86 protein-coding genes and 1 tRNA gene (2 of these 87 cut by a window edge) are annotated in these 115,343 nt (G+C 35.2%); 46 read left to right on the top strand and 41 right to left on the bottom strand.

Annotated elements, in window-relative coordinates; all coding sequences use genetic code 11:
• The 7 genes from menD to B5X55_RS07850 all read left to right on the top strand — a co-directional run.
• On the top strand, positions 1–956 hold the 3' portion of the coding sequence (menD, locus tag B5X55_RS07880) for a 2-succinyl-5-enolpyruvyl-6-hydroxy-3-cyclohexene-1-carboxylic-acid synthase (protein WP_079512073.1). The gene continues 796 nt to the left of window position 1, outside the view; the window shows 956 of its 1,752 coding nt (coding positions 797–1,752); its start codon lies off the left edge, out of view; it ends in the stop codon at positions 954–956.
• 34 nt (positions 957–990) lie between these two features.
• Positions 991–1,335, top strand: coding sequence for a DUF2853 family protein (locus tag B5X55_RS07875; RefSeq protein WP_079512256.1), 345 nt, complete (start codon positions 991–993; stop codon positions 1,333–1,335).
• Between the two features lie 92 nt (positions 1,336–1,427).
• On the top strand, positions 1,428–2,264 hold the full coding sequence (locus tag B5X55_RS07870; RefSeq protein WP_079512072.1) for a CvfB family protein: 837 nt from the start codon (positions 1,428–1,430) through the stop codon (positions 2,262–2,264).
• Between the two features lie 170 nt (positions 2,265–2,434).
• On the top strand, positions 2,435–3,043 hold the full coding sequence (locus B5X55_RS07865; RefSeq protein WP_079512071.1) for an SPOR domain-containing protein: 609 nt from the start codon (positions 2,435–2,437) through the stop codon (positions 3,041–3,043).
• On the top strand, positions 3,043–3,951 hold the full coding sequence (gene menA, locus B5X55_RS07860) for a 1,4-dihydroxy-2-naphthoate octaprenyltransferase (protein ID WP_079512070.1): 909 nt from the start codon (positions 3,043–3,045) through the stop codon (positions 3,949–3,951). Before B5X55_RS07865 ends, menA begins: the two co-directional genes overlap by 1 nt.
• 33 nt (positions 3,952–3,984) lie before the next feature.
• Positions 3,985–4,746, top strand: a complete 762-nt coding sequence (locus B5X55_RS07855; protein ID WP_079512069.1) for a LytR/AlgR family response regulator transcription factor — start codon at positions 3,985–3,987, stop codon at positions 4,744–4,746.
• 407 nt (positions 4,747–5,153) lie between these two features.
• Positions 5,154–7,124 (top strand): tetratricopeptide repeat-containing sensor histidine kinase, encoded by a 1,971-nt coding sequence (locus B5X55_RS07850; protein WP_079512068.1) that lies wholly within the window; start codon positions 5,154–5,156, stop codon positions 7,122–7,124.
• 1 nt (position 7,125) lies between these two features.
• Here the strand turns inward: B5X55_RS07850 and B5X55_RS07845 are convergent, their stop codons facing one another.
• Complete coding sequence (locus B5X55_RS07845; RefSeq protein WP_200811600.1) at positions 7,126–7,929, bottom strand: SDR family oxidoreductase; 804 nt, start codon at positions 7,927–7,929, stop codon at positions 7,126–7,128.
• Between the two features lie 36 nt (positions 7,930–7,965).
• Here B5X55_RS07845 and B5X55_RS07840 point away from each other — a divergent pair, with 36 nt between their 5' ends.
• The 7 genes from B5X55_RS07840 to B5X55_RS07810 all read left to right on the top strand — a co-directional run bounded on the left by B5X55_RS07840 (position 7,966) and on the right by B5X55_RS07810 (position 17,515).
• The gene (locus B5X55_RS07840; protein WP_079512067.1) at positions 7,966–9,018 is read left to right on the top strand and encodes an o-succinylbenzoate synthase; all 1,053 of its coding nucleotides are present in this window, start codon (positions 7,966–7,968) and stop codon (positions 9,016–9,018) included.
• Positions 9,009–9,968 carry a CPBP family intramembrane glutamic endopeptidase gene (locus B5X55_RS07835; RefSeq protein WP_079512066.1) on the top strand — a complete coding sequence of 320 codons (960 nt, stop codon included), beginning with the start codon at positions 9,009–9,011 and terminating at the stop codon, positions 9,966–9,968. Before B5X55_RS07840 ends, B5X55_RS07835 begins: the two co-directional genes overlap by 10 nt.
• Positions 9,961–11,046, top strand: a complete 1,086-nt coding sequence (locus tag B5X55_RS07830) for an AMP-binding protein (protein WP_079512065.1) — start codon at positions 9,961–9,963, stop codon at positions 11,044–11,046. Before B5X55_RS07835 ends, B5X55_RS07830 begins: the two co-directional genes overlap by 8 nt.
• A 39-nt stretch (positions 11,047–11,085) precedes the next feature.
• Positions 11,086–12,432: a M24 family metallopeptidase gene (locus B5X55_RS07825; RefSeq protein ID WP_079512064.1), complete on the top strand. Its 1,347-nt coding sequence runs from the start codon at positions 11,086–11,088 to the stop codon at positions 12,430–12,432.
• Positions 12,433–12,570: 138 nt separating this feature from the next.
• Positions 12,571–14,787 (top strand): tetratricopeptide repeat protein, encoded by a 2,217-nt coding sequence (locus B5X55_RS07820; protein ID WP_079512063.1) that lies wholly within the window; start codon positions 12,571–12,573, stop codon positions 14,785–14,787.
• 57 nt (positions 14,788–14,844) lie between these two features.
• Entirely contained in the window at positions 14,845–15,573 is a 729-nt protein-coding gene (locus tag B5X55_RS07815) for a hypothetical protein (RefSeq protein WP_079512062.1), read from the top strand.
• A 214-nt stretch (positions 15,574–15,787) separates the two neighbouring features.
• Positions 15,788–17,515, top strand: coding sequence for a carboxypeptidase-like regulatory domain-containing protein (locus tag B5X55_RS07810; RefSeq protein ID WP_079512061.1), 1,728 nt, complete (start codon positions 15,788–15,790; stop codon positions 17,513–17,515).
• A gap of 122 nt (positions 17,516–17,637) precedes the next feature.
• Here the strand turns inward: B5X55_RS07810 and B5X55_RS07805 are convergent, their stop codons facing one another.
• The gene (locus B5X55_RS07805) at positions 17,638–19,266 is read right to left on the bottom strand and encodes an acyl-CoA carboxylase subunit beta (RefSeq protein WP_079512254.1); all 1,629 of its coding nucleotides are present in this window, start codon (positions 19,264–19,266) and stop codon (positions 17,638–17,640) included.
• 72 nt (positions 19,267–19,338) lie between these two features.
• Between B5X55_RS07805 and B5X55_RS07800 the strand changes: the two genes are divergently transcribed.
• The 3 genes from B5X55_RS07800 (at position 19,339) to ettA (ending at position 22,329) form a co-directional block, all read left to right on the top strand.
• Complete coding sequence (locus B5X55_RS07800) at positions 19,339–20,310, top strand: Gfo/Idh/MocA family protein (RefSeq protein WP_079512060.1); 972 nt, start codon at positions 19,339–19,341, stop codon at positions 20,308–20,310.
• A 76-nt stretch (positions 20,311–20,386) separates the two neighbouring features.
• Positions 20,387–20,563 (top strand): CAL67264 family membrane protein, encoded by a 177-nt coding sequence (locus B5X55_RS18865; RefSeq protein ID WP_200811599.1) that lies wholly within the window; start codon positions 20,387–20,389, stop codon positions 20,561–20,563.
• Between the two features lie 74 nt (positions 20,564–20,637).
• Positions 20,638–22,329, top strand: a complete 1,692-nt coding sequence (ettA, locus tag B5X55_RS07795) for an energy-dependent translational throttle protein EttA (RefSeq protein ID WP_079512059.1) — start codon at positions 20,638–20,640, stop codon at positions 22,327–22,329.
• A gap of 49 nt (positions 22,330–22,378) precedes the next feature.
• On the opposite strand, the gene B5X55_RS07790 is transcribed toward ettA, so the two are convergent.
• Positions 22,379–23,200, bottom strand: coding sequence for an MBL fold metallo-hydrolase (locus tag B5X55_RS07790; protein WP_079512058.1), 822 nt, complete (start codon positions 23,198–23,200; stop codon positions 22,379–22,381).
• Between the two features lie 11 nt (positions 23,201–23,211).
• The gene (locus B5X55_RS07785; protein ID WP_079512057.1) at positions 23,212–23,670 is read right to left on the bottom strand and encodes a GNAT family N-acetyltransferase; all 459 of its coding nucleotides are present in this window, start codon (positions 23,668–23,670) and stop codon (positions 23,212–23,214) included.
• 150 nt (positions 23,671–23,820) lie between these two features.
• Between B5X55_RS07785 and B5X55_RS07780 the strand changes: the two genes are divergently transcribed.
• Positions 23,821–24,708, top strand: coding sequence for a DUF8428 domain-containing protein (locus B5X55_RS07780; protein WP_079512056.1), 888 nt, complete (start codon positions 23,821–23,823; stop codon positions 24,706–24,708).
• Between the two features lie 69 nt (positions 24,709–24,777).
• Here the strand turns inward: B5X55_RS07780 and fumC are convergent, their stop codons facing one another.
• Entirely contained in the window at positions 24,778–26,178 is a 1,401-nt protein-coding gene (gene fumC / locus B5X55_RS07775) for a class II fumarate hydratase (RefSeq protein WP_079512055.1), read from the bottom strand.
• Between the two features lie 170 nt (positions 26,179–26,348).
• On the opposite strand from fumC, the gene B5X55_RS18860 reads away from it, so the two are divergent.
• The gene (locus tag B5X55_RS18860) at positions 26,349–26,522 is read left to right on the top strand and encodes a hypothetical protein (RefSeq protein ID WP_091609002.1); all 174 of its coding nucleotides are present in this window, start codon (positions 26,349–26,351) and stop codon (positions 26,520–26,522) included.
• A gap of 57 nt (positions 26,523–26,579) precedes the next feature.
• Here B5X55_RS18860 and B5X55_RS07770 read toward each other — a convergent pair whose 3' ends face one another.
• The 7 genes from B5X55_RS07770 to B5X55_RS07740 all read right to left on the bottom strand — a co-directional run bounded on the left by B5X55_RS07770 (position 26,580) and on the right by B5X55_RS07740 (position 34,548).
• Positions 26,580–29,072, bottom strand: a complete 2,493-nt coding sequence (locus tag B5X55_RS07770) for a TonB-dependent receptor (RefSeq protein ID WP_079512054.1) — start codon at positions 29,070–29,072, stop codon at positions 26,580–26,582.
• Positions 29,073–29,076: 4 nt separating this feature from the next.
• Positions 29,077–29,589, bottom strand: coding sequence for a hypothetical protein (locus tag B5X55_RS07765; protein WP_234999692.1), 513 nt, complete (start codon positions 29,587–29,589; stop codon positions 29,077–29,079).
• A gap of 81 nt (positions 29,590–29,670) precedes the next feature.
• Positions 29,671–30,015, bottom strand: coding sequence for an arsenate reductase (glutaredoxin) (gene arsC, locus B5X55_RS07760; protein ID WP_079512053.1), 345 nt, complete (start codon positions 30,013–30,015; stop codon positions 29,671–29,673).
• 72 nt (positions 30,016–30,087) lie between these two features.
• A protein-coding gene (gene prfB, locus B5X55_RS07755) for a peptide chain release factor 2 (RefSeq protein ID WP_234999691.1) occupies positions 30,088–31,189 on the bottom strand; the annotation gives its coding sequence in 2 pieces (ribosomal slippage) (positions 30,088–31,122 and positions 31,124–31,189; 1,101 coding nt in all).
• 53 nt (positions 31,190–31,242) lie between these two features.
• Positions 31,243–32,097 (bottom strand): transglutaminase-like domain-containing protein, encoded by an 855-nt coding sequence (locus B5X55_RS07750; RefSeq protein ID WP_079512051.1) that lies wholly within the window; start codon positions 32,095–32,097, stop codon positions 31,243–31,245.
• A gap of 29 nt (positions 32,098–32,126) precedes the next feature.
• The gene (locus B5X55_RS07745) at positions 32,127–33,074 is read right to left on the bottom strand and encodes an alpha-E domain-containing protein (RefSeq protein ID WP_079512050.1); all 948 of its coding nucleotides are present in this window, start codon (positions 33,072–33,074) and stop codon (positions 32,127–32,129) included.
• 10 nt (positions 33,075–33,084) lie between these two features.
• Positions 33,085–34,548, bottom strand: a complete 1,464-nt coding sequence (locus B5X55_RS07740) for a circularly permuted type 2 ATP-grasp protein (protein WP_079512252.1) — start codon at positions 34,546–34,548, stop codon at positions 33,085–33,087.
• A gap of 194 nt (positions 34,549–34,742) precedes the next feature.
• Here B5X55_RS07740 and B5X55_RS07735 point away from each other — a divergent pair, with 194 nt between their 5' ends.
• Complete coding sequence (locus B5X55_RS07735; protein WP_079512049.1) at positions 34,743–37,148, top strand: zinc-dependent metalloprotease; 2,406 nt, start codon at positions 34,743–34,745, stop codon at positions 37,146–37,148.
• Between the two features lie 20 nt (positions 37,149–37,168).
• Entirely contained in the window at positions 37,169–38,191 is a 1,023-nt protein-coding gene (locus B5X55_RS07730; protein ID WP_079512048.1) for a threonine aldolase family protein, read from the top strand.
• Positions 38,192–38,193: 2 nt separating this feature from the next.
• On the opposite strand, the gene B5X55_RS07725 is transcribed toward B5X55_RS07730, so the two are convergent.
• The gene (locus B5X55_RS07725; protein WP_079512047.1) at positions 38,194–38,508 is read right to left on the bottom strand and encodes a YegP family protein; all 315 of its coding nucleotides are present in this window, start codon (positions 38,506–38,508) and stop codon (positions 38,194–38,196) included.
• Positions 38,509–38,695: 187 nt separating this feature from the next.
• On the opposite strand from B5X55_RS07725, the gene B5X55_RS07720 reads away from it, so the two are divergent.
• Positions 38,696–39,796 carry an OmpA family protein gene (locus B5X55_RS07720; protein ID WP_079512046.1) on the top strand — a complete coding sequence of 367 codons (1,101 nt, stop codon included), beginning with the start codon at positions 38,696–38,698 and terminating at the stop codon, positions 39,794–39,796.
• Positions 39,797–39,864: 68 nt separating this feature from the next.
• Here B5X55_RS07720 and B5X55_RS07715 read toward each other — a convergent pair whose 3' ends face one another.
• Positions 39,865–40,317, bottom strand: a complete 453-nt coding sequence (locus tag B5X55_RS07715; RefSeq protein ID WP_079512045.1) for a thioredoxin family protein — start codon at positions 40,315–40,317, stop codon at positions 39,865–39,867.
• 41 nt (positions 40,318–40,358) lie between these two features.
• Positions 40,359–40,685 carry a YbaB/EbfC family nucleoid-associated protein gene (locus B5X55_RS07710; protein ID WP_079512044.1) on the bottom strand — a complete coding sequence of 109 codons (327 nt, stop codon included), beginning with the start codon at positions 40,683–40,685 and terminating at the stop codon, positions 40,359–40,361.
• Positions 40,686–40,811: 126 nt separating this feature from the next.
• Between B5X55_RS07710 and B5X55_RS07705 the strand changes: the two genes are divergently transcribed.
• The 3 genes from B5X55_RS07705 (at position 40,812) to B5X55_RS07695 (ending at position 45,361) form a co-directional block, all read left to right on the top strand.
• Positions 40,812–42,869 (top strand): S9 family peptidase, encoded by a 2,058-nt coding sequence (locus B5X55_RS07705; RefSeq protein ID WP_079512043.1) that lies wholly within the window; start codon positions 40,812–40,814, stop codon positions 42,867–42,869.
• A gap of 78 nt (positions 42,870–42,947) precedes the next feature.
• Positions 42,948–43,988, top strand: coding sequence for a cysteate synthase (locus tag B5X55_RS07700; RefSeq protein WP_079512042.1), 1,041 nt, complete (start codon positions 42,948–42,950; stop codon positions 43,986–43,988).
• Positions 43,989–44,101: 113 nt separating this feature from the next.
• Positions 44,102–45,361, top strand: a complete 1,260-nt coding sequence (locus tag B5X55_RS07695) for a cysteate-C-fatty acyltransferase (protein ID WP_079512041.1) — start codon at positions 44,102–44,104, stop codon at positions 45,359–45,361.
• 63 nt (positions 45,362–45,424) lie between these two features.
• Here the strand turns inward: B5X55_RS07695 and B5X55_RS07690 are convergent, their stop codons facing one another.
• Both B5X55_RS07690 and B5X55_RS07685 read right to left on the bottom strand, forming a co-directional pair.
• The gene (locus tag B5X55_RS07690) at positions 45,425–46,546 is read right to left on the bottom strand and encodes a GTP cyclohydrolase (RefSeq protein WP_079512040.1); all 1,122 of its coding nucleotides are present in this window, start codon (positions 46,544–46,546) and stop codon (positions 45,425–45,427) included.
• 86 nt (positions 46,547–46,632) lie between these two features.
• Positions 46,633–47,715, bottom strand: a complete 1,083-nt coding sequence (locus B5X55_RS07685) for a transporter (RefSeq protein ID WP_079512039.1) — start codon at positions 47,713–47,715, stop codon at positions 46,633–46,635.
• Positions 47,716–47,802: 87 nt separating this feature from the next.
• On the opposite strand from B5X55_RS07685, the gene B5X55_RS07680 reads away from it, so the two are divergent.
• The 5 genes from B5X55_RS07680 (at position 47,803) to B5X55_RS07660 (ending at position 54,489) form a co-directional block, all read left to right on the top strand.
• Positions 47,803–48,057 carry a DUF4834 domain-containing protein gene (locus B5X55_RS07680; RefSeq protein WP_079512038.1) on the top strand — a complete coding sequence of 85 codons (255 nt, stop codon included), beginning with the start codon at positions 47,803–47,805 and terminating at the stop codon, positions 48,055–48,057.
• A gap of 32 nt (positions 48,058–48,089) precedes the next feature.
• The gene (locus B5X55_RS07675; RefSeq protein ID WP_079512037.1) at positions 48,090–50,525 is read left to right on the top strand and encodes a YfhO family protein; all 2,436 of its coding nucleotides are present in this window, start codon (positions 48,090–48,092) and stop codon (positions 50,523–50,525) included.
• Entirely contained in the window at positions 50,525–51,796 is a 1,272-nt protein-coding gene (locus tag B5X55_RS07670) for a glycosyltransferase family 4 protein (protein ID WP_079512036.1), read from the top strand. The genes B5X55_RS07675 and B5X55_RS07670 overlap by 1 nt, the downstream gene beginning before the upstream one ends.
• On the top strand, positions 51,796–53,250 hold the full coding sequence (locus B5X55_RS07665; RefSeq protein ID WP_079512035.1) for an oligosaccharide flippase family protein: 1,455 nt from the start codon (positions 51,796–51,798) through the stop codon (positions 53,248–53,250). The genes B5X55_RS07670 and B5X55_RS07665 overlap by 1 nt, the downstream gene beginning before the upstream one ends.
• A 354-nt stretch (positions 53,251–53,604) precedes the next feature.
• Positions 53,605–54,489 (top strand): RluA family pseudouridine synthase, encoded by an 885-nt coding sequence (locus tag B5X55_RS07660; RefSeq protein ID WP_079512034.1) that lies wholly within the window; start codon positions 53,605–53,607, stop codon positions 54,487–54,489.
• 63 nt (positions 54,490–54,552) lie between these two features.
• Here the strand turns inward: B5X55_RS07660 and B5X55_RS07655 are convergent, their stop codons facing one another.
• Together B5X55_RS07655 and uvrA are read right to left on the bottom strand one after the other, a co-directional pair.
• Complete coding sequence (locus B5X55_RS07655; protein ID WP_079512033.1) at positions 54,553–55,830, bottom strand: hypothetical protein; 1,278 nt, start codon at positions 55,828–55,830, stop codon at positions 54,553–54,555.
• Positions 55,831–55,963: 133 nt separating this feature from the next.
• Positions 55,964–58,744 carry an excinuclease ABC subunit UvrA gene (gene uvrA, locus B5X55_RS07650; RefSeq protein WP_079512032.1) on the bottom strand — a complete coding sequence of 927 codons (2,781 nt, stop codon included), beginning with the start codon at positions 58,742–58,744 and terminating at the stop codon, positions 55,964–55,966.
• A gap of 242 nt (positions 58,745–58,986) precedes the next feature.
• Between uvrA and B5X55_RS07645 the strand changes: the two genes are divergently transcribed.
• Together B5X55_RS07645 and B5X55_RS07640 are read left to right on the top strand one after the other, a co-directional pair.
• Positions 58,987–59,568, top strand: coding sequence for an RNA polymerase sigma factor (locus tag B5X55_RS07645; RefSeq protein WP_079512031.1), 582 nt, complete (start codon positions 58,987–58,989; stop codon positions 59,566–59,568).
• Positions 59,569–60,173: 605 nt separating this feature from the next.
• Positions 60,174–60,755: an RNA polymerase sigma factor gene (locus B5X55_RS07640; RefSeq protein ID WP_079512030.1), complete on the top strand. Its 582-nt coding sequence runs from the start codon at positions 60,174–60,176 to the stop codon at positions 60,753–60,755.
• 231 nt (positions 60,756–60,986) lie between these two features.
• Here the strand turns inward: B5X55_RS07640 and B5X55_RS07635 are convergent, their stop codons facing one another.
• Complete coding sequence (locus B5X55_RS07635; RefSeq protein WP_079512029.1) at positions 60,987–61,649, bottom strand: endonuclease III domain-containing protein; 663 nt, start codon at positions 61,647–61,649, stop codon at positions 60,987–60,989.
• 55 nt (positions 61,650–61,704) lie between these two features.
• On the opposite strand from B5X55_RS07635, the gene bcp reads away from it, so the two are divergent.
• Positions 61,705–62,157, top strand: a complete 453-nt coding sequence (bcp, locus tag B5X55_RS07630) for a thioredoxin-dependent thiol peroxidase (RefSeq protein ID WP_079512028.1) — start codon at positions 61,705–61,707, stop codon at positions 62,155–62,157.
• Between the two features lie 81 nt (positions 62,158–62,238).
• Here the strand turns inward: bcp and B5X55_RS07625 are convergent, their stop codons facing one another.
• Positions 62,239–63,699, bottom strand: a complete 1,461-nt coding sequence (locus B5X55_RS07625; RefSeq protein ID WP_079512027.1) for a nucleotidyl transferase family protein — start codon at positions 63,697–63,699, stop codon at positions 62,239–62,241.
• A 170-nt stretch (positions 63,700–63,869) separates the two neighbouring features.
• Here B5X55_RS07625 and B5X55_RS07620 point away from each other — a divergent pair, with 170 nt between their 5' ends.
• Together B5X55_RS07620 and B5X55_RS07615 are read left to right on the top strand one after the other, a co-directional pair.
• The gene (locus B5X55_RS07620) at positions 63,870–64,646 is read left to right on the top strand and encodes an MBL fold metallo-hydrolase (RefSeq protein ID WP_079512026.1); all 777 of its coding nucleotides are present in this window, start codon (positions 63,870–63,872) and stop codon (positions 64,644–64,646) included.
• A 2-nt stretch (positions 64,647–64,648) separates the two neighbouring features.
• Complete coding sequence (locus tag B5X55_RS07615; protein WP_079512025.1) at positions 64,649–65,143, top strand: hydrolase; 495 nt, start codon at positions 64,649–64,651, stop codon at positions 65,141–65,143.
• Here B5X55_RS07615 and B5X55_RS07610 read toward each other — a convergent pair.
• The 5 genes from B5X55_RS07610 to B5X55_RS07590 all read right to left on the bottom strand — a co-directional run bounded on the left by B5X55_RS07610 (position 65,140) and on the right by B5X55_RS07590 (position 70,450).
• Positions 65,140–65,799, bottom strand: a complete 660-nt coding sequence (locus B5X55_RS07610) for an alpha/beta hydrolase (protein ID WP_079512024.1) — start codon at positions 65,797–65,799, stop codon at positions 65,140–65,142. The two genes, B5X55_RS07615 and B5X55_RS07610, sit on opposite strands and share 4 nt — an antisense overlap.
• A 4-nt stretch (positions 65,800–65,803) precedes the next feature.
• The gene (locus B5X55_RS07605; RefSeq protein WP_079512023.1) at positions 65,804–66,133 is read right to left on the bottom strand and encodes a hypothetical protein; all 330 of its coding nucleotides are present in this window, start codon (positions 66,131–66,133) and stop codon (positions 65,804–65,806) included.
• Positions 66,134–66,135: 2 nt separating this feature from the next.
• Entirely contained in the window at positions 66,136–67,395 is a 1,260-nt protein-coding gene (locus B5X55_RS07600; protein ID WP_079512022.1) for a dihydroorotase, read from the bottom strand.
• Positions 67,396–67,421: 26 nt separating this feature from the next.
• On the bottom strand, positions 67,422–69,335 hold the full coding sequence (locus B5X55_RS07595) for a BatA domain-containing protein (protein ID WP_079512021.1): 1,914 nt from the start codon (positions 69,333–69,335) through the stop codon (positions 67,422–67,424).
• Between the two features lie 107 nt (positions 69,336–69,442).
• Positions 69,443–70,450, bottom strand: coding sequence for a glycosyltransferase family 2 protein (locus tag B5X55_RS07590; RefSeq protein WP_079512020.1), 1,008 nt, complete (start codon positions 70,448–70,450; stop codon positions 69,443–69,445).
• Positions 70,451–70,609: 159 nt separating this feature from the next.
• Here B5X55_RS07590 and B5X55_RS07585 point away from each other — a divergent pair.
• Positions 70,610–70,694: transfer RNA gene (locus B5X55_RS07585), tRNA-Ser, on the top strand.
• A gap of 239 nt (positions 70,695–70,933) precedes the next feature.
• Positions 70,934–72,148 (top strand): site-specific integrase, encoded by a 1,215-nt coding sequence (locus B5X55_RS07580; protein ID WP_079512019.1) that lies wholly within the window; start codon positions 70,934–70,936, stop codon positions 72,146–72,148.
• Position 72,149: 1 nt separating this feature from the next.
• On the opposite strand, the gene B5X55_RS07575 is transcribed toward B5X55_RS07580, so the two are convergent.
• The 3 genes from B5X55_RS07575 to B5X55_RS07560 all read right to left on the bottom strand — a co-directional run bounded on the left by B5X55_RS07575 (position 72,150) and on the right by B5X55_RS07560 (position 75,114).
• Positions 72,150–72,821 carry a hypothetical protein gene (locus B5X55_RS07575; RefSeq protein ID WP_079512018.1) on the bottom strand — a complete coding sequence of 224 codons (672 nt, stop codon included), beginning with the start codon at positions 72,819–72,821 and terminating at the stop codon, positions 72,150–72,152.
• Entirely contained in the window at positions 72,821–73,237 is a 417-nt protein-coding gene (locus B5X55_RS07570; protein WP_200811598.1) for a BfmA/BtgA family mobilization protein, read from the bottom strand. The genes B5X55_RS07575 and B5X55_RS07570 overlap by 1 nt, the downstream gene beginning before the upstream one ends.
• A 1,019-nt stretch (positions 73,238–74,256) precedes the next feature.
• The gene (locus tag B5X55_RS07560; RefSeq protein WP_079512016.1) at positions 74,257–75,114 is read right to left on the bottom strand and encodes a DUF4382 domain-containing protein; all 858 of its coding nucleotides are present in this window, start codon (positions 75,112–75,114) and stop codon (positions 74,257–74,259) included.
• Positions 75,115–75,409: 295 nt separating this feature from the next.
• On the opposite strand from B5X55_RS07560, the gene B5X55_RS07550 reads away from it, so the two are divergent.
• From B5X55_RS07550 to B5X55_RS07535, 4 genes are all read left to right on the top strand, one after another.
• Entirely contained in the window at positions 75,410–77,923 is a 2,514-nt protein-coding gene (locus B5X55_RS07550; protein WP_143814434.1) for a cadherin-like domain-containing protein, read from the top strand.
• 543 nt (positions 77,924–78,466) lie between these two features.
• Positions 78,467–88,636 (top strand): T9SS type B sorting domain-containing protein, encoded by a 10,170-nt coding sequence (locus tag B5X55_RS07545; protein ID WP_079512013.1) that lies wholly within the window; start codon positions 78,467–78,469, stop codon positions 88,634–88,636.
• Between the two features lie 999 nt (positions 88,637–89,635).
• Positions 89,636–89,896: a ribbon-helix-helix domain-containing protein gene (locus B5X55_RS07540; RefSeq protein ID WP_079512012.1), complete on the top strand. Its 261-nt coding sequence runs from the start codon at positions 89,636–89,638 to the stop codon at positions 89,894–89,896.
• Complete coding sequence (locus B5X55_RS07535; protein WP_079512011.1) at positions 89,889–90,179, top strand: type II toxin-antitoxin system RelE/ParE family toxin; 291 nt, start codon at positions 89,889–89,891, stop codon at positions 90,177–90,179. Before B5X55_RS07540 ends, B5X55_RS07535 begins: the two co-directional genes overlap by 8 nt.
• A 174-nt stretch (positions 90,180–90,353) precedes the next feature.
• On the opposite strand, the gene B5X55_RS07530 is transcribed toward B5X55_RS07535, so the two are convergent.
• Entirely contained in the window at positions 90,354–90,809 is a 456-nt protein-coding gene (locus tag B5X55_RS07530; RefSeq protein ID WP_079512010.1) for a DUF4158 domain-containing protein, read from the bottom strand.
• Positions 90,810–90,935: 126 nt separating this feature from the next.
• On the opposite strand from B5X55_RS07530, the gene B5X55_RS07525 reads away from it, so the two are divergent.
• The gene (locus B5X55_RS07525) at positions 90,936–91,553 is read left to right on the top strand and encodes a recombinase family protein (RefSeq protein ID WP_079512009.1); all 618 of its coding nucleotides are present in this window, start codon (positions 90,936–90,938) and stop codon (positions 91,551–91,553) included.
• A 41-nt stretch (positions 91,554–91,594) separates the two neighbouring features.
• Here the strand turns inward: B5X55_RS07525 and B5X55_RS07520 are convergent, their stop codons facing one another.
• Positions 91,595–91,969, bottom strand: coding sequence for a LytR/AlgR family response regulator transcription factor (locus B5X55_RS07520; protein WP_079512008.1), 375 nt, complete (start codon positions 91,967–91,969; stop codon positions 91,595–91,597).
• A gap of 1,919 nt (positions 91,970–93,888) precedes the next feature.
• Between B5X55_RS07520 and B5X55_RS07515 the strand changes: the two genes are divergently transcribed.
• The 3 genes from B5X55_RS07515 (at position 93,889) to B5X55_RS07505 (ending at position 101,435) form a co-directional block, all read left to right on the top strand.
• Entirely contained in the window at positions 93,889–99,138 is a 5,250-nt protein-coding gene (locus B5X55_RS07515) for a BspA family leucine-rich repeat surface protein (protein ID WP_079512007.1), read from the top strand.
• A gap of 35 nt (positions 99,139–99,173) precedes the next feature.
• Positions 99,174–100,061 carry a PorP/SprF family type IX secretion system membrane protein gene (locus B5X55_RS07510; protein ID WP_143814433.1) on the top strand — a complete coding sequence of 296 codons (888 nt, stop codon included), beginning with the start codon at positions 99,174–99,176 and terminating at the stop codon, positions 100,059–100,061.
• 561 nt (positions 100,062–100,622) lie between these two features.
• Positions 100,623–101,435, top strand: a complete 813-nt coding sequence (locus tag B5X55_RS07505) for an endonuclease/exonuclease/phosphatase family protein (RefSeq protein WP_079512005.1) — start codon at positions 100,623–100,625, stop codon at positions 101,433–101,435.
• Between the two features lie 5 nt (positions 101,436–101,440).
• On the opposite strand, the gene B5X55_RS07500 is transcribed toward B5X55_RS07505, so the two are convergent.
• The 4 genes from B5X55_RS07500 to B5X55_RS18855 all read right to left on the bottom strand — a co-directional run bounded on the left by B5X55_RS07500 (position 101,441) and on the right by B5X55_RS18855 (position 104,921).
• Positions 101,441–102,163 (bottom strand): hypothetical protein, encoded by a 723-nt coding sequence (locus tag B5X55_RS07500; protein ID WP_079512004.1) that lies wholly within the window; start codon positions 102,161–102,163, stop codon positions 101,441–101,443.
• Between the two features lie 235 nt (positions 102,164–102,398).
• On the bottom strand, positions 102,399–103,064 hold the full coding sequence (locus B5X55_RS07495; RefSeq protein WP_079512003.1) for a response regulator transcription factor: 666 nt from the start codon (positions 103,062–103,064) through the stop codon (positions 102,399–102,401).
• Between the two features lie 3 nt (positions 103,065–103,067).
• A complete protein-coding gene (locus B5X55_RS07490; RefSeq protein WP_079512002.1) occupies positions 103,068–104,732 on the bottom strand; it encodes a tetratricopeptide repeat-containing sensor histidine kinase in 1,665 nt (554 codons plus the stop codon).
• Positions 104,733–104,759: 27 nt separating this feature from the next.
• Positions 104,760–104,921 (bottom strand): hypothetical protein, encoded by a 162-nt coding sequence (locus B5X55_RS18855; RefSeq protein ID WP_200811597.1) that lies wholly within the window; start codon positions 104,919–104,921, stop codon positions 104,760–104,762.
• A 378-nt stretch (positions 104,922–105,299) separates the two neighbouring features.
• Between B5X55_RS18855 and B5X55_RS07485 the strand changes: the two genes are divergently transcribed.
• The gene (locus B5X55_RS07485; RefSeq protein ID WP_143814432.1) at positions 105,300–106,010 is read left to right on the top strand and encodes a hypothetical protein; all 711 of its coding nucleotides are present in this window, start codon (positions 105,300–105,302) and stop codon (positions 106,008–106,010) included.
• A 38-nt stretch (positions 106,011–106,048) separates the two neighbouring features.
• Here the strand turns inward: B5X55_RS07485 and B5X55_RS07480 are convergent, their stop codons facing one another.
• The 6 genes from B5X55_RS07480 to B5X55_RS07455 form a co-directional block, all read right to left on the bottom strand.
• On the bottom strand, positions 106,049–107,779 hold the full coding sequence (locus B5X55_RS07480; protein WP_079512000.1) for an efflux RND transporter periplasmic adaptor subunit: 1,731 nt from the start codon (positions 107,777–107,779) through the stop codon (positions 106,049–106,051).
• Positions 107,780–107,891: 112 nt separating this feature from the next.
• Positions 107,892–110,402 carry a heavy metal translocating P-type ATPase gene (locus tag B5X55_RS07475; RefSeq protein WP_079511999.1) on the bottom strand — a complete coding sequence of 837 codons (2,511 nt, stop codon included), beginning with the start codon at positions 110,400–110,402 and terminating at the stop codon, positions 107,892–107,894.
• Positions 110,403–110,605: 203 nt separating this feature from the next.
• Positions 110,606–111,181 carry a DUF3347 domain-containing protein gene (locus B5X55_RS07470; RefSeq protein WP_079511998.1) on the bottom strand — a complete coding sequence of 192 codons (576 nt, stop codon included), beginning with the start codon at positions 111,179–111,181 and terminating at the stop codon, positions 110,606–110,608.
• 193 nt (positions 111,182–111,374) lie between these two features.
• Entirely contained in the window at positions 111,375–111,941 is a 567-nt protein-coding gene (locus B5X55_RS07465) for a helix-turn-helix domain-containing protein (RefSeq protein WP_079511997.1), read from the bottom strand.
• Between the two features lie 2 nt (positions 111,942–111,943).
• Positions 111,944–113,161, bottom strand: a complete 1,218-nt coding sequence (locus tag B5X55_RS07460) for a TolC family protein (RefSeq protein ID WP_079511996.1) — start codon at positions 113,159–113,161, stop codon at positions 111,944–111,946.
• Positions 113,158–115,343 carry the 3' portion of an efflux RND transporter permease subunit gene (locus B5X55_RS07455; RefSeq protein ID WP_079511995.1) on the bottom strand. The gene runs 1,567 nt beyond the window's last position, so only the last 2,186 of its 3,753 coding nucleotides appear in the window; its start codon lies off the right edge, out of view — the gene reads right to left on this strand; its stop codon occupies positions 113,158–113,160. Before B5X55_RS07455 ends, B5X55_RS07460 begins: the two co-directional genes overlap by 4 nt.

Genomic DNA, 115,343 nt, shown 5'->3' with positions numbered 1-115,343 from the left:
CCGAAACTACTTCGAACCTAAATCAACCTAGTTTCTTCAATAGCATAGATTCAATTATAGCACCTATTGAAATGAACAGTGATAAGGATGCCTTTTTTGAAAATTTAAGACCAGAGGTACTCGTGACCTTCGGAGGGCTTATTGTCTCTAAAAAGATAAAAGCTTTTCTAAGAACTTTTTCTCCTGAACATCATTGGCATATTGGTGGAGTGAAAGCAAATGACACTTTTTTTTGTTTAGATAAACATATAAAGGTGCCAGTAAATAGATTTTTTCAAGAAATGTACTCAGATGCTAAAATTGTAAAAAGCGACTATTTCAATTATTGGGGTCAAGTAAAAAAAGAATATGTGTTTAAAAGGTCATCTTACCTTAATAAAATACCCTTTTCAGATTTCTCAGTATTTAGTCAACTAATGCAATCGATACCTAATAATTATCTTTTGCAACTTGCTAATAGTTCTACGATAAGATATACTCAATTGTTCGACATGAACCCAACGTTGAGAGTGTATTGCAATAGAGGAACTAGTGGAATAGACGGTAGTACTTCAACTGCTATAGGCGCTTCAGTCGTTAGTGAAACTCCTACTTTGTTCATTACAGGGGATCTTAGTTTTTTCTATGATAGTAATGCCTTGTGGAACAATTCGATAAAGAATAATTTTAGAATTATTGTAATAAATAATAAAGGGGGTGGCATATTTAGAATTCTACCTGGCAAAGAAAATACCGATGTTTTTGAAACCTATTTTGAGACACGTCATAATTTAAACGCCGAACACCTTTGCAAAATGTTTGGTTTTGAATATAGAAAGGCAGATTCAACTGAGGTTCTTGAGGAAGCATTGAGTGACTTTTACAGAATATCGAGTCGTCCCAGATTACTGGAAATTACTACGCCTGCATTAATAAACGATAAAATTTTGATTGATTATTTTCGTTTCATATCTTAGAGGAGTATTAACCATTAATTATAACACATTTAAGATGAGTAAAAGAGACGATTTAATTGAAAAGTATGCTGCAGACATCAAAGATAAATTTGGTGAAAGTGCAGATATGGATTTGCTTAAAAAAGTAACTGTTGGTTTAGGGCCATCAATTTACAATATAGATGCATCTAAAGTTTCTGGTAGTGATCAGAAAGAATTAGATACTGTTAAGAATAACTACCTAATTAAGAAATTAGGTCTTAAAGATGATTCTAAATTAGATGAAGCAATAAAAACTGTAATGGACAAGTATGGTTCATCTAATAGAAATAAGCATAGAGCTGTTATCTATTATAAGCTTTGTCAACATTTCAAGAAAGCATCTGTTTATAATAAATAAACATTTTCGAACTAATATAGAAGACCGTTGCCAATTTGGTAACGGTCTTTTTTTTACCCTCATTTTCTAAATATTAAATGTAATTTTGTAGCATGATAGAATTAGGACGTATAAACAATCTAGAAATTTTAAGAGATACCAGTGTTGGGCTATTTTTGGGAGACGACGAAGGCAATGACGTGTTGTTACCTAATAAATATGTGCCAGCCAATTATGAAATAGGAGAAAGTATAAAGGTGTTTTGTTATTTGGATTATGATGAGCGACCTGTAGCAACTACTTTAGAGCCAGACATCATGTTAGGGGAGTTTAGATTATTACAGGTAGCCGAAGTAAATGAATTTGGTGCCTTTATGCAATGGGGCCTTGAAAAACACCTGTTGGTTCCTTTCAGAGAACAACGGGATAAAATGAAAGAAGGCCAATGGTATGTAATACATTGTTATTTAGACGAGCGTTCTGGTAGATTGGTTGGTTCAAACAAGTTAGATAGATTTTTAAGTAACGATAGTGTTGATCTTAAAGAATGGGAACAAGTCGATTTAGTTGTCACTCGACAAACCGATTTGGGTTGGGAAGTTATTGTGAATGAAAGACATAAAGGCCTTGTATATTTTAATGAGGTTTTTAAGCCAATAAATATTGGTGATGTGATACCTGGTTGTGTTAAAACAATAAGAAAAGATAATAAACTTGATATTTCTCTTCAGCCATTAGGATCAAAAGTATTGGAGCCAGCTGCCAAAAAGATTTATGAAGTACTAAAGGAAAATGGCGGATTTTTAGGGTTACATGATAAATCTGCACCTGAAGAAATTAGAGATGTTTTTCAAATGAGTAAAAAAACATTCAAGAAAGGATTAGGGACTTTATACAAGGAGAGAAAAATAAAAATTGAACCAGACGGAATTACTATACTAGAGGAATAAGGTGGTAATGTCAGAAAATTCTTAAAATATTGATTTGCAGAATTATATGTCAAATTAAGGTGTGTATTTTTGGTGCCCTAATCAATTAATTTTATTTTTGTGTCAAATGAAAAGTTATTATCATTTTTTAACTTACATTTAGATTTTAAGCATCATAATTACATTTAAGTATGCCTTTTATAGAAGAGAGTGATTTATTAGAATTACATAAAGATGTAGATAAAGCTCAGATTATTAATGAGCGTCTTCTGGATCAGATAAAATATAAAAACAAGGAATTAAAAAAAAGTAAGATTCAGCGAAACATATTTGCTGGGATAACAACTCTTTTTTTAATAGGTGGTTTAGCTTTTACATCCTTTACAGCAGGTTTGTCCAGTTCAGGAGGATTCAATAGAAAGGCATCAAATGATTTAGTCTTGACTTCTATAGATAGTGTAGATGCTATAAGAACGCGATTAGAAAGCTTAAAAGAACAAAATGAAGAACTTAGTCTAGTAAAAGAGTTTTACTTAGCTAAAGAGTTCTTGCAGAAAGAGAAGATATATTCCGTACAGGTAAAATCATTCGTAGACAATAATGTAACCTTGGCTTCTGAAGCTCTTACGAACACACTCTTTGTAAAAACAAATCCATTCTACTCGTATTCTCTAGGCAATTTTGAAACCTTGCAAGAAGCTCAATCTTTTAGAAAACAATTAGTAGATATCGGTTTTGGTGATGCTTTCGTAGCATCTTATCAAGATGGTAAAAGAATTCAAATAGAAGATCCTTATTAGTGACGAAAGTTAATGCATGGTTAAATGCAGCAAGACTTAGAACTCTTCCCTTATCTATTTCAGGTATACTTGTAGGCACAGCAATAGCAGCCTTTCACGGGGTAACAAACCCTTTCGTTTTTATATTGGCGCTATGTACTACCATAGGGCTTCAAATCACTTCTAATTTCGCCAATGATTATGGTGATGGTGTAAAAGGAACGGATAATGATGAAAGAGTAGGTCCAAAAAGAGCTCTGCAAAGCGGAATTCTAACAGCAGCAGAACTAAAGCGAGGAATCTATATTAGCATAGGTATTAATATAGTTCTAATAGTTTTATTAATAGTAACCTCATTTGGCTTAAAACAAATTATATATACCACATTATTTTTAATTTTAGGAGCCTTCGCTATTTGGGCGGCCATCAAATATACCGTAGGTAAATCGGCTTATGGGTATAATGGTTTGGGTGATATCTTTGTCTTTGTTTTTTTCGGATTAGTTAGTGTTCTTGGAACAATGTTTTTATATCTCAAAGCAATATATATTATCGATTTTCTTCCAGCTATAGCAATTGGTTTGTTAAGTGTTGGTGTTCTTAATTTAAATAATATGCGAGATATTAAATCAGATAAATCGGTATATAAAAATACTTTGGTCGTTAAATTAGGCCTACAAAAAGCTAGGATGTATCACTACACCTTGCTGTCAATTTCATTTCTGTGCTTGTTTTGTTACTTGTTTACAACAAATGGATCACTAATTCGTTATGTAAGTCTTATTGGGTTTGTGCCAGTTTTTATCCATATGCGTAAAGTGGCAGTGACGAACAATGAGGCAGAACTTGATCCTGAGCTCAAAAAATTGGCCTTAAGTACCTTTTTTACTGCGCTTTTGTTTTTTATTAGTTATTATTATTTTTTGTAATTTTGAATGTAACCTTCTAAACCATTTCAGATCTTGGAACAACCAATTAAAATTCTTATTGTAGAGGACAACGTGATTATCGCTGATGACATGCAGTCTATGTTAGAGGAAATAGGATATGAAATTGTTGATAATGTTATTGTCTATGAACAAGCAGTTGAAGTACTAAAAACACAACAAGTTGACTTAGTTCTTATAGATATTATTTTAGCGTCAGATAAGACAGGAATAGATTTAGGGAAGCACATAAGAGAGAATTATGATATTCCTTTCATATTTGTTACTTCTAACTCGGATCGTGCAACTGTAGAGAATGCAAAAACAGTAAAGCCAAACGGTTATTTGGTTAAGCCATTTGAACAACAAGATTTATACACATCTATTGAAATTGCACTTTCAAATTTCATTTACAGTAAGCAAAATGTTGCTAAAGGTATTTCTACCGAGGATACAAATGAAGATGTGCCAATGTCAAATTCAATTTTAAAGGATTCGATATTTGTCAAAAAACAACATTTATATTATAGAATACAATTTGGAGATATTCAATTTATAAAAGCTGATAATGTTTATTTAGAAGTGAATACCATAGACAAGAAGTTTTTGGTTCGTTCACCTTTAAAAGACTACTTAGAAAAATTACCACAGAACAAATTTTATAGAGCTCATAAATCATATATCGTGAATGTAGATCATATCGATGCTATAAATTCAAAAGATATAATGATCAATAACACACTAATACCGATTTCTAAGGATTTTAAAGAGTTTATAATTTCGGCTATGAATTCATAATTCAAAGCTTCAAAAATCAAAAAAACACCTTTTTTTAAGGTGTTTTTTTGATTTAAGGCCAGATTAAAGGTAAATATTCATCGATTAAGTGAGTGGTATTTCCGTTGTAATACAATGTTTTGGTTTTAGAAATGGTTTCACAACAACAATTGGGGTTTACACAACAATTAATGCGAAGCCGTATGGCGAATTTTTAAATTTGTTTTATTAGAGAATTGCACTATTCCACTTGATAAAGCTTGCTGTGAATACGAAATACAGAGTGTTTTCTAATAGTTTGTAAAAAAGTGCGTAGAACACGCTTTTAGAGTTTCAAGGTATTTGATAATCTTACTTATCTAACTCACAACAAAAGTTTAGTAGAATCAGGTATTAGTTCTAAGTTTGATTCTGTTTTTAAATATGATATGAAAAAAATAGTTGTTTTGAGATTCATATGTGTTTTCTTAATATGTACATTTTCGTGCGTTCTTGTTGCACAAGACAGTTTGTCGTCTCAAGATGAAGATTATTATAAACAGTTTCAAGATTTAGAGAACGGAGAACTTCGTTCTTTCTTCTTTTTCAATACTCCTAACCGTTATAATCAAAACTCTCCTTATGATTGGTTAGATACCGTCAAGGTTTATTTAAATAGTTCTGAAAAGACAAAAGATTCTACCTCCATTAGAAATTATCAACTTATTCAGGCTCAAATTTATTATGATTTAGGAAACTACGAAAAGAGTTTGGCGATTTCAAGGTCTGTCTATGATGATATGGATGCCTTGGATAAAGATGTAAAACAGACCATTTTAGAGTTGATGGATGGTAATTACGCGATGCTTCAATTGTATGATAAGCAAATAGAAATTAGAAGAGTTAAACGCGAATTAGGTTTTAATGAAAATGTAGCTTACTATGATATTTATGCAAGTCTAGGTCAATATAGAAAGGCCATGCGTGACTATATGACCGAAGAAAAAAAAGAATTAAAGGATGATGATTATTATGGTCACGCCATATATAACAATACTATTGGTGATTATTTAAGACTTGATAAATCGACACCAACTGCACTAAGTTATTTTAAAAAGGCTGAAGGTTTAATAAAGGTGTTTTTAAGTGATGTTACTAATCAGAGAACGGATAAGGAGATAGCAGATGGTAGAGTTTTAAATGGAATAATCATAGGTAATATTGGTAAATGTCATGTTCAGTTAAATGAATATGAAAAGGCTATTCCTTTTCTAGAAGAAAGTAGAGATATTATTAAAAAGTATAATAAGAGTAAGTTTTCATCAGATTTGATTGAAAACACTTTAGCGCTAGCAGAGTGTTATTTAAAATTGGATAATTATGAAAAGGCTACCGATTATTTGAGTAATGATTTAAACCCGATAAAGACTGATAACATTCTAAAACGTAATAGAATTTATGCAGATTACTATTATAAAACGGGTGATTTCAAAAACTCAACTGCGTATTTAAAGAAGAACATTAAAATAAGAGATTCTATAGATGCTCAGGCATCGAACATTAAAAATCAACAATTGACTTCTGTTGTTACGCAAGATTTGGAGGATTCCAGAAAAATGATGGAGCGTCAAAAAGCGCAATTGGAAGAATCTAGAAAAGATATCAAGGCTCGCGATGATAAAATTAGTTTGGTTTTTATATCCTTGATATTTACATTAATGGGCTTCGCCGGCTTGGTGTATGCTTATTTAAAGAGTATAAAAAACCAGAGACTTATTGCAGAACAAAAATTTATTATCGAAAATGCATTAGTTGAAAAAGATTCTTTATTAAAGGAAATTCATCATAGGGTAAAGAATAATTTGCAAATGGTTTCTAGCTTGTTAAGTCTGCAAACAAAAAACACACGTAGCAAAGCTGCAATAGAGGCATTAGAAGAAGGCAAGAGTAGGGTGAAGGCGATGGCTTTAATTCATCAAAAACTGTATCAGAACGACGATTTATCGGTTATTGAGATGCAAAGTTATATAGAAAGCTTAATTAATAGTATACAATCTGTTTATAAAAAAGGCGGGCATAATATAACAATTACAATTGATGCTGAAGGTGTTGAATTAGATATTGATAGAGCGATTCCTTTCGGACTTATATTAAACGAATTGGTTTCTAATTCATTTAAATATGCATTTCCACAAGATGATGGTAATGGTAAAATTTATATTCACTTACGTAAAATAGCAGGCCAAGAAGGATTTTTTGAATATACCGACAATGGTATTGGTTTACCTGAAGATTCAGAAGAACGAGCAAATTCTTCGATGGGAATACGCCTCATGAATAGATTAGCGAATCAATTGCAAACTACGTTGAAAACTGATAAAACGACTGAAGGTGTGCGTTTTTGGTTTAATTTTAAATAGCCTACCTAACGTTACTTTTCAATACAATTTTGTGTAGTAATTTAGGAAAGAACCTTTTTAGGTAAATTCCATATTTTTCTTTTCCGCCAATATAGGTTTCGAACTTTTTCTTTTTAATAGCCGAAATAATTTCCTTAGCACATCGGTTTACTGGCATACCATTTTTGGTGGCATTATCTTCTTTCATTAAAGCACTGCCGTCTCCTGTTAGTGCATTTTTAGCCACATTGGTTTGAATAAATCCTGGGCATATTAATGAGACATCAATATTATCTTTTTCATGCTCCATTCGTAAGGCATCGAAGAAGCCATGAAGTGCGTGTTTTGCTCCACAGTACCCTGAGCGATATGCTGATGAAAATTTACCCATTAAACTAGTGATAGTGACAAAATGTCCGCTTTTTTGCGCTATAAAAAAAGGTAGTAGATGTTTTGTTAGTTTTATAGTACCCAGGTAATTAACATCTATCATCTGTTGATAAACTTCAAACTTAGTGTCGATTATTAAAGAACGTTGACTTAACCCTCCATTATTGATTAAAATATCGATTTTACCGTATAGTGATATGGCTTTTTTTGTAATACTATGTAATGATTCAAAATCAGTTAAATCTAAAGGAAGTACCAGTGCGTTTTCTGAAAATTTGCAGTTGTTTTTAACTTTAATTAAGGCATCTTCACGCCGAGCTGATAGAATTACTTTATCACCTTGTGCATTTAACTGATAAGCTAATGCTTCACCAATACCTGATGATGCTCCCGTAATCCAAATCACTCTATTTTCCATACTTTCTAATCCATTCATATTAAAGTGAAAATATAGCTAAATTTGAACGATTATATGAAAGCAACTTTTAAAAAGTATATACTCAATTTTAAAAACCCTAGTGGAACGTCAAGAGGAATTCTGCGAACCAAAGAAACTTGGTTTCTTATTTTAGAGGATGAAGGAAAGTGGGGAATTGGTGAATGCGGACTTTTTAGAGGACTAAGTTATGATGATGTTCCCGATTATGAAGAGAAGTGTTCATGGGTTGCTGAACACATAGGTCTAGGAGAATATGAATTACTGAAGCAATTAACTGATTTTCCTAGTATTCAATTCGGGGTAGAACAGGCATTTTTATCACTTCGCTCTCAACATCCTTTCGAGCTTTTTGAGTCTTCATTTTTAAAAGAACAACAACCGATTTCAATTAATGGTTTGGTGTGGATGGGTGATCAGGAGTTTATGCACCGTCAAATAGAAGATAAGCTTAAATATGGTTTCTCTTGTATTAAAATGAAAATAGGTGCTATTGATTTTGATACCGAAATTGAACTGCTAAAATCGATTCGTAAACGGTATTCAAAGAATGAAATTGAATTGCGGGTTGATGCTAATGGTGCTTTCTCACCAGAGGAAGCTTTGGGTAAATTAGAACGACTTTCAAAGTTAGATTTACATTCTATTGAACAGCCTATTAAAGCGGGTCAAACGACAGAAATGTATAAGCTATGCCGAAATACACCTTTGCCAATTGCTCTTGATGAGGAACTAATTGGTGTAGTTGATGTAACGAAAAAGAAAGAGTTGCTACAAACTATACAACCACAATATGTTATCTTGAAGCCAAGCTTGGTAGGTGGCTTTGCAGGGAGTAAGCAGTGGATTGATTTGGCGGATACCAACGGAATAGGTTGGTGGGTTACCAGCGCATTAGAAAGCAACATAGGATTGAATGCCATAGCACAATGGACGGCTACCTTAGGTAATAAAATGCCTCAAGGTTTGGGAACTGGTTCGTTGTTTACAAATAATATTGAAAGTCCATTAGAAGTGGCAAAAGGTGGCTTGTTTTATAATAAGTCAAAAAATTGGGAAAATAATTTAATTGAAAGTTTATGTATATAGAACAGGCGTATAAAGGTCTTAGTGATAGTTGGCGATATATTATAGGAATATTTGGTGTATTGATTGTTTGGCAAGTTTTGGCCGCAATACCTTTATTGGCTGCTTTAGCTTTAAATGATGGCGGCATGTCCGCTATGATGAGTGGTGATATAGGAGCAATGTCAGATGTTTTGGGTTCCAATACCTTTTTGTTTTTTATGCTTTTAACCTTTGTAATCGCGCTTATTTCCATATTTGTTTTTGCTAAATTTCTACACAAGCAATCTTTAACCGCGTTAACAACAGCTAGGGTCAAAGTAGATTGGAAACGGGTTTCTTTTTCATTCTTTCTTTGGGCATTGATTTCTGTAATATTTATTTTTCTGGACATCTATTTATCACCAGAAGATTATGAGTTTAATTTTAATCTTGTCCCGTTTTTGACTCTTGCGGTAGTGGCTATTCTAATGATTCCGCTACAAACCAGTATGGAAGAGTATTTTATGAGAGGTTATATGATGCAAGGTTTAGGTGTTATGACTAGAAATAGATGGTTTCCTTTAGTTTTCACTTCATTACTCTTTGGTTTGCTCCACATATTCAATCCGGAAGTCCAGAAACTTGGATATGGCATTTTAATATTTTACATAGGAACAGGATTCTTTTTGGGTATAATAACGTTGATGGATGATGGTTTAGAATTGGCCTTAGGCTTTCATGCAGCCAACAATTTAACAGCAGCATTATTGGTTACTGCAGATTGGACAGCCTTTCAAACAGATTCTTTGTATAGAGATATTTCAGACCCAGTTTTAGGTTGGGATGTACTTGTGCCTGTACTGGTGGTATTCCCAATTCTTTTATATCTATTTTCAAAAAAATATGGTTGGACTAATTGGAAAGAAAAACTAACCGGAAAAGTGCTGAGTGAAGAAGAGTTTTTAGCTACTCAAAAAGAGGAAGTTGTATAATATAAATCTACATCCAAATTTTTCTATTGAAGGTCGAAACTATTCCTTAAACGATTTAACAGAACTTAGTTACAGTTTTATTAAAGAAGGTGAGGAGTTTGAAATACATATAGGGGAATTCATTTTAGATTGGATTGATGATTCGCCAATAATTACGGTACACTCTTCTGGGTCGACAGGTTCTCCGAAAGCGATTACACTTAAAAAAGAGCAGATGATGAATAGCGCACTGGCAACAGGGAGCTATTTTAATATTTCTTCTAGAGATTCTGCATTACTTTGTTTGCCTGCAACATACATAGCAGGTAAGATGATGCTGGTTAGGGCTATGGCGTTAGGTCTTGACCTTTATATAGTTCCGCCAAATTCAACTCCATTGAATGGTATAGATAGAGCATTTGATTTTGGTGCTATGGTGCCTCTTCAGGTTTCGAACTCATTGCCATTTTTACATCAAGTAAAAACTTTAATTATAGGTGGAGCTCCCATTTCCAATACGCTTCGTGATGAGCTGCGTATAATCGAAAATAATAGTTTTGAAACTTATGGTATGACCGAGACTATTACTCATATTGCAGTAAAACCACTTAATCAAATACTTAGTTCAATTGTTGCTACGGATCTAGGTTTCAAAATTTTACCAGATGTTGAAATATCAATAGACAAAAGAGATTGTTTGGTGATAAATGCGCCAAAAATATCTGATGAAACAATAACAACCAATGATGTGATTGAGCTCGTATCTGCAAATGAATTTAGATGGTTGGGTCGGTATGATAATGTTATAAATTCCGGTGGGATAAAAGTACATCCTGAAAACATCGAAAAAATATTATCCAACTTTATAAATGACCCATTTTTTATAGCTGGCATTGATGATGAAGTTTTAGGGCAAAAGGTTGTTCTGGTAATTGAGGGAAATGCTAAAGAGGACTTTTTGAAAATAGTAAATACTATTCATGAGCTTCAAAAGTACGAGAAACCTAAAATGGTTTTGAATTCCATGAAATTTCAGCGTACCGACAGTGGAAAAATACAGCGTTCTAAAACCCTTGAACAAATTTTGAAGGCTTATTAAATTCTATTACTTTCAATCTCCTAAAAAAACTAAAACCACATGAGAAAACTATTCTTTTTAGTATGCCTTCTATTTATTAGCAAAACACATGCGCAGCAAATTCTATCAGAAAAAGAACGTGCTATAGTAATCGATGAAATTTTAGATGACCGTTTCAATAACCTATTGCCAGAATTAATGGATACATCTGGGTTAGATATGTGGGTGGTAATTTCAAGGGAGTATAATGAAGACCCTGTTATTAAGACAATGTTACCTGCTACATGGCTAAATGCGAGAAGACGAACAATTCTTTTGTTTTATAGAAATAAGGAAAAAAACACCATAGAGAAACTTGCCGTTGCTCGTTACAATGTCGGTAAAAATATTGTGTCAGCTTGGGATAAAGAAAAAGAACCGAATCAGTGGACGCGGTTAATGCAATTGATATCTGAAAGAAATCCGAATAAAATTGGACTTAATTTTTCTAAAGATCACAATATTGCTGATGGCTTGGTAAAAACTGATTATGAGGAATTCATGGAGAATCTTCCGAAAAAGTATACCTCAAAAGTAGTATCTGCACAGCAACTTGCTGTTCGATGGATTGAGACTAGATCAGAACGTGAAATGGTTATCTATGACCAACTAGTAGATATTACTCATGATATTATTGCAGAAGCTTTTTCTGAAAAAGTAATTACTCCTGGCGTTACTAGAACATCAGATGTTGTATGGTGGATGCGCCAAAAAGTAACCGATTTAGGGTTAGATACTTGGTTTCACCCCACTGTTGATGTACAGAGAAGTGAAAATGTTAACGCTAGCAAATTCTACTCCTTTGCTGATAAACCAGAAGACATGGTAATTCTGCCTGGTGACTTAGTGCATTGCGATTTCGGAATCACTTATTTACGTCTAAATACAGACTGTCAAGAACTAGCTTATGTTTTAAAACCTGAGGAAACTTCAGCACCTGATTTTTTGGTTAACGGACTTAAAGACGGTAACAGCGTGCAAGATTTTTTAACGTCCAATATGATAAAGGGCAAGAGCGGAAATGATATTTTGGCAAAGTCCTTAACTGAGGCTAAAGCTGCGGGTTTTAAACCATCAATTTATACGCATCCATTAGGTATGTATGGGCATTCTGCGGGTACGACCATTGGCATGTGGGATTCTCAAGGTGGCGTTATGCGTGACGATGGTGAGAAGTATACTTTAAACCCGAATACGGTTTATGCTATTGAATTGAATACCACTGTCAATGTACCTGAATGGAATAGAGATATTCGTATTATGCTCGAAGAGGCTGGTTTTTATGGAGAAAATGGCTTTAGATATGTAAATGGGCGTCAAACTGAACTATTGTTAATACCAAGGGTTAAAGGGCATCAGGGGAATTAAGTAAAAGGAATCCTTTTAAGTCGAAGTTCTATACGTTAAAAGTCTATTTTTTGTATAGATTGGTTTTTTGAAAACATTAAGATTCGAATTTTTTTGTAGGAATTTATTGTATATTTTTAGTAAAAACACTGTATAGCTATGAAATCATTAATATTTTTTACTCTTCTTTCATTTACTTTAGCAAGTTGGTCACAAGATATTGTAAGCAAAGTAACTATCTGCTGGGATAAATCTTCCTCAATGGAAGATCGTGATTTAAAAAAGGATTTTTCAGTTTTGGAGAACTACTTTAATAAATCTAAAAAAATTGAGGTACAACTGTTATTGTTTGATATTGAAGTTAGGGAGAAAAGCTTTACTGTTTTGAAAGGAGGATGGGATGACATTCGTTTAGAATTATTAAATGTAAAATACGATGGGGCTACGGTATTTTCAGATTTAAAAGAAAAAATCAAATATAAGGACGTTTTTGTTTTTACGGATGGTAAACGTTTAACTGAAAATGATATGATTCTTTTACCTCCTAAAAGTATTATTGTAAATAATAGTGTCGAAAGGGATGTTCAATTCTTAGAACGTGCGGCTTTACTTAATAGTAGTCGTCTCATAGATATAATGCCGACTTTGAACGATACGGTTAAACATGATTCAACCTCTGTTGATCAGAATAAACTAGGTAAATTAAAAGGAACTGTTTTTATTAATAATAAACCATCTTCGAATACTATAGTAACTGTTAAGGGAAAGTCAGAAAGCTTTACAACAGATGCTGATGGAATTTTCTCGGTATTGGCCGAAGTAGGTGACACTTTGCTTATAACCAACCGAAATAATAGAACATTAAAACTGATTCCAGTGGAGTTTTTGTCATATATGAAAGTATTCCTTGAATCCGATATCATTTCTCTAGACGAGGTAACAGTTGTTGAAGAAAGACAGCAGCAAGAAAGGCTTAATAATGGGTATTCAACGTATACTAAAGATCAATTGGGGTATGAAATTGCTACAATAGAAACAGATGAAATAACTGCCATCGAAACAACTCCCGGTGATGTAGTGAGAAACAAAGTCTCGGGGGTAGATGTTTCAACAAAAAATTCATCAGGTGTAGAGGGAGGAATTGCACAGACCGAGATTAGAGGGCGAAATTCAATCAACATGAATGCTAATGCCTTAGTGGTTGTTGATGGGATCCCTATTAATAGAAGTGGTAGTGAATTAGATTTAAGTACGGTAATGTATGAACGAAATATCGCTAATTTTAATTTCATAGATCCAGGGAATATTAAAAAAGTAACGGTCTTAAAAGGATTGGCGGCTACAAATCAATGGGGAAGTGCAGGTGCTAATGGGGTTATTTTGATAACCACGAAGACTGGGGGTGCAACAAGTTCGCAAAAAAGTATCAGAGTTGATAAGGCTCGTTTAAAGAACAATATATATGATGAAAACACCGAATTGACAGGTCCGGTTTCTTCATATTTAAAAGCTTTTGAAAAAAGTAAAAGTTTGGAAGATGCATATGAAGTTTATCAAACGTTAAAAGATATTAATCCTGAAAATAACATGCTTTATTTGGATGCTTTTTCCTATTTCAAGAGTAAGGATAAAAATATGGCGTCATGTGTAATTTCTAATTTATGGGAGAGTGATCCTAAAAACATTGATGTTTTGAAGCTCTTGTCCTTAGCGTATACAAGTATTGAAGATTATAATTTGGCATCAATAATAAACAATGAGATAATAAGCATAAATCCTAAAGTTGTGAATACTCATTTAAACCAAGCCTTATTACTTAAAAACCAAAATAAACCTAAAGAATCATTGACTGCCCTTTTAGAGCTTTTGAATGGGAATTCTAACTATGGGATAAACACTTCTGGAATTTACAAAACGCTGAATAGGGAGGTCAGAAATCTAGTTTTCACAAGTAAAGATAATTTGCATGGAATGGATATAGCGACTAAATACCAGAATAACGTAACGTATAAAGTACGGTTAGTTTTTGAATGGAACCATCCTGGTGCTGAATTTGAGCTGCAATTTGTAAACCCTCAAAATCGATATTATAATTGGAAGCATACCAATGACGATAATAAAGAACGAATAAAAGATGAAATTGAAAACGAATATAGTTTAGAGGAGTTTGAGTTTAGTGGAGATAACGTTAATGGAAAATGGATAGTTAATGCTTTATCACTCCAAGATTTCAAATCAAATAACACCCTCCCTTTGGTCTTAAAAACTACCATTTATAAAGATTATGGAAGTTCGTTACAAAGTAAAGAACAGGTTTTTGTCCATTTCACTAAATTTAATGAAAAGAAGAACCTGATAAACATAAATGTAGATTAGTAGGTTTGAATAAAAAATGCCCAGCACCATAAATTTATCAAAGTAAAGATTCTAATCATGAAAAACCTAACATTTTCAGTGTTGATATTAGTTGTCTTGAGCTGTAATGATTGGAAAAGTATAGATGTAAGTCTTCAGAATCAAGAAAATAAAAATGCTGTAAAAAATTATATAATTGTTGGTTCAGATGTTTTAGGAGTAATAGAAGGTAAAATAATTAAGTTTTATATATACAGTAACGGTAATTGGAGAATTGGCCAAATTTCAAATTTTAAAATTCCCTCAAACAATGGAATCATTTCTACAGAAAGAGGAACAATTGGGGTTATCAATAGAAATAAGATTAGATTTTATAAATTAAATGAAGGGAGTTGGAAATTATTACCTGATTTAGATTTTTCAATTCCAAATAACGAGGGGATTTTTTCGGCAGGTATAGGAATAATTGGTGTTATTAATGGTAACAAGATTCAATTTTATCAATCAAAAAATAACATTTGGAAAATTATTCAAGATTCAAACCTTACGGTTCATAAAAATGATGGGATTATTTCGGCTGGCACTGGCACAGTTGGTTTTATTAATGGTAATAAGATTCAATTTTATCAATTAAAAAACGGTCATTGGGATATACAACCAGATTTAGACTTTACCGTTCCAAAAAATGAAGGGATTGTACCTTTTGGTATAGGAACAATTGGAATTATTAAAGACAATAATATTCAATTCTACCAACCAAAAAAAGGATCTTGGGACTTAATTGAAAAATTCACATTTACCTATTAATATTATTACACCTATTACTTTTAAAAAACAAGTTTAATTAATGTTAGGTATTAGAATTATGTAAACCAAGAACTTTTTAAAATTGAAATTAAGGGAAAACACATTCTTTCAAAATAATTTTCGAAGCGATTTTTATTCTTAACTTCTTTATTTCTTATAAGATGTAGTGGTGCTTTCGTGATTTTTTGTAATATATTTATTACAAAAACAATCTATGAAGTCCATTTTAGCTTACTTATTACTTTTCAGCAGTTTAATTTGCTTATCTCAAGAGAATTCAAATAGTATAAAGGGTGTAGTTACTTCATACGACGCACCATTACCTAATGTCAATATTTCGCTAAAAGGTTCATCTTCGGGTATACAAACCGATAATAGTGGAAAATATCAAATAAATGCTAGTCCACGTGATATTTTGGTTTTTAGTTATGTAGGGATGAAAACGGTTGAGATAATTGTGGAAGATGTAACTAAAGTGCTGAATATTGATATGTTACCCATGGTACAAGAGCTAGATGAGGTAACTGTAGAGCAAAGAAAAAAGAAAGGTCAAGAAGCTATGGCAATTGACTATGCTACAAAGAAAAGTATTATACAAACTGCATATGGTTTTATTGATGCAGAAAATGCTGGTTATGAAATGAACTTTGTAGATGGTGCTAGTTTAAATGGAGGAGCAGTTTATCTTGTTGATGCTTTAATTGGAATTCTTCCCGGTTTAAGACGAGGAGAAGGTAATACCGTTTTACTTCGAGGGGGAGGTTCATTAGAGAATCCGAAACCACCAATTTTTGAAGTGGATGGGATAATTTTCACATCTTCCCCAGATTTTCTAGATTTAAACAGTATTGATAGAATCGCTATTATTCTTGGTCTTAAAGGAGCTATTAGATATGGTAATATTGCAAGTGGCGGTGTTATAATCATAAATACTAAGGGTAAATTTATTAAAAGAGAAGAAGGGTCAAATAAACCTTATGACCAAGCAAAACTTCGAAATAATAAATTTGACAAATCAATGGCCACAAGTGTATTAGTACGAGCGGCGCCTATTTATATTATTAACATGGAGAAAGCCGACTCAGATGAGGCTGCATATAATGTATTTCAAAAACAGAAAATAATTTATGGTAGTTCTCCATATTTTTTTCTGGCCTCGTTGAAACACTTTTATGAAAAGAGAGCGAATAATCCTTTTACTTTTAAAATTGAATCTGAATTTAAAGATGAATTTGAAGATAATCCTGATGCCCTAAAGGGACTTGCATACCTTTTGGAAGATCAAAAAAGGATTGAAGAAGTCCTTTCTCTATACAAGAAAATTTTCATAAAAAGACCTAGATATGCTCAATCTTATCGAGATTTAGCCAATATGTATGTTGTAAATCAACAGTATAAGAAAGGCTTAGGTATTTATGCGAGGTATAAGAGTTTTAGAAAAATGGATTCAATTGCAGCTATAGAGGATGGTATAGATGCCATTATGGAAACTGAAACCATAAATTTGATGGCATTAAGACCTGATCAATTAGCTATTTCTGAAAGTGACAGAGTTGATGGAGATGTTGGGGGAATTCGAGTTCTTTTTGAATGGAATAATAGTGAGGCAGAATTTGACCTACAATTTGTTAATCCAGAAAGCCGCTATTTTGTTTGGAGTCATACCCTTGAAAATGAACCTAAAAGAATTTATGATGAAAAGATAAAAGGTTATTCAAGTAAACAATTTTTAATTGATGAAACGCAAGAAGGGGTATGGAAAATTAATCTAAAATACTTAGGTAATAAAGGTTATGACCCTACGTATCTAAAAACTACTATTTATTATAATTACGGAAAACCTTCTCAGAAAGAAGTAATAGAAGTAACAGAAATGTCTGAGAAAAATGTCAATAGAGAATTGTTGTCTATTGTAGCAAGAAGTAACTTTAGTAATAGATAGGTTGTCTTTTTATGTATTAAAAAAAAGTAGTTATATGTTTAAGAAAAAATATATACAACTACTTCTAAATTTTTCACGTAAAGTTCTTTAATGCGATACATCTATTGGAATGATTTGTAAACTTAAACCTGTAAAATTCCCATATTAAATTGTTTTTCAATAGGCGCATGGTCAGCGGCCTCTATACCCATTGAAATCCATTTACGGGTATCTTTGGGATCTATAATGGCATCTGTCCATAGGCGAGAAGCTGCATAATAGGGAGATACTTGGTTGTCGTATCGTTGCTTTATCTTATCGAACATTTCCTTTTCCTTTTTCTCTGTAATTGTTTCACCTTTCTTTTTCAAGGAAGCTTTTTCAATCTGTAATAGAACTTTTGCGGCAGAATTACCACTCATTACTGCAAGTTCTGCGCTTGGCCACGCAACAATAAGCCTTGGGTCGTAAGCCTTGCCACACATGGCATAATTACCTGCGCCGTAGCTATTGCCAATTACAATAGTGAATTTTGGTACTACAGAATTACTTACTGCATTTACCATTTTAGCACCATCTTTAATAATGCCGCCATGTTCACTTTTGCTACCTACCATAAAGCCGGTAACATCTTGTAAAAACACTAATGGAATTTTCTTTTGGTTGCAATTCGCAATAAATCGTGTGGCCTTATCTGCAGAATCTGAATAGATTACCCCACCGAACTGCATTTCACCTTTCGCAGTCTTTACAACTTTTCTTTGATTAGCTACAATACCTACTGCCCAACCATCTATACGAGCATATCCCGTAAGAATTGTTTGTCCGTAACCTGCCTTATATTCTTCGAAATCAGAATCATCAACTAATCGTTTAATGATTTCCATCATATCGTATTGTTCTGACCTAGAACTTGGTAGAATACCATAAATATCATCCGGATTTTCCTTAGGCTTAATTGTTTTTTTACGATTAAATCCCGCCTTTGGGAAGTCACCAATCTTATCCATGATATTCTTAATAGTATCTAATGCGGCTGCATCATCTTTTGCTTTGTAATCGGTAACACCACTTATTTCACAATGCGTGGTTGCGCCACCTAAGGTTTCATTATCAATACTCTCGCCAATAGCAGCCTTTACCAAATAGCTTCCCGCTAAAAATATACTTCCAGTTTTATCAACAATTAAGGCCTCATCACTCATTATAGGTAGATAGGCACCACCAGCGACACAACTACCCATTACAGCAGATATCTGGGTGATTCCCATACTGCTCATAATTGCATTGTTTCTGAAAATTCTTCCGAAATGTTCTTTATCTGGAAAAATCTCATCCTGTAATGGTAAATAAACCCCTGCACTATCTACTAAATAGATTATCGGTAATTTGTTTTCAATAGCAATTTCTTGGGCTCTTAAATTTTTCTTTGCAGTGATAGGAAACCATGCTCCGGCTTTAACAGTTGCATCATTGGCTACAACAATACATTGTTTGCCTTTTACGTAGCCGATTTTTATAACAACACCTCCTGATGGGCATCCACCATGCTCTTCATACATGCCTTCACCTACAAATGCCCCTATTTCAATGCGGTTCAAATTTGAATCTAAAAGATAATCAATACGTTCTCTTGCTGTCATTTTTTCTTGGTCATGCTGCTTAGCAATTTTTGCTTTACCACCACCCAAATGAACCTCAGTAAGTTTGCGTCTAAGGTCTGATAATAATAACTTATTCCTATCTTCGTTTTGATTGAATTTCAAATCCATTCCTTCTATTTTCTTTTCTTCGGATAAAGATAAGGAGTTAATTTTGGTGTTCATGCAACAAAAACAAAAAGTATGATTAAGTGGGGTATAGTAGGGGCAGGTAACATTGCGCATAGTTTTTCAAAAGATTTAGCCTTGGTAAGTGGTGGTGAATTAACTGCAGTGGCATCTAGAAATTTAGATAAAGCTCAATCTTTTGCTACTGAGTATGGAGCGCCAAATGCTTATGGTAGTTATGAAGAATTGTTTAACAGTAAAATGGTCGATGTAATTTATATTGCTACACCACATACCACTCATGCAAGATTAAGTATTGCCGCAATGAAGGCGGGTAAAAGTGTACTTTGTGAAAAACCAGCGGGAGTCAATAAGGGTGAGGTAGAAGAGATGATTAAGGTGGCTAAAGAAAACAAAGTTTTTTTTATGGAAGCCTTATGGACGCGTTTTAATCCCACCATTAAAAAGGTAAAAGAACTTGTAGATAATGGTACTATTGGTGATATCGGTTATTTACATGCAGATTTTGCTTTTTTCGCATTAGATCGCGACGAAAATGGTAGACTTTTGAATCCTGAGCTTGCAGGTGGTTCTTTATTAGATATAGGTATTTATCCAATATTTTTATCCTATTTAATGTTAGGTATGCCTAAAGATATTAAGGCATCTGCAAATTTTCATAAGACAGGAGTTGAGGTGCAAATAAGCATGATTTTTAATTATGAAAAAGCACAAGCCATTTTATATAGTGGTCTAAATTCTAATTCAGAAAAGAAGGCAGAGATAGCAGGCAGTAAAGGTTCAATTTTTGTGCATCCAAGGTGGCATGAAACTTCAGGCTACACTTTAGAAATCGATGGAGATTCTAGTGTCGTTGAGCTTGGTAAGGTTGGTAAAGGCTATACATATGAAATTGAAGAAGTACATAATTGCTTAAATGCAGGGAAAACAGAAAGTGATTTATGGAGCCATCAAAATAGTAGAGATTTAATTGAAATAATGGATACTGTGCGTAATAAGGTCGGAATTGTGTTTCCCTTTGAATAATAGCCGTATTAAAATTGGACAAATGTTTTAAAAATTCCGATATTTGAAATTCGCTTAAATTTTAATTGATTCGAAAATGAACAAGAACACAGTACTCGCGTGGGCCACTTTTATTATGATTTTTGTGGGCCTTGCTCTAATTGCTTTAGGAGCTTTTCGTTATGATGATGTTGCCGGATGGGGTTTTGCTTCTGTAGGTGTAGGTTTCTTTGCAATTGCATGGGTATTTAACGCACTTAAAGGCAGGGTTTAACTATTCAAGCCTTACAAACTACATTTTATTCTACTGGTAGCAGTAAATTTTATTTCACTTAATACTATAATTTTATGTCAGACGATAAGAAGGTAATCTTCTCCATGTCAGGGGTTACGAAAACCTATAAGAATGCTAATACACCCGTTTTAAAGAACATATATTTAAGTTTCTTTTACGGTGCCAAAATCGGAATCTTAGGATTGAACGGTTCAGGTAAATCTACCCTATTAAAGATAATTGCAGGGGTTGATAAAAATTTTCAAGGTGATGTAGTTTTTTCTCCAGGCTACAATGTTGGCTATTTAGAACAAGAGCCAGAATTAGATGAGAACAAAACAGTTTTGGAAATTGTAAAGGAAGGGGTAGCCGAAACTGTTGCTATTCTAGATGAGTACAATAAGATAAATGATATGTTCGGTCTTCCCGAAGTTTATGAGGATGCCGATAAAATGCAGAAGTTGATGGATCAACAAGCTGTATTACAAGATAAAATTGATGCAGCTAACGCTTGGGAGTTAGACACCAAGTTAGAAATTGCTATGGATGCGCTTCGTACCCCAGAACCAGACAAGAAAATAGCGGTATTATCTGGTGGTGAAAGAAGAAGAGTTGCATTATGTAGATTGTTATTACAAGAGCCTGAAATTCTATTATTAGATGAGCCAACTAACCATTTAGATGCAGAATCTGTACATTGGTTAGAACATCATTTAGCTCAATACAAGGGAACTGTTATTGCTGTAACACATGATAGATATTTTTTGGATAACGTAGCTGGATGGATTTTAGAATTAGATAGAGGAGAAGGTATACCTTGGAAAGGGAACTACTCTTCTTGGTTAGATCAAAAGTCTAAACGATTGGCACAAGAAAATAAGACTGCCTCTAAAAGACAGAAAACTTTAGAGCGTGAGCTAGAATGGGTACGTCAAGGAGCAAAGGGTAGACAGACTAAACAAAAGGCCAGACTTAAGAATTATGATAAGTTAATGAGCCAAGACCAAAAACAGCTTGATGAAAAATTGGAAATATATATTCCAAACGGGCCTCGTTTAGGTACGAATGTTATTGAAGCTAAAGGTGTAAGTAAGGCATTTGGTGATAAATTGCTTTATGAGAATTTGAATTTTAAATTACCACAGGCTGGTATTGTTGGTATTATTGGACCAAACGGTGCGGGTAAGACGACCATTTTCAAAATGATAATGGGAGAGGAAAAACCTGATAAAGGGGAATTTGAAACTGGTGAAACAGCTAAAATAGCTTACGTGGATCAAAGCCATTCAAATATCGATGTAGAGAAAACGATTTGGCAGAATTTTAGTGATGAGCAAGAACTCATCATGATGGGAGGTAGGCAAGTGAATTCTAGAGCTTATTTAAGTAGATTTAATTTCTCGGGTAGTGAACAAAATAAGAAGGTAAGTATGTTGTCTGGTGGTGAACGTAACCGTTTGCACTTGGCGATGACATTAAAGGAAGAAGGTAACGTACTATTATTAGATGAGCCTACTAACGATTTAGATGTAAATACATTAAGAGCATTAGAAGAAGGTTTAGAGAATTTTGCTGGTTGTGCGGTGGTAATATCACATGATAGATGGTTCTTAGATCGTGTTTGTACACACATATTAGCTTTTGAAGGAAATTCAGAAGTTTATTTCTTTGAAGGTTCGTTCTCAGATTATGAGGAAAATAAAAAGAATCGACTTGGTGGAGATTTAATGCCAAAACGAATTAAGTATAAGAAACTTATTAGATAATTTAAAAGCCCGCAATTGCGGGCTTTTAAATTTTTACACCAATTGTTATTTAGAAATCTTCATTTGGGTACCAATCTAATTGAACTATTTCAATATCTTGATTACCTGCATCTACCAATTTTTTAAACATTTTAACATCACTTACATCTGGTTGGCCTCTGTAGTGATATGGATATACCTGTTTAGGTTTAAAATCTAAAACTGCAGAAGCTGCACTTTCAACAGTCATTGTATACGGTAGGTTCATGCAAACAAATGCCTTATCAATATTTTTTAAAGAACGCATTTCTGGTATATCTTCAGTATCACCAGAAAAATAGATGCGTTGACCATCAATAGTTATTATATAGCCATTGCCACGACCTTTTACATGAAAATTTTTGGCCTCTTCTCTTAAATTGTACATGGGAACAGCTTCTATTAAAATTCCATTTAACTCTATACTTGATTCATTTGCTAGAATTTCTAGTTTGCCGGCAAACTCATCTGGCATTTCATCAGCTACGGCTTGCGGCACTATAAAAGTAGCTTTAGAAACATCGATGGCTTCTAATGTTTCTTTATTGAAATGGTCTCCATGAATATCAGTTATTAAAATTAAATCTGGTTTTTTCTGATTTTTAAACGCGGTAGATCCACCTGTTGGGTCAATGTAAATGGTAACATCTTTCCATTCAATTACTGCTGTGGCGTGTTCAATTGGTGTGATTTTTATTTCTTCACCTTTCGTTTTTAAAATTTTATTGGTGTCGGCTGTTTGTTCAACATTCTCAGATGTTGAGTCTATTTCTTTTTCTAATTTCTTTGCATCCTTACACGCAAACGAAAAGGAAAATGTCAATAATAATACGAGAAACTTTGTCTTTTTCATCATCTAATAATTTAAAGTTTTAATTCCATTTTAATGTCCGATCTAAGATAGATAATATTATTCTCTAATGGCACCTCTTTAAATCCTAATTTCTTATATATATGCAGAGCGGTGTCAAGTTTAGTGCTTGAATACAATAGTAGTTTATTCCAATTTTTATTTCGCGCGAAATCTATGGCAAAGACTAATAATTCTTGTCCGATTTTAAGGCCCTGGTGCGATTTGCTTACGGCCATTTTCCCTAGCTCAAAATTAAATTTAGTTATTTTTAGGAGAGAAAAGCAGCCAACAGGTTCATTGTTCCATAAACCTATAAAAATATATCCGCCTTTTTTTATAATTGAAGATTCACAATTGTCTAATAGTTCTCTGTCTTTTTCTTCCACTATAAAATATTCGGTAATCCAAGCTAGGTTAAGCTCTTTAAAGTTTTGTGTATATTTAGACTCGTATGGAACTATAGTTAACATGGTCGATTTTTAAAGGTTTACTGGTTCTAAGATATGCTATTCTGAATAGTGAAAAAGCGTGGCTTAAATTAATTTAACATCAAAAAATCTAAATGTTAAAACTAAACGTATATACACTGAACAAACAGACACTTTATTAAATTTAACATTATGACTGAAACAAAAAATAACAATGGTTTAAAGGTTTTGACCGCGCTTTTAGGGGTTGTGCTTTTAGGTACTATCATTTACACCGTTAGTCTTTATCAAGATAAGAAGAAGACTGAGGTTGTACTTACCAAAGAAAAAGAATTAGTAGTTGAAGATTTAAATAGCTTAAAATCAGAGTATGATAAAGCTATTTTAGAGAGTAATGCTACTAACGAAGAATTAGTTAGCGCAAGAGACAATATTGCAAAATATATTGATTCTGTAAAAACAATGAAAGCAGATATTGGAACTTTGTCAAGATATAGAAGACAAGTTGGTGTTCTTAAGGCTGAAAGAGAGCAATTATTAAAACAAGTTGATTCTTTGACTCGTTCTAACTCAATGATTGCAATGCAACGTGATAGTACATACGTTGAATTAGAAAAGCAAACTGTTTTTAATGATTCATTGGTGGTACAGAATACGAACTTAGCTCAAGTAGTTGAGAAGGGTTCTGCATTGAACTTATCTAAATTCAATGTTGATGCTGTAAAAGAACGTAACAGTGGTAAAATGGTTTCTACGCAAAGAGCTAAAGCAACTGACAAGTTTAAAATTTGTTTTACTGTTGCAGATAACGTAATAGCTCAAGCTGGTGATAGACAATTTTATTTAGAAGTTTTAGATCCACAAGGAAATATTCTTGGTGGAAGTAATTCTAAAACTAATGATAATGGTGCTTCTATTACCTATAGCAAAGAGACAAGTTTCTATTTTGAAAACAAATCTTTAGATGTATGTGATTATATCAATAAGCCATCTGGTGATTTTAAAGATGGTAACTATATGGTAAATGTATATGATGACCAATTAAAATTATTGGGTACTTCTAAATTCGAATTAAAATAGTAGTTCTAGATTACAATATAAAAATGGCGACCAATTTGGTCGCCATTTTTTATTTTATAGATATTAAGTTTAGTCTTTTAAACTACCAACCATATTTTCTGGTTTTACCCAGTCATCATAATCTTCAGCGGTTACATATCCTAAATTAACAGCTTCTTCTTTTAAGGTTGTACCATTCTTATGTGCAGTGTTTGCAATCTCTGCAGCTTTATAATAACCGATTTTAGTGTTTAACGCGGTTACTAGCATCAAAGAATTATTTAATAGTTGTTTAATTACTTCATGATTAGGCTCTATACCTGCAGCACAATTTTCTTCAAAACTTACACAAGCATCACCGATCAATTGAGCAGATTGTAAAATGTTAGCCGCCATCATCGGCTTAAAAACATTTAGTTCATAATGACCTTGAGTGCCACCAACACTAATAGCAACGTCATTACCCATTACTTGAGCACAAACCATTGTTAATGCTTCACATTGTGTTGGGTTTACTTTGCCTGGCATTATCGAGCTACCTGGCTCATTTGCAGGAATAATGATTTCACCAATTCCTGAACGCGGACCAGAAGCCATCATTCTAATATCATTAGCAATTTTATTCAATGAAACAGCTAGTTGTTTTAAGGCTCCATGGCTTTCAACGATAGCGTCATGAGCAGCCAATGCTTCGAATTTATTTTCGGCGGTGATGAAAGGTAATCCAGTAAAATCTGCAATATATTTTGCAACTAGTACATCATAACCTTCTGGTGTATTTAGCCCTGTTCCAACTGCAGTACCACCAAGTGCTAGTTCACTAAGATGCTCCAGTGTGTTTCTAAGCGCTTTTAAACCGTGGTCTAATTGAGATACATAACCAGAGAATTCTTGACCTAAGGTTAGTGGAGTGGCATCCATAAGGTGTGTGCGCCCTATTTTAACCACGTTTTTAAATTCTTTTACTTTCTTATGTAATGTGTCTCTTAGCTGTGTTACGCCTGGTATAGTAACTTCTACAATCTTTTTGTAGGCAGCGATATGCATACCTGTTGGGAATGTGTCGTTTGATGATTGCGATTTGTTGACGTCATCATTAGGCTGAATTGTTTTTTCCCCTTCACCAATTACTTTACCTGCAATTTCATGAGCTCTGTTGGCAACAACTTCATTAACGTTCATGTTACTTTGTGTACCAGAACCTGTCTGCCAAATAACCAAAGGAAATTGGTCATCATGCTTACCTTCTAAGATTTCATCGCATACCTGTGAAATTAAATCTCTTTTCTCTTTTGCTAAAACGCCAAGTTCACAATTAGCATATGCCGCCGATTTTTTTAAATAGGCGAATCCGTATACGATATCTAACGGCATTGATGCAACCGGGCCAATTTTAAAATTATTTCTTGAGCGCTCGGTTTGAGCACCCCAATATTTATCTTGGGGTACTTCTACATTACCCATAGTATCTTTCTCGATTCTAAATTTCATGGTTTTATATTTTAATGAATCTTAAGTTAACTTATTAAATAGCTTCAAAAATAAGGTTTACATTTATTTTTATGGTGACAAGATTGTTGAGAATATTGAAATTAATTTTGCATAACGTTTGCAAAAAATAATTCGTTTATGGTATCTTTGCAATATATAAGGATAAGGATATGTTTGATTTTGACCAATATTTAGGATTTTTAGCTTTTTTGACCATTTTAACAATAGGTTTTTGGCTAATGATGTTTTTGTTATTATTTGTTGTTCCTTACTGGTTAGGAGGAAACATAATTGAATTGTTAAAAGAAAGACGCGACAAAAAGAAAGCCGCAAGAGAAGCATAAATAAAAAAAAGAAGCCATTTGGCTTCTTTTTTTATTTTCTATCTACTTTTTTCTTGACTAGTCTCCGTATTCTTCATCACCACCACCACCACGTTGACCACCTCTATTATTTTTCTTCTTTTCATTTATTCTATAAATAAAAGATAAAGTGAATTGTCTTTGTCTCCATTGAAACTCGCTATCAGAAGTAAAAAATTCAGTTTCAGTAAAAGACCTTCTTTTCCTAGAATTTAAAAGATCATTTACATTAAGGGAGATTGTGCCATTATCTTTAAAAACATCTTTACTAAATGCCAAATCCAAAGAAAAAATTCCTTTACTATCAGTCTGTGCATTTTGGGAAGGACCTCTGTAGAATGCATTCGTTTGCCAATCAACTTTTCCAGGAAGGGTTACTTTAGAACTAAAACGTGAAAACCAACTTGTGTTTTTTGCGCCATAATCCACGTCATTAAAAATACCTTCAGTATTAAATTGGAAAAAATTAAAACTACCATTTAAGCGTAGCCATTTCTTTGGATTGTAAAGTATTCCTATTTCAGAACCAATACGTTGATTAGTAGATAAATTTATGGGTAAGGAACGTATAATCTCAATACCATCGGTAGTGGTCTGACCTGTTGTTTCTTGAATTCGTTCAAATGCATTCGATTCTTTCTGAAAGTAGATAGATGACGTTAAGGTCAATTTATCCCAACGTTTAAGATATCCTAGGTCATAGGCGTTGGCAAAAGCTGGTGCCAAGTCAGGATTTCCTTGAAAGATATTGGTACGGCTACTTCGTGAAGGAAAAGGGTTGATGAAGTATCCTCTTGGCCTGTTAATTCTTCGATTATACCCAAGTGTAATGTTCTCCATTTCATTGAGTTCGTAAATAAGGTTTAGGGTGGGAAACAGGCCTAAGTAATTATTATTAAAATTTAAATCAATTCCAGGACCAAGTATTTCCTGTAATGCTTCTAAATCTACTCCGGTCACATCCCCTTTAAGTTGCGTGTTTTCTAGTCTAAGACCAAGTAAAAATGAAAAATCACCATACTTGTTTCCATATTGCGAATAGACCGCATTAACATTCTGGGTATATATAAAACGATTGGTTAAACCATTATTGGTAACAAACTCACCAGAATCTAAATTAAGTTCGTTTAGCTGATAATCTGTATCACTTTCTTCAAAATTCCCGCGATATCCAGCCTCGAATTGTGCATCTCCGATTGGTAGTACATAGTCCACCTGTGCCAGGACTTCATTTTGTTTTTCAGTTTCGAAAATGTTTTCTTGAGCTAAGAGTTCGGTATCAGGAAATGTGTTATTTTCTTGGATAGTAGTAGGTTTTACCTCTTTGTCTGCGGAGTATTGAAAATCAGCTGTTAATTTATGACCTTCATCATTAATGTTGTTGATATAATTTAAAGAAAGTTGGTAGCTTTTATCGTCTTCATTTTCAATTTCTTGCCGAAAGGTTCTACTGTCTAGATTTGGTGTTATAAACCTTATGGTGCTATTTCCTGTCACATCTTTACCGTTAGAAAAACGCCCAAAAGCACTAGCTGTAATTGACGAGGTTTTTGTCATAAAATATTCTACACCAAGGTTTATGTTTATCCCCTTATTAAGTCTATCAATATCTCTATCCTCTATAATTCTATCTAAATTTCCTAAAATGGTGTCCTTATAAAAATTATCGGAATACCCATTACCAGGACCTTCTCTATATTGATAACCAATAGTGTTAAAAATGTTGAAATTATCTGTTCGGAAATTAAGATTGGAAGTTATTGAGCTTGCTTTTGGAAAACCAACAGTAGTGTTTACAGATCCATTAAACCCTAAAGTTTTTTCTCTTTTTAAAATGATGTTCAAAATTCCTGCGGTACCTTCGGCATCATATCTAGCTGATGGACTGGTAATTACCTCTACCTTTTCAATCGCATCGGCAGGAAGTTGTCTTAGAGCATCTGTTGAACCAAAACCAGCCAAGGCTGAAGGCCTGCCATTAATCAGAATACGTACATTTCCATTTCCACGTAAGGCAATCGCGCCATCTACGTCAACAGTAACAGAGGGTATATTGGAAAGTGCATCACTAATATTCGCACCGCTGTTAGTGAGGTCTTTACCAACGTTATAGACTTTTTTATCCAAACGCACTTCAACAGTAGTTTTTTCTGCTACCACTTCCACAGCATCGAGTTCGGCAGCATCAAATGAAAGTTTAATAGTACCTAAATCTGTGTTTTTAGTAAAGGACTGATTCGGTTTTTTTATGGTTTTGTAGCCAATGTACTCAATGCTTATATTGTAGTTCCCAGGTTCGCTCTCCACATTAAAATTACCATCAATGTCAGTAATACCTCCGGTAATTTTATTAGGGTCGCTAACACTTTGTAGAACCAAGGTAGCGTACTCTAAGGGAATATCGGTTCCTTGCTCTAGAACCTTGCCTGTAATTTGAATGGAACTCTTTTCCCGGTCTCCTCCCGGTCTTTGACTATTTGTGTAATTAAATGATAGTACTAGGAGTAAGAGTAATGGGAAAAGTTTTTTCATTAAGTTAGTTTTTAGTTTTCTTTCGTTTTTCTTTTTTCTTTTTTTTCGACTTCTTTAGAGTCTTGGCAACACCTTCTTTTTGCATGGCTACAAATGCTTCATATTTTTCTAATGGTAAACCAGCTTTTAATTCTTCATCTTGCCTTTTTGTAATATTTTCATAAACTTCAAGCATTTTTTCGGGAGGCAATTTTAATATTTGAGCTTCAATACGTTCTTGTACATACTTTTTTAAAACTGAACTTAAAACAGCATATTCAAAATCATTTAAAGCAAGGGCTTCACTAATTCTAGGCATTTCACCATCAACTAATTGCTCAGCTGTTTTCGGTTCAGGCTCTTTTTGTGTTTCCTGTGCTTGGGGTATGGCACTTCTTTGTCTACCATAACCGTAATTTCCTCTTCCTCCATAGCCACCACCGCCGTAACCATACTGTGCGTAAATTTCAGAACTTCCTAAAAGTATTGACAGTATTATGAAAAATCTGATACTACTGCATTTCATTGCTTTTTTCATGTGCTTTGATTATAAAATTTTAATTTGGTTTAACCGTAAATGGTTAATTATTTGTTAATACATTATAATTAGGTGTAAAGCCTAATTTAATAATGAATCTATATTCGTTACCGGTCTACCAATAACAGCACTATTGCCATTAATAACAATAGGCCTTTCAATTAGTTTTGGATATGCTATCATTGCTTCTATTATTTTTTCATCAGATAGGGTCAAACTTTTAAATTTCTCTTTCCAAATCGCTTCAGATTTTCTAACCAGGTTTATTGGTTTAATATCTAAACAACGTATGATATTTTTAAGCTCATCTTTGGTAGGTATATCTTCCATGTAATTTACAACTTCAAATTTCTTGCCAGAATTTTCTAAAACAGCAAGTCCCTCCCTAGATTTTCTACATCTTGAATTATGGTATATTTTAATCATGGTAATAAATAAAGTTATTTAAAGTAAATAACTTTTCCCATCTCTCGATTTTAAGAATAGGAAAAGCTAATACTATTCTTCCTCTTTTTGCCCCATCATCATTAGAAAGGCTTTTAGAAACTGGTCTATATCCCCGTCCATAACATTATCAACGTTTCCTGTTTCTTCACCAGTTCTAACATCTTTTACAAGCTTATATGGATGCATTACGTAGTTCCTAATTTGAGAACCCCATTCTATTTTCATTTTAGAGGATTCAATTTCTTGTCTTGCCTCCATTTTCTTCCTCAGTTCAATCTCATATAATTGAGATTTAAGCATCTTCATAGCCGTAGCTCTATTATCATGCTGACTTCTGCTGTCTGAACATGAAATTTGAATACCAGTAGGATGGTGCGTCAATTGAACCTTCGTTTCGACCTTATTTACATTTTGGCCACCGGCACCACTTGATCTAGCTGTAGTAATAGTAATATCTGCAGGATTTATATCTACTTCAATACTATCATCTACTAATGGATATACGTATACAGATACAAAAGAGGTATGTCTTTTGGCATTACTATCAAATGGGGATATACGAACTAATCTGTGTACACCATTTTCACCCTTTAACCAGCCAAAAGCGAACTCGCCATCAATTTCTAAGGTAACCGTTTTAATACCAGCTACATCACCTTCTTGATAGTTAAGTTCTTTGATTTTATAACCATTCTTTTCTGCCCACATCATATACATGCGCATAAGCATTGCTGCCCAATCACAACTTTCAGTACCGCCGGCTCCTGCTGTAATCTGAAGTACTGCTGGTAGTTCATCACCTTCTTCTGAAAGCATATTCTTGAATTCCATCTTTTCAAGGGTATTCAGAGCCTTCTCATATTGTTGTTCGACTTCCTCTTCTGAAACTTCTCCCTCTTGTTGAAATTCTATCAATACTTCCAATTCGGCAATAAGCATTTCTGCCGCATTATAATCATCTACCCATTGTTTTTTAGATTGGATAAATTTCATATGCGCCTGTGCTTCCTGTGGATTATTCCAGAAATCAGGTGACAAGGTTTTTTCTTGTTCGTTCTCTATTTCTATTAATTTCGCATCGATGTCAAAGATACCTCCTCAACGCACCAAGGCGATCTATAAGACCTTTGTAGTGGTCTGTACTTACGTTCATATAATTAAATTTTGGTAAAAATAATACTCTTTTGAGTAAACTGGAAAGTTATTTTACTGCTGTTGACTTTGCACTTTTACGCTATATTTAGTTTTGTTTTGCCCTTGAGAATAAATGATTCCTTTTAAAGGTGCGCAATCTTTATAATCTTTACCATGACAAACCTTTATATGGTTTGTGTTCGCCATGATATTATTGGTTGGGTCAAAGCCTTTCCATCCAACCAACGGAATGTAAACTTCTGCCCATGCATGCATTTGCGAATCTCCTATAAGTCCATGTTCTTGATTCAAATATCCTGAAACATAACGTGCAGGTATTCCGTTCTTTCTAGACATTGCGCAAAAAAGATGCGTAAAATCTTGACATACCCCTTGTCGTGAGGCAATAACATCCTTTAATTCAGTATCTACTTGAGTAACACCTGCTTTAAATTGAATATAATTAAAAGTCCAGTCATTTAAATTCTGTAGGTTTTCAAAAATGGAATTTGCTGAATTAAATTCAAAATTAGTAGATGTGCCCTCTGGTAGCGATGTTAGCGGCGTTCTTTTTAAAAAGGACTCAAAGTCTATTTTGAAATCTAGTTCTTTTATTCTTTCATTCGCAAGTGTATCGTCTAAATCTAAGGGAAAATCAAAAGGATCTATATCATCTTTTATAAAACTGAATTGTGCTTCAAAATTTATTTGTTTGAATTTGATTTTGGGATGAACTCGAATAGTTTTAAATCCAAATCCATTTATAGAGTAATCATTATCTGCAAATAATGAATTCGAAAACTCAACATTGACATCATGTTGAGTGTCATTTTCCATTGGTATGATTAAGAATTGCCAATAGGCATTATTAACCCAATTATCGTAAGTATTTTCAGTCTTATAGGTGATTTTGTATTCATTTGACATAGTAGCCAAAGATACCTTAATTAAAGGTTTTAATAGTTAAAAAATTCTTCGTCAACTTTGTCGCTTATTTTCACGAGACTGTCCAGAATATTTTCAATAAACGCTTTAATATCCACTTCTATTTCTTCTATATATTTAAATTCGTATTCGGCGCGTACCCTTCCTATTAAAAAACCTGTAGATTCTTTATTATACCTCTTTTCAGGATTTAATATACGTACATGTTCATTTACCTGATTTAAAGAATTCATAACTGATCTAGGGCAATTTGGATTCAGAATTAAAAACTCTAAGGTAGAAATACTTGTTGGGGTTTTTTTGTAAAACCTACGCATCATATCATAAGATTCTGCGCATTTCAATAAGGTTGTCCATTCGAAACTTTTACTAAATTTATCTCCATGACTTCCTTGTGATAATAATGCATCGTTGTACTTGGAGTTGATCATCCTCGTAATCTGGGTTGCTCTTTCGATATTTATTCCCATCATAATAATGGCGTAAACAGAATCATGCAACAAGGTTCCTCTTATTTTTCCGCGCAATATTGCAGTCATCTCTGCAATATTACTTGTGAAATCATGAAGTCCATTTTTAACAAAGACACCCTTAGGATAATTAAGAACAAAGTGGTAAAATTTGTTTATGGCTTCATATAATTCAGTGGATATTAAATCACGTGCGCTATTAGCGTTCTCTCTGGCAAGCTTTACGGTGCTAATTATAGAAAACGGGTTGTTTGTATCTAATCCAATACTAAATAGAACATCTTCTTCCTTTAATATTTTTGCGTCATCTTTTTCAGGATCACCAAGCATAAATAACATGGATCGTAAAACGAACTGCCTATCTTGTGATTTTACATTTGGCGCATCTAAAGATGAAAAATAATTCACGTTTAAATAACGTGCAATGTGTTCAGAGCGTTCAATGTAACGCCCCATCCAGAATAAATTATTGGCTACTCTTGCTAGCATATATTTTTTGTTATTTTTTTAGTACCCAGGTATCTTTAGAACCACCTCCTTGTGAGGAGTTTACAATTAAATTACCTCTTTTCAACGCCACTCGCGTGAGTCCACCTTTTAGTACAAATTCTTTGTCTTTTCCTAGAATAGTGAATGTTCTTAAATCTACATGTCGCTGTTCAAAAGATTCTGTTTCATCTATATATGTAGGGTGAACGCTAAGTGACATGATTGGTTGTGCTACATATTTTCTTGGACTTTCCTTAATTTCAAGTTTAACCTTTTCTATTTCTTCTTTAGTCAACGTATTCCCAATAGAAATTCCATAGCCACCCGCTTCATCAACCGGTTTAATTACAAGCTCGTGAATGTGTTCTAAAACATACTTCAACTCATCTGGTCTGCTGCAGTGATAGGTATGTACATTGTTTAATATAGGCTCTTCATTTAGATAGTATTTTATAATCTGAGGCATATAAGTATATACTGCCTTGTCATCTGCTACGCCAGTACCAGGTGCATTTGCCAATGTCACATTACCTTTTTTGTATGCAGCGAATAAACCTGGTACACCAAGCGCGGAATCTGGTCTAAACTCTAACGGGTCAATAAATTGATCATCTATTCTTCTGTAGATAACATCAACCTTTTCTGGACCTTTTATTGTTTTCATATAAACAAAATCGTTTTCTACGAAAAGATCACGGCCCTCTACTAATTCTACACCCATTGTTTTTGCTAGGTATGAATGCTCGTAAAAGGCAGAGTTGAACATGCCAGGGGTAATAACCACAACGTTGGGAACATCTACTCCTTTAGGTTTAACGGATTCTAATAGTTCTAATAGATTTTCAGCATAATTAGTTACCGTATGGGTTTGGTAATGATTAAAAACTCCGAATAGTGCTTTTTTAAGAGCGGTTCGGTTACATATGACATAGCTTACCCCAGACGGACATCTAATATTATCTTCTAATACATAATACTTACCATCTTTATGTTTAATGACATCAGTGCCTGATATATGATTATATATTCCACCAGGAGGATTAACTCCGTTCATTTGATCTAAATAATTGGCAGAAGAGGTAATTAAATCTATGGGTACAATTTTATCCTTAAGTATTTTTTTATCGTGATAAATATCCCATAGAAATAAATTTAAAGCTTTACTTCTTTGAATAGAACCTCGTTCTATAATATCCCATTCATCAGGATCTATAATTCGCGGAAACAAATCAAAAGGGAAAATTTTCTCTTGAACATCGTTGTCGCCATAAACCTGAAAAGTAATTCCCTGATTGAAAAAAGAGGCTTTTGCTTTCGAATTTAGGTTTACATAATCACTTATAGAATGTTCACCATATATATCAAATAATTTTTGATATACCTCTTTAATTTTTCCTTCACTATCAAATATTTCATCGTATAATTCTGGATTTTTTTGATAAGAAGAAAAGATTTGATTTTCAATGTTGGCCATAGACATAGTTTTGTTAAAAGGTACATGATAAATTGTAAATGATTAGTATCATATTAATATTAATCTTTAAATTTTTTCCCTATTCTGTAATAATATGATGGCTTTTTTAACAAGAATGATATTTATAATTTTGTGTTTAAGTTGATTTTATCCTTACTTAGATTTTATATACTTTTAGGAGAAATTAAAAGAGAATGAAAAATTATTATGTACTCCTCTTAGCATTTGCTTTGTTATCCTTTAATATGTTATCTGCTCAGTTCAGTGATAAGAAGAAAGATTTTGTTAAATACGAAGGACTATATGACTTTTATTATGATGAAAGTCAGGATAAAATCTATCTAGAAGTAAATGATTTAAATAAAGAGTTTTTATATGTATACTCTTTAAGTAGTGGTATTGGAAGTAATGATATAGGTTTAGATCGTGGACAATTGGGTAATGAACAAGTTGTTTTTTTTAAAAAAGCAGGCAATAAATTACTACTTGTGCAACCGAATTTAAAATATAGAGCCATTACTGATAATGTCTTGGAACGAAAATCTGTAGAACAGGCATTTGCTAAATCGGTATTGTTTGGCTTTCCTATTGAAGAGGAGAAAAACGGAGTTTATATTATCGATATAACCGATTTTTTAATGCAAGATGCCCATGGGGTTTCTGAGAGATTAAAACGTGCCCAGCAAGGGTCGTATAGTTTAGATAAATCAAAAAGTGCATTTGATTTAGATAGAACAAAAGCTTTTCCAAAAAATGTAGAATTCGATGTTACGATGACATTTAAAGGAGAGCCTACAGGTAATTATATTAGAAGCGTTACTCCTAATGCAAGTTTGGTGACTGTAGCCGAACATCATTCATTTATAGAATTACCAGATGATAATTTTGAAAAGCGAGAGTTCGATCCAAGAAGTGGTTCTTATCCTTTTTCTTATTATGATTATGCTACACCCGTAGAATCACCGATTCTTAAACAATTTATTACAAGGCATCGATTGGCAAAAAAGAATCCTAATCAAGAAATTAGTGAAGCGGTAGAACCAATTGTTTACTATTTAGATAATGGAACACCAGAACCTGTAAGATCTGCTCTTTTAGAAGGTGGTCGTTGGTGGAACCAAGCATTCGAGGCCATAGGTTATAAAGATGCCTTTCAATTAATAATGTTGCCAGATGATGCAGATCCTTTAGATGTACGTTACAATGTAATTCAATGGGTTCATCGATCTACAAGAGGATGGAGCTATGGTAGCAGTATCACTGATCCTAGAACGGGTGAAATAATTAAAGGTCATGTTAGTCTTGGTAGCTTACGAATACGACAAGATTTTTTAATCGCGCAGGCTTTAATGAATAAACCTTTTGCTGAACGTGATGATAATTACCAGCCAATGTTAGATATGGCGATTGCACGTATTCGTCAACTGTCTGCCCACGAAATAGGACACACGCTTGGGTTTGCTCATAATTATGCCGCTAGTACTACAGATAAGTCATCGGTTATGGATTACCCTCATCCGCAGTTTTCATTAGTTAACGGGGAAATAGATTTTTCAAAAGCTTACGAAACAGGAATAGGTGATTGGGATAAAGTGACGGTTGCTTATTCATATCAAAATTTCTCTAAAGATGATGAAAAGAAAGGTTTGAATGCCATTTTGGATAAGGCGAAAACAGACGGACTTCGTTACATTACCGATCAAGATGCCCGACCTCAAGGTAGTGCTCATGTATTAGCCCATTTATGGGATAATGGCACCAGTGTTAGTAAGGAATTAGATGAGATGCTGAAAATTCGTAAAACGGCAATCAATAATTTTTCTGTTGATAATATTCAAGATGGCACTCCATATTCCGTTTTAGAAGATGTTTTTGTGCCACTTTATTTTTTTCATAGATATCAAACAGAAGGTGTAGCAAAAATTATCGGAGGCTTAGAATATAACTACGCAGTTAAAGGTGACGGGCAACAAACTGTTGCCATTGCAGATAGGGCTTTGCAGCAAGAAGCGCTAAAAAGCGTTTTAAAAACTTTGGACGCTACCGAAATTGCAATACCAAAAGATAAATTGAGTTTGTTTCCTCCACGTGCTTTTGGAACGCCAAGAACTCGAGAATCGATAAATGGTAAAACAGGTGTTTCTTTTGATGCATTATCGGCGGTAGAAACAGCATCTGATATGACTTTATTGTTTTTATTACATCCAGAGCGTGCTTCGAGACTTATTCAGCAAAAGGCAATTGACGGAAATAATCTGGGATTAGAAGAGGTTATCAATGAGTTGATTTCAACTACAATTAATAATAAGCATAAAGATGCTTATTTAAGTGAAGCCCAAACAACGATTAATTTTAGAGTGCTGTTTCATATCATGAACTTGGCAGGTCATACCGAAGTACATCCTCAGGTAAATGCCATTGCATCACAGAAATTGAAAGAGTTGAGTTTTCAATTAGCCAAAGATTCAGGAAGCAATGCAATATATGCGGAAATGATTAAAAGAATAAAAGAGTTTAATGAGCATCCAGAATTGTTCAAAGTGATACCTTCACCCAAAATTCCTGATGGTTCTCCTATAGGAATGGGTTGTTTTCACTAATATAAATTTAAAAGGGCGTAATGCAAATAAACCTTATAAGTGACACGGTAACAAAACCAACACCTGGTATGTTAGATGCTATGATGTCGGCAGTTGTAGGTGATGATGTTTTTAAAGAAGACCCCACGGTAAATGCTTTAGAAGAAAAAGTAGCTAAGCTTTTTGGTATGGAATCTGCTTTATTTTTTCCAAGTGGCACAATGACTAACCAGACGGCTATTAAATTACATACACAACCTGGTGAACAACTTATTTGTGATAAATATGCCCATATCTATAATTATGAAGGCGGTGGAGTAAGTTTCAATAGCGGTGTTTCTTGTAGACTGGTAGATGGCAGTAGGGGTACAATGACAGCTGCTCAAGTAGAATCGGTAATAAACCCACCAGACTTTTATCATAGTCCGTTAACTACCTTAGTTTGTGTTGAAAATACTGCAAATAAAGGCGGCGGAACATGTTGGAATTTTCAAGAACTTGAAAAAATAAGGAAAGTTTGTGATGAACATCATTTAGGCTTTCACCTAGATGGTGCTCGTTTATGGAATGCGATAGTTGAAAAAAATGAGACAACACTTCAGTATGGTCAATTATTTGATACTATTAGCGTATGTTTGAGTAAAGGGCTTGGTTGTCCAGTTGGTTCATTGTTATTGGGAACCAAAGAACAAATGGATAAGGCAATTCGAATTCGAAAAATTTTTGGTGGCGGAATGCGTCAATCAGGATTTTTAGCTGCTGCGGCTATTTATGCCTTAGATAATCATATTGAACGATTGGCAGAAGATCACAAAAAAGCCCAAGAAATTGGGAAAGCATTGTTGGTAAAATCATTTATAAAAAAGGTGGAGCCAATTGAGACCAATATTGTCATATTTGAAATAGATGAGTCTTTTATGACTAGCGATACTTTTGTCAATAAACTTAAGGAAAAGGATATTTTAATCATCGGTATGGGACAAGGTAAATTAAGAATGGTCACTCATTTAGACTATACAGATGCAATGCACGATGAATTATTAAAACAATTGGCTGCGTTTTAAACTTATTGAAGACCTAGCTCAAGACTATTAGAAATATTTAAAATCCCGTTCTCCATACCTGCCTCTGAAGTATAAAGTCCACTAGAGCCTATCGTCATGCCGTTTTGGTTTTTTAACTCTACAAGAAATTTACCTTCGGTATTTGTCTTTCTTTCAAAAAATTTAGTTCTAGTATCTTTTAGGTCCTTAAAATCATTTAAGGTCTTATCTAAATCTTCTTTGCTCGAAAATGAAACACTTTTAAACAAGGTTTTACCATTCGTAGATTTTAATTTAAACGCAAATTTGCCGTCTTTTTTTTTATCAATTTTTATCATATCCTTAAAGGTAAATAATAATTCCTCTCGATTTTAGTGACCTTCTGAATAATAATGTGTCTTAGTAATTGAGGTAATCGGGTAGTTGGTTTCATATTGGAACTTAATTCGAATATCAATCAACCAAATCAGATTCCTCAAAACAATCTTAATAAATAACCATTAATAAATTTTAAACACTATCAAAATGAAAAAATTAGTATTCTTAGCAGTTGCATTTTCAGCTTCTTTTGCAATGGCTCAAGATTTGCCATCAAATCCTGAACCAGGTAAATGTTATGTGCGCTGTACAACACCTGATGTCTATGTGAACGAATCAACCACAATCACAACAAATCCGGCATACAAGGTGCTTAAGACAGTTCCTGCTACTTTTAAAACAATAACAGAGAGAGTATTAATTAAGGAAGAAGAGAAAGTACTTACCGTAGTTCCTGCAAAATGGGGAACTGAAACAGTAACATACGTGTCTAAAGCTGGTGGAAATTCTTTACAAGTGATACCTGCTGCGTTTTCCCCTAGTACACAAACTCTAGAAATTAAGCCTGCTTATGCTCAATGGGAATTAGGTGTTGCGGCTCCTGATTGTGAGTCAGGTAACCCAGATGATTGTAGATACTGGTGTTATAAAGGATATCCTGCACAATTCGAGACAGTTTCAACTCAAGTTCTTTCAAATGATGCTTCTACAACTAGTACTGCAATAGGTTCTAAAAATGGATCATATACAAAAACAGTTTTAATTTCTCCAGCAACTGTTGTTGAGAAAATTATTCCTGCTGAGTACAGAGAAATTACTAAAACGGTATTAGATAAAGATGCTTATACGACAGAAGTAACTGTTCCTGCTAAATCAACAACTATCACAAAAGAAGTTTTAAAGGAAAAAGGTGGATTAACAACTTGGAAAGAAGTAGAGTGTGCATTAGTTGAGTACCAAGCGTTACCTATTAACTGGGAGTCTGGTAGTGCTACATTAACTGCAGAAGCTAGAAACTTAATCGATAATAGGTTGTTACCTGTATTGGCCCAAAACCCAGGTGTTAAAGTCGAATTGGCTTCACATACAGATTCTCAAGGTGGTGCAGCTTCTAACCAAGATCTTTCTGAAAGAAGAGCTAAGGCTGTTGCTGATTACTTAATTACTAAGGGTGTAAACTCTAGTCTTTTAGTGGCAAATGGTTACGGTGAAACTAAATTGTTAAACAGATGTAAAGACGGTGTTTCTTGCACTGCAAGAGAGCATGCTGCGAACAGAAGAACTCAATTTAGATTAATTAATAACTAATCTTTATTATAATAGAAATGAAAAAGGCTTACATTATGTAAGCCTTTTTTTATGCGTAAAACTTAATGTTATTTGTTGTTTTTTAATAGTCGTAGATGCGAATCTATTACGCCATTCATACTATAACCAGATATTTCGTCAATTTCCTTTCCTTTAGAATCTAAAACTTTTAAAAGAGGGAAAACCTTTCTTTTGTTTAGTTTGGTAAGCAATTCTTTGTTGCGAGTAAACTGTTTTTCTGATAGCAAATCTTTATTTCTAGGTACATCGACATAAAGTAGAATATAATTGTCTGCTAATTCTTGAAATTCATTGGTGTCAAATAAATCAGTTTTCAGCATTTTGCATGGGGGACACCAATCACTTCCTGTAAAATAGACTAGTACATTTTTCTTTTGCTTCTTCGCTTTTGAAATAGCAGTATCGTAATCCGTCAACCATTTTGTATCATCTACACTGTCATAATCTGCCTGGGCAGTAATGAATAGGGGTAACATAAATAACAAGATAACGTATTTCATAATCTATATTTTATTGGTTATGTACAAAACACTTGCCAATCTTACTTGAATAACGAATCCATACCTGGAATATTGGGCATTCCTTCTTTTGCAACAGCCGCTAATTCTGCTTCATTAACATTTGTGGCGTTTTGTATGGCTTTGTTTAAAGTCATGATGAGGTAGTCTTCTAATTGTTCTTTGTCTTCCAAAAGACTGTCATCTATTGATATTTTCTTTATCTGTCTATTGGCTGTAATAGTTACAGATATTAGATTGTCATTTGATTTTTCTTCAAGTGTAACCGTTTCCAATCTTTTTTTAGTGGCTTCTACTTTTTGTTGGGTTTCTTTAAGTTTCCCCATCATTCCCATCATATCTCCGAACATAATTTATTTTTTAGATTTAGAATGTAAAAATAATAAAATTGAAGCCCATTTTTGTTTTTAGGTATTCTAAAAGGGGATCTGCGAATTAGCCTTATTTTTGCATGCTTATTATATAATGAACTTAATATGAGTCATAAGAATCCGCCAATAGCGAAAAAAGTAGAAAAAGAATTAATCATTCATGATGATGTTCGGTTGGATAATTATTATTGGCTTAATGACAAGGAGGATAAAGAAGTTATTTCATACCTAGAAGCTGAAAATTCTTATTATGAAACACTAACGGCGCATACTAAAAAGTTTCAAGAGAATTTATTTCAAGAAATGAAGGGTAGAATTAAAGAAGATGATTCTTCTGTGCCTTATAAATTAAATGATTATTGGTATAGCACGCGATACGTAATAGGGGGTGAGTACCCCTTGTATTCAAGGTTTAAGCAGCATTTAAACGCTGAAGAAGAAATAATGTTCAATGGTAATGATATGGCCAAGGGGCACGATTATTTCAGTCTTGGGGGTATTGCTATCAGCCCAGACAATAAATTAGCTGCATTTGGTGTAGATACCGTTTCAAGAAGACAATATACATTACAGATAAAAAATTTAGAAACTGGTATTGTTTTAGAAGATAAAATTGAAAATACAACAGGTGGTGGGGTATGGGCAAATGATAATATGACGTTGTTTTATACGAGGAAAGACCCAGTTACGCTTCGTTCTGATAAAATTTACAAGCATAAACTAGGTACGCCTACTTCTGAAGATGTTCTGATTTTTCATGAGGAGGATGATACGTTCAGTACTTTTATATATCGTACCAAATCGAAAAAGTATTTGGTTATAGGTTCGTTTAGTACGTTGACTTCGGAGTTTCAAATTTTACCTACAGATAATCCTGATGGTGAGTTTGTGGTTTTCTCTAAGAGAAAAAGAGGTCTAGAATATACTATTTTTCATTATGAGAATTACTTCTACATTTTAACGAATAAGGATAAAGCCGAGAATTTTAAATTAATGCAGACTTCGGAAGAAGAGACCGCATCTGAACATTGGCAAGAGTTTATTCCTCATCGTGAAGAAGTGTTACTAGAAGATATCGACATTTTTAAAGAATATTATGTGCTTTCTGAACGTGAAAATGGACTTAATAAGATTCGCATAATTAGATGGGACGGTACTGAGGAATACTTTTTACCATTTCAAAGTGAAACATATACTGCCTATGTAGGTAGTAATCCTGATTTTGATACTGAAATTTTAAGGTATTCATATAATTCAATGTCTACACCAAGTTCGGTCATCGATTTTAACATGCGTACCAAAGCGAAGGATATCAAGAAAGAACAGGAAGTACTCGGCGGTAAGTTTGGCAAGGAAAACTATAAAGAACTTCGTCTGTGGGCTACAGCTCGCGATGGTGAAAAGATACCCATGTCCTTGGTCTATAGAAAAGACACGGTCTTAGATGAAAATACACCTTTATTACAATATGCATATGGTTCTTATGGCGCTACAATAGATCCTTATTTTTCTAGTGTTCGTTTAAGTTTACTGGATCGTGGTTTTGTTTACGCCATTGCTCATATAAGAGGTGGAGAGTATTTAGGGCGAAGATGGTATGATAATGGTAAACTATTACAAAAGATAAACACCTTTACTGATTTTATAGATTGTTCTAAATTTTTAATCGAACAAAAAATGACTAGTGCTCAGCATTTATATGCTATGGGTGGGTCGGCAGGTGGCTTGCTTATGGGAGCCGTTATTAATATGCAGCCTAATATATATAAAGGCATAATTGCAGCAGTGCCCTTCGTTGATGTAGTAACCACTATGTTAGATGATTCTATTCCTCTAACAACTGGTGAGTATGATGAATGGGGAAATCCGAACGAAAAGGAGTATTACGATTATATGAAGTCTTATTCTCCTTATGATAATGTTATTGCACAAGAATATCCAAATATGTTGGTAACCACTGGTTTGCATGATTCTCAAGTACAATATTTTGAACCTGCTAAATGGATAGCCAAATTGAGGGATTTCAAAACAGATAATCATCAATTACTACTTAATACTAATATGGAGGCTGGCCATGGTGGTGCTTCTGGAAGGTTCGAATCTTTACGTGAAGTAGCCAAAGAATACGCCTTTCTTTTAGATTTAGAAGGAATAATCGCATAGTTGAAAAAAAATAGTAGCTTTGCGTCAGAAATTTTAACAAATTTCGTTAATAGAAATAACTAAACATTGATCCCCCTTATGAAAAATGAGATCAGGGCTTACAACAATATATTAGAGCTAGTAGGTAATACACCATTAGTTAAATTGAATAAGATTGCTGAAGGTCTAACCGGTAATTTTTACGCAAAGGTCGAGGCTTTTAATCCAGGTCATTCTTCTAAAGATAGAATAGCGATTCATATTATTGAGCAAGCAGAAAAAGCAGGTTTACTTACCGAAGGTAGTACCATTATTGAAACAACTTCTGGTAACACGGGTTTTAGTATTGCAATGGCTAGTATCATTAAAGGTTACGATTGCATTTTGGCTGTAAGTTCAAAATCATCTCCAGATAAAATTGATATGCTTCGCTCTATGGGTGCTAAGGTATATGTGTGTCCTGCACATGTAAGTGCTGATGACCCTAGGTCTTACTACGAAGTAGCAAAAAGATTACATAAAGAGACAAAAAACTCCATCTATATCAATCAATATTTCAACAAATTGAATATGGAGGCACACTATAAATCTACAGGTCCTGAAATTTGGGAACAAACCGGTGGGCAAATAACCCATTTAATTGCGTGTAGTGGAACAGGTGGTACTATTTCTGGTACAGCACGTTACTTGAAAGAGCAAAATCCTAATATTAAAGTTATTGGTGTTGATGCTTTTGGTTCAGTATTGAAGAAATATCATGAAACTGGAAAATTAGACACTAATGAAATTTATCCTTACCGTATTGAAGGTTTAGGTAAAAATTTGATTCCAGGAGCGACCGATTTTTCTATTATAGATGAGTTTATAAAGGTCACCGATGCTGAAAGTGCACATACGGCTAGAGAAATTTCTAGAACAGAAGGTATTTTTGCAGGATATACATGTGGTGCGGTAATGCAAGCTATTAAGCAATTAGACGAATTGAATACTTTTGATAAAAACAGTAATGTAATTGCTATTTTTCCTGATCATGGCTCTCGTTATATGAGCAAAATATATAGTGATCAGTGGATGGAGGATCAAGGATTCTTAAATACCACTGCGGTTGAAGAAACACAAGAGATTCAGTTTATCAAATAAACCATAGAACATATTGTAGAAAAAGTGGGTTTGTAGCCCACTTTTTTGCGTTATAAATTATTATGTATCCTAATCAAAATTATTTACTTTTGCATACAGAACCGAATTAAGCAATGAGAGACTTATTTGATAGAATTTTAGATAATAAAGGCCCTTTGGGTAAATGGGCTTCACAAGCAGAAGGGTATTTTGTATTTCCTAAGCTAGAAGGCCCTATTTCTAATAGAATGAAATTTCAAGGTAAAGATGTTATTACCTGGAGTATCAACGATTATTTAGGCTTGGCAAATCTTCCTGAAATTAAAAAGGTTGATGGCGAAGCTGCGGCAGAATATGGTGCAGCTTATCCTATGGGAGCAAGAATGATGAGTGGTCATACTGAATTTCATGAGCAATTAGAGCAAGAATGTGCGGCCTTTGTAGAAAAGGAAGCAGCCTATTTATTAAATTTTGGTTACCAAGGCTTTATGTCTGTAATAGACGCACTTGTAACAAAAGATGATATTATTGTATATGATGTTGATTGTCACGCTTGTATTATTGATGGCGTGCGTTTACACATGGGTAAACGATTTACCTTTGTTCACAATAATGTTGAGAGTCTTGAAAAGAACTTAGAGCGCGCTACTAAAATGGCAGATCAAACTGGAGGAGGTATTTTAGTTATATCTGAAGGTGTTTTTGGAATGCGAGGTGAACAAGGTATTCTTAAAGAGATTGTTGCTTTAAAGAAAAAATTTAATTTCAGATTATTAGTAGATGATGCACATGGTTTTGGAACTTTAGGTAAAACTGGAGCAGGAGCTGGGCAGGAGCAGGGGGTACAAGATCAAATTGATGTGTATTTGGCAACTTTCGCAAAATCTATGGCTAGTATAGGAGCTTTTGTAGCTGCTGACCAAGGTATTATTGACTACTTAAAATATAATTTACGTTCTCAAATGTTCGCTAAATCATTACCTATGGTTTATGTGAAAGGAGCATTGAAGCGTTTAGATATGTTACGCACACAACCAGAGCTTAAAGCTAAACTTTGGGAGAACGTAAATGCACTTCAAAATGGATTAAAGGAAAATGGATTTGATATAGGTACAACTACAAGTTGTGTAACTCCGGTTTATTTGAATGGAAGTATTCCAGAAGCAATGGCCTTAGTAAAAGACCTACGTGAAAATCATGGTATTTTCTGTTCTATTGTGGTGTATCCTGTTATTCCGAAGGGACTTATTTTATTACGTTTAATACCAACAGCAACCCATACTTTACAAGATGTTGAGGAGACTTTAACGGCATTCTCATCTATTCGTGAGCGTTTGACGAATGGAACTTATAAAAGACTTTCTGCTGCAGTTGCAGCGGCAATGGGAGAGTAATCTCAGGTCATAATAATTTTAAAAGCCCCGATTCAAATTTGAATCGGGGCTTTTTATTTGTGCTTATCTAAGTGATTTCTTATATGTTCTTCTACGTTTATAAATCACTGGATCGAAATGTTTCCACATTTGTTTAATCGCTAAGTTTTCTTCAAGTTCTGGAGTTCTATAGCACATATCGATACCTTTTTCGGTAAATGTTTTATAGTACTCATTAAAAATTACTGCCGTTACCCCTTTATTTTGATATTCAGGATGTATGCCTACAAGATAAAAGATAACATCTTTACTTTTCTTTTTAGCTTTTAAAAGGTGGTATAGACCAAAGGGAAACAATTTACCGTTCGCCTTCTGTAGGGCTTCAGAAAATGATGGCATTACAATTGCAAAAGCAATTAATTTATCGTCCTTGTCCTTAACGAACTTTATATATTCAGGATTTATGAAACTTATATATTTTTTCTTGAAATAAGCTTTTTGTATTTCAGTAATAGGTACGAATGAAGAAAGACTGGCATAGGTTTCATTGAATAAGTCGAACATTTCGTCAGCCAAAGGCATAACCTCCTTAGTTTTTGTGAAATTGACCTCTTTTAGTCCGTAGCGTCTTTTTATTAAATCATTCAGTTTTGAAAAAAGTTTCGGATCAGCATTTTTTGCTGGAAATTTATTTTCCATGTACTCCTTCTCCTTTTCAAATCCTAAATTTTCATAATGGTCTTTGTAATAGGGGTGGTTATACCAAGTAATCATCGTCCCTATATGGTCGAAACCTTCTACCAAAACACCTACTTTGTCTAAATTTGAAAAGCCTACGGGGCCTTCCATATATTCCAAGTTATGTTGATTCCCAATTTCAGCCACTTTGTCTAAAAGTGCTTTTGACACTGCAGGGTCATCAACAAAATCAAACCATCCAAAACGCATTTTTTTTACATTCTGTTGATTAACTTCTAATTGATTTATTACTGCGGCAACACGACCTACTAATTTATCACCATCAAAGGCAAGAAAAAACCAAGCTTCGGCATCTTTAAAAACAGGATTTTTATTCTTATCAAAACTTTCCAGTTCATCATTAATAATAGGTGGTACCCAATACTTATTGTTTTTGTACAGTGAAAATGGAAAGGTTACAAAGCGCTTTAAGTCTTGCTTTGATTTAGCTTCATGTAGTGTGATCATTGAACTTCTTTAGAAGTGTCAATATTAGGAATATTAATCAGAACAGAAAAGGGGTATAGAATGAAAATGAGTTAGAAATTTTAGTATTAAAAGTCTATTTCGCTACTCTCTCTCTTCTTCTTCTTTTCTGCCTTCTTTAATTTTTTAAGCTGTTTTTTTGAAGGTCCAAGATCAATATCTTCAGCTCCGTTGCCTTTGTTCTTTTTCTTTTTGTCTTTTTTCATGGCGTCCTTATTAATAGCACCACCATTTTGATCAGCTTCTTGATCTTCAATTGCAATTAGGCTGTCTTGATGAAAATCCATTCTATATGAACCTCCTAGTCCGATGAAAATTCGGGAAGGTGTATTTTTTAAACTTGCCCCCATATTAAAATCTAACTGTAGGTTTTCTTTTAGTAAATGGGCAATACCTCCTCTAATCAATAAATCGGCATATCTATCGCTTTGTATACCTTGGTGTTCAACAAATACACTCCACTTTGGGTTTCTAAAAGCGTGAGATAAGGAAATTAAATAACTTAACTCAGGGTCATCAGAACTAATACGGTCGTAAGCAGTATTGGTTATAAGAACGAATCTTGGTGTAATACGACTTTGAGTAGCTATCATACCTCGGTATGATAGGGTTGGTTCGCCAACATAAAAAGGATTGTCGCCAAGCACGAAATTAGCACCACCATATAATGAAACAGCCGGTATTAAATTTTTAAACTGAAATTTATTATTTGCTCTCCAGCTATATAAATTTGGTTTATTCGCTTCTGGATTTTTGAACGGATCGTAGATTAAATATTTTAGACCCAATCGGTTTCTAGAAAAATCTCTACGCTTTGCTAAGAGATTAAAATTTGTGTAAGTGATATCTTGATCTTGAAAAGTACCTTCAAAATTGATTTCTAATCGTTCAAATAATAATCCATAACGTAATGAAATGTCACTCGCCCAAATATCAGATTGAGTGTTTAATAAAGTGTGGTCGCGCTGTTCATAGAATACACCTAACTCTGCTTGGACTACATTTTTTCCAACGGCGTATGCACTTACCGAAAGACCTGGTCTGTTAGAATTTATAACATCTGTGTATTGTGAAATAACAGCCAAGGGTAGTAATAGTAGAATGCTTAATACGTATTGATATAATTTAGAGTAGACAAATAAACTATTCATGAACACGATTTTATAATTATTTTAATATTATGATTCTATTTATACAACGTGATAATTGTATTTTTGATATACTTAGACAGTAATAAAATGGCTTTTTTAAAAACTATATTGATAATTCTTTTGGTGTATTACTTACTAAAATTTTTAGTAAAGTTATTTGCGCCAAAAATTTTAAGCTATGCAGCAAAGAAAACAGAATCGCATTTTAAGCAAGCTTTTGATAATCAACGAGCTTCAGAGGAGGAAAATATTGGAGACGTTATTATAAATAAAAAAACTTCAAAGAAAAAAAACGATTCAGAAAAAGTAGGCGATTACATTGATTTTGAAGAGCTAGACTAGTTATCTTTGCTAAAACACTACTTATTTTGCACATGAAGCAAGGCTTAAAATTCTTTTTCATCCATTTTTTTGTAATTGTATTTTTTATCATTGGTGCTTTGGCATACTTCAGCCCTGTGCTTCAAGGTAAAGTAATGTACCAGCATGATATTGCCCAATACACTGGGATGGCAAAGGAACAGAACGATTTCAGAAAATCGAAGGACCAAGAACCATATTGGACAAATAGCGCATTCGGTGGTATGCCCACTTATCAATTAGGCGCAAATTATCCTCATAATTATATTAAACAACTCGACCGATTAATTCGATTTTTACCAAGACCTGCAGATTATCTATTTTTATATTTTATAGGATTTTATATTCTTCTTTGTTGTTTGAAAGTCGATTATCGTTTAGCCATAGTAGGAGCTTTAGCTTTTGGTTTTTCAACATACCTTATAATTATATTAGGTGCGGGGCACAACGCAAAAGCTCATGCTATAGCCTATTTGCCAGTTCTTTTGGCAGGTATTGTTCTTGTTTTTAGGAAAAAATATCTTTGGGGTTTTGTTTTAACGGCTTTGGCAATGGCTTTAGAAATTACTGCCAATCATTATCAAATGACCTATTACTTTATGCTACTGGTACTTGTCTTGGGTATGGTGTATTTTATTTATGCAATTAAGGAAAGACAAATTAAGCATTTTTTCATTTCTGTGGGTATCTTGTTACTGGCAGTTACTCTTGGTATCTCGGCAAATGCTACGGGCCTAATGGCTACTAAAGAGTATGCGGATTGGAGTACACGTGGTAAAAGTGAATTGACCATAAATCCAGATGGTTCTGCAAAAGAAGATACGGGTGGTTTAAGTAAAGAATATATAACGAATTGGAGTTACGGTATTACAGAATCATTGAATTTGTTTGTGCCTCGTCTTTTTGGTGGAGCAAGTCAAGAAAACTTAGGTGAAGATTCGAAATCTTTTAATTATTTAATTGACAAAGGCTTGCCAAGATCAAGCGCTTTAAATTTTGTAAGTGGTTTACCTTTATATTGGGGTGATCAACCAGGTACGTCAGGACCGGCTTATTTAGGTGCTGTAATATTTTTTCTTTTTGTCTTAGGATTGTTTTTGGTAAAAGGTAGGCACAAATGGTGGCTATTAATAGGTTCGTTAGTATCCTTGTTATTGTCGTGGGGAAAAAATTTCAGCTCGCTTACTGATTTCATGATTGACTATTTTCCGTTATATGATAAGTTTAGGGCAGTTTCTTCCATTCAAATTGTATTAGAGCTTTGTGTACCTATTTTGGCAATGTTAGCGTTGAAAAAGTTGTTTATGGACAAAGTTCCGCAAGCGGATAAAATTAAATCTTTGACTTTAGCTGCGGGAACTGTTTTTGGCTTAGGCGTATTATTATTCGTATTTAAGGGAGCTTTTAATTTCGTTGGTGCAAATGATGATAATTTGCGAATGACAGGGTTAGAAGAGCTACCTGAGATGTTACGCTTGGATCGTAAAAGTGTTTATACAAGTGATTTATTACGCTCGCTGGGGTATGTTTTGGTTACTTCAGTACTGATATGGTTTTATTTGAAGGAGAAATTGAAGATGAATTTCATAATTATTGCTATTGGAGTTCTAGTTGTGGTTGATTTAGTCGGAGTCGATTTGCGTTATGTGAACAACGATAACTTTGTTTCTAAACGTAAAATGTTAGAACCATTTCAAGAAACTGATGCAGACAAGCTGATTGCTAAAGACGATGGAGTATTTCGTGTTTTTGACCAAACCGACGGTTTTGATTCAGCTAAAACAGCATATTTTCATCAGAGTATAACTGGCTATCATGCTGCAAAACCAGCTGGCATGCAAGATTTATTCAATTTTCATGTGTACAATGGAAATCTGACCGTTTTGAACATGTTAAATGTAAAATATGTAATTAGGCAAGATCAAGAAGGTAATTCTTTTCCAATCGAAAATCCGAATACAAATGGTAATGCCTGGTTTGTAAAACAGCTAAGACCTGTTGAAAATGCCGACGCTGAGATTATGGCGTTAGACAGTTTAGACACCAAGAATGTTGCAGTTGTAAATACATCTACATTTAAAGATATTACTCAATTACAATTTCAAGTTGATTCTACAGCATCAATTTCTTTAATTGATTATGAGCCAAATCATCTTACCTATGCATCAAAGAATAGTAATGAAGGTGTTGCCGTTTTTTCAGAGATGTATTATAAGAATGGATGGAATGCTTATATAGATGGTGTAAAGCGTGATTATTTTAAAGTTGATTATGTGCTTAGAGCTCTAACTGTTCCTTCAGGAGCGCATAAAATAGAATTTAAGTTTGAACCTCAAGTTGTTGTTCAGGGTAGTAAAATAACCCTTGCAAGTACAATTTTACTAGGCCTTGTAATCGTTGGCGGTTTGGGTTTTTCTTTTTGGAAGCCTAAAAAAGAAGAAGAAAATTAATGAGAAAAGTTCTGGTCATTACGTATTATTGGCCACCCGCTGGCGGACCAGGTGTACAGCGTTGGCTCAAATTCGTAAAGTATCTTAGAGATTTTGATATTGAACCCGTACTGTACATTCCTGAGAATCCTGATTATCCTCTTATCGACAATACATTTTTAAAGGAGATTCCGAACGATTTAATTATCTACAAGCATCTTATAAAGGAACCATATCGATTGGCTTCTATATTTTCTAGTAAGAAGACGAAACGTATTAGTTCAGGTATCATTCAGTCTAAGAATCAGTCGTTTACTGAAAAAATATTTCTTTGGATTCGGGGTAACCTCTTTATTCCTGATGCTAGAAAGTTTTGGATAAAACCATCAGTTAATTATTTGAAGGGTGTATTAGAAAAAGAAGGAATAGATACGATAATTACTACTGGACCGCCGCATAGTGTTCATCTTATTGGTTATTATTTAAAGCAGACAAAAGCTGTAAATTGGATTGCTGATTTTAGAGATCCTTGGACTACAATAGGTTATCATAAAAAATTAAAGCTTACTTCTTCTTCTGAAAAAAAACATAAGCGACTAGAGTCTACTGTACTTAATTCTGCCGATAAAATTATAGTAACCAGTGCTACTACTAAAAGAGAGTTTCAGCAAATTACGAATCAGCCCATTCAAGTAATTACTAATGGTTTTGATAGTAATGTCTCAATGAATCAAAATCTTGATGAAAAATTTACCATTTCTCATATTGGGTCTATGCTTACAGGGCGTAACCCTACTAAATTATGGCAGGTTTTATCAGAATTGTTGAAACAGAATAGTGATTTTAAAAATGCCTTACAGTTACAATTTATTGGCGTAATTAGTAATGATGTATTGCAGTCGTTGAATGATTTAGGTTTACAAAACCATATTGAGGTTATTGGATACGTTTCGCATGAAAAAGCTTTAGAATATCAAAAGGTTTCGCAAATTTTGCTTTTAGTAGAGATAGATTCACAAGAAACTATTGGAATAATACCCGGGAAATTATTCGAATATATGGCGGCAAAACGACCTATTTTAGGGGTAGGACCTAAAAATTGGGAAGTTGCTGATATTGTAACCAGTACCAAATCAGGTTGCATATTTGAACATTCAGATGATATTGCCCTTAAAAACGTACTTTTAGATTGGTTTGCTCAATTTCAAAAAGGGGAATTATCAGTATCCTCTAAAAATATAGAGGAATATAGCAGAAGAGAACTCACTCGAAAATTGGCTGAATATATTTAATGGGTATCATACTAAAACAATCATTGAATAATACTATTGTAACCTATATCGGTTTTGCGATAGGGGCGGTCAATACCTTGTTTTTGTATACAAATTTTATGCAGCCCAATAATTACGGACTTATTCAAGTTATTTTATCGGTTTCTGCTGTGCTGATGCCAATTCTTGCATTTGGGGTGCCTAATAGTTTAGTGAAATTCTATTCTAGTTTTAAGAATGATAGTTCTCAAGACGGTTTTTTAACTTTAATGCTTGTTCTTCCATTAGTACTCATAATTCCTATAGGCATACTCAGTTATTTTGCAAATGAAGCTATAGGTAACCTGCTATCGAAAGAGAATGATATAGTTAGAGATTATGTATGGCATATTTTCTTTGTAGGTATGGCCATGGCTTATTTCGAAGTATTTTATGCTTGGGCAAGAATTCGAATGAAGTCTATGTTTGGCAATTTTATGAAAGAGGTTTTTTGCAGAATCGCTCAAACCATTTTGCTAATACTATTATGGTTCAAGATTATTGATATTGAGTTTTTTATTAATGGCTTGGTTGGGTGCTATATAGTAAGAACTGTAATCATGAAAATCTATGCTTACCAACTGCGTAAACCAAAACTTAATTTTAGTTTTCCAGAAAACTGGCAGAGCATTGTAAAGTATAGTGCTTTAATTATTTTAGGAGGTTCAACGGCCATAGTTCTTATGGAGGTTGACAAGGTTATGTTGAATAATTTTCTAAAGATTGAAAATGTTGCTTATTATGCTGTTGCCGGATTTATTGCATCGACCATTGCTGTACCATCTAGAGCCATGCATCAAATAACTTATCCGTTAACGGCAACATATTTAAATGATAAAAATAAATCAGCTTTGAAAGAATTGTATCAAAAAAGTTCTTTGACGCTTTTCATTATATCAGGCCTACTTTTTCTATTAATTCTTCTTAATCTAAGTGAATTATATGAATTGCTTCCTGAAAATTATTCAGGTGGTTTTATGATTGTTTTTTGGATAGGATTGGCAAAAGTTTACGATTCTCTTTTGGGTAATAATAATTCCATATTATTTAATTCAGACTACTATAGGTCTATATTGTTTTTCGGAGTTTTATTAGCTGCCTTGGCAATAGTTTTCAACTTATGGCTTATACCAACTTATGGTATAGATGGTGCTGCAATAGCAAGTTTTACTGCATTTTTTATTTATAATACGTTGAAATTAATTTATGTGAAGGCAAAGTTTAAAATTGTTCCTTTCACCCATGAAACTTGGAAAGTTTTTGCATTATTGATTATTGTCGGTGTATTATTTTCAATATTCTCGCTCCCTTTTCATCCCATCATTAATATTGCGGTCAAAAGTATATTGATGATAATTATGTATCTAGGTGTACTTTATAGATTTAAGATATCTGAAGATGTATATGGCTTTTTAAACAAATACTTAAGCCGATAATTAGATCTTAGTTTCTGCTTTTTCATGGGAAAGTTGTATACCGTATTGCTGCTTATGAATTTCCGCGATAATTAAGAAAATACTTGTGATTGAAGTCCTAAGTAACAAGAGGTATATGGGAGCATATATGTTAAAATCAACCTACCTAGAAATAGGATAAAAGTCAGAATTATAAGCTGTCTAATAATCTTGTGATTTATTCTTTTCATATATGGGGCTTTTCTAGAGAAATTAAAACTCGGTGAAAGCTATAAGTAGTATGCTATTTCAATTATCTCACATCCTTAATTTTGTGATTCAGAAATAACTAGATAGCCTTAACAACGATAATAATTACAGTACAGTCATTCATATATGCAATTGGTAGAAACACATATCGCAGAAATTACTTTAGAAGTAAAAAGATTGCAAGAATATGGGGTAGGTATCTTCAAAAGAATTACCACAAAGTCTGCGTTAAAAAAGGCTATTAAAAAAGAAATGGTTTTTGTTGATGGTAAAGTTGCGTCTACTGCTACCTTCATTAAAGGGGGAGAAAAAATTGAATTTCGTTATACCATAGATGATAATTTAGACACACGCCTTAAATTAAAGCTAAATGTTATTTATGAAGATGATTACTTAGCGGTAGTTAATAAGCCAGCGGGCATATTGGCTAGTGGAAACGGTTTTAAGACTGTAGCGAATGCTTTAAGCCAAAACCTAGAGAAAAGTCCTGTTTTCGATGCTGTACAACCACAACCTGTTCATCGTTTAGATTTTGCTACCACTGGTTGTCTTTTGGTAGGTAAAACGAATACCTCAATAATTGCATTGAATCAATTATTTGAGAGCAAGAAGATTCATAAAACCTACTACGCAGTCACTATTGGAAGTATGAAATCATCAGGTACCATAGATATACCTATAGATGGTAAACCTGCTATTTCAACCTTTCAAGTTTTAGAAACGATTGCTTCTCAGCGATTTAAATTTTTGAATTTGGTAAAATTAAGCCCTAAAACAGGTCGTCGGCATCAATTAAGAAAGCATATGTTAGCAATTGGAAACCCTATCTTAGGTGATGCCACTTATTTTTTAAAAGATTTACTTTTAACAGGAAAGGGGCTTTATTTACAGGCGCATTCTTTGGAATTTACTCATCCCATTTCTGAAGGGAGAATGTTTATAACAGCCTTATGCGATAAAAAGTTTATAAAACTTTTTCCAAACTATATTTCAGAAACAAAAGGTTCATAAAGAAAGCGCCGTAATGAACGTATTCATTACGGCGCTAAACAACTAACCAACCTAAAAACTATCTTAATTTCTTCTACTACTTCTAGTTGTAGCTGATCTTGAAGTTGAGCTTCTTGAAGGAGCTTTACTTACTGATCTTGATATTGTGCTTCTACTTACGGTGCTTTTAGTTCTAGAAGGACTCTTAGTAGCTGTTCTTGCAGTGCTACTACGTTGAGTTCTTGTATTCGAACTTCTAGCTACGGGTTTTTTATAGGTAGTGGTACTTCTTTTTACAGTTGTACTTCTAGGTGTACTTGTCACCTCTCTTTTAGTAACCGTTCTACCTTGACTACTACGTGCCGTAGAATTATTCGCTCTGTTCACTGTACCATTGTTTCTAGTAGTTCTTGTAACCTCTTTTTTGGTAACCGTTCTACCTTGATTACTACGTGCCGCAGAATTATTTGACCTGTTCACTGTACCATTGTTTCTATTAGTTCTTGTAACTTCTTTATTGGTAAATGTTCTACCTTGATTACTACGTGATGTAGTAGATCTATTTGATACAGCATCTCTATTAGATCTGGTCTTATTATTAGATGCTAACGTTCTGTTAGTTCTTAAACCATTATCTCTTTTAGCTACAGTTCTATTACTTCTATAAGAATTATCTCTAGCAGCAACTCTCTTGTCGTTTCTATAAATAGTAGCTCTGTCATTTCTTACATTGTTATATCTATGTTGCTTACCAACATTTACATATGCATTTCTATAGTTATTTCTATAAGGACTATAGTAAGAATATCGTACTGGAGCATAATACCTTCTATAAGGTCTGTTATACACTAAGCAAAGACTAATAGCTGGTCTTGCAAACCATCTGTGAAATGGTTGGTACACATAGTTTCTATTGTAAATATTGATATAACCAGTGTGGTAATCATAAAAACCACGGTTGTTATAGTATACATTCATACCACCAACTCTACGTACACGATTGTTTAAGTAATTGATGTCTACATCTCCAATTTGATTTACACGCCCATAATAATCATAATAAATTGGAACATTTTCAACTTGTATTACCGCTCCGTAATCATCATATTGAGCATATGGGCTATAGTCAAAACCAGAGTTAAAAGTAATGCCATCTCTTCTGCCCGATACTTGATTCTCTATATAAAAATCAAATTCTCCGTCAGGATATACAGAAAATGTAATTCCATTTTCTATAAAAATAAATGAGTTGTCGTATCTATAAGCATTGCTGGTAGCAACCTTATCTTCGTTAATACCTGTGGCAAAAACACCTGTGGTGCCTAAAATCATCGCCGTAAAAAGGAGTACTAAGTTCTTCATGATATAAGGTTTTAAATTTTGAGTATAAATATTCACACTCGATTATCATATTACAAACAGCGTGCCAAAAAAACAAGTAACTGAATATGTATTTGATAATCAGTTGATTATGATTTGTTTAATGTTTGAAGAACTATTGTAATTTCGCTTTCAAGTAACCAGCGGTAAAAGATTTTTTACTTTTAACTACCTCTTCTGGTGTGCCTTCAGCTAATAATTGCCCACCATTTTCACCACCACCTGGGCCGAGGTCAATGATATAGTCGGCACATTTAATTAAATCTATATTATGTTCGATTACCACAATTGAATGCCCTTTTTTGATCAGAGCATTAAATGATTTTAAAAGTTTTTGAATATCATGAAAGTGTAAACCTGTAGTAGGCTCATCGAAAATGAACAAGGCTTTATCTTTAGTGCTTCCTTTTATTAAGAATGATGCCAATTTAATTCGCTGCGCTTCACCGCCAGAAAGAGTAGAAGACGATTGCCCCAATGTAACATAGCCTAGCCCTACATCTTGTAATGGTTTAAGCTTGGTTACAATTTTAGTCTGGTCTCCAGTTTCAAAAAATAAAATTGCATCGTCGATGGTCATATTTAGAACATCATCGATATTAGCGTTATTGAAGGTAACTTCTAATACTTCTTTCTTAAAGCGTTTACCGCCACATGTTTCACATTCTAAATGAACATCGGCCATAAACTGCATCTCTACCGTAATCTCACCTTCGCCTTTACATTTTTCACAACGTCCGCCATCAACATTAAAAGAAAAGTGTTTGGCCTGATAATTTCTAATTTTGCTTAATTTCTGACTTGCATATAAGTTTCTAATATCATCGTATGCCTTAATATAGGTAACAGGATTAGAGCGTGAAGACCTACCGATCGGATTTTGGTCTACAAATTCTACATGCTTTATATGCTGGTATTTACCCTCTACAGAAGTAAATTGGCCAGCTTTTTCACCATAACCACCAACTTCTTTTAATATGATAGGATATAGTAATTTTTTTACTAAAGTACTTTTTCCACTACCAGAGACTCCTGTAACTAAGGTAAGCATATCTAGCGGAAACGTCACATCTATATTTTTAAGGTTATGCTCCCTAACACCTTTTATGGTAATATGGTTTTTAGAAGATCTTCGTTCTTTAGGAACCTTAATTTTCATTTTTCCATTTAAATATTGAGCTGTAAGAGATTTAGATTTTAGTATCTCACTCAACGTTCCTTGTGCGACAACCTTTCCACCATGTGTACCTGCTTCGGGGCCTATATCAATTACCATATCAGCGGCCTTCATGATATCTTCATCATGTTCTACAACAATAACCGTATTTCCTAAATTCCGTAGAGCTATTAGAATCTCAATAAGGTTCTCTGTGTCTTTTGGATGTAGACCTATACTTGGTTCGTCTAATATATACATTGAGCCTACCAGACTACTTCCTAAAGATGTAGCAAGGTTTATTCGTTGACTTTCACCACCTGATAGCGTGTTCGATTTACGATTTATGGTAAGATAATCTAAGCCGACTTTTTCTAGAAAACCAAATCGTGTATTTATTTCTATCAATAACCTAGCTGCAATCGTTGCATCATTTTCGTTTAATTTCAGCTCGTTAAAGAAAATAATCAGTTTTTCTATAGATAAACCTACTAACGATGAAATTGAAGCGCCACCAACTTTTACATAATCAGTTTCGGGTCGTAAACGCTTACCATTACAGACATCGCATTTGGTTTTACCACGGTATCTAGATAGCATTACCCTATTCTGTATCTTATAACTTTTCTCTTCTAACATTCCGAAGAACTTATGCAAGCCTATAAAATGAGCATTACCTTTCCATACAAGTTGTTGTTGATCTTCTGATAGTTCATACCAAGGTTTATGAATAGGGAAATCATATTTATATGCAGAGTTTACCAATTGATCACGGTACCAGCTCATGCTTTCACCACGCCATGGAAAAATTGCATTTTCATAAACAGATAGTGCAGTGTTGGGCACTACTAAATCTTGGTCTATACCAATTACATCACCGTAACCTTCACATTTAGGACATGCTCCATAAGGATTATTAAAACTAAACAAATGTACATTTGGCTCTAAAAAGGTTATTCCATCAAGCTCAAACTTATTACTAAATGGTGTCTGATTACCATTCCCCAATTCTTCAACGATACAATTACCCTTACCTTCAAAAAATGCCGTATCTACTGCATTTGCTAGTCGATTGTAAAAGTCTTCATCATCTTTGGTGATAATTCTATCAATTACAAGATCAAAGGTTTTACCAATATCTTCTGGGGCTTGGTCAATACGTAATACCTCGTTTTTGTATTTAATACGAGCATAACCCTGTTTTGAAAATAACTCCAACGATTTAATTGCATCTCTATCATCACGAATGGTGATAGGGGCAAGAAGTAATAGTTTAGTTTGTTTTTCAAAGGTTCTAACATGATTGACAACATCTGTAACGGTATGTTTTTTTACTTCTTTACCAGAAACAGGAGAAAATGTTTTCCCAATACGGGCATACAGTAGTTTTATATAATCATAAATTTCAGTAGTTGTGCCAACCGTTGATCTAGGATTGGTTGAATTTACCTTTTGTTCAATAGCAATTGCAGGGGCAATACCTTTTATATAATCAACTTTAGGTTTGTCTAGTTTCCCTAAAAATTGTCTTGCATATGAAGAAAGACTTTCTACATACCGTCTTTGACCTTCTGCATATAGCGTGTCAAAAGCTAAGCTAGATTTTCCGGATCCCGATAGCCCGGTAATTACAACAAGTTTGTATCTAGGAATAACTACATCTATATTTTTAAGATTGTGTAGTTTGGCACCCTTAATTATGATGTTTTCTTTCGGATTTATTTGGGATAGTGTAGGCATACGAATATCTAATTTTGCAAAGATACGATTTGCCTTTTTTCTGAACTAAAAAATGTAGTTTATCTAAAATAACGTAAGAAATTTTCACATTTTTATAAGAGTATCTATTTTTTTATATCTTTGGAATCTCACAAAAATTCAATTAGCCTATAACGCAACATTACTTTTTAAAGTTAGAATTTAACCACTAGACCCTTATTCATTGAATTTGGGACTATATTTTAACCCCTAAAGTAAAGTTTATGGTAGTACAAATTGAAGATTCCCAATTAGTAAAACAATATATACAAGGTGATGAAAGAGCGATTGAAGCACTTATCAATCGTCATAATTCTCGTCTAACAGGTTTTATCTATTCTAAAGTAGGAGACCGAGAACTAACCGAAGATATTTTTCAAGATACTTTTATGAAGGTTATTCGTACCTTAAAAAAAGGTGCTTACAATGAAGAAGGTAAATTTTTACCTTGGGTTATGCGTATAGCACATAACTTGGTTATTGATCATTTTAGAAAGCATAATAGAATGCCAATGTATAATAGCAAAGAAAGCTATAACATCTTTTCTTTATTAGGTGATGATAAACTAAATGCTGAAAAGCAATTGATCAAAGAACAAATAGATTCAGATTTGTTGAAGATGATTAAAGAGTTACCAGAAGATCAGCAAGAGGTTTTGGAAATGCGTATATATAAGGACATGAGTTTTAAGGAAATTTCTGATAATACGGGTGTGAGTATTAATACCGCATTAGGAAGAATGAGATATGCTTTAATTAACCTTAGAAAGTTAGTAGAGGCCAATAGTATTGTTTTAACGAATTAATAGGTTACAGGTCGAGTGGATCTACTATCTTCATTCATGTGTCGTTCTTTAGTTGAACCTAAACAACAAGTAACATGGAAAATATTTACACAGAGGATAATAATAAGACTGTATTAGTGAAGGCTAAACCTGAAACAATTCAGTTTTTACTATCATATTCAAAATCCTTAGAAATAATAGAATCAAATGGTTTGCAGTTTGAAAGTAACTTAAACTAAAACTACCTTACAATTATATATAACCCTTAGGCTTTGTCTAGGGGTTTTTTAGTTTAATCCCATTATTAAAGGTAATTAGATGTTATTGTGACTTCTTTATAAGCAAAACACATCCACTTAAATGATATGAATTGTACGTATCTATTATATGTACTATTAATTTATGTTTAGAATTTCAGGCTCCTGAAATTGTCCTCGGAACTTTCCAAATCTGCTTTTATTGTATCGAAATATACTTTTTCGATGTTTCACATCAAAAATGCGTGGTTTGACAACATACTTTTTTGCACAGCAGCCCTTTTCTCTAGTTTTATATCAGAAATAAGAAACAAACCATTTAACTAACAAGATTTCCCCAATCTTAACCAATTAAAGAAAGTAACTCGTATGAAACTACAAATTGAAGACTCAGAATTAGTTAGGGATTATATCAGCGGTAACGAAGGTGCCTTAGAAGTATTAATCAACAGACACAATCAACGTATTACTAGTTTTATCTATTCTAAGGTTCTAGATAGGGATATCACCGAAGACATTTTTCAAGATACCTTTATTAAGGTTATCAAAACTTTAAAAAGGGGTAAGTATAGTGAGGAAGGTAAATTTTTACCTTGGGTAATGAGAATATCTCATAACCTTATAATAGACCACTTTAGAAGAAATAAGAGAATGCCAATGTTTGAAGGTAGCGATGACTTTAATATTTTCTCTGTTATAGGTGATGATAAGTTAAATGCCGAAAAACAATTAATAAAAGATCAAATCGATACCGATTTAAGACAATTAGTTGAAGAATTACCAGATGATCAAAAAGAAGTTCTTTTAATGCGTATCTATAAGGATATGAGTTTTAAGGAAATCTCTGAAAACACAGGAGTTAGTATCAATACAGCGTTAGGAAGAATGCGTTATGCATTAATTAATCTTAGAAAAATCATTGAGAAAAATAATATAGTTCTTACTAATTAACAGTAGTAGAAAAATAGAATAAACAATATTTCCAAATTTGCGTCGTTATTTTATTGTAACAACGTAGGAAGTATGGAAAAAATTTACTCTAATTACCAAGAACAGACCGAATTTAATAAAGTATGTCCCAAGACAATTAACTTCTTGTTGAGTTATTCACAGGCACTTTTTGAATTTGAGTACGAAGATTTAAGTTTCGAAACCTTTTTAAATTAATAAAAAGACCCGTTTTTAACGGGTCTTTTTATTTTTATAGTATTCATTTAATACGGTTTTTCTCCCAATTGTCTTCGTAATAATGTCTTTATCCATATCCCAGCCTCTAGCAGGGGAGTATTCGCGCCCGTACCAAATAATTTGTAAATGAAGATCATTCCATAACTCTCTTGGAAATAATCTCTTTGCATCTTTTTCTGTCTGCACTACATTTTTGCCATTGGTAAAGCCCCATCTATATAGTAATCTATGAATATGAGTGTCTACAGGAAATGCGGGAATGCCAAATGCTTGTGATACCACTACACTAGCAGTTTTATGACCAACAGCAGGTAGTTCTTCTAAATATTCGAGTTCTTGAGGTACAATACCATTATGTTTATCAATCAAAATTCTTGAAAGTCCGTGTATACCTTTTGCTTTCATAGGTGACAAACCCACTGGTTTTATAATCGCCCTTATTTCATCTACCGTTAATTTTACCATATCATATGGGTTGTCAGCTTTTGCAAATAATAACGGCGTGATTTTATTTACGCGCACATCGGTACTTTGTGCAGACATCAAAACAGCAATGAGCAGGGTATAAGGGTCTTTATGATCTAAGGGTACGGGTATTTCAGGATAAAGTTCTTGAAGTGTCGAAATTGTAAATGCTATTTTTTCTGCCTTAGTCATTAATTGTTTAATTTTGATTGAAAATATTTAAACACAAATTTATAAAACTTCATTTATGAATACGTTAAAAATTGGCGATAAAGTACCTGCATTTACAGCTAAAGACCAAGATGGTAATACCATTAGTTTAGATGATTATAAAGGAAAAAAAATAATTGTATTTTTCTACCCAAAAGCAAGCACACCTGGTTGCACTGCCGAAGCATGTAATTTAAGGGATAATTATAAAGAATTGCAAACGGAAGGTTATGAACTTTTAGGAGTAAGTGCCGATTCTGAGGCAAGGCAAGGGAAATTTAAGGATAAATATAAATTTCCATTTCCATTATTGGCAGATGAAGACCATACGGTTATTAATGCATTCGGCGTTTGGGGCCCTAAGAAATTTATGGGCCGAGAATATGATGGTATACATAGAAAGACCTTTGTAATTGATGGTGATGCAATTGTTACAAAGGTTATTGATAAAGTGAAGACAAAAGACCACGCTGCTCAATTATTAGAATAGCAAATTAAAAGCTAATAAAAAAGCGACTATTTTTAAATGGTCGCTTTTTTATTTTAAATATCTAGACGTGAACGATTTACATTAAGATTCTTCGGCATCTATTTCAATCGTTTTTCTAACGAATAGATTTTTTTCTTTAATAATTTCTGCAATTCCTTCTGGTAACATTTTTTCCCAGCCTTCTTCATTATTCATTAATTTCTTAAGAACATCTCTTGAGAATATATGCATTACATCAGGCTCGTAATCTATGATATCCATAACCTTACCATTGTATTTAAAGAATTTATATAATTCTTTCATACGTGGATGAACCTTAACATTGTTACTAGTCATTATTTGACCAGTATCAGGGTTTTTCATTGGGTATAAATAAACCTGTAAATCTTTAAAGAATAGTTTACCGAATGCTTCAAGTATGCCTCCGCTTAAATGGCGATAATATTTTTCATCAAATATATCTACCAAATTATTAACGCCCATGGTAAGGCCAATTCTATTTTTGGTAAAATTATTAAAGTATTCAACTAGTTTATAATACTCTTGAAATTTAGAGATCATTACAGAATGGCCAAGTGAACATAATAGTTCCGCTCGGTCCATAAAATCTTGCTCATCAATTTCTCCAGATGCTTTTAAGTTAGAAAGTGTAATTTCAAAAATTACGATTGTATTATTTTGGTCAACTTGCTTATCTCTAATGAAAATATCATATGACTTTTCAAACATATCTAGATTCACTTTGGTTACGGGTCTAAAACTACCACGTAAAGCCAAAATGTTTTTCTTGTAAAGCACTGCTGCTGGTAAAAGGTTATTGCCATCAGGACCGAACATAACAGCATCTGTCATGTCATTTTTAATAAGTTGTAAACTCATTAAACGGTTATCGACATCTTTAAAATTAGGGCCAGAAAAATTTACCATGTCAACTTCTAATGTATCCTTATCTATATGGTCATATAGATATTTCAACATTTTCTTAGGCTTGTCATATTTATAAAAGGCGCCATATATTAAGTTGACACCAAGAATACCAAGTGTTTCTTGCTGTAACCTAGCCTCGTTCTGCTTAAATCGAATATGGAGTATGATTTCATCAAACTCCTTTTGCTTAGGGTCTAATTGATAACGAATACCAATCCAACCATGACCTTTATATCGTTTTGAAAAATCGATTGTCGCAACCGTATTGGCGTATGAAAAGAATAATCGGTCAGGATGGTTCTTACGACTAATACGTTCTTCCATCAACTGCATTTCATAAGAAAGCATAGTTTTTAAACGTGCTTGTGTCACATATCTACCATCTGTCTCGATGCCATAAATAGCATCACTAAAATCTTTGTCATATGCGCTCATCGCTTTTGCGATGGTTCCTGAAGCTCCACCGGATCTAAAGAAATGACGGGCAGTTTCTTGTCCCGCACCAATTTCTGCGAAGGTTCCGTATATATCTGGATTCAGATTTATACGTAAGGTCTTTGCTTTTATGGAGGGAATGTTTTCGAAGACACTATCTCTTTTCAATACCGATGCCATTTTTTACCTGTTTAGCTTTTAACAAAGTTATAAAGAATGGTTGTGACAAAGGGCAATAGCCCGAAAAAAAAGGCATAAGATTCGCTAATTATTTCGAATGCTATTTAATTACAGTGATCTTCTTATTTTCAAACACCTATTTTACTAAAAAGGAATTAAATTTGTAGCACATGACAGACGATTTACGTGTTACTTTTTTAGGAACGGGGACTTCACAAGGTATTCCAGTCATTGGTAGTACCCATCCTGTTTGTTTAAGTGATAATCCAAAAGACAAGCGTCTTAGAGTTTCTGTATTACTTTCATGGAAAGATTATAATTATGTTATAGACTGTGGTCCAGATTTTCGACAACAGATGCTACGGCAGAAAATGAGTCACTTGAACGGTATATTGTATACACACGAGCATTCGGATCATACTGCTGGCCTTGATGATATTCGACCTTTTTTCTTTAAACAAGGTGATATTCCTATTTATGCACATAAACGAGTAGTAAAATCCTTAAAGAAACGTTTTGGTTACATTTTAAATGAAAAAGATAAATACCCTGGTGCACCATCGGTTCACATTAATAAAGTGAAAAATAATCTACCATTTTTAATAGGAGATAAAGAGGTGACTCCTGTAAATGTGCTGCATAACAAGCTTCAAGTCTTTGGATACAGGATAGGGGATTTCACTTATCTTACCGACGTGAAAACAATTAAGGAAAAGGAACTTGAAAAAATTAAAGGTTCTAAAGTAGTTGTTGTTAATGCATTGCGACTAGACCCACATTTATCTCATTTTAATTTAAAAGAAGCGTTGGCTTTTATTGAAAAGGTGAAGCCAGAGAAAGCCTATTTTACACATATAAGCCACTTACTAGGTTTTCATGACGAGGTAGAAAAAAGTTTACCAAAGAATGTACATTTAGCCTACGATAATTTAACTATTACCTTATAACTATGAAAAGCAAAATATTTCTTTATCTGTTTTTATTTGTTTCTTTAATCTGTCTATATCTGTTCGTAAGTAGCGGTAACATGGCTGAAGCAAGCGGAAACAGAATCTCAAAGTTGGAAAGTGAAATAGTTAATCTTAAAGATTCTGTTCAGAAATCGAATTTAAAGGTGTTAGATATGCAGTACTTTTCATTAGAAAATAATGACGATGCCCTTGCTTATTTTGACCATCTTAAATTGGAGAATCCATCAGGATATATTGCTGATAAACTATTGGAAACCAATGAACAAAAAGGAGATAATCCTTTAGTGCCTTATGAAGGTATGCAGAACGATTTTAAGATAAATAAGATTAAGGTATTGAACCATAAATGGATCCTAACCGATTTTTCTGATGGAAAATATTGGGGAGAACTTTTAATTAAATACGAGTTAAAAGATGACTTAGGAGTAGATTTCACCCTAGTTGATCATTTGTTATATACCCGTAGCAACTAAATTTTATTGGAAATCCATTTTTTAAATGAATGGAAGTTTTGAGGTAAAACGCCGTGCCCTGCAGGAAACTCTTCATAAACATGTTCGATACCTAACGTTTTCAAAAAGTTAGGTGCTTTTCTTGCCCATTCGACTGGTATAACTTGGTCCATGTCACCATGAGAGCAATAGAAGTTTAGATTCTCAAAATTACTTTCTGCATACGAATTTCTCAATATTTTTTCATTGATATATCCGCTTAAAGCAATAATATTTTTAATTTTTTCTGGGTACGATAGCGCTACGGCATAGCTGAGAATGGTACCTTGACTAAAACCTAATAAATTTACATTTTGGTCATCTAAACCATAGGTAGAACAGGCCTCATCAATAAAATTTATTATTTTCTCACGAGATTCTATGGCTTGGTCATCATCGCTCCATTTTCCTTTTTCGGCATCAAAATTTATGGCATACCAAGCATATCCGTACGGTTGTAAAATATAGGGTGCACGCATTGCAATAATGCATAATTCTTCTGGTAATTCTGGAGCAAAAGAAAATAAATCTTCTTCGTTACTACCATAACCATGAAGCATAAAAAGCACTGGTGGTTTTTTATCGGTTAGGCTAGATGGTTTAATAATGTGTTCTAAAGATAGGGGAGCTGTTGTCATTTAATTATTGAATAAAAGTGAACCATTTTTGAAAGTAAGGACCTACTATAGGAACCTCTTGTTTTTTGTCGCTTAGGGCTCCTAAAAAGCCATAAACCCAAAGAACTATATAGCATAAGTAAAGACCATAAAGTGCATATTGGTTGAACCAGACGCTTGAAAAAAGGGCAAAACCATGAAACATTAAATGAAGCCCAAATGCTTGGCGTGTATGAAATCTTGCAAAACTATGTTTAGGTTCCATATTCATAGACATTGCTATAATGGCGCCAATGATGGTTAAGTAAGCGATTACTGCGGTAGTTTTACCTGGTATGTTATTCTTATTTTCCATCTCTATTGATTAACTACTAATTGATTGTTTGCAATTGTGCCTATTACCTTGCCTTTCATATTCCTACCTAATGCAATTGAGTTTTTACTACTGCTATAAATATGTTTCTCAGAAAATTCGTAAGCTTCATCGGGAGTAAAAAGTGTCAAATTTGCTATTTCGCCAACCTCAAGTTTAGGAGTTTCAATTCCGAAAATAGACCTTCCTTTAGTTAATAAAGCAATTGTTTCTTCAGTGCCGAATAATTCATTTACCAGTCCAAAAGCACTTTCAAGTCCAATCGAACCATAATCGGCATTATCAAATTCGACATGCTTTAATTCAATGTTTAAAGGTGTATGGTCAGAGGTTACTAAATCAATAGTGCCATTTTCAAGCCCTTTTTTTAGGGCTTTTATATCTAAGGATGTTCTTAAAGGCGGCATTACTTTAAATTGTGTGTCAAATTCTTGAAGCTCATCATCTGTAATTGACAAATTATGAGCCGTAACACTACAGTAAACTTCAAGACCTTTCTTCTTCGCTTCTGCTATCAGCTTAACCGAATTTGCCGTTGAGATTGTTGGTATAAATAATTTACCACCTGTATATTCTAATATAAATAAATCTCTCGCTATCTGTAATTCTTCTGCCAGTGCAGGAATACCTTTTAAGCCTAGTTTAGTACTAATAACTCCTTCATTTACAATTCCTTTTCCTGAGATACTTTTATCCATCGGAAATGAAAAAACTAAACCTTCAAAATTCTGAGCATATTGTAATGCAATTTTAAAAAGGTTGGCATTGCTTATCGGATGTTTGTAATCGTAAAAGCCTAATGCACCTGCATTTTTCATATCATAAAGCTCGGCAAGTGCTTCCCCATCACCTTTAACAGTAAGGTTACCTAATGGATATAAACTTGTTAATTGGTCTTTGGCTGCATTTTTAAGATATACGATGTCTGAAGACGAATCTGGCGTTGGGTAACTACTGGTATTTAAAATAATATCTGTAAAACCACTTTTAGCCGCAGTAAGCAACCCGTTTTCAATGGTTTCTCTTTCTTCATAACCCGGCTCACCAAAGCTGACACCACTATCAAACCAACCAATAGAAACGTGTAGGTTCTCAATATCAATCACTTTTATTTTACCCGTAGGTTCAATAGAAGTCTCAATAGCTTCAATTACTCCGTTTTTAATAAGAATATCTCTCTTCTTAAGGTGAAGGTTCTTAGTGCTCCCATTTACTATCGTTACTGATTTTAAAAGTGTGTTCATAGGGCTATGGGTGGTTCAGTTATCGCTTATTTTAAAAATCTTTGAAGTAATGTTTCTATCAGTACAAATGCTAATGCTAAAATAGCAAACCATTTCCAAAACTCATTTATAGCATTGTTTTTTTGACTTTCTAAAAAGAAATCGGACAATGAAGAATTGTTATTTTCTACCGGTATTTGAGAATAGAGCAATTCGCTTTCTTTTCTATTGTCATTAAAACTTATATGTCTTATTGTATTGTCGTTGTGCATAATTCTATAGATACCAGCTTCTTTAGGGTTTTCTATAAAATTGATTTGAACCTTTTTGGGTAATACGCGTTGCTGGGGAATGAATTCATTTTTTTCGTTGGCTATTTTTATGATGTCATCCTGTTGCAATGTAATAGGTAATTCTATTTCAACCTGATTTCTAAGACTTGCGTATAAAGGAAGCAATTTTAAACTATTAATACCCATATTATAAAATGTAGGAACTATTAATGGTGAATTTTTAAAATTAGAATTATCATTATTGATAGATGCTGCAAAGAAATAGGCATTATTAGAGCCGATTAAAAAAGGTTCTTTATTCTGAAACTCAATAGCAATAGGATTTTTTGTAGTTATTTTAAAACGTTCTTTAACCTTTGGAAATTGAAAATCGGTCACATTTTTATCGAAAACGTTAGCAAAAATTGGGTGTTCAGTTTTAATAGTAGAAATAGCCATTTCTTGAACTATAGCATTTACATACCGGCTATTGTTTAGTGTAGCTAATTCATTGTATGAATTTAAATCTCCATCAATTGCAGGTATTAAAACATAGGTACCACCATTTGTACTAAACGATTTTATAGCAGTTATGAGTGAATTAGGTATTTTTTGTATTTCGTTTAAGACTACCAAATCTTGATTATCAATGGTGCTATAATTCAATTGCTCTAATGAGCTACTTGTTAAAGTAAATTCATCATTTGAATAAATTCGATTTAAAAAATCGGCAGATGAATTGCTAATAACCAAGACCTTTATCTTAGACTTTTTATCCAGATTAAAATAAAACTGATTATCATAATCTAGCCCTGTATCGGTTAGCGCTACTTTTCCTAAAATAACATCATTGGCATTGACTGTGAATCGTACTTCGGCATTTTTAATGTCATCAAATTTAGCCGCTGTTTTAGCTATAAGTACCTCTTCATTAAATAAAGAAACAGGAACTGTCTGTTCAGAAGAATTGGTTGATAATTGTGCAACCAATTCTATAGTCCCATTAGTTCTATCACCAATAAAAACAGAGTCAATTGAGGTATTGATGATTTTGTTATTTGCTGGTTTTATATAGGTGATGTTAACATTACTAATGCTATCTACTTTTTGAATAGCACCCATTCGCTGTTGAAAATCTGATATGAGGACTAAGTTTTTTTGAATACCAGCCTCATTAGAAAAGTAGGTATTGCCTTTCAGTACAATTTCAGCTACGCCAAGTTGTTCAGAAGTAACATTAAGGTTAAGTAAATCGTTCTGAATATCCTTAATTTCTACATCTTTAAAAACTTGATTATTCGTAAATAGCGTAAAACGCTGATCTTTTGGTATAGCTTTTATAAACTCTTGAATAGTGTTTTTAAAAAGATTACCGTTTTCAATCTCACCATTCATGCTAAAAGAATTATCTAAATAGAAAACAGTTTCTTTTTCTTGTAGGGCAGATTCATTTGCAATGAAGGGTTGTGCAAAGGCAATTACAAGGGCTGCAAGCAAGCCTAAACGTGCAAGAAGTAACAACCATTTTTTTAGGGTGCTGCTTTTTCGTGATTCTGTAACCACTTGTTTTAAGAATTTTACATTGGTAAAAGGTGTTTTCTTAAAACGACGTAATTGAAAAAGATGAATTAATGTAGGAATGAGTAGTAGTAAAAGACCCCAAAGAATTTCTGGATATTTAAATTGCATTCCTGTTTTTGATTAAGTCAAAGATAATTATTTTGAATTTACGAGCTTGTTCGATGGCAACTATTATTTATACAATTCAAAACCTAAATTTTTAAAAGTAAAGGTAACTAACAGAAGAAGTGATAATCTTCTGCAGGCTTTTTCTTTAGTTCGGAAAAAAAGAATTTTATACTCATCTGTTCTTCCTCATTTGCTACGGTAATAATACTTTGAGGGTTTTCAATGGTTTGCAATTCAGAATAGTGAATCAATTTTACCCCATAAATATCTTTCCCAATTTTCTTTGGATTATCGCATACCCATTTAAAATCTATGTTGTTTTCTGTGAGTGATTTGGCGATTGCTTTCCCCTTTTTTCCAGCTCCCCATACCACAAGGGTGTTGTTGGGGTTGTATTCTAATTTTAGAAAATAATGTAGTTTAATTTCTAGAAAGTAATTTTGCGCGTAGTGTTCGCTGGTTCTCGAGGTTCGTGTGTCATAATCTCGCCAATAGTGAAGTGTTTTGTTGCAAGAAATACAAGTAAGACCTTTTTCATAAAACCGAAATGCAAGATCATAATCTTCTGGATATCGGTCTGGCAAAAATGATCCACAGAGATCTAAATCTGTTTTATGAACCATCCAACAAGGGGAGGGGATAACACATTCCTTATATATCTCTTTAAAGTTGGTTCCGTCGGCAGTCAATTGGTTCAGCCATTTTTCATAGCGATCATAGCCGTCGTTCACTCCGTTTTCAGCAAAGTATTTTACTTGACCAATGGCTAGTGAACCCTCACCTTTCTCTTTCAAAGATGTTAGCATTGTTTGGATTCTGTCTTTTGTCATACAGTCATCAGCATCCATTCGGGTTATAAATTCACCACTGCTATGTTTATATGCTTTTCGAAGAGCAGTTATAATACCCGATTCAGTATTGGTGAATATTTTAAAACGATTATCTAATTGTGAAAAACGTTCGGCAATTGCTAGGCTATTATCATCAGAATGGTCATTTATAGCAAGAACTTCCCAGTTTTGGTAGGTTTGACTGCGGATAGATTCTAAGCATTCCTCTAAATATTCTTCAACATTCTTAAAAGGAATCAATATACTTACTAATGGATTTACCATGCTGGCAAGTTACTTAAAAACTGAATCTCAGCCTTTTCACACTAAAAGTAATTAGGTGATATTAATTAGGATGAAAATTAATTAAGAAAAGGCTTTATTAGATAAGAAATCATTTCTATATTTGCACCCGCATTCAGGGAATACCTGATGAGGCACTCAGGAGAAATGGCAGAGTGGTCGAATGCGGCAGTCTTGAAAACTGTTGAGGGTCACACCTCCGGGGGTTCGAATCCCTCTTTCTCCGCGGAAAGTCCTATAAACGGAAGCTAAAACCCTCTAAATCAATGATTTAGAGGGTTTTTCATTTTAGATGATATCAAATAACATCATCTAAAACCATTTAAAAAGGGGCAAATTCGGTGTCACTTAAAAGCTTACTCCAACTGACACCGAATTGAAGTTAACAAATTGATTAACAAATACTTACGATTGGTTGCGTTTAATGTTTTTTTTGTAAATTGAAGAGAACTTTAAATTTATTCGGTGTCACATTCTCTATCTCTTCTGTTTTATGTAAAAAAAAGTAAGGCCGATGAATACGGTATGGCTAACATTTATCTGCGCATAACCCTTGATGGTCGAAGGGCTGAGTGTAGTATTCATAGAAAAATTCATTCTAGTGAATGGAACTCCAAAACCCAACTTGCATTGGGTAATTCCATGGTATCACAAGAAGTTAATCGAGAGCTTGGCGTAATTAAAAATAAGATTTACTTAATTCAACATCAATTTCAAAGAGTTGAGAAGGAATATACAGCCATCGATTTGCGCGATACTTATCTAGGGAAAGGGAAAACTTTAAAATTGCTCTTGGATATCTTTCAAGAGCATAATGACAAAGTTGAAAGTCTGATTGGAAAAGATTTTGCTGCCGGAACTGCAGAACGCTATCGTACTTGCAAAAAACACGTAACAGCCTTCATAAAGAAGAAATACAAGAAAAATGACATACCTGTACAAGATGTAGATCATAAGTTCATCACAGGGCTAGAATACTATTTGAAGACAACTCGCAACTGCGCACATAACTCTACCATTAAGTATATCACCAATTTTAAAAAGATAATTCGCATAGCCCATGCAAATGACTGGATTGATAAAGACCCCTTTGTTCATTGGAAAGGAAAATTAAAAATTGTAGAACGCGAATTTCTAACCGAAGGGGAAATTCAAAAGATTATTGAACTAGAGCTCCTTATGGAGCGGCTTGACCAAGTACGCGATATTTTTATCTTTTGCTGTTTTACGGGTCTAGCCTATGCTGATGTGAAAAAACTAAATAAAAGTGACATTGTTTTAGGTGCAGATGGTGAAGAATGGGTAAAAACCAAACGCTCTAAAACTGATACCAGAAGTAATATTCCGATTTTACCTATCGCTAAAACAATCATCGAAAAGTACAAAGATAATGAGCTGCTGAAAGAAAAAGATTTGGTTTTACCTGTGCTCAGCAATCAAAAAATGAATGCTTACATCAAAGAGATTGCAACTTTGGCAGGGATTGCCAAGAATCTAACGTTTCATTTGGCCAGACATACCTTTGCTACTACCGTTACCCTAACCAATGGCGTGCCTATTGAATCGGTAAGCAAAATGCTTGGCCACACTAACTTAAGAACAACCCAACATTATGCTAAAATTTTGGATATGAAAGTTGGAAAAGATATGGCAATCTTAAGATCAAAGTATGCAGAATAAATTAAAGCGGTTCATTATAATTCTTCCTCATGTTTGATAGATAGCCAGAAATTGGCGTGGTCGCTTCTTGTCTTATTTCATAACCATTTTCGACAAAATTTTTAGCTTGTAATTTCCAGTTTCTAACGTTTAATCCCCTTTGTAATTTCCATTTTCTCGCATGGTAATAGGCATAGAATTTTCTACCCTCCATTTCAGGCCAATTATTTTCTTTAAAAAAAATTAAAACAGCCAATTCATTTTTTGGCTTGGCCTGTTTATTTAAGTTTTCTTTTGTTTTATGTTTATAAGAAGGTACCAGATTTTGGCCTGGTTCTGGGACGCTGTTGGCCATTTTTTGATACGCTTGTGTCCCAGAGCTTGTACCACTAGTTGTCCCAAATATGGGCATCCTCACTTTTGAACCTCTTGCCGGGTGAAAAGAACGAAAATAGTTTAGATAGCCCCAATCATTCAAATCTTTCAGATAATTATGATATGTAGTTTTTGACTTGAACTTTGCTTTTTCCATAATGAACTGCCTATTGATGGTAAGCGTCTTTTTGAAGAATTCACGATTCCATTTCTGGAAGAACGCCAGGTATAAGGTAATATGTCCTTGTTTGATTCGCTCGTCGTTGTTGAATCTTTCAAAGACCGCATTTAGGTGAATGATGTAATTTACTTTTTCCATCAGTTCTCGGGCATTTCGTTATAACTAATTCTTTCCCGATAACGCACTTGCGTTTTTTCTGTGCTATACTTTTTCTCTATTAGTAATGGCTTTTTTACCGGTGCTGTTTGTTCGAAAAGCGAATACAACATTGCCGCTGTAGGTTTGGTCTGAGATTTTTCAATATCCTTTAGTATGGCAATCATTCCGTTCATACGTTTTTTGATAAGTAAAGACATTCTCATTTCCAAGGTCTCCATTCGCGGTCCCATAGATTCTGCAGGAGAAATTCCATTCTCCTCAAAAAAGTCCAACATGAGTATCAAAGTCATGGATTGTGATTTTGACATTTTCTTGCAGAATTTTCGAAACCGTAGCGCTACCGAAGTCTTTATTCCTAGCTTCTCAAATCGCTCTTTTTTTAATTCTTCATCCATTTTTTCTGAAATTTTATGCCGTTTTTATTGGGCTGTAAGCGTTTTTTCTGAAAATCGAGATCAAATCCCAAAATCCATAAAAGGTAAATACTCCCAAAACCCCTATTCTCATTGATGATGGAGAAAAAATCAAAACGAAACATTGCGTCAGCGTGTTACCCTCTTGCTTCTCCATCCCTTCATTTCATTTCGGGATTTCGAACTTTTCACCGGAAGCTAAAAAGCGAATTGAAATAGGCAATTCGACCACTTTTTTTAGCATGGATTATATCTGTTTTTGATGAATCCTTAGTATTCAAAAGAAAACGATGATATTTATGCAGCTCCTTACCTTATTAAATTACCACAAAATCGAAGCCATATTCAATGGTTTTATTTGATGTCAATTAGTTGCCAAAATGTCATTTATCTAACTACTTATTATATCCCGAGCGTTTTCCTTTTCCTTTTTTTGATGGTAGATTGTATTTCTCTGGCAGCAGGGTCTTTCAATATTAGCTGACACCTATATTGGTTTTTGAGATGTTCCAATTTACTTCCCATAGGCCTTCGCTGTTCCTTTTCTGTACCTGCATCTAAAATTTTGGTTGCGTAAGGACTTATAAAAAAGAGCTTGCGAATGGTTATGCAGTCCGTCTCAGACTAAATTTTAAATCTTTGTGCAAGAAAGTAGAAGCTTGCACAAGTGGTTAGCGAACTTGCTTCTTAATTTTTACTTGGGAATGGAGTGTTTTTTTCCAGTCCCGAAGTTTCGGGACGGAAAGAATCAACGAAATGATAAGTCAAAATTGAGGATTGTGTTCAAGACCACTTGGAGTGAAGCTCTTTTTCCGAAATATAGCTTTTCCTGCCTGTTCGGCAGGCTGGCGCGAAATGAAGGGGAATGGGCTGATTGGTATTTAAAACACCTAATTTTATACACAACAAAAAACCTGAGAAGCTAGCTTCTCAGGTTTAATATCAATTCTTTAAAAACTGTCAACCTATTTTAGGACGACTCAGTATAACTCGTATAATTTTTAATTTCCTGTCGCTTCTTCCGAAACGATCAGTTCAAAATCCTGTGACGTTTTATTGGCAGCGATTATCTCCACATCTTCGGCGGTTTGGGAACCATACCCATCAATATCTACGGTTACATCGTAACTTCCGGCCATAAGGCCCATAACCATGTAGGCCCCAGTTTCATCAGTAAAAGTAGTGGTGTTCAATGTGTCGGCGGTAAAAATGGACACTTGGGCCCCTTCAAGCGAAACCGCCATTTCTTCTTCTAGAGTGATGACTTCGCCATATAAAGTACCGGCGGAGGACATGTTACTGGCCTTAATAACAGGTTTAAAATTAAAGCCGGTAATACCCGCTAAGTCTTTGCTATCGCCTTTGGCAACAAACGAACGGCTTACATCAAAATCTAAAAGAAGATCGGCACTAAGTCCACCGTTTACGGTAAGCCCTGGCTTTATAAACAATTTTATCCCTGTTTGTTCTCCACTGGGCACATCTAGGTTATAGGAAGTTCCGTCGGTAAGAACCACATTGACACCTTTTACGTAGACCCTTACCAAATCATACGTTCCAACAGGTACGTCAGTGTTTACCAAGGTTTCGGTTATTCCATTTGTTAGTTCCAAAAGATTTACCTTAATTTCTTGTTCCATTAATACAACAAATGAATCATCGGTTTCTTCGTCCTTATTACGGGCATCTATTTTGAATATGGTCACATTGGCCTCGGCCACTAAGTCGTGTGGAAAGGGGGCATCGGTTAATAATATGGTCATTTTCCCCGTATCAGAGCTCATATCGTCCCCATTGGAACAACTAACGACCATTGCAAATGATGCCAATAGCATAATTGAAAAAAAATTGAATCTCATAATTTTTAATTTTTTGTTTAACATCAATAAGTAGGTTTTGCACTTTTAAGAGCTTGTTACTAATCATAACAACCAAAGGTTTCCAAACCCTACCCAAAAATTGAATTTTTTTCAATTTTTCGATGAAACACACTTCTATATTTATTGTGCATACAACGGTATTTAATTGGCACACCCTTTGGTTGAACAATTTCACAACAATAAATTCGATATTCAGGGTTGAATTCCCATCTTGCAAGATATAGGCCGAGAAAATATTTGGAGATGGCGATAAATAAATCCAACCATGCATAGAATGAACATAAATAAAATCATTAATCTTTTATTTTTTAGAAGGTGCTTCAGACTTGTTCTAATTAGGCGATTTTCCTTACTAATATTTTTAGTTGTTGCCGGATCGGTTTATGGACAAATAGGAGTAGGGGCTAACTTCGGAATCGAAGCGGATACCCGTTCCGGGGATGTGCTTTCCGGTGTACTTACAGACGATTGGTTTTATAATGGAATTTCAGGCGCTGGAGTGATTGATGAAGCCACCGCCATTAGCAATGGCTATGCTGCCCAATTGGCAGCAGGAAACAACATTGCCTTCGACCTTAGCCAGAGTATTCCCAACTATGCTTCAAACTCAGGTTATATATGGTATAGTACGAGATATGGCAGGGATTATACCAACCAAAGCTCAAATGACTTGACCATATTTACTTCTGGGAAGAATGGGGATGACCCAACCACCTCATGGGGCGCGGGTAGTGGTTCTGTTCCTTCAAAAACCGATATCGTGGATACAGGTGTCCATATGCGTAGGGATGGTATTAACGTGACCGACGACCTATGGGTAGATATGATGGTTTCGACCTTGTCCTCATCGGGGAGTCATTTTATAGATTTTGAACTTTTTGTATCCAAGGTCGCACTTTCCGGATCAGGGTTTATCAATTCCGGAAGTCAGGAAGGGCACACGGCTTGGACGTTTGACGGTAGCGGTAATGTTACCAATATCGGCGACATGGTCATCGGTTTTGCCTTCGGTGGTGGCGGTGTATCCGGTTTAGAGATACGGATATGGGTAGATCGTTCCATTTTCAACCCAGGAAGTTCCCCGGGTGGGACTTCGACCTTTACCTGGGGTTCTAATATCGATGGAGGCAGTACGTATGGATATGGGGAAATAATCGTTCCGGTTGCCGCTTTGTTGAACAATGTAAATGCCCTTTCCACTGCGGCACCGCCTTGGGGGACGACAAATACTTCGGGTTATACAGCTAATTATAGCAGTGACTATTTTGCCGAGGTTGGTATCAATTTTACGCAGTTAGGCTTCGACCCTCGTGCCCTATTTGGAAGTGGTGCTGCCTGTGACTCCCCATTCAGCGCGATACTTACAAAATCCAGAACATCCTCCTCCTTTACTTCTTCTTTGAAGGATTTCGCAGGGCCCTATGATTTCTTGGGTAGTGCTGCTGGAACACAAGTGAATACCACCATTACGGATCCAGGTAGTTTTGATTCCTGTGCCTCTGGTGAAACTTTTACCCTACAAGCCGAATTTATTTCTACTACTGCAGAGTATATCTGGTATTCCCTGACCCCAGGTGTTGTGTTTCCCGCAAACGGACTTTCAGAAATATCTGGGGTCGGAATGGATAATGTTTTAATTGACACTCCGGGGGATTACCAATTGGGCATCGCCCCATTATTAGGTTGCAGCCCAACAACCGAACCGACGAATATTATCAGTGTCAATGCAAGTCCTTGTGCTGTAATGGATTCATACAATGCGGTTGAGAATACGACCTTAAACATTTCTGCCAAGGGGGTTTTGGCGAACGATACCGATTTGGAAACGGGCGACGTACTGACAGTCAATACGACTCCCGTGGTCGATGTGACGAACGGAACTTTAACCTTGTCCACTGATGGAAGTTTCACCTATATTCCAAATCCCGGCTTTACAGGTGTTGATTCGTTTACCTACCAAGTCTGTGATGACAGCAATTCGAATTTATGCGATACCGCTGTGGTGACAATTACGGTTTCCAACGATAACGATGGTGACGGGGTCGGGGATATAGATGATCTTGATGATGACAATGATGGGATATTGGATACAGTGGAATCCAACGGAATCGACCCAAGTGGAGATGCCGATAACGACGGTATGCCCAATTATCAGGATCCCGATTTTTGTTCTTTGAACGCGTTTTCCATCTGTACCAACTTGGATGTAGATGGTGATGGTATACCTAATCATTTTGACTTGGATTCTGATGGGGATGGCTGTAACGACGTTTTGGAAGGAGGATTTACGGATGATAATAATGACGGTATATTGGCCGAGCTGCCTACGACTGTGGATGTTAATGGACAGGTTACCGGCACCAATCGAGTGGATGGCTATACAGCCCCCACTGATGCAGATTCAAGCGGTACGGCAGATTATTTAGAATCAGGGGCGGCTCCCTCAATAAATTCCCAACCGACCAATGTCACGGTTTTTGATGGTTCAGGAACTAATTTTACGGTATCGGCAAATGATACGAACACCTATCAATGGCAGTTAAGTATTGATGAGGGTGCAACATTTACAGACCTTACGGATGGAGCGACCTATTTAGGCACTAACACATCGACTCTGACATTAAGTTCGGTAGCACTTACCATGAACAAATATCAATACCGTGTAATAACCTCCAATTCTGCATATTACTGTGCATTACCGCTTACGTCAGATGCAGCTACTCTTTTCGTACGGGTGCGTACAGTTATTACCAATAGCAGGATTACCTATCGAATAAAGAAGAATTAGAGTTCAAAACTTACACCAAATTACATAAAATTTGAAGCGAGATCACGGTCGATTACCTTTCATTAGAACCTAACATACAGGTGTTGAAATATTGGCTTTGAAGGACTGTAACCATTAAACTAATGGAACAAGTTCTCGTCAAGGTAGTGGTAGAAAGATAGTTGCGATGGGGAAATTGCAATATTCAAGATACTTCTGTGAAAATTTGAAATCGCCTTTACACAAAGTTCCTATCCATTTGATCAACAGTAAAACCGTATTTTATTTTATACAACAAAAGGGGGCAACCATACAATTCGTATTTCTAATTTGTTTTACATTTTAAAATTGTATTACTAACCAAATTTATAAAATCATTTTTTGCAAAGTATCGTTGAAGAACACACAGCCGAGCTTTTGACAACACGAATAGTACTTTTCACAACATTCATTGAGGTTTTAGATTAGTAAGTTTAACCTTACATAAAAAAGGAGTTTCATTGATTTTTTTCAAGAGGAATTAATCGAACCCCAATTTTGTTTGGCCCCAAACCTTATCAACCTATGCAAACTAATAGACTCAATTTAAAATGGTCGATGATGCTTTATGTGCTTTTAACTGGTTGCTTTTTTGCATCCAACGCACAGGAAGCCGTTCCCTTTACCCCCAGACTGGACGGAGGTAGTTTAGAAATTAGGGGGAATATCATTTTTGCGGGAAATAATATTCTTAATAGGGCCTCCCAAGCTGATCCGGGAGAGGCCAATATAGCTTATAACGGTACACAGAACAACAACTCCCTTTGGATGGAATATATCGATATCGATGGGGATTCCTCGACCTTCAGTTCTAGTAGTGCAGCGCTTAATTTGGCTGACCCGTCCTGCTCTCAGGTCCGTTATGCCGGTCTATATTGGGCGGCTACATATCCAAATGAACGTAGTACTGATAGCAGTGCTCCCTTTAATGGTACACCGAGAATTGAAGACTGGTTCACTATTAAATTTAAAATACCAGGAGGCAGCTATGTTGAACTAACAGCCGATACGACCGCGGACCCTATTGGTGATGAAGATGACATAATTTTCGACGGATATGATTATAATGACATCAATAATTCATTTAAGGATTCTCCTTATATATGCTATAAAAATATAACGGACATTGTTCGTTCTAATACCAATCCTATTGGAGAATATACTGTGGCCAATATCCGCGCCACAAAAGGAACAAGAAATGGCTCTAGCTCAGCAGGATGGGTCATGGTGGTCATTTATGAAAACCCCAACGAAACCGGCAAGTTTATATCCACATTCGACGGTTATGCCGGGATGTCTGGCTCGGTTGGCACCGTAAACGTAGCGGTTAATGGCTTTAAGACTTTACCTACGGGGTTTCCCGTAAATGCAAGGATAGGGGTCGGTGCGCTTGAAGGGGATAGAAGTATTACAAACGATAGGTTCAAGATCAAGGCGAATATGAACGCTACGTTTACAGACTTATCGACAACCAATTTGAACCCCGCCAATAACTTTTTTAATTCGACCATCTCTATAAACGACGGCCAAGTCATTGATAGAACACCTTATGGCACAAATACCTTAGGTCTTGATTTAGACGTATTTGACCTTAGTAACCCCAATAATGCCATACTTCCCAACGATGAAACGGGTGCTACCTTGCAATTTACATCATCAGGAGATGGTTACGGCTCTTTCTTGGCCACGTTCTTGGTCGAGCAAATAGAGCCGAACATTGTTCTTGAAAAAAGGGTAGAGGATATTGGAGGTAATGATATCACTGGTATGGGGGTCAACCTTGGCCAAACACTTGATTATGTACTTTCGTTCCAAAATTTAGGAAATGACGATACCGTAAATTATACCATACGTGATGTACTCCCCATAAACGTTACATTGGACGAGGCAAATTTAGTGCTTCCCACAGGCGTAACCTATACTTATGATGCGCCTAGTAGAACTGTGATTTTTACTATTTCAGACAATCTCGTAAATAAACAAGATCCTATTTATACGATACGCATGCGCGTGAAGGTTGCCGAAAATTGTTTTGATTTTGTGGATGCTTGTACGGATCTGATACAAAATTTGGCCTATTCCACCTACGCGGGAGCTATTAATTCCAATATAATTACAGATGACCCGAGTGTATCTGACTTTGATAATTGTGGATTTGTGCTGCCCGGTGCAACCAATTTTCTTTTAGATGATCTTGCTGACTGTAACTTCACGCGCAGCGTAGAACTATGTGGTACCAATGTTTTATTAAATGCGGGTGATCATTTTGACGATTATATTTGGGTACGGGACGATAACAATAATAATGTTATAGATAGTACGGATACCGTTTTGAACGATGGAGATCCGGATAATGATTCAAGTACCATATTGGTCAACGGTGAAGGTACCTATATTGTGGACAAAATTGTTGCCGATCCGTGTAAAGGCTTTAAAGAAATCATCAATGTAGTGCAATACGGTTCAGGAACCATTACCAACCCTATAATAGAGTATTACAATACAGTAAACAATGATGCAGACCCATCAAATGACCTTTTTGGAGAAATAGTGCAATGTAGTATAGACAATGCGTTGCTTCCTAAATTATTCCTCTGCGGTATAAGTGACTCTAGGCTTTTACAAGTGAATATTTTGGATGCCCAAAGTATTGTATGGCAAAAATTGGACGAAGCAAGCTGTAGTCCCTCTGGGGACGACTGTGCCAATAAAAATTTGACCTGTACCTGGAATCAAGTTGGTTCTGGCAACAACTATACCCTTAATAGCCCTGGTAAATATCGTTTGTTTGTCAACTATCAGAATGGCTGTAGCAATCGCTTCTATTTCAATGCTTTTCAGAACGATTTGGATATTCAATACAACAAAAAAGACATTATTTGTACCTCTCCAGGAAACATTACCATTACCAACTTGGGCAATGGTTATGGTTACCAATTGGTAGATGCCATAAGTGGAACGGTAATCATACCCTTTAGTTCGAACAACGGACCAAGTTTTGATTTTAACCCGGGCGAAAATGGAGGATACCGCGTAGAAGTCGTACAATTGGATAATTCTAGTGTTCCAATAGCAGGAGCCTGTATTTTTAGTACTCCCGATATAGGAATCCTTGAACGGAATGTAAATTACTCAATTTCGGCAGCTCTTAATAGCTGTACTGGTTTTGGGTCAATCAATATTCAAATAAACAACGCCGAGCCCAATTATGAATACGAAATTAGGCTTGATGATGGTTCTAACGGCGGGCTAGGAACACTTTTGGACAGTGAAACTGCCCAACCAAACAATAATTTTACATTTAACGACCTGAATCCAGGAAACTATATCGCTATTGCACGTACCGATGATGGCTGTTCTTATTCTGAACAGGTATCTATAGTTGAAGACAACCTATATTTAATCGCGAGGGTTTCACAACACATAACCTGTAAAGAAGGGAATATTCTTATGGATTCCGGTGGTGGAAAGACTCCGCATACCTATGCTATTTGGTCCTTTGTAGATGATGACGGTGCAGCCGTAATCTCATACCCAAGCGTTAATGATATTCCGGCATCATCGTATCAAACCAGTCAGATATTTGATATTCTAAATCCAGGGGATTATACATTCGCCGTAATCGATAGATTTAACTGTGTATCCATTTCCAATATGGTGACCATAGAGTTTAGACCAGCAGCTGAATACAATGCTACTTCGGTAACCAATGTACTATGTTTTGGAGACTCAACAGGGTCAATAGAATTCAATCTTGTCAATAGTAATGGGTACCAGCTAACTTACTACTTGTTTGATGCAGCCACATTCGATGAACAAAATTATGAGTATATCAATGCTTTGGCAACCAATACATCAGGCTATTTTCCCGGCTTGCCAGCAGGTGATTATGCCATTGTTATAAATCAGCGAAAGGGAAGTGCTTCTTGTGATTATTTTGAATACCATACTATTTCTACACCGGCCAATGCGCTTTTCGGGAATGCGGTATTGATTCAAGGTTATACCTGTACGCAAGACGGAATTATAGAGGCACAAAATGTATCAGGTGGAACAGCTCCCTATGAATACAGTATAGATGGAGTAAATTTCTTCTCTGGACCTGGTGCCGAGAGGTTCACTGGATTAATTGATGGCACTTACACCGTTACTATCAGGGATGCCAATGGGTGTACTTTTGCTACCGATGATGTTACAATAGACCCTCGAATAGAACCTAGTGACCTAACATTTAATGCGACCCAGCCAGTTTGTCCCGCGTTGACCTCAGAAGTCACCGTCACCGTCGTGGATGGTACCGCTCCTTTTAATTATGAAATCATAGCTCCTTTAGCGAATGCTATTGACAATGGAACAAGCAATACTTTTTCGTCACTTGAACCAGGAACATATACGTTTAGGGTCAGTGATGCTAAAGGATGTAGTATTCAAGAAGATTTTACAATAGCTGCTGTAAACCGTATTGCCGCTGTAGGAAAAATTAATAATAATGTAACCTGTTTTGGTATATCCGATGGAGCAGTTACCTTCAATGTGAGCGGATTTACCACCTCGTATGATTATACGGTAACGGGTCCTTCTACTTTTTCAGGTACAGCAGTGACGGCTAATACGCTGGCCCTTACAGGACTGGGAGAAGGAACCTATAGTATTGAGGTAACGGATAATACTACGAATTGTACGGCAACGGAAAACATTGCCGTTACTGCCCCGCTTTCTGAACTTATTATTTCTGATTTAGATAGTACAGACCTTTCCTGTTCTCCATCAGGAACAGTTCCTGGTGCTGTAACCGTAACAGCGACAGGAGGTTGGGGTGGATTTGAATACGTATTGGAGAGCCCAACAGGAGCAATAACAGGACCGCAAGGAAATAACTCGTTTACTGGGCTTACGGACACAGGTAATTATTCTATTAATGTAATAGACGCTGGAGGTTGTGAAATCACCCAAACGTTCAGTCTTACCCCTGCAGAAGCACCCGTATTAGAGGTAACTGCTAATAATATATGTTATGACAGTACTACGGGGCTAGTATTGACCGCCAATGTTACTTCCGGAGGTAGTGTACCTTTTCAATATCGCCTCAACGGTGGTGACTATCAATCCAATACAAGTTTTACAGGTCTTGGACCCGGTAGTCATACGGTAGAAGTTATTGATAGCAAAAACTGTACAAGTGCGGCAAGCATTGAGGTATTCCCTACCTTAATCGCTTCATCTAGCCTAATCAAAGGCTTGGATTGTACTAGTGGTTCGCCCGATGCAGAAATAGAAATTTCCATAGCAGGTGGGTCCACTAATTATACTTATGAAGTTTTTTTGGATGGTAATCTTGTACAAGCTAGTACAATAGTACCCAGTATTCCATTCTCTTATGTTACCCCAACAGCGGGTATCTATACTTTTAGTATTACCGACGATAGCGCATGTTCGGTAAATACCACTGAAACTGTCGATCTATATGTGCCCCCAACCTTTACGTTGGTCCAGACTACTGAAATTCTATGCCATGGTGATGATGGAGCAACTATTCAAGTAAATATTGACGGTACAACAGGGTTACCACCCTATACCGTATCTGTAGAAAATATTACAACGGCAACAGCTTATGACACACAGACTTCTGGTCTGCCCGCAGGTATTTATGAAGTTACTGTAACCGATGCTCAGTCTTGCTCTGGTACGGAAACAATCGTAATAAATGAACCAGACCCTATTTACTATGACATTATCGTAATGCCTATTACATGCGACCCGGCCAATGGTACCGATCCAGGTTCCATTAGCGTCACCAATTTAAGTGGAGGAACCAATGAATACAACTACTATCTCACCGGAAATAATGGGCATACTGATTTTTACCCTACAACCTCCGGGGGAGAGGACTATACGTTTACAATTTTAGAATTCGGCATTTACGAAGTTGATGTGGTCGATGCCAATGGTTGTTCTGTAAAGACCATCAATATTATTGCCTCTCCGCCCGAGGATTTGAATATTGATGTTACTACAACGACCGTAGACTGTAGTTTAGGTGGTACGGCCATAATTACGGTAAACTCAACCGTTGGGAGTGGTAATTATGAATTCGCTATTCTTGAAAACTATTTAGTTCCCTACGTTGATGATCCTGTTAATGATTACCAATCTGCAGATTCTCCAGGCGGTAATACCGCAACGTTTGATGGTCTGATCCCTGGTATAACGTACACCTTCGTCGTACATGACTTAACTAACAACTGTTATTATTTTGAAATGGCGGATACACCTATTGATTCGCCATCTAATCTCACCACTAGCTTAGATACGGTTAACAATGTCACCTGTACCGGAAATGCTGATGGAGGTGTGAGCTTCAGTTTTGATAATTATGCAGCTGATACTACAAGTGTCAATTATGAAATTTTTAATTTTCAATCCAATGCTACGACCGGTATTACAGGTTCTGAGGCCGTAAACCCACCTAGCATAGGTACGGTGGTATCGGTAACCAATGTAGGCCCGTTGGCCCCTGGTGTTTATTACATTTTATTTAATGAGATAGGCGGCACCTTTGATGGTTGCTCGGTAGGGTCTGAAGTTTTTACTATTTCAGAATCTACCAACACTTTACAGGTTACGGCAACGCTTGATACAAATGATAATTGTAATCTGAATGCCAGCCAGGTTTCGGCAATAGGCCAATTTGGTACCCCGCCCTATGAATATCAAATTGCCTTAGCAACAGTTGCTGCACCAACACTGATGACCTGGGCCGGTAGTTCTACCAATGTTTTTAATGTGGAAGGGGGCGACTATATTGTTTATATCAAGGATGCAAATAACTGTATTCAACAGGATAATGTCTTGGTGCCAACAGATTCCTCTCCAGAAATAAGCCTTTCTATAAACAATCAATGTTCTGGATCGGAAGGAAACTACGCTATGGACATCACATTAACCGCCGAAGGTATTGCGCCCTATAGCATTCGTGTCGATAACGGTGCGCTTAGAGCCGCAACAGGTTTGAATGCGTTAGGTAATACGATTACCATTTCAGGTTTAAATTCAGGAAGTCATTCTATTGAAATCCTTGACAGTAATGGCTGTGGTGAAATAAAGGGTATAGCAATAGCCCCAGAATTAGAAGCAACTGCTATTGTTCTAACACAACCTACCTGCACAACTGATGATGGTGTAATTGGGTTTACTATAACTGGAGGTTCAGGTTCCTATCTAACTGAACTATTACAATCAGACCTTACGCCAACTAGCATTTCACCTAGCGGGAACCAATTTGTAGGCGTTCCCTTTGGAGATTATGTGGTCCGTGTAACGGATGCCTCTTTGGCAACGCCCAATTGTTTTATCGATGTACCTATTTCCTTGGAAGAGCCAACCCCGGTTACCTTATTGGACACCGAATGGACGAATGTTAGTTGTGCGGGTGCTTCAGATGGTTCTATAACTATTAAGATGGAACCTTCAAGTGCAGGTGTCAATGATAATCCACTTTACACTTTCCAAATAACTAATGGCACTTTGACCTTTACCCAAAGTATAAAACTCTTTACAGGGCTATCTGAAGGAGTATGGAACATTACGGTAACGTCCAACCGAAATTGTACGGCGATGGATCAAGTTACGATCGGTGAACCTACGGCCCTTGATGCTGCAATTACGAAAGTGATACCGTTTGCATGTGATATGAACAACGCACAACAGTCTGCAGTCATAGAGGTTACCATAACTGCAGGTACGGGTACCCCAAATTATTTCTTTAGCGTAAACGGTAGTAGTTTCTTGCCAACAGGCGGGTCGGTTTTTACCTATAATGCATGGAGTGCTGGAAATTATGATATCATTATCAGGGATGCTAATGGATGTTTATTCGCCTTGCCTACGCAATTGATTGATCCAATAAACACCTTTACCGCTGCCGTTACCAAAACTTCAGCAATTTCATGTGCCGGTCCAGAGGAAGTTTTGATAACAGTAACAGATGACGGAAACCCTCATAATTATAGCTTTGAATTGTTGCCATTAGGCAATAGCAATGGAACACCAGGCCCAATGACTGGGACAACAGCAACATTCTATCTTAGTGCAGTGGGCAACTATACATTCAGAGTAACTGATTTGGATACCGGTTGTTATGTAGATACACTGGCCCATTCTATTGCACCGTATGATTTAATTGATGTTGTTGCAATCGCTACCTCACCTGTTACGTGTTACGGTGATGGTAATGGTACCTTGGAAATCAACATTATAGGATACTCGGGTGCTTATGAATACGAGGTGTTTACACAAGCAGGAGTTAGTGTCCAATCTGGACCGGCAACTACAAATCCTCTTTCCATAACCGGACTATCGGGAGGCAATTATTATGTTAGGGTAACCGAAACTGAATTACCCCTATGTTCGGAAGACTCGAATATAATCACGATTTCTTCGCCAAATATACCTTTAACCGCTTTCGTTAATCCGCTAGCGGAAGCAGAATGTACCAATGGTCAAGGGGAGATGCTAGTAGATCCAATAGGTGGATATGCGCCCTACGATATTGTACTGACCAATACGATTACAGGGCAAGTATATGCTGCCCTTGATGTACAAGTTATGGTATTTACTGGGCTGTCAGCAGGAAATTTTGGTATACAAATTACGGATAATAGTGGCTGTGTTTTTATCGCTACCGAAGCATTGGTTCCAGCGACACCTATTGTCGCCAACGCTATTCCGTTAGTAACAACTTTAGATTGCTTTGGTGATAATGATGCAACCATAACGGCAATTGTTACCGGTGGTGGTAGTGGCAACTATGAATATAAATTGAATTATTATGATGCGGCTGGAGCAGTAATCGAATTCACTTCAGGCGAACAGATATCAGAAACATTTACCGGGTTAGGAGCTGGAATCTATAGCATCACCGTAACCGATGAATGGAATTGTGATGTTGAAACCAATCCAGTAGCTATAACCCAACCTGCCAGAGTATTTGCTTCCTTGGTTCGGACAGACCCTTTAACTTGTGCTACCGGTGCGGAATTTGAACTAACCGCTACGGGAGGAAGCGGAACATATGCATACAGCACTGATAACGTTAACTTTCTGCCAATGATGGGCAATAGTATCGGGTTGCCTTTAACAGGTATTTTAGGCGCCGGTACCTATCAATACTATGTTAGGGACGCAATTAATGGTTGTGAGGCGGTAGCTTCGAACGCAATTACCGAGAACCCGATTATTCCATTGACTTTGAGTGTGGACAATACCGCGGCTTTCATCAATTGTACCGGAGAAAGCACCGCAATAATTTATGCGGCTGCAGACGGAGGATTGGGCAATTATCAATACGAACTCTATAGCAATAGTGTAACAATTGGCAATAGAATAGCCGGGCCTCAACCTTTAGGGCAATTTTCGGGTCTAACGGCAGGTACTTATTGGGTCAACGTAGTAAGTGAAGATTGTACTACGGCGCCTGAACAGGTCATAATCATGGAGCCTATACCTTTGACCTATACCGACCATATTGTAGATGTCAGTTGTTTCGGCGAAGAAAACGGAAGTATTACGGTGACACTTGCCGGTGGGGCCGGTAGCTACATCTATTCCATTTCTCCTGATCTGGATAAGTTTGATACCATAAACACGTTTACCGATTTGGCCCCAGGAGATTATGCGGTAATAGCACAGGATGGAAATGGATGCTTCGAATATTTGGAATATACCATTTCGGAGCCAACCATCATAGACGTTAGTGCTACGATTACCCCGGAGATTTGTGTTGGAAGTGAGGATGGTTCGATTAGTTTGATAATTGCGGGCGGTACCGCTCCCTATCGTACTGCAATGAACTCAAATTCCGATGCCGATTTTGTCCTAGATCGTGTGGACTTCAATAATCTAACGGCTGGCACTTATCTCATATTCATAAGGGATGCTAACGGATGTGAGACCAATGTTGTACTAGATATTGAAAGAGGTGTCAACCTTAGTGCGACCGTAGAACCAGTATACGAATGTACCGGTGATACGCCCAATAATTATGTGAACGTCGTATTGGAAGATATCTCAGTTTCAGGTGATGTAATGTATGCCCTTGATTCCACAGATCAAACGGCTATGCAATTAGACCCTAATTTTAGTAATATTTATCCTGGAAGCCATTATATAACAATAGCACATGCCAACGGATGTGTTGAAACCGTGGATTTTGATATTATTGGTTATGAACCACTAATATTGACATTGGAGCAGACCCCAAACGAGATAATTGCGATTGCAGAAGGTGGCAGATTGGAATATACATTCTACTTCAATGGATTTGACAACGGTACAGATAATACCTATAGTATAAGAGAAACGGGTACGTATGAAGTTAGGGTAGTCGATGAAAATGGTTGTGAGGCCGTTGCATCGATATACATGGAGTTCATTGATATAGAGATGCCCAACTTCTTTACACCGGATGGTGACAACATGAACGATTCCTGGAGGCCAAGGAATGCGGAATATTTCCCTAACCTAGAAGTATTAATATATGATCGCTATGGCAGGGTGGTGGCTAGATTATCCAATATTCAGGGCTGGAACGGGACCTATGATGGGAAGGAAGTGCCTACGGGAGACTATTGGTACGTTGTTAACTTTAACGAAGATAATATGAAAGAATTTGTAGGTCATTTTACCTTATACAGATGACAGTTCTGGGTAAATATAGGATAAGGAATAACAGAGTTATTTTTGTGATGATTTCTGCGCCATTATTGTATTGGTGCAGGAACTCAATTCACTGAAGCTTTCCCAATATTTTGCAGCCATCACTTTGTATTGAATTTGGGTTAACTCAGTAACTATTAAATATTAGGTCAAATTAATGATGGTAGATTTTTAGAAATTCCTTGAACGATTCCAAAACCTTTCTTTACTTTAGTTACTGAGCCAACATTTACCTAATAACCATATTATTTATTCCAAGGATAGTTACCTATACCATGTGTTATCTACTCTTCTACTTAGCCCTAAGAATCATTTCCTAATTGGGATGCAAAATTATCGGCGAAAGGATGTGCACCATAATTTCCAACAACAACATAAGTAATGCTTAAGGGGATTTAAACGTGTATAATATAAAATGTTAACCCTATTTCTTTACATTAACTGCTTTGCTTGATACCATAATTTCAGGGTTCAATAAAACGAATAATTTTAAGGGCAGGTTCCCCACAAATTTATTATCAATTGTATAAAGAACATTATGTTCTTTATACCCACGATGTTTTATAAGTCTCTTATGGTTTTCATATCAGCTGTTTTATGTGACTAGATTAGGAAGACTTTCAAATAAATAATGCAATTCCCAATAATCGTTTATTGTAATTTTTCGGTTCATACATCGATTTGGAACTTTAAGAGTTCATTTAAACTACCGTTTGACCCCTATGAAAAATGACCTTTCAGTGAACTTTCCAAGAGATTAGCGATAGGGATTGACAATTGAACTATTTAAAAGACTTTAGCAGTAGTATAATAATAAAGACCTTTTTATAAACTTTGAACGCAATCCTTAAAGTTTAAATATGGGTGGGATCAATGTTATTTGGTTACAGGTCTTAAGTGCTAGTTTAATAAAATTTCAGTTAATCGTGCGCTAATAATATGTTATATTGCGTATATTGTATGTAATTAAATATTGTAATTATGGCGACAATCAGAAAATCATTGACTATTACTACCGCTCAGGAAGAATGGATAAAGCTACAAATTGAAAATGGTGGTTTCGCGAACGATAGCGAATACATGCGACATCTAATACGTTTAGATGAGGAACGTAATAGAGAGTTTTTAATCACCAAGGCGGCTATACAAGCAGGATATGATAGTGGAATGAGCTTTAAAATTAGGTCTGTTGATGAAATTATTGAAGCTGCAATAATTCGCAAAAAGAACAGAAATGTCTAGTTATCATTTATCATCGAAAGTAGATGGTGATATCGACGATATAGTAGATTATACTTTGGAGACTTGGGGTGAATCACAGACTCATAATTATGTTACCGAGTTATACCAATTTTTACAGACTCTTGCAGATAATTCTGACCTTGGTCGCAGCGCTTCTGAATTTGCGGCACCTTTGAAAAGATACAATTACAAGGCGCATACTATTTTCTATGAACCAACCAGAAAGGGAATATTCGTTGTTCGTGTTTTAGGTCAAATACGGGATTTCAAGAGACATCTTTAACCGATGTTGCAGTTTTCAAAGTACAATTAAACGTGGGTTTTTATTGCCTTCTAGATATTCCGAAAAAACGGTATTTAGACGAAAATCGAACAGTTTAGCTTAACGGAAGGGATAGCTGTCACTAAAAGTATGTAACCGTGCATCACCGGCTCATAGCATATCCCATCTTTAGATCTAAAGAAATATTATCCGGTTTTTTGTTACATTTCCATCCTTAGCGTACGTTTTCGCACCGTTGGGCTTCATACCCCATCTAAAGGACAGATGCCCTTTGGTATACTCTCGATAATTATATTGTTTCTTAATCAAGGCGCGGTGCTCTCGTTTGGTAGTTTCCCTTTTAGCGTATAATTCTAATATTGTTATGTTACCAATAAACAATTGGTCAGCAACAAATTCTTTTACGATATCTGGAATTTCGGAGAGATCTCTTAAGAATGTTCCCAAAAAACGAACACAAGTTAATTGAAGCGCTACTCCAAACTTATTGGCATTTCCTCTTCGTTTGTGAACAAACTCTAAATCTAAATTGTCCAATGTAAAATATTTGGAAATCTGATTGTCGTTCAGAACCTCTGGGAACTTCCCATAATTTTTTTCCTGCTCTTGGGTTAAAATTTCATTTGACATTGGTTGATTGTTAAGTTATTTGTTCCATAAAGTCTTGTCATTTAAAATAGTGCATTTTGGGTATACCTTTTCGCTACCACCTATTTGTTGGTGCAATAATATTTATAAACCATTTATAATGCACTTATGAGGGTATATGGATATTTAAGGGCATCCACCAAAGAACAAGATGCCGACAGGGCCAAGAACGAGCTTACGGACTTTGCTGATAAAAAGGGAATCAAAGTCTCTTTCTGGTTTATGGAAAACGAGACTGGTAGCAAATTAGACCGCCCTGAACTATTTAGGTTGTTGGAAATTACGGAGCTCGGAGATGTACTGCTCGTAGAACAGATTGACAGGATAAGTAGGTTGAACGTTAAGGATTGGGAGACTTTGAAATTGGTCATTGCAGACAAGGGCATCAAAATCGTTTCATTAGATCTTCCCACGAGCCACATACTCATCGACAGCTCGGACGAATTTACCGAAAGAATGTTGTCGGCAATTAATTCGATGCTGCTCGATGTGCTCGCGGCAGTTGCGCGTAAGGACTACGAGGACCGGAGGCGTAGACAAGCCCAAGGGGTACAAAAAGCCAAGCAGCAGGGAAAATACAAGGGTCGCCCCGAGAACATTGAATTACAGAATAAAATCGAGGGACTATTAAGAGACAGTAAGAGCTACAATTACATCCAGAACCTATTGGGTTGCTCTAGACACACAATCTCCAAGGTAAACAAACGTATTACCAAAGTTTCTTAGTGTAACCTTAGTCTTCTGACAGCTATTGTATAGATGATGCCCTAAGAAATTTTTTGGAGGGAAACTCTCTCGTATACATTGGTCAGGGCAAGATCAAACTCCTTCTTTGAAAATGGCTTCGATAAAAAATCAACACAACCAAGTTTCGTTGCGTGCTCTGTATAATTCTTCTTTGTAGATGTTGAGATTACGGGTAGTTTAGCACTGAACATTGAAAGAAAGGAAAGACCGTCCATACACGGCATTTCAATATCTGTCATTAATGCTGTTGACTGGTTCGTCTGTAGAAAAATCCAAGCATCTAAGGAATCATCGAAGGTAGTTACGCTTGCTACATTAGGATGAACTTTTGCTAATTTTTCTGCAATAGATAACCATAGCACTGAATCGTCCACAATTACAAGGTTAAGTTTCATAAGATTATATTTAAGCTTCAAACTTAGGGGGTTTTTAAATATTATCTAATTTTACAAGACCAACGAACGAAAATCTCATATAAGTGGTAGTTTTAAATTAGAATTAGCTGATTGTAGCTGCCTGTGTATACGAATCTTCGATTATGCTGTCCCAGAATAACAACAAAGGAAAACGCAGGAAGTTCGATTTTCTGCTAAGGCAACATTTCCCCACATGCTATAAGTGTTTGATCTGCCAACCGAACAGTATTTAACTAAAGTTAAAATAAAGGTAAAGTACTCCAGTAATGGGCAAACAACACATTATTGAAATTCCAAAACAGGTTAATATGGTGTTAAAGCAAAATAAAAACCACAGTTATTAAACAACAGACTGCTGAAAGATACATAGTTGATGAGTTGGATGAATATTTGACCTCGATACCTTATCAACCATCTTAGCGTACATTTTCACACCGATGGGCTTCATACCCCTACAACTACTCATAAAGTATCTAAATAATAACTAATAGTTAAATTTATATAAATGTGAAAACATTGTATTGATTGATTTCCTCATGTTAAACCGGGCTGAGCATAATTCAAAATCGTTACGTTTAGGAAAGTTCAAATAAAGGATAGTAAAATTTTAACCTATCATTTTAAAACGAACTATTCAATTCTTACTCAATACATAGCTAGACTATCAGAAACCAAACAACTTTCATTTGAAAGTATTTGTTCGGTCCCTGAAATAAATATAGTCTAAACATTATCTTTTGAACAGAACCTTTAAGCATCAATTTCAAATTCATATCTGAGTTTGAAAACTTCCTGTCATCGATTGAAAACACACCATATGTGCGGTCAATATTGAATGATGCTCATTGGTTTGTTATCAAATGAGCCAATTTGGAGGTAAATTGAAGGAAAAGAACCCACAATTCCCAAACTTTTGTTAAAAAGAGGCTAATTAGGTGTCACTAAATTTCCAAGTTTGTTTTAGCCCCTGTAATCGTTAGAAAAATGAGAATTTGGATAGTTCCTCTTTCTCCGCTGATAAGTGGTAATACATTTATATAAACCCTGTAAATTATTGATTTACAGGGTTTATTATTTCCTTTAGTTTCAAATACTATCATTTAAATACGAATTAAAAGGTGCAGTTTCGGTGTCAATTGTCATTCACTTTTAAATGACAATAAATTTTTATAGAATATTGCTATTTAATTAGTTGCAAAAGTGCAACGTCTTTTTCTGTTGTAAATACAAGGTAATTGCAATGATTAAAGGCATTCTAATAGACATTTTGGTTACCTACAAACAGTCTTTTATGATGCCAGTATTATAAAACCATTTTTGATAGTAAATCAATATCCTCCTTTAATGAAAAGTGTTGTTTTTTATTTCTGTTATCAAATTTCATTATTTTTTTAATGATATGCGGGGTCAAAGGGAAATTTTGACCGATAGGCAAGGTGCTCTTTTAAAATTCAATACAATAAACAGTAATTATATTGGTTATGTACTGGGAATTTTTGCATGTTCTCAATAATCTCTGAATTATGTATTCGATCTCCCGTTACCTTTTTAAGCCCTTATTTCTTATTAAGTACAATAGGCCTAGCGTTATGCTCAGTGAGCGTGACTTCAGAAATTGCCTGTCTAATTTCATCTTAAATGGCGTTCAAGCCATTTATGTGGAGATTATCCTACCACCTAAAGTGCGACCCAATTATCATTGCGCTCATACCTTAGCTTTAAGCTGTAACATATTCTGAAACGGATTAAAAATTAGTCACTGATTCCAAGATAATAAGGCGATATACCCTTTAAAATAGGGTTTATTAGCTGTTATACAAACGGCATCCCGCTGATTATTCCCTAACTATTCTTATAAAATTTCACAAATCATTTATTAGTATAACCAATCACAACCAATGAAAAAACCAAACTTTAAATTACTATTCATTTTTGTTTTATGCATCCTAAATTTTGGAAGTATACTAGCACAAGGTGAATTTATCACCACCTGGAAAACAGATAATCCAGGAACCTCCAATTCTACTTCTATAACCATTCCAACTATGGGTGGAGGCTATAGTTATGATGTAGATTGGGAAAACGATGGCACCTTCGATGATTTTGGAGTTACCGGCAATATTACTCACGATTATGGAACTGCAGGTACTTTCACGGTGGCCATTAAAGGCAATTTTCCGCATATTACATTTGGTTTTAATAGCGATCAACAAAAAATACTTTCCATTGAACAATGGGGCATCCAGCAATGGACCTCTATGGAGCGTAGTTTTGCTGATTGTAGGAATTTAAATGGAAACGCATCTGATATACCAGACCTTTCTATGGTGACCAATATGTCTGGAATGTTTCAGGCTACACCTTTCAATCAAGACATTGGGGACTGGGATGTAAGTAATGTGACCAACATGAGTAGCATGTTCTTATTAGCGGATTCCTTTAACCAGAACATTGGAAATTGGAATGTAGGTAATGTAACCAATATGCGTGATATGTTTGGTGCCGCGTTTAATTTTAACCAGGATATTGGGAATTGGGATGTAAGTAAGGTAACTAGTATGGACGGTATGTTCTCATCTACGGAGCAATTTAACCAAAATATTGGGGGTTGGAATGTCGGGAATGTAACGACGATGGATTATATGTTCTCAGACGCAAGAAATTTTAACCAAGACATTGGGGGTTGGAATGTGAGTAAGGTAACGCGTATGCATTCTATGTTCGCCTTCGCAGAATCCTTTAACCAAGACATTGGGGGCTGGGATGTTGGTAATGTGACTAATATGGTAAATATACTTTTTGGTAACATTTTATCATTATCAATTGATAACTATGACAGTTTGTTAAACGGATGGAGCACCTTGGATACAGGTGAAACCAAGATACCAATCAATATTGATTTTCATGGCGGTAAAAATAAATATTGTTATGGGGAAGCTGCCAGAAATCAATTGGCAACAAACTATGGCTGGACCATTACTGATGGCGGACAAGCTTGTAACCCAACAGATTTCTTTATCACCACCTGGAAAACAGATAATCTAGGAACCTCCAATTCTACTTCTATAACCATCCCAACAACAGGCACAGGCTATAGCTATGACATAGATTGGGAAAATGATGGCACCTTCGATGATTTTGGGATTACACGAAATATCACCCATGATTATGGTACTGCCGGCACCTATACAGTTGCTATTAAAGGGGCTTTCCCAACAATCTATTTTAACAACGAAGGAGATAAAGACAAAATTTTATCTATTGAACAATGGGGCACACAGCAATGGACCTCTATGTTTCGTAGTTTTTTTGGTTGCATTAATCTAGAAGGGAATGCATTAGATATTCCTAATCTCAATTCGGTGAACAATATGGGTAATATGTTTAGAGGAGCTTCTAGTTATAATCAAGACATAGGAAATTGGGATGTAAGCAATGTAAACTTTATGAACGGTTTGTTTTTTGGTGCCACTTCATTTAATCAGAATATTGGTAGTTGGGATGTGAGCAATGTTACCAGGATGGATGGAATGTTAAGAAGTATCGCTTTATCACTATCAAATTACGATTCATTATTGATAGGCTGGAGTACTTTGGATGTTGGAGAAACTAGAATACCGGTCAATCAACTTTTTGATGGCGGTACTAGCACGTATTGTACCGGTGAATCTGCCAGAAATAACTTGGCAACCACCTATGGTTGGTCTATCACAGATGGTGGACAAGCTTGTAACGAAACAGATTTCTTTATCACCACCTGGAAAACAGATAATCCAGGAACTTCCAATACCACATCTATAACCATACCAACAACAGGCACAGGCTATAGCTACGACATAGATTGGGAAAACGATGGCACCTTCGATGATTTTGGAGTTACCGGTAATATCACCCATGATTATGGAATTACAGGCACCTATACGGTGGCTATTAAAGGCGATTTTCCGAGGATATATTTCAGTAAAGGTGGAGACAAGGACAAAATTGTATCCATTGAGCAATGGGGAACCCAGCAATGGTCATCGATGGAAAATAGTTTTTATGGATGTACCAATTTAGTAGGTAATGCCACCGACTCCCCAGACCTTATTTTGGTTACCAATATGAACAATATGTTCGCAGGGGCATTAGCTTTTAATGAAGATATTAGTACTTGGGACGTAAGTAGTGTAAATAGTATAAGTAATATGCTCAATGGTGCTGCTACTTTTAATCAAGATTTAAGTGCTTGGAATGTCAGTAATGTATTCAACTTTAATGGCATGTTTAGAGAAGCATCTGCTTTTAATCAAAATATTGGTACTTGGGATTTGAGTAATGCCACAGATATAAATTTTATGTTTAATAACGTTTCCTTATCTGTGATAAATTATGATGCTATTTTAAGAGGTTGGAACACTTTAGATACTGGGGAAACACAGATACCTTCTGGTCTTACCTTTAGTGGCGGGAACAGTGCATATTGTAATGGGGAAGCAGCTAGAAATGACTTGGTAACAACTTATGGTTGGACTATTACGGATAGTGGCTTGGACTGTACTGGAATTTCTTTTATCACCACCTGGAAAACAGATAATCCAGGAACTTCCAATACCACATCTATAACCATACCAACAACAGGTACGGGCTATAGTTATGATGTAGATTGGGATAACGATGGCACCTTCGATGATTTTGGAGTTGCAGGTGATATCACCCACGATTATGGAACTACAGGCACCTATACGGTGGCCATTAAAGGCGATTTTCCTAGGATATATTTTTATTGGAATATAGGAACAAGAGATAATGAAAAAATCTTATCGATAGAGCAATGGGGTACACAACAATGGACCTCTATGGAACATAGTTTTAGTGACTGCATAAATTTAACAAGTGTTAATGCTACAGATATCCCAAACTTCTCATTGGTAACCAATATGAACTCAATGTTCGATGGGGCAGCTTCTTTTAATGGTAATATTAATAATTGGGATGTGAGTACCGTGACAACTATGAACCAAATGTTTTATCGAGCAACTGCTTTTAATCAAGATATTGGTGGTTGGGATGTAAGCAACGTGACCGAAATGGGTAATTTATTCAACCGTGCAACGTCTTTTAATCAGAATATAAGCACTTGGGATGTTAGTAGTGCTACTGCTATGTATTCTATGTTTGATGGAGCAACTTCTTTTAACCAAGACATTGGTTCATGGAATGTTAGTAATGTAGGTAGTATGAATTGGATGTTCAGATCTGCAACTTCTTTTAATCAAGACATTAGCTTATGGAATCTAACGAGCTTACAAGGTATGTCTAGTATGTTTGATGGTGCAATTGCTTTTAATCAAGACATTGGTTCTTGGAACATGAGTAATGTCACAGATTTGAGTTATGTGTTCAAAGGAGCTACGGCGTTTAATCAAGATATTGGTTCTTGGGATGTAAGTAATGTGAACAATATGAATGAAATGTTCAATGGAGCGACTTCTTTTAATCAAGATCTTGGTTCCTGGAATATAAGTAGTGTCATAGGTGGTGGCCGCCGTGGGCGAGGAGGTCTTACCAATATGTTTACTGGAGTAACCTTATCTCCAGAGAATTATGATAAAATATTAAATGGCTGGAGTACGCTAGATGCTGGAGAAACACAGATACCTACTGGTATTACCTTTAGTGGTGGTAATAGTGTGTATTGTTATGGGGAAACTGGTAGAAATGAATTGGCAACAACCTATGGTTGGACCATTACAGATGGTGGTAAAGATTGTTCTAGTTACGATCAAGATAGTGATGGTATCCTAGATGATGTTGATAATTGCCCTATGACAAGCAATGCAGATCAGGCTAATTTAGACAATGATGCTTTTGGTGATGTGTGCGATGATGATATCGACGGTGATGGTGTTTTAAATGCCGATGATGCCTTCCCATTAGATGGTACAGAAGATACCGATACCGATAGTGATGGAACTGGAGATAATACCGATGCCGATATTGACGGTGATGGTGTTTTGAATGCCGATGATGCCTTCCCATTAGATGGTACAGAAGATACAGATACTGATGGAGATGGAACCGGTGATAATTCGGATACCGATATTGATGGTGATGGTGTTTTGAATGCCGATGATGCCTTCCCATTAGATAGTGCAGAAGCTATCGATACCGATAGTGATGGCACCGGTGATAACACCGATACCGATATCGACGGTGATGGTGTTTTGAATGCCGACGATGCCTTCCCATTAGATAGTACAGAAGATACAGATACAGATGGTGATGGTACCGGTGATAATACCGATGCCGATATTGACGGTGATGGTGTTTTGAATGCCGATGATGCCTTCCCATTAGATGGTACAGAAGATATAGATACCGATAGTGATGGCACCGGTGATAACACCGATGCCGATATTGACGGTGATGGTGTTTTGAATGCCGACGATGCCTTCCCGTTAGATAATACAGAAACTGCCGATAATGATGGTGATGGTATGGGCGATAATGCCGATACCGACGATGACAATGATGGTATTCCAGATACCGAAGATGCCTTTCCTTTCGATGCAAACTTGGATGCAGATGGTGATGGGGTAAATGACGAGTTGGATGTATGTCCGGATACTCAAGCAGGTGAGACCGTAGATGCCAATGGCTGTTCAGATACTCAAAAAGATACAGATTTTGATGGTGTAAATGATGCAGAAGACAAATGTGCAAATACACCAGAAGATGAAGCTGTGGATATCCAAGGCTGTTCTGAATCACAAAAGGATGCTGATAACGATGGTGTTCAAGATTCATTAGACAATTGTCCTTCGGCTTATAATCCTGGGCAAGAGGATAGGGACAAAGACGGCCTAGGCGATATATGCGATACTATAGAGCTCAACGTTTCTCAAGCCTTCACGCCCAACGGTGACGGAATTAATGACACGTGGACAATTTTCAATATAGAGAACTATCCGAACTCCATCGTAAGGGTCTTTAATTCCTGGGGGAAAGAAGTATACTCCGCTAAGAACTACCAGAATACTTGGGATGGTCACTACAAGGATTTAGGAGCTCAATTACCAGATGCAGGATCTTATTACTATCAAATAGATTTTGATGGAGATGGTAAAGTAGACCAAGACGGTTGGTTGTATATCACTTCAAATTAACCAAACCATTAATTTCAACTAAAGACATTATTAGCATGCAGATATTTAATAAGATTATTTTAGGCGCACTTTTTATGGTGAGCGGTACATTGTTCGCCCAACAGGAAGGTGTAATCACCAACTATATGTATCATATGAACTTCTATAACCCGGCTTATGTAGGGGTAGATGGGGTGACAATGGTCAACTCAAGTTTTAGACAACAATGGACAGGAATAAAGAATGCTCCAAGTGCCGAAGCGGTTTCTTTCGGAACCTCTTTGGGCAATAACCTTGGCATGGGAGTATCTATTTATAACAGCAATACCTTTGTAGAAAGCCAGACTTTTACTGGGGTCGATTTTTCATATCGACTTAAGTTCTCGGAGACAATGGACTTATATTTAGGTCTAAAAGCGGGTGGAAATTTCTATAATTTGAATACTTCAGGCTTGGAAACCTACAATGTTATGACCGATCCAAGTGTAAATTCCATTTCTAATTTTAATCCTAATGTAGGGGTAGGTGCATTATTAAAAGTAAATGACTGGTACGCATCTATAGCAATGCCACGTTTGTTATCAACAGACCGTGCAGATAATGAGGAAGGTATTGTCACGGCGGCATTAGCTAAGCCCCATGTGTATGCAACCGCGGGTTATGATTTGATGTTAAATTCAGGAAATAACCTTATGCTGCAGCCATCTACTATGGTGCGGTATGTAAGTGGTGCACCAGTTTCGGTAGACATTAATACCATGTTGTCTTTTAACGGTGATTTTGCCATAGGTGCTACCTATAGGACAGATGCAGCTTTTGCCGCATTGATGAACTTTACTATAAAAAAGCACCTTATGATAGGCTATGCTTATGAAGTAAGTACAAGAACAGAATTGGCAAGCGCCAAAAACACTAATGAATTTTTAATGCGATTTATATTTTAACCATCTTTAGTATCACGGTATTCAACAGTGTTTTTAGAAAAATAGGAGGTAAAGCTCCTCTTTCTCCGCTTAAAGCAAAGCCCAATTTCTTTTTAGAAATTGGGCTTTTTTGTTTTTTAGGATGTCAAAAAATTGCTTTTTTAAGAACATAAAAACAAATAATTCAAAAAATGCCTATACAGTTTTGAGCTTTATTGTAAGGTGTTTTCATGGTAGGGAAAACCAAAAGTAATTCCTCTTTCTCTGTAAGATCAACGGAATTTCAGTTAGTTGTGAAGCTTTCATCCAAAAAAACACCTTATTCTATAAGAATTAGGTGTTTTTATCTGTATTGTAGGATTAATTGAATTTTTGGTTTCTTTTTCTGGCATTGTATCAACGACAAATTGTTGGGATGCATAGAATTATAATAGATTCTAATTTTTAAGAAGCGATATTTTTTTTATTACGTTTTGAATTTAACTTTTCAAGAAAAGTACTACCTCCTTTTAATATTGATTACGGTATTCCGTAACCAACAAAATCTATTTATGTTAATTTCGTTTCGTAATAAAATATTCTATGTTTAAAAAGACCCTGTTTCTATTTCTAGTTCTTCTCCATTTCAATATTTCATCCCAAGAAGCCATTAGTATTATCTCTTGGAATATTAGAGATTTCGGTAGAACCAAAAGCAATGAAGAATTAGATGAAATGGCAGAAATAGTAAGCGATGCAGATATTGTTGCTATACAAGAAGTGGTAGCAGGTTATGGTGGTGCCCAAGCAGTAGCTAAACTTGCGGATAATTTGAATAGAAAAGGGAGTAAATGGGATTATGTAATTAGCAACCCCACCAATAGTACTAAGTACGTTACAGAGCGTTATGCGTTTATTTGGAAGACAAAGAATATCAAAATTAAAAACAGAGGGCTACTGATTGCAGATTTAGATTCTCTTGTGGACCGAGAACCTTTCTATCTAGATTTTTATATAAAAGGAAAGAAGTTAACCATACTCAATTTTCACTCTAGACCCTATGATAAAAATCCGGAAAGTGAAATATTGGCTATTACGGATTATTTGAAAATTAATTCATCACAGCACCCAATTATCCTAGCCGGTGATTTTAACGTAAATGAAAAAGAACTAGTCTTTAATGGTTTAAAAACTATAGGCTATAAAGCATCAATCAACAATCAGAGCACTACATTAAAACAAAGTTGTGACGGAAATGACTATTTAAATTATCCTATTGATAATATTTTTTATTCAAAGAATGTTTCGAAAATAGAGGGGAGGGCAATCGATTTTGTAAAGGTGTGTGAGAATTTAGAGGAAGCTAGAAAGCTATCAGATCACTTACCGGTTTATTTGAATTTCAGTCTAAAGTAAAAACCTCAATTATCGAAGAAAAACTCATGAAGCTCAATTAGACTTCCGCGTTTGATTTGAACCAAATCTCGTGTGTCTTTAAGAAAAATACCTAGTGATCTTTCGTTATAAATAAATTTCATTTCACTTGAATAGTCCGTGACTACGTACATGTCACCCGATAGTTGATAAAATGGGATGGTCATTTTGCTTTTTACCCTAACTCCTTTGTTGACTATTTTACCATCTCTTAAAATTGATTCCAAACTAGCATCATTTTTTTCACTCGAGGCCACTTTTACATAGGCGACCATCATTTTTGTCCATTCTGCCTCATCAATTAAAAACCATTTTATTTTATTGAAGTCAATACCGTATTCATTGATCCAGCCATGGCTTGTAAACCCAAGCAATACTTGTTTTTTGCCATCCAATTCTGGTTTATCGCTGGGTACAAATTCTTGGATTTTAAAAGTAATAACGGAAGCAGAGGACATATCCTTCAATTTTTTGCCATCGAAATCTATGGTTTGTAAAGAAAAACTGGTGATTTCCGGATTATTGGCCAATAACCATTCTGTAGCTGTTAATTCTGCGCGTTCCTTCATTTGCTCAACAGCAGCTACTCCAGCGCCAATTGCAGCTAGAGCACCGACGGCTCCTGCAATAACGGCACCATTATCTTGAGCACTACTATGTTTGGGGATGAAAATTAATAATGTAAATAGGGCTAGTATTGAGTTTTTCATAAGTATAGATATATGTTTGAATGAATAGGTATTCTATCTTCATACTAAATGGCCAAACCTCCCGAATCAGATATTTCCCCCGATCACCTCTCCGGTAGGCTGGCCTAAAGTCTAAATGATTGAATTTATTATTTAAGCACTGTCAATTTCTTTTAGTCCTCAAACATAAGTTCATAAAATCAAAAGCCCTTACGGGTAACCGTAAGGGGGGAAGAAAATTTAAAAAAATGAATGATTAAATCAGCCCAAGGTCTTTAACGATAGCCACTAAATGAATGGCATTATGCGCATTAAATTGAATGCGTAGTTTGTTCAATCGTTTTTCTATGCTGCTTAAACTAGCAGGTGTAATATGATTTTCTTTATACAAGGCACTTATTTCTTCTTGAGAAAGACCCTTGCTAAGATTGTCTAATAATGAAATATCATAATCATCTATTTCCAGCTCGTTAGTACTGTTAAATGCATTAGACACTTCATCAGATAAAAAAGTAGCACCACTAAATACTTTGTCAATGGCAGTGGTAAGATTTTTGAGTCCAGCCCTACTTTTACATACATAGGCATCTATACCATGTTTGTTGAAAAGGTTGCGTACCGGTTGTAGCCTATCTTCAACAGAATAGACGATAACCTTTAACGTAGGAAACTCGCTTTTAAGTTTTTCAACCAACGCTTCACCCGAAGGATATTTTTGCGAACGATGATCGGCTTTGAAAGATAGGTCAGTAATAAGCAATTCAAAGGGTTCATTGTCCAATACGCCTCTTTTAATCTTTAGATAGGCATCATCACAATATTGTACTTGTCTTATATGAGCTACGCCTAATTCGGTCAATAGGCTATGTACACCTTTATTGATGTCTTCCATATCCTCTGCTATTAAAACCTTTTTAAACATGAACTATATTATTATCGTCGCTTTAAATCCGTCATTCTTCTTAGATTCAAAACTAATGGTTCCATTTATTGATTTAATACGGGTTTCCGTATTCTGTAGACCATTTTTTTTAAAAAGGTCGCATCCTATACCGTTATCACGATATTTTATTACGATTTTGGAACCTACTTGCGTGAAAACAAGGGCAACAGAAGAGGCCATGCTATGTTTGCGCATATTGGTCATTAATTCTTGTAAGACCCTGTAAATTGCGGTTTTCTTTATTTCTGAGACGTCCTTCCAATCGATTTTTGAAAGATTACGGGTTACAATGGTTACACTTTGGTTCTTATAGCCCACCAATAAATCGTTTAATTGAAGACCGTAATCTTGATGAAGGTCTATAGCACTATTTTCTCGGGAAATGTCCCTCGTTTTTGAATAAATTCTCTCCAAATCATCCAATACACCAATATCTATACTAGGATTATTTTCAAGTGATGTCATGACCTTGTACATATCATTAGCCACTTCATCATGTACTTTTTTGGCAATTCTGGTTTCAGTTTTATAGACTTCTTCAATTTTTGCTTTTTTATATCGATATCTAAATATAAAATAGGAAGCGATTAATGCCAGTAGAATAAACAAAGCCAAGAATTGATATATTAAACGTTTTCGGGACTCTATCTCTTGTAGTAATTGGCTTGCCTGTGTTTTCTTTTGCTCCTCGGCTACATTATATTTTAAATAGGCATTCTTGTTTTCTACAAGTTGTTTGACATTGGATATACTATCTGCTAATCGTTTATATTCATTAACGAAGGGGTTTTTGTCCAATCTCATAAATAGTGAAAGTGCGTCTAGTTTAAGGGAGCTACTATTTATAGTATTGGCCAAATTCAAGGCATTCTGCGAATAGGTTATTGCTTGAGCGGTATCGTTTCTATCCAAATAATATTCTGCCAAATGGCTATTGCTTGAATGCAGCCCGACCAAATAATTTTTATTCTTTCTGATTTTCAATGCCTTTTTTAGGTTGCCTAATGCTTCAGCGGAATTTGTTTTTGATTGCACATAGCCTAAATTGTCTAGAACCAAGGCGATTTGGAGACTGTCTTGGGTCTTTAAACTTTTTTGATAAAGTATGGTATAAATGTCAATGGCATTCTTGTAATCCAGTTCATCTTTGTACACATTTGCCTTATTATTAAGTATAATGATGCTGTCCTTTGCTTTTTTTGCGATAGCCAAAGCCTTGTTAAAATATTTTTGGGCAGCTGGGTAATTTCGTGAGGCTCTATATATTCGACCTAATTGATTATTTAAGCCTACTCTGGCATTGATTAAGGTATCCATGAAAGCCATGGATTCGATAAGTTCTAAGGCTTCAACAATGTGATTTTCGCTCTCGGAATTATTGCCTATTTTAAATTCTCCCATGGCCAATAGCCGTAAATTGCTAATAGCTTTAAGAGTATCTTTTGTATTTAAATTTTGTTGTTTCTTTTTGATATAGTAATTTATTGCAGAAGGAAGATCTTCCGGCAATTCCGGAGCTATAATTGCATTGTAATAATACAGTGAACTATCAATTTCTGTTTGGGCAAAAGAAAAGGTAGCGGTACAAAACAGCAATACTATTTTTATAGTATTAAAAAAGAGGAATGAAATTTTAATAGGTTTCATTCCTCTAATGTAAAAACAAATTAGTTATTAATTTCCTGTCGGTGGTGGCGGAGGTGGAGGTGGAATGTCTTCACCATCACTACAGCAGGCTTGTAGCTCAACTTCTTCCTCAGCTAAATTTTCTGGATTACAGGAAATAAATGCTGAATTGAGGATTACCATACATAAAACTATAAATATTTTTTTCATTTTGTCCGTTAATTTTGGACATGCCAATGGCCGTCCGAATTATTACTCAGTGATTTATTGCGATGTTTATCGCGTTGAAAAATGAAGGGACGTCTCCCAAGTTTGAGAAGTAGAAATCCAAATGCGGTAGTGCCTAACCTACTTCTCAACCGGGTTATTTACCGACCGCATTTTAGATTTCCGTGAGATTGACTTTCTAGATGGCAAAGGTTGCAATACAGTGCCTAAATCAATCTGAGACAAAGAAAAGTAATGATGAATATTTTGGTCTAGACAAATCTTAGACATGTATAAGACAATTGTTAGACACCAATGATTTTAGGGTATAAGAGCTGTTTTGTTTATGTTGCTGTAATTTTAAAATTGTATTTTAACGGTATGAAAAGGGTAATAATTAAGGACATAGTTGAGAAAGTTTTTGATAAGGCAAAATCTGAATGTGCTGGGGACAGCAAAAATGCACTGTGTAACCATATTTCTAAATCAATAGATTTAAGTTCTAAAACCTTAGAAAGATTATATGATAAGTATTTTGATGAAAAAAGTAATGTAGGAAAGCAAAGTGAACATACCATTAATATGTTATGTCAATATTTAAATTTTGGATCATATGCAGATTATGTTCAAAAAAATGGGGGAGAAAGAATTGAAATTGTTAGAAAAAAAAATCGGATACTTTTAAGTAGTATAGGGCTCGTTCTTTTAGCAGGATCAATATTATTTTTTGTTTATAATAAAGATGGAGAAGAAAAGCTTTTGAAAAATGGTGAGTGTATGGTATGGATACAGAATCATTTTGAAAAGGTTGATTGCGCTGTAAGTTACAAGGGAAAAGTAGTTCCTTTAGACCCTTTAAGATTAACGAATTTTGAAAAAACACCAGTAGGGTTAACCACAGATTTTTTTGATGAAGTAACCAACGAACCTTTGATTTGGTATTTCAAAAAGGGTAATGATGAAATCGAATATTTTACTGCTCCTGGGCTTCATCCAATTAATGGGAGTACTCTTAAGGCTATTACACCCTACATTATTGATAAGTATGTACCTAAGCATATTTATAATGAAAATTCCTTTGTTCAGCCGTAAGGTATTGTAGTTAAAGGAATTAGTGATATGGTTATTTGTCATTCATTAATCTCTTCGATTACACTACCACAAGTGAGCATGTCATCACCATAATAAGGATTTTTAATATCCTTTTCAGTACTTAGCCAAATAGCACCCTTGTTGTTGTTTGCCATCGGACATTTTTGAACATATAACAACGGATTTGCTCCCTTGATATTCATAGCTATAGCAACTAAATTTTCATTTAATATTATAAAATCTGCACGTTGATTTTTAATATTATCACTTTTACCAATAGCATCGAGCATATCAATGGTTTTATTAATATGTGATTGTTCCATTTTACCAAGATCTTTTGTGTCAGCAGATTTCATAGCTTTAGAAGTCATTTTTGCAAAAGCGGAAATTTGTTTGGCATCAGTCGCTACAAAAGCATCTTTCATTTTTAAGTAGGGCTTGATTACGTTGTTAAAGTTATTTGTAAAGCGCTCAGAAAATTTCAATCTCATTTGAGATTTAGGCATTTCAGTTGCATCTTCCTTTGCCTTGTTCATCATTGATTTTTTCCCTTGTAATTGTGCTGCAGCATCTACAGTGAAAATACCATTAGTAACTATCTCTTCACCAGTTTGTACACCAGAACTAATCGTATAATTTTCGCCATTTCGGTTATGGATAGAAACTTCTCGCATTTCAAAAACGGGTTCGTTGGGATTAGTTTTTACATAGACTAATGAACGTTCACCGGTCCACATTACAGCACTGGCAGGAACGCTAAGCATTTCTGACTGTGTCTTAGTTCCTTGAACTTTGCCCGTTACAAACATCCCGGGTTTAAACAAATTATCATTATTTTTTATTGTTGCCCTAACCGTCACGGTACGCGTAGCGTTATTTAGCATAGGGTCAATAAATGTAATGGTTGCATCAAATTCTTTGTTGCTATAGGCATTGGCCTCAACCTTAATTTTTTGTCCTTCTTTTAAATTTGAAATTTGATTTTCATACGCATCAAAATCTGCCCAAACTGAATTTAGATTACTTACTTTAAGTATAGGTTGCCCTTGTTTTACATAGTCACCTTCCCGTGCCATGACCTCTGAAACCGTTCCGTTAATTGTAGCGTAAACTGGAAAGTTATCACGGACTTTACCTGAGGATTCAATTGCGTCGATTTGAGTGTCTGAAAGTTTCCAATTTTTTAATTTGTTACGAACGGCTTGGTATAATGCAGGTTGTGATTCTTTTAATGAAGCTGCTGTTATGAGTTCTTGTTGCGCTGCAACTAGGTTAGGGGAGTAAATCGTAGCTAATAGTTGACGGTTATTTACTTTTTGTCCTTTATAGTTGACATTCAATTGCTCAATACGACCGTCAAAATAACTTGCTTGTACTGAGTTGTTCTCTTCGTTAGTAGCAATTTTCCCTGATAGGGAGATTATTCCATCCTTTTCAGAAGACATGTTGCTCCCCACAATGCTAGTTTGAATATTAGCGAGAGACATTGCATTTTTAGTCATTTTTATCTCATTCATCGCAAGACCTTCACCACCGGTTTCTACGGGAATTAGATTCATTCCGCATATAGGACAGTTACCTGGTTCTGGTTGCATTATCTGTGGGTGCATTGAACAGGTCCATACTTCTTGAATTTCGTTAGAATGGTCATGTGTATCTGAAATGGCTGACCCTGATTTCGATTCAGTACCATTGTTCCCAAATATGATCCAACCGGCTAACAAGCCCACAACAACTGCAATTCCTATATATAAAACGTTCTTTTTCATATTAATGGCTCTTAAAATTATGTATGTAATAACATTGTAAATTCAAATTCTATTTGTTTTCCAATCTCGAAATCATCGACATCATTTATTCAATACAGACATTTGATAAGTATTAATCTATTGACTTTGTTTTTAATCTCAATGCATTTGCAATAACTGAAACAGAGCTAAAGCTCATCGCTAGCGCAGCAATCATAGGCGACAATAATATCCCAAAAAAGGGGAATAGTACTCCTGCAGCTATTGGTACGCCTAGCGTATTATATATTAATGCAAAAAATAGATTCTGTTTGATGTTTTTCATGACGACATGACTTAAATTTCGAGCTTTTACAATGCCATGTAAATCGCCTTTGACCAATGTGATCATTGCGCTTTTAATAGCGACATCAGTTCCTGTTCCCATCGCAATACCAACATTGCTCTTAGCAAGTGCTGGAGCATCATTGATACCATCGCCCGCCATTGCTACAACTTTTCCTTGTTGTTGTAATTTTTCGACTTCTTTCAATTTATCTTCTGGTAACATACCTGCTTTGAAGTCTGCAAGATTTAGTTCTTTAGCTACGGCTTGAGCAGTATCATGATTGTCACCCGTTAGCATGATTACGGCAATGCCTATATCTTGTAGTTCTTTGATTGCTTTGGCACTCGTCAATTTAATTTTATCACCTATTACCACAAACCCTGATACGTTACTATCTATCGACAAATAAGAAACTGTCTTCCCTTGTTTCTGAAAAAATTGCACTTCACTTTCCATTTCTGATGATACCGTTGCATTTGCATACTCCATCATTTTTACATTACCCAAATCGAGCTTCTTCCCATCAACCGTTCCTTCGACACCTTTTCCTGTAACCGCACTGAAGTTTTCGGTTTTTGAAATTTCAATTTTTTGTTCCCTACCATATTTTACGGTAGCTTCTGCAAGTGGGTGCTCACTCGAACTATTTAAGGATGCTATAAAATGTAAAATTTCGCTTTCGTTGAAGTGCTCTCCAAAAACCCCTATTTTCTCAACTGTTGGTTTTCCTTCTGTAATCGTTCCTGTTTTATCAATAATAAGTGTATCCACCTTGTCCATGTTCTCAAGGGCTTCAGCATTTTTGATTAATACCCCATTTTGAGCACCTTTACCAACGCCAACCATTATAGACATCGGTGTTGCCAACCCCAAAGCACAAGGGCATGCAATAATCAATACAGCAATGGCATTGACCAATGCATAAACATAGACTGGTTCTGGACCCCATATTGACCAAATTACAAAAGTGATTATCGAAATAAAGACCACAACTGGCACAAAATATCCAGAAACCGTATCTGCCAATTTCTGGATTGGTGCACGACTGCGACTGGCATCGTTTACCATATGTATTATTTGTGAAAGCAGGGTCTCACTACCTACCTTTTCGGCTTTCATTAAAAAAGATTGATTGCCATTGATGGTACCACTATTTACCCTATCGTCTACTGTTTTATTAACGGGAATTGGTTCTCCCGATATCATAGATTCATCTATGGTCGTTTGACCTTCTGTAAGAACACCATCAACAGGAATTTTATCACCTGGCTTTACCCGTAAAATATCTCCTTTTTGAATTTGGTCTATAGAGACTTCTACTTCGTTACCATGTACTACTTTAACGGCTTTATTGGGTGCGAGTTTTAGTAGTTCTTTAACTGCTGTATTGGTTTTACTGTGCGCACGGGCTTCCAAAACTTGACCCATCAATACTAAGGTAAGAATGACCGTAGCAGCTTCAAAATATACATGAACTGCGCCAGATTCCGTTTTAAATTGCTCAGGAAAGAAATCTGGAAACAACATGCCGAATACACTGAAAAGCCACGCAACTCCTGCTCCAATACCAATAAGTGTGAACATATTAAGATTCCAAGTCTTTATACTTCTGTATGCTCGCTCAAAGAACATCCAAGTTGCATAAAAGACAACCGGTATCGATAGACAAAACTGAATCCAGTTCCACCATTTCTGTCCCATCACATCGTATAAGGGATTGCTCGGAATCATCTCGCTCATGGCAATCAAGAAAATGGGTAGCGTAAAACCTACAGCTATCCAGAATTTCTTCAATAGTTTTTTATATGTTTTTTCTTCGGAAGAAAGGTCTGGCTGCATCGGTACGAGATCCATCCCACAGATAGGGCAGGCGCCTGGTTTGTCTTTTATCACTTCAGGATGCATTGGGCATGTCCATTGTTCAGTTGAAGTAGCCGATAAATTCTGTTCTTCTATAAGATCCATTCCGCAGACTGGGCAATCACCAGGTTTGTTATAAGTCTTATCACCTTCGCAACGCATCGGGCAGTAGAAAGTTCCTGTCCCTTTGCCTTTTGGTTTTTCTATATTTTCTTTCGGGTTAGTGTCATTATGATGTTGTTCTCCGGGGTTATGAATTGAATAGTTACCGCCATCTTTCTGCAAAGCTTTTTGAAAAGTCTCTAAAGCAATATGTGATTGCATTTCAATCGTAGCTTCTGCTTTTTCTAAATCTACAGATGCGTTTTTCACACCATCCACTTCTGAAAGTGTTTGTTCAACGTGACTGCGACAACCATTGCAGGTCATACCATGTATGTGATAAGTGTGTTTCATATTAATATGATCTTAAATTCAAATTTCCTTTACCTGGAGGATACTATAAAATTTTCGTTTCTTCCTTTTTCTATTCTGCTTTGAAATAAAAATTGTTGCAGTAATTACCGAAAGACCCATAATCCAAATTAATATTATGGTTCAATCATTAAAGTATTTTACTGTGGTTAATTTCTTATACCCCCTTGAGGCTAATTTTCTAACTAGTTAATCTCTCGCTGTACTTTACCACAGGTCAACATTTGGCTACCATAGTAAGGATTTCGCACTTCTTCTTTCGTACTCAACCAAGCCGTACCGCCATCGTACATTGGGCAAAACTGCTCGTATAAGGTAATCTCAGTTCCTGTAATAGCAACCATATCAGTGATGTCTTTACTCAATATTTTAAAATGCTCACGTTGATGGTTGATATCGCTTTCACCAATATGTTCTGCATGTTCATTAGCATCTTCTATAATATCTTTAAGCTCATTTTGCTCACTATCTGAAAAGCTCGAAACATCTAGTTCTTGTAATGATTTTGTTAACACTAATCCTAATTCTTTTCCCTTTTCATTATCATCTGCTACCAAAGCATCTTTTAAATTGAAATAGTCGGAAAGAATAGCTTCAGCATTTACATTTTTTGAAGTATTCATGGTCATTACTTCATTGTTATTCATTTCTTTTTCAACAGGGGCTGCTTCTTCAACCTTTTTTCCATCCTTGCATGAAACTGTTACTATCATTGTAGTTGCAAGTGCAATTGTGCCTAAACTTCTTTTTACTATTTTCATATTATTTGTTGTTATACTTATTTATTATTAATTGATTTTTATTTAGAACCAAATTGATAATCCACCACCTGCGCCAAACCTATTATCATTAGGAATAACGCAAAATTTATATTTTTCATAATTATCTTCATTTTCTAGCTTTTCAAAATTACTCTTGATTTTCAACAGTATGTGTCATAATTTTGGATGAAATCTATACAATTTGGTCTAATGGATTTTGAGAAATTCTTAGCTGCGATTTATATTCGCTCAAGCTTATTCCTGTCTCTGTTTTAAACTGCCTACTTAAATGATTTAAATGACTATAATCAAGTAGTTGACTTATTTCTGTAAAATTTTTTTCTTGGGCTTGTATTAGTTCTTTTACCTTCTCAATTTTTAGCTTAATAAAATATTTTTCAATAGTGACACCTTCTGTAACTGAGAACACCTTGCTTATTTTAGAATAATCTTGATGGATACTTTTTGTGAGGTATGTAGACAGTTTTTCTTTTAAATCTAGAGGTAGCTGGTCAACTATTTTAATTATTTGAATTTTAACTTGTTCTACCAGTTTATCTTCAGAAGAATCAATAAGTCTAAAACCATTACTCTCAACTATAGTCTTAAAATTGAGTAGTTCGATGTCTTTCTTAATATTGAGTTGAATACGACCAAGTTCAATTTCTTTAAGTTCAATTTTTTGCGCTTCAATTTCAGCTTTAAGCACTTTAATGCAGCGATCACATACCATGTTTTTTATATAGAAATCTTTTACCATTGTTATTGAATTAAATAGTTAATAATAGATTGCTGTATATAAAAGTTCTGTACCGATTCTATTTGGTTCAACTGAAATTTCAATTGTAATTCTTGAATATCTAAAACGTCATTGAAATCTATTGTTCCTGTTTCATAGCTCTTGATTAAGATTTCTTCGGCATCCCTAGCTTGATTCAAGTTTTTAAGTTGAGTGTTGAATTTGATTCGTGCTTGGTTTCGTTGAGATATTGCTAAAGAAAAAGCAGATTTTAGTACATTTAAACGTTGATTTTTCTGAGTTTCAATTTCTTTTCGACGTAATTCATTCTGTTTGGAAATTGAGCTGTATTTGCTATTGAAAATTGGAATAGAAACAGAAGCCATTGGCATTAGAATGTCTTTTCCATTGTCTATTACCTGCATGTCGGTTCGCTCACTTACAGGTAAATAATCTACCCCGAAACCAATCATAGGTAAACGCTCACGTTTGTTGAGTAATTCTGATTGAACTACAGATTCGTAAAGCTTGTCATATTTGAGTAATTCAGCATTAAGCGACAGTGCATCGGTATTATACAATTCATTTTCAGCTGGTATTTCTAAATCGGCAACTGCTTCAACCAGCATATTTTCATTGCGGTTAAGCAAATTGTTGAAAGAAGATTGTTCTGCCCAATACTTTTCTTCAAGTACTTCTTTTTGTTGTTGAAGTTCATTTTGACGTATTTGTAAACGCAATACGTCTACAGCAGAGGCTTTTCCAATTTCAACAGATGTCAGCGCTAGTTTTTCGTAGGTTTTCAAAAGCTGAATATTCTCTAGGAGTGTAGCTTGTTTGGCCCTTGTTTCATACAAACCATAATAGGATTGTGACACCGAAAGCGCCAATTTCCTCTTGGCTATTGTAACTTCGATATATTCAGCTTCTGCCATTGCGTAAGCGTAACTCTCACGTGCGCTAATTGTTCCAAACCAAGGCAGCATCTGTTTGATTCCAATTCTTGCACGTTGGGCTCCTACACGAGTTTCAGGTTCACTTATAAAGTATGCTGCACTTATTTCGGTATTGGGTAGCCAATCAGCTTCATTCACCTTTTCTTCTGCTATTTTATATCGTATATCAAAGGCCTGAATCTCTGGATTGTTTATTATGGCCTCTTCAATAAAGGTTTGTAATTGTTGTGCTTTTACGAATGTGGTAACAAACAAAAGACATGTTATGATTTTAAAATTTTTCATTTGTTTGCTCTTTTTAGTTCATATTCCTTTTTCCAGCTAAATAATACTGGTACTAAAAAGTAAGATGTGATGTCGATAATCATTCCACCGAAAATTGGGATAGCCATTGGGATCATAATATCACTTCCTTTTCCTGTGGAGGTAAGTACAGGTAAGAGTGCCAGTATGGTCGTTACCGTTGTCATCAAACACGGTCGTATTCTTTTACCAGCAGCTTCTAAAGTTGCATGACGAATGCCCTTTTTATCTTCAGGGTTTTCTCTATCAAAAGTTTGGGTAAGATAGGTTGCCATTACTACGCCATCATCTGTAGCAATACCGAACAATGCGATAAAACCTACCCAAACAGCTACACTCAAATTAATGGTTTTCATATTAAAAAGTGTTCGAAGGTTCTCGCCAAACAAGTTGAAATTGAAGAACCAATCTTGTCCGTACAACCAAATCATGATGAATCCACCAGCAAAAGCAACGGCTATACCTGTAAATACCATTAAAGATGTAGAGACTGATTTAAACTGAAAATATAGGATCAAGAAGATGATTATCAAAGCCATTGGGACCACAACAGAAAGGGTTTTCTCTGCACGTAGTTGATTTTCATAAGTTCCAGTAAAGCGATAGCTAATACCTTTTGGAACTATTAAATCGCCATTGTCTATTTTTTGATTAATTAATGATTGTGCATTTTCGACGACATTTACTTCGGCAAAACCATCGAGCTTGTCAAATAGAACATAGCCAATTAAAAAAGTATCTTCACTTTTTATTACTTGTGGTCCTTGCTCGTATCGAATAGTAACCAAATCTCCAAGAGGTACTTGGCTTCCATTCTTGACGGGTACATAGATATTACGTAAATCTTCTGGATTTGCCCTGAGTTCCCTAGGGTAGCGTACACGAACTCCATATCGTTCTCGCCCTTCTACGGTTTGTGTAAGAGGCATTCCGCCAACTGCCACCTGTAGCACTTCTTGTACATCCATAATTGAAATTCCATAACGGGCTAATTGGTCTCTCTTAATATCAATAAGTAAATAAGGCTTGCCTACAATTCGGTCTGCAAATACAGCTTGCTGTTTTACGCCTTCAACCTCTTTTAAAATGCTTTCAAGTTGTAAACCAAAGGTTTCTATACTCTTCAAATCAGGTCCTTTTACTTTAATACCCATAGGTGCTCGCATACCTGTCTGTAGCATTACAAGCCTTGTTTCAATTGGTTGTAATTTTGGAGCAGATGTTACGCCGGGGAATTTGGTTACCTTAATTATTTCATTCCATATGTCATCCGGACTATTTATTTCTGGCCTCCAATTTCTATAATACTTACCGTCATCGTCGGTAATTAGGTCATTACGAGTAGCTGTTGTTTTGAGCTGTGAAGCTTCATAATTTGCATCATTATTAATTTCATTGTTTGGATTGATGATAAATTTGTCATTTTTAAGAACAAATAAGCCATCATTATTTACCCGGTAGCGTTGTCGCTCACCATTAATATTTCGCATATATTCAGATTTATACTGAATCATATTTTCATACATCGATAAAGGGGCAGGGTCGAGGGCTGATTCTGTTCTACCTGATTTACCTACCACCGTTTCAATTTCTGGAATGCTGGCTACCGCCATATCGAGTTGTTGTAGAACACGCTTATTTTCTTCCACACCTGCATGGGGTAAAGATGTAGGCATTAACAGGAATGATCCTTCATTAAGCGCTGGCATAAATTCTTTACCTGTATTGCGCATGATGATTATACCTAACATCAAAACAGTGGATGGAATTATCAAAAATAAAAGTCGGTTATGAAGTGCCCATCTAAGAATAAGTTCATAATATCTTCTGAAAACTGTAAACACACCGAGCAATCCAAAACAAATAATCGAAACAAAAATCAGGTTCATTATAATGCTACGATCGAATCCGAGTGGACGCCAGTATTCCGCAAGTAGAAAAACAATTGCAGTCGTTGAGATTACAATATTGATTAGGTTGGCTCTTTTTGCGGTAATAACATCTCTAGCGCCTAAAAACCCAACGAAACCAAATGCAATTAATAGAAGCCCTAGCCAATAACCATAGGCAATTGCTATGGCACCGAGTATGATGAGCAAGCCATTGATGATATATTTAAAACGTATTTTAATGTTACTTTTTCTAAAAAGGAATGCAGCAAATG

This window comes from Maribacter arcticus (genome assembly GCF_900167935.1).
Taxonomy (GTDB): Bacteria; Bacteroidota; Bacteroidia; order Flavobacteriales; family Flavobacteriaceae; genus Maribacter; species Maribacter arcticus.
Note: the sequence above shows the minus strand (reverse complement) of the source record. Positions and strands in the feature narration are given on the sequence as shown.

What these genes read in the sequence shown, in the direction of transcription:
- B5X55_RS07875 (WP_079512256.1), top strand. Translation starts at nt 991, where the DNA reads ATGAGTAAAAGAGACGATTTAATTGAAAAGTATGCTGCAGACATCAAA.
- B5X55_RS07870 (WP_079512072.1), top strand. Translation starts at nt 1,428, where the DNA reads ATGATAGAATTAGGACGTATAAACAATCTAGAAATTTTAAGAGATACC.
- B5X55_RS07865 (WP_079512071.1), top strand. Translation starts at nt 2,435, where the DNA reads ATGCCTTTTATAGAAGAGAGTGATTTATTAGAATTACATAAAGATGTA.
- B5X55_RS07850 (WP_079512068.1), top strand. Translation starts at nt 5,154, where the DNA reads ATGAAAAAAATAGTTGTTTTGAGATTCATATGTGTTTTCTTAATATGT.
- B5X55_RS07845 (WP_200811600.1), bottom strand. Translation starts at nt 7,929, where the DNA reads ATGAATGGATTAGAAAGTATGGAAAATAGAGTGATTTGGATTACGGGA.
- B5X55_RS07840 (WP_079512067.1), top strand. Translation starts at nt 7,966, where the DNA reads ATGAAAGCAACTTTTAAAAAGTATATACTCAATTTTAAAAACCCTAGT.
- B5X55_RS07835 (WP_079512066.1), top strand. Translation starts at nt 9,009, where the DNA reads ATGTATATAGAACAGGCGTATAAAGGTCTTAGTGATAGTTGGCGATAT.
- B5X55_RS07825 (WP_079512064.1), top strand. Translation starts at nt 11,086, where the DNA reads ATGAGAAAACTATTCTTTTTAGTATGCCTTCTATTTATTAGCAAAACA.
- B5X55_RS07820 (WP_079512063.1), top strand. Translation starts at nt 12,571, where the DNA reads ATGAAATCATTAATATTTTTTACTCTTCTTTCATTTACTTTAGCAAGT.
- B5X55_RS07815 (WP_079512062.1), top strand. Translation starts at nt 14,845, where the DNA reads ATGAAAAACCTAACATTTTCAGTGTTGATATTAGTTGTCTTGAGCTGT.
- B5X55_RS07810 (WP_079512061.1), top strand. Translation starts at nt 15,788, where the DNA reads ATGAAGTCCATTTTAGCTTACTTATTACTTTTCAGCAGTTTAATTTGC.
- B5X55_RS07805 (WP_079512254.1), bottom strand. Translation starts at nt 19,266, where the DNA reads ATGGATTTGAAATTCAATCAAAACGAAGATAGGAATAAGTTATTATTA.
- B5X55_RS07800 (WP_079512060.1), top strand. Translation starts at nt 19,339, where the DNA reads ATGATTAAGTGGGGTATAGTAGGGGCAGGTAACATTGCGCATAGTTTT.
- B5X55_RS18865 (WP_200811599.1), top strand. Translation starts at nt 20,387, where the DNA reads ATGAACAAGAACACAGTACTCGCGTGGGCCACTTTTATTATGATTTTT.
- ettA (WP_079512059.1), top strand. Translation starts at nt 20,638, where the DNA reads ATGTCAGACGATAAGAAGGTAATCTTCTCCATGTCAGGGGTTACGAAA.
- B5X55_RS07790 (WP_079512058.1), bottom strand. Translation starts at nt 23,200, where the DNA reads ATGAAAAAGACAAAGTTTCTCGTATTATTATTGACATTTTCCTTTTCG.
- B5X55_RS07785 (WP_079512057.1), bottom strand. Translation starts at nt 23,670, where the DNA reads ATGTTAACTATAGTTCCATACGAGTCTAAATATACACAAAACTTTAAA.
- B5X55_RS07780 (WP_079512056.1), top strand. Translation starts at nt 23,821, where the DNA reads ATGACTGAAACAAAAAATAACAATGGTTTAAAGGTTTTGACCGCGCTT.
- fumC (WP_079512055.1), bottom strand. Translation starts at nt 26,178, where the DNA reads ATGAAATTTAGAATCGAGAAAGATACTATGGGTAATGTAGAAGTACCC.
- B5X55_RS18860 (WP_091609002.1), top strand. Translation starts at nt 26,349, where the DNA reads ATGTTTGATTTTGACCAATATTTAGGATTTTTAGCTTTTTTGACCATT.
- B5X55_RS07770 (WP_079512054.1), bottom strand. Translation starts at nt 29,072, where the DNA reads ATGAAAAAACTTTTCCCATTACTCTTACTCCTAGTACTATCATTTAAT.
- B5X55_RS07765 (WP_234999692.1), bottom strand. Translation starts at nt 29,589, where the DNA reads ATGAAAAAAGCAATGAAATGCAGTAGTATCAGATTTTTCATAATACTG.
- arsC (WP_079512053.1), bottom strand. Translation starts at nt 30,015, where the DNA reads ATGATTAAAATATACCATAATTCAAGATGTAGAAAATCTAGGGAGGGA.
- B5X55_RS07750 (WP_079512051.1), bottom strand. Translation starts at nt 32,097, where the DNA reads ATGTCAAATGAATACAAAATCACCTATAAGACTGAAAATACTTACGAT.
- B5X55_RS07745 (WP_079512050.1), bottom strand. Translation starts at nt 33,074, where the DNA reads ATGCTAGCAAGAGTAGCCAATAATTTATTCTGGATGGGGCGTTACATT.
- B5X55_RS07740 (WP_079512252.1), bottom strand. Translation starts at nt 34,548, where the DNA reads ATGGCCAACATTGAAAATCAAATCTTTTCTTCTTATCAAAAAAATCCA.
- B5X55_RS07735 (WP_079512049.1), top strand. Translation starts at nt 34,743, where the DNA reads ATGAAAAATTATTATGTACTCCTCTTAGCATTTGCTTTGTTATCCTTT.
- B5X55_RS07730 (WP_079512048.1), top strand. Translation starts at nt 37,169, where the DNA reads ATGCAAATAAACCTTATAAGTGACACGGTAACAAAACCAACACCTGGT.
- B5X55_RS07725 (WP_079512047.1), bottom strand. Translation starts at nt 38,508, where the DNA reads ATGATAAAAATTGATAAAAAAAAAGACGGCAAATTTGCGTTTAAATTA.
- B5X55_RS07720 (WP_079512046.1), top strand. Translation starts at nt 38,696, where the DNA reads ATGAAAAAATTAGTATTCTTAGCAGTTGCATTTTCAGCTTCTTTTGCA.
- B5X55_RS07715 (WP_079512045.1), bottom strand. Translation starts at nt 40,317, where the DNA reads ATGAAATACGTTATCTTGTTATTTATGTTACCCCTATTCATTACTGCC.
- B5X55_RS07710 (WP_079512044.1), bottom strand. Translation starts at nt 40,685, where the DNA reads ATGTTCGGAGATATGATGGGAATGATGGGGAAACTTAAAGAAACCCAA.
- B5X55_RS07705 (WP_079512043.1), top strand. Translation starts at nt 40,812, where the DNA reads ATGAGTCATAAGAATCCGCCAATAGCGAAAAAAGTAGAAAAAGAATTA.
- B5X55_RS07700 (WP_079512042.1), top strand. Translation starts at nt 42,948, where the DNA reads ATGAAAAATGAGATCAGGGCTTACAACAATATATTAGAGCTAGTAGGT.
- B5X55_RS07695 (WP_079512041.1), top strand. Translation starts at nt 44,102, where the DNA reads ATGAGAGACTTATTTGATAGAATTTTAGATAATAAAGGCCCTTTGGGT.
- B5X55_RS07690 (WP_079512040.1), bottom strand. Translation starts at nt 46,546, where the DNA reads ATGATCACACTACATGAAGCTAAATCAAAGCAAGACTTAAAGCGCTTT.
- B5X55_RS07685 (WP_079512039.1), bottom strand. Translation starts at nt 47,715, where the DNA reads ATGAATAGTTTATTTGTCTACTCTAAATTATATCAATACGTATTAAGC.
- B5X55_RS07680 (WP_079512038.1), top strand. Translation starts at nt 47,803, where the DNA reads ATGGCTTTTTTAAAAACTATATTGATAATTCTTTTGGTGTATTACTTA.
- B5X55_RS07675 (WP_079512037.1), top strand. Translation starts at nt 48,090, where the DNA reads ATGAAGCAAGGCTTAAAATTCTTTTTCATCCATTTTTTTGTAATTGTA.
- B5X55_RS07670 (WP_079512036.1), top strand. Translation starts at nt 50,525, where the DNA reads ATGAGAAAAGTTCTGGTCATTACGTATTATTGGCCACCCGCTGGCGGA.
- B5X55_RS07665 (WP_079512035.1), top strand. Translation starts at nt 51,796, where the DNA reads ATGGGTATCATACTAAAACAATCATTGAATAATACTATTGTAACCTAT.
- B5X55_RS07660 (WP_079512034.1), top strand. Translation starts at nt 53,605, where the DNA reads ATGCAATTGGTAGAAACACATATCGCAGAAATTACTTTAGAAGTAAAA.
- B5X55_RS07655 (WP_079512033.1), bottom strand. Translation starts at nt 55,830, where the DNA reads ATGAAGAACTTAGTACTCCTTTTTACGGCGATGATTTTAGGCACCACA.
- uvrA (WP_079512032.1), bottom strand. Translation starts at nt 58,744, where the DNA reads ATGCCTACACTATCCCAAATAAATCCGAAAGAAAACATCATAATTAAG.
- B5X55_RS07645 (WP_079512031.1), top strand. Translation starts at nt 58,987, where the DNA reads ATGGTAGTACAAATTGAAGATTCCCAATTAGTAAAACAATATATACAA.
- B5X55_RS07640 (WP_079512030.1), top strand. Translation starts at nt 60,174, where the DNA reads ATGAAACTACAAATTGAAGACTCAGAATTAGTTAGGGATTATATCAGC.
- B5X55_RS07635 (WP_079512029.1), bottom strand. Translation starts at nt 61,649, where the DNA reads ATGACTAAGGCAGAAAAAATAGCATTTACAATTTCGACACTTCAAGAA.
- bcp (WP_079512028.1), top strand. Translation starts at nt 61,705, where the DNA reads ATGAATACGTTAAAAATTGGCGATAAAGTACCTGCATTTACAGCTAAA.
- B5X55_RS07625 (WP_079512027.1), bottom strand. Translation starts at nt 63,699, where the DNA reads ATGGCATCGGTATTGAAAAGAGATAGTGTCTTCGAAAACATTCCCTCC.
- B5X55_RS07620 (WP_079512026.1), top strand. Translation starts at nt 63,870, where the DNA reads ATGACAGACGATTTACGTGTTACTTTTTTAGGAACGGGGACTTCACAA.
- B5X55_RS07615 (WP_079512025.1), top strand. Translation starts at nt 64,649, where the DNA reads ATGAAAAGCAAAATATTTCTTTATCTGTTTTTATTTGTTTCTTTAATC.
- B5X55_RS07610 (WP_079512024.1), bottom strand. Translation starts at nt 65,799, where the DNA reads ATGACAACAGCTCCCCTATCTTTAGAACACATTATTAAACCATCTAGC.
- B5X55_RS07605 (WP_079512023.1), bottom strand. Translation starts at nt 66,133, where the DNA reads ATGGAAAATAAGAATAACATACCAGGTAAAACTACCGCAGTAATCGCT.
- B5X55_RS07600 (WP_079512022.1), bottom strand. Translation starts at nt 67,395, where the DNA reads ATGAACACACTTTTAAAATCAGTAACGATAGTAAATGGGAGCACTAAG.
- B5X55_RS07595 (WP_079512021.1), bottom strand. Translation starts at nt 69,335, where the DNA reads ATGCAATTTAAATATCCAGAAATTCTTTGGGGTCTTTTACTACTACTC.
- B5X55_RS07590 (WP_079512020.1), bottom strand. Translation starts at nt 70,450, where the DNA reads ATGGTAAATCCATTAGTAAGTATATTGATTCCTTTTAAGAATGTTGAA.
- B5X55_RS07575 (WP_079512018.1), bottom strand. Translation starts at nt 72,821, where the DNA reads ATGGAAAAAGTAAATTACATCATTCACCTAAATGCGGTCTTTGAAAGA.
- B5X55_RS07570 (WP_200811598.1), bottom strand. Translation starts at nt 73,237, where the DNA reads ATGGATGAAGAATTAAAAAAAGAGCGATTTGAGAAGCTAGGAATAAAG.
- B5X55_RS07560 (WP_079512016.1), bottom strand. Translation starts at nt 75,114, where the DNA reads ATGAGATTCAATTTTTTTTCAATTATGCTATTGGCATCATTTGCAATG.
- B5X55_RS07550 (WP_143814434.1), top strand. Translation starts at nt 75,410, where the DNA reads ATGAACATAAATAAAATCATTAATCTTTTATTTTTTAGAAGGTGCTTC.
- B5X55_RS07545 (WP_079512013.1), top strand. Translation starts at nt 78,467, where the DNA reads ATGCAAACTAATAGACTCAATTTAAAATGGTCGATGATGCTTTATGTG.
- B5X55_RS07540 (WP_079512012.1), top strand. Translation starts at nt 89,636, where the DNA reads ATGGCGACAATCAGAAAATCATTGACTATTACTACCGCTCAGGAAGAA.
- B5X55_RS07535 (WP_079512011.1), top strand. Translation starts at nt 89,889, where the DNA reads ATGTCTAGTTATCATTTATCATCGAAAGTAGATGGTGATATCGACGAT.
- B5X55_RS07530 (WP_079512010.1), bottom strand. Translation starts at nt 90,809, where the DNA reads ATGTCAAATGAAATTTTAACCCAAGAGCAGGAAAAAAATTATGGGAAG.
- B5X55_RS07525 (WP_079512009.1), top strand. Translation starts at nt 90,936, where the DNA reads ATGAGGGTATATGGATATTTAAGGGCATCCACCAAAGAACAAGATGCC.
- B5X55_RS07520 (WP_079512008.1), bottom strand. Translation starts at nt 91,969, where the DNA reads ATGAAACTTAACCTTGTAATTGTGGACGATTCAGTGCTATGGTTATCT.
- B5X55_RS07515 (WP_079512007.1), top strand. Translation starts at nt 93,889, where the DNA reads ATGAAAAAACCAAACTTTAAATTACTATTCATTTTTGTTTTATGCATC.
- B5X55_RS07510 (WP_143814433.1), top strand. Translation starts at nt 99,174, where the DNA reads ATGCAGATATTTAATAAGATTATTTTAGGCGCACTTTTTATGGTGAGC.
- B5X55_RS07505 (WP_079512005.1), top strand. Translation starts at nt 100,623, where the DNA reads ATGTTTAAAAAGACCCTGTTTCTATTTCTAGTTCTTCTCCATTTCAAT.
- B5X55_RS07500 (WP_079512004.1), bottom strand. Translation starts at nt 102,163, where the DNA reads ATGAAAAACTCAATACTAGCCCTATTTACATTATTAATTTTCATCCCC.
- B5X55_RS07495 (WP_079512003.1), bottom strand. Translation starts at nt 103,064, where the DNA reads ATGTTTAAAAAGGTTTTAATAGCAGAGGATATGGAAGACATCAATAAA.
- B5X55_RS07490 (WP_079512002.1), bottom strand. Translation starts at nt 104,732, where the DNA reads ATGAAACCTATTAAAATTTCATTCCTCTTTTTTAATACTATAAAAATA.
- B5X55_RS18855 (WP_200811597.1), bottom strand. Translation starts at nt 104,921, where the DNA reads ATGAAAAAAATATTTATAGTTTTATGTATGGTAATCCTCAATTCAGCA.
- B5X55_RS07485 (WP_143814432.1), top strand. Translation starts at nt 105,300, where the DNA reads ATGAAAAGGGTAATAATTAAGGACATAGTTGAGAAAGTTTTTGATAAG.
- B5X55_RS07480 (WP_079512000.1), bottom strand. Translation starts at nt 107,779, where the DNA reads ATGAAAAAGAACGTTTTATATATAGGAATTGCAGTTGTTGTGGGCTTG.
- B5X55_RS07475 (WP_079511999.1), bottom strand. Translation starts at nt 110,402, where the DNA reads ATGAAACACACTTATCACATACATGGTATGACCTGCAATGGTTGTCGC.
- B5X55_RS07470 (WP_079511998.1), bottom strand. Translation starts at nt 111,181, where the DNA reads ATGAAAATAGTAAAAAGAAGTTTAGGCACAATTGCACTTGCAACTACA.
- B5X55_RS07465 (WP_079511997.1), bottom strand. Translation starts at nt 111,941, where the DNA reads ATGGTAAAAGATTTCTATATAAAAAACATGGTATGTGATCGCTGCATT.
- B5X55_RS07460 (WP_079511996.1), bottom strand. Translation starts at nt 113,161, where the DNA reads ATGAAAAATTTTAAAATCATAACATGTCTTTTGTTTGTTACCACATTC.